Raw genomic sequence first — 115,343 nt, forward strand, 5'->3', positions numbered from 1 at the left:
TAAAACATTTTTGGTTTTATTTAGATTATTAATAATTGTAACATTTATGAGAAGACTTTGACTACCGAGAAACCCGTAATTTCGTGGCTTTTTCCAGTAGTCGATTGCGGTAATTTTACCCAATAGCATAGATTTGAAGGCACTGGTAGCAGGTTTTTAGTTGAGGAAATAACTTCCTCATATTTGTTAAAATATCTCAATGATAACTATAATGATTCTCCCATAATAATTGCTTAAGGTTTTGGGGATTGGGGATTGGGGATTGGGGATTGGGAATTAAGTTATTCTTCATTTTCTCCGCGTCCCCGCGTCTTCATGTCCCCGCGTCTCCCCTTCTCCCCATGTCGCCCCAGCTATTGAATAACTGGGCAATATTCCTGAATAACTTTTACATCCAAAGTCGTATTTTGTAAGGAACGGATACCTGCGACTGTGGCTTTGGCTCCGGCGATTGTGGTAATGATCGGAATTTTGTAAGCTAAGGCTGTGCGGCGAATTAATCTCGCATCGGTATGGGCTTCTTCCCCAGAAGGTGTATTGATGATCAGTTGGATTTTTTGGTTTTTGATAGCATCGAGAACATGGGGACGACCTTCATGGAGTTTGAGGACTGACTGAATCTCTAACCCTTGTTCTTGTAAGACTTGGCGTGTACCTTGGGTCGCCATAACGGTAAAGCCTAAAGCAATAAACTCTCTGACCACATCTACCGCAGCGGATTTATCACGATCGCTCATGGACACAAATACAGTACCTTTGAGAGGTAAGCGTTCACCGGCAGCTAATTCTGCCTTAGCAAAGGCGCGACCAAAGTCGCTGTCAATGCCCATCACTTCACCTGTTGAGCGCATTTCTGGTCCCAAAATGGTATCTGTACCAGGGAACTTATTAAAAGGCAATACGGCTTCTTTGACCGCAATATGAGAGGGAATAACTTCTTTGGTAAAGTTCAACTCCTCTAAGGTTTTACCTGACATAATTAAGGATGCCAGTTTTGCCAGTTGTACACCCGTGGCTTTAGAAACAAATGGAACTGTACGGGATGCTCTGGGGTTAGCTTCCAAAATGTAAACTTGGGGAGCATAACCATTTGCACCAACTACCGCAAACTGAATATTCATCAAGCCAACAACAGATAACTCCTGTGCTAGTTGCACCGTCCAAGTGCGAATTTGATTTAGCACGGCTGGGGAGAGAGAAATAGAAGGTAAGGAACAAGCCGAATCTCCTGAGTGAATTCCCGCTTGTTCGATGTGTTCCATGATGCCACCAATCACGACTCTGCCAGTATGGTCGGCGATCGCATCTACATCAACTTCAATGGCATTTTCTAAGAACTTATCAATCAAAATCGGGTGTTCTGGTTCCACCAACACCGCAAAAGTCATGTAACGTTCTAAATCAGCGTCAGAATAGACGATTTCCATCGCCCTTCCCCCCAACACATAGCTAGGACGCACAACGACAGGATAACCAATTCGTTTAGCAACAATCAACGCATCTTCGTAACTTCTAGCAATACCATTAGGCGGTTGGGCAATATTCAATTTTTGGAGAATCTTTTCAAACCGTTCGCGGTTTTCTGCCATGTCGATAGAATCAGGAGAAGTACCCCAAATTTTGGTAACTAGGGACTGGGAATTTTCTAACTTTTGTAAATACTCCTGCAAGGGAACCGCTAATTTTAATGGTGTTTGTCCACCAAACTGAACTATGACGCCGACGGGATTTTCAGTGTCGATGATGTTGAGAACATCTTCTTTGGTTAATGGTTCAAAATACAAGCGATCGCTGGTATCGTAATCTGTAGAAACTGTCTCTGGGTTAGAGTTAACCATGATTGTTTCATATCCTGCACCATGTAAAGCATAAGCAGCATGGCAACAACAATAATCAAATTCAATGCCTTGACCAATGCGGTTTGGACCACCACCCAAAATCATCACCTTGGGTTTTTCGGTGGGTAAAACTTCCGTTTCTTCTTCGTAGGTGGAATAGTAATATGGAGTTAGTGCTTCAAATTCAGCCGCGCAGGTATCAACTGTTTTGTAAACAGGAATCACCCCTAACTGCTTGCGATATGCCCGAACCTCATCTTCATTAGTTTTGGTAGCGTAGGCAATTTGGCGATCGCTAAAACCATCCCTTTTTACATCATACATTTGCTCTTTTGTCAACTGTTTTAAGGGCGTGCGTTTCAGGAACTTCTCTACTTCTAGTAGTTGTTGTAATTTATCTAAAAACCACGGGTCAATCGCGGTCAGTTCATAGATTTCCTCATGAGTCATTCCTAATTGCATAGCATGACGCACAGAAAAGATGCGTTCCGGGTTTGGTGTCCGCAGCTGGGCGCGAATTTGTTCACCGCTGGGTAATTTTTCGGCTTTGTCACAACCCCAACCAGCCCGTCCTGTTTCTAGAGAACGCAATGCTTTTTGGAAAGATTCGTTAAATGTTCTACCAATAGCCATAGCTTCCCCGACAGACTTCATTTGTGTAGTCAGCACAGGTTCAGAACCGGGGAATTTTTCAAACGCAAACCGGGGAATTTTAGTGACAACATAGTCAATTGTCGGTTCAAAGGAAGCGGGGGTTTTTTTGGTAATATCGTTTTGCAGTTCATTCAAGGTATAACCCACAGCTAACTTAGCCGCTATTTTGGCAATGGGGAAACCTGTGGCTTTGGAAGATAAGGCCGAACTGCGGGATACACGGGGGTTCATTTCAATCACCACCACATCCCCATTTTCAGGATTCACAGCAAACTGGATATTTGAACCGCCGGTTTCTACACCAATTTCGCGGATGATTTTAATCGCCATATCCCGCAACCGTTGATATTCTTTATCGGTGAGGGTTTGGGCAGGGGCGACGGTAATTGAATCCCCAGTATGAATACCCATAGGGTCAATATTTTCGATGGAACAGATAATCACCACGTTATCTGCTAAGTCACGCATGACTTCTAGTTCATATTCTTTCCAGCCAAGTAGAGACTGGTCAATGAGAATTTGCGACACGGGACTGGCATCAATACCCACTTGTGCCATTTCTTCAAATTCTTCTTTGTTGTAGGCGATACCGCCACCCGTACCACCCATTGTAAAGGCTGGACGGATGATTAGGGGATATGTACCAATTCGCTGTGCGATCGCTTTTGATTCTGCTAAAGTCGAGGCTGTACCACTGGGACAGACTGCTACCCCAATCTTAGCCATTGCTTCGTTAAACAGCTTTCTGTCTTCGGCTTTTTCAATCGCTGGTAATTTCGCACCAATTAACTCAACGTTGTATTTATCTAAAACACCATTTTTCGCCAAAGCTACAGCCAGGTTGAGGGCGGTTTGTCCTCCCATCGTTGGTAACAGGGCATCTGGACGTTCTTTAGCGATAACTTTTTCTACTATTTCCGGTGTCAGCGGTTCAATATAAGTGCGGTCTGCCGTTTCTGGGTCAGTCATAATGGTTGCAGGGTTGGAATTAACCAACACCACTTCATAGCCTTCTTCTCGCAATGCTTTACAGGCTTGAGTTCCAGAATAATCAAATTCACAGGCTTGACCAATCACAATTGGTCCTGAACCTAACAGGAGAATTTTTCGGAGGTCTTCACGACGGGGCATAGTTTTTACCTTAGATGACAAGAATAGAAATCTTGACTATTTTAAAGGTCTTTACCCCTGATCATGCTATTTATTATCAAGGTTTCCAGGTTTTTATGTCCCAGAAGTAATGTAGTACCTCATGACTAGTACCGCAGGGCAGAATTAAAAAAAATTAACAATTAACAATTAAAAATCAAAAAAGCATATTCCACAGGCTTTTCAGGCATTTTTCATGGTTGGTTGACTTCCCTTTCTACTAATCAGTCTGTCAAATAAATTTTGATCGATAAGGGAAGGAACCGCAAAAACGCGTTGGCATTGGCGTAGCCTCTTGTAGAGAAGTGTTTTGAAGGAAAGGACACAAAGCAAAAAAGGAAGAAGAAAGAAGATAAGTAATAAGATAAATTTTCAATAACTACAGAATAAATTTACTCCTGTTATTTATGTGCATTTGTAGCCACAAAAGCCACAAAATAATATTGATAATGCTAATAACAATCGTTATTAATTACTTCTTTATCTTAAAAAGAGCTTAACCTCAAAATAATCTCATTTTTTATCCAGATATTCAATCAAAATAGCAGAAAGGTTTATATTTCCCTCTCTGCCATTATTAATCATTACCTAAACGTCTGAAAAGCTAATTTAGATTTCATTCTAGGTGATAATCATCGAGATAATGCGAATTTTAGTTTTGAGCAGGTTGGACAAAACCTAAAGTTAAACTATCCTTAGCTAAAAAGTGAGCCAAATGATAAGCTCTTTCTTCAGTTTTTAACAGAATTTTTTCGTAAAGATAGCGTGTACCACGATCACCTAAACTCTCAGCCTGAGAAGCTTGACGGCGAATTACACTAATGATTGCTTGTTCTGCTACTAGGTCATTTTCTAGCATCTTCCGGGCTGCATATGCACCATCAGTTTCAGGCTCAAAGCAGCATAATTCAGCTAATTTGCTAAAACTTGCAGCAGGTACACCACCTAAACCATTTAACCTTTCACCAATTTCATGGATGTGGTCTTGTACTTCTTCATAGCTGGTATTAAAAAACTCATGCAGCGAGTAAAATTCTGCACCTTCAACTACAAAATGGTGTTTTTGATATTGTAGGTAGAGCGCTTGAAAACTAGCTAATACAACATTGAATCCTTCAATTACTGGAGTTGTAACACTCCGATCCAGTAATACAGGATTGTCATATACTTGACCAAAAGATTGTAACAAAATTTGAGTATCAGACATTGTTCTCCTCGCTTTTAAACAGTTATATTTTGCAACTGTTAAGTCTTTATATATTAACACTTAAAAAAATGTCGGCAAGCCTATTAAATCTTGCAGATTTTGGCATTTTTAAGGCTGTGAGTATCAATTTTTCTTCTTGTCAGATGCTCACAATCGATTTGATTTAGGTGTATCTATCCAACACCATTATTGACTTATACCGCTAAATATGCATATGTCATGAGGAATATCTCTTCATTATAGAAGTGATATTTTTTTGCAAAATTAATGCAAATAATTTTCACTAGTGTGTTATAACTTGAAGAGAATCAAATCCCACAAACTCCTATGAACAGGGAGTTTGCTTGTTGTGTTTACTGCAAGTTTGTTGCACTTTGAGGGCAATTCGCTTGAAATTTTTTAGCTCAGAAACAGGAATAATGCAGGTTGTTGAGGTGAATTGGGCAGATCGTTGGCAAGTATATCAACGTCTGCGTGAGTTGGATATTACTTGTGGTTGTGCAATTAACCAGCCATTACAAGTAGAAATAGCCAGTACCACGGCAGCTATTCAACTTTGGAGTGTAATTCGACAATTCACGGCTTCTCGTCAAGAACTGATTTGCACTCTTGAACATTGCTGGCGTATTCGTCACCAACAGTTTTAATTGGCTAATAACTTTTCTTCATTCACCGGAGGTCAAAAAATGCATATATATACTCAGATACAAGTAACAGAATTTTGCCTAGAAGGTCGGTTTTTAGATTTTGTGATCAAAGACGGATATAAGCTTAAAGGCTTATTATTGTGGACTTCTGAAGGTGAATGTTATGTAAAGTTAGCCAAGCATTTACGGAGTGCTTTTGATTTGCGTTTACCTAAAGGAACTTGGCTGCAAGTTGTGGGGACAAAACAGCACGACGCAAAAAAGGATAAGCTGACACTGAAAGCAGAACGTGTCATGGCTGCGCGTGAGGAGATAATATCGTGTCCAGTTGAATACTTATCATTAGGGCAGACACGGAGACGCGGAGAAACAGAGACGCGGGGAGTCTTTTTTGATAAACAATTAGCCGGACTTAATAAAAATAAACAACCGGCATTACAGAATCAGAACCAGCCAAAACCAGCTAAGACACAAACGATTTTAGTTTGTCAAAAGTCAGATTGTATGAAGCGCGGTGGTAAAGCTTTGTGTCAGGCTTTAGAATCTGAGTTGAGAAATAATGGTTTAGAAGATAATGTAATTATTAAAGGTACTGGTTGCATGAAAAACTGTAAAGCAGGGCCAAATTTAGTAATGCCAGATAAAACTCGCTATAGTAAAATTCAAGCTCCACAAGTGCCGGCGTTGATAGATAAGCATTTTGGTAGTGAGATTCAGGAACAGTCAGAAAATGTAGCTGTACCTCGGTTTGCTAGAGTTTAGCGTATAGATCAATCTGCTGTAATTTTTGTAACGAAGCATAGAGGCGCAAAGAACACAGAGGAAACCCAACTATGATCACCGCTACCCAAGCATTTCAAGTCACTTGGGAAAAACTACCCGATGATTACATTCTCCCAGATGACCCAGTGGATAACATCTACCAACCAGCCCTAGCAGCATCCCTAACCGAAAGCCTCGATCTATCCGGTAAACTGGCCACCAATTGCCTTACACCAACTAATTATGGTATCTGCGCGACATTAAATGGCAAATTTGTGGTTAAAGCACCTGATTGGGCTTACATTCCCCAAATCAATGTGAATAGGCAAGAAGTTTTCCGTAGTTACACCCCCCAACTACAGGGAGACATTCCAGTAATAGTTATGGAATTTATTTCAGATCCAGATGGAACAGAATATTCTAGTAAACCTACTTATCCTCCTGGGAAATGGTTTTTTTATGAAAGTATTTTAAAAGTTCCAAATTACATTATCTTTGAACCAGACAGTGGTGAATTAGAAGTCTATCGCTTAGACAATACCAGCGAAAAATATAAAATTCAGACACCTAATGAAAACCAACGTTATTGGATAGGAGAAATGAATCTTTACCTGGGAGTATGTGAAGGTACAAGGGAAAATATAACTGCTAAATGGTTGAGATGGTGGGATGAACAAGGAAACTTGTTATTGTGGAGTTCAGAATTAGTAGAACAAAAGCAACAAGAATTAGAACAAAAGCAACAAGAATTAGAAGCAGAAAAACAACGTGCTGAAAAACTAGCAGCACAATTACGAACATTAGGTATAAAACCTGAAAATTAAACTAGGGTGGGCATAGCCCACCAGATAATTAATTAACCACTAATCACCGCGATACAGTCAATTTCTACCAGCACATTTTTAGGTAAACGCGAGACTTCAACACAAGCACGCGCTGGGGCTGTATCTTCGGAAAAATATTTTGCATAAACCGCATTTACTGCGGCGAAATCATTCATATCAGCTAAAAATACACCAGTTTTAACCACATCTTGGAAAGTAGCACCAGCTGCTGTCAGAATGGCTTCCAGATTAGCCATTACCTGTTCAGTTTGTTTAACTACATCTTCTGTGTAAACAACATCACCTAGTCGAGGATCAATGGCAATTTGTCCAGCGACAAACAACATTTGTCCAGATGCGACGATGGCTTGATTATATGGTCCAACTGGTGCAGGTGCTTTATCGGTACGGATTACTTTACGAGTCATAGTTATCACTTTTTCTAATGGTGCTTCTTGTTTACCGAATTCTAAATCAGTAGATGTTTGGTAAACTTCTCCATCTGGCATTATCGCACCTGTGAGGTCTGCATTTTTAAAGGTTGCACCATAGATATTCGCGCCGGTTAAATCTGCTTTTCTCAGATTTGCGCCATTGAGATCAGCTTTCATTAAATTTGCTCTTTGCAGTTCAGCTTTACCGAAATTTGTACCTTTCAGACAGGCTTTTCGGAAGTTTACATCATTGAGGTTTGTTGCACCCAAATCTGCTTCAGCAAAATTTATACCTGATAAATCTTTCTGAGATAAATTAACACCCCGAATTTTAGATCCTTGGAAATTAGTATTTTTGAGCTTCACATTAGAGAGGATTGCCTGACTCAAATCACAATCTGTCAAGTTAGCATTATCCAAATTAGCAGAAGTGAGGTTAGTTCTAGCCAAGTTTGCATCTATCAAAGAAGCTTCAGTGAAATTAGTAGATTGTAAAGTCGCATCTCTCAAGTTAGCATTATCCAAATTAGCATTACTGAAATTAGTACCATCTAAGTTTGCTTTGCTCAAATTGGCATTATCTAACTTAGCGTTACTAAAGTTAGCATTGTTGACAATCGCTCCACTCAAGTTCACATTGTCCAAGTTAGCATTGCTAAAGTTGGTACTACTTATATTTGCCTTATTCAAGTCAGCACCACTCAAGTCTGCCCAAGTTAAATTTAAACTAGAACTGTTTACCAACTCACTCAAGTTAGCACTTGTTAAAGATGCCCTAGTGAGATTTGTGTTGTTAAGATTTGCTTTACTCAAGTTAGCATCATTTAAATCTGCTCCAGTCAAATCTGAACTTCTTAAATCTATTCCACTCAAATTTGCACCTGTAAGATTAACTCCTCTCAGATTTACAGCATGAAACTTGCGTTCCCCAGCAGCGTATTTCTCTAAAAGTTCCTCAGCGTCCATAAAGCACCATTAAATACCCTGAACCAAGTATAAACGCAAAGGTTTGTATAAACTCTCTTTCCTTCTTCCTTCTTCCTTCTTCTTTCTTCCTTCGCGCACTTCGCGCCTTCGCGGTTCATTTCTCTTACCTCAACCTCGGACAAATCCCATAATGCCGATATTGCCAAGAACCCAGTATAAGCGCAAAAGATTGTATTAAACCTCTTCCCTTCTACCTTCTACGTTCTCTTCAAGACTGTATGCGAACGAGCCTTTGCGGTTCATTTCTCTTACCCCAACCTCGGACGAATCCCATAATGGCGATATTGCCAATAATCGCGCAAAATCCGGTCATGATCAAAACACAAATTCCCAGGAACACACCAAGGCTCAAAAATACCCACACCCTTAGCATCATCACCCGCTAAAGGCTCACCCGTTGCTGTAGCCAAAAACACAATGCTAATTGTATGCTGACGGGGATCACGACTAGGGTCAGAATATACCAACAACTGTTCCACCAACTCCACCTGTAAGCCTATTTCTTCTTGTGCTTCCCGTCGTGCAGCCACTTCCACAGGTTCACCATAATCAACGAAACCACCAGGTAACGCCCAACCCAAAGGCTGATTATGGCGCTCAATTAATATAATCGGTCGATGCGGTCTATCAATTAATTCGATAATAATATCAACAGTTGGTGCAGGATTTCTGTAAGTCATAGAATTTTAGATTTTAGATAGATTTTAGATAGATTTTAGATTTTGTATCAATTCTGTAACTTAACCCCATCTCCCTACGACATACCGTGATAAATTCGTTCGTGTAGCGTTTCCTAGAGATAGAATCGCATCCTGTTATATTTTAGGTTAAATATGCCTTTTCCCAGATCCAGCGGTATTTTGCTGCATCCTAGTTCTTTCCCCAGTCGCTTTGGTATTGGGGATTTAGGTTTAGAAGCTTATCGGTTTATTGATTTTCTCAAAAATAGTTACCAGCAATATTGGCAAGTTTTACCCTTGGGACCGACTGGGTATGGTAATTCTCCTTATATGTGCTACTCAGCAATGGCGGGAAATTACTTTTTAATTAGTCCAGAAAAGCTGGTAGATGAAGGGTTATTAGTTGAAAATGATTTTGGTAATTTACCAAATTTTCCGGCAGATAAGGTAAATTTTGAGCAAGTTATACCCATTAAGGTAAATCTGCTCATCAAAGCTTGCGATAAGTTTAAAAATCACGCGACTGATTTCCAAAAGAAAGCATTTACTGATTTTTGTCGCACCAAAGCCTATTGGCTAGATAATTACGCCTTGTTTATGGCGCTCAAAGATGCCAACAATGGTGCAAGCTGGAACACTTGGGAACCAGAACTAGCGCAGCGTGAATCCGCAGCATTAGCCCAAATTACACAAAAGCTAGAACAGGAAATTTTTTATTACAAGTTTATCCAATACGAGTTTTTTCGTCAGTGGTCAGAACTCAAAAGTTATGCTAACCAAAATGGGATAGATATTATTGGTGATATCCCCATTTATGTGGCTCATGATAGCGCTGATGTGTGGGCTAATCCTGATATTTTTGCTCTAGATGAAGAAACCGGCAAAGCAGCTTTAATGGCAGGTGTCCCACCCGATTACTTTAGCGCTACTGGTCAATTGTGGGGCAACCCGGTCTATAAATGGGAGGAGTTGCAAAAACAAGACTTTAAGTGGTGGGTACAACGCTTTGAAGCAATGCTGGATTATGTGGATATAATTCGTATTGATCACTTCCGGGGATTTGAGGCTTATTGGGCTGTACCTCAAGGGGAAGAAACAGCTATTAATGGTGAATGGATTGAAGCGCCTGGGGTAGCTTTTTTTGAAGTTATTAAACAGAAGTTGGGTAAATTACCAATTTTAGCGGAAGATTTGGGGATTATTACGCCACCAGTGGAAGCCCTGCGGGATCAATTTGAATTTCCCGGTATGAAGGTGTTGCAATTTGGTTTTGGTTCTGATCCTGGTAATCCGTTTTTACCCTTTAATTATCCACGTAATGCTGTAGTTTATACTGGCACTCACGACAATGACACGACTGTAGGCTGGTTTAATAGTGCGAATGATTACGAAAAGCAAAATTTGTTGCTTTATTTGGGTTCTATCAGCCCTGACGGCATACACTGGGATTTGATTAGATTAGCTTTGAGTTCCATTGCCAATCAAGCTATTATTCCTTTACAGGATGTTTTAGGATTGGGAAATCAAGCACGAATGAATTATCCGAGTACGGCTGAGGGTAATTGGGATTGGCGCTATCAAGGTGGGGTTTTAAGTGGGGAATTGTGCGATCGCTTGAAAAATCTTACCAAACTTTACGGACGCGCTCCCAGAAATTCCTGATCAAGCAGTCCTGATGAAGGAGTAATTAAGAGACTTGCAAATAAAAAATATCTCATCGCTTTGATCGTCAGGGGTAGGGGGAGAAAAAGTCATTTTGATTTTGTGAAATTGGATAATTTATTGATTTTTACCCCTTTTACCGCTTGATTTTCTGGTTTACATGGCTCAAGATTTGACTTTAGCTGCAATCCTGACTTCTCCCGCTTTTCCTGGTTTGCCCATTTCCTTCGCTTCTTGCTGATTGACACTCATTAGCACACCACCAGCATTATCTGTTTTAACTGTGAGTTGCTGACTAGCTTTCCAATTTCGGTGAGATCCTTCCGGTAAAACTCCTTCAAATTCTGTTTTACCATCAGCAATGACACGAATCCAAGATGAAGATTTCAGAGTGACTCCAATTTCTACTGTTTGAATATCTGAACTAGGGCTGACAGTATCGCTAACAGGTTGAATTTGCTGTAACTCCTGGGATTGTATCTGTTCTGGTGTTAAACCAGATTGCGTTTGGGACTCGATCTGTAGTTGGTTATTACTGGCTTGGAGAGCTTGATTATTTAATAACTGAGACAAGCTCTTTACTGAACAGATAATCAGGAAAATGTAGAGCAAGTAAAGATGAACAGGACGCAATTGATCAATGGGTTTAGGTTTCCAAGTCGTTGGTAAATTCACTACTTGGGAACCAATCGGAAAAGTACTGGCAAATTCCGCTCCCTTCATACCCAATGCATCAGCAAATTGCCTAATTAAACCTTGAACATAAATGGGTTCTGGTAAATCGTTCAGATCACCTGTTTCAATGGCCTGTAATAGTCGGCGAGGAATTTTAGTCAATAGTACTAATTCGTCTAAAGATAAACCCTGTTCTTGACGCAATGAGGCAAGTTGAAGGCCTAATTGTTGCAATTTTTCGGATTGTTGTTCTTTTATGGAAGGTTCAATAAGCTGTTCATCTTTCCTTCTTAGCCATTTCATGATTTTTCTACACTCCTTAACTCTGCTGACTCTTTAATAGGTATGTGATTTAACTGCTGTTTTAAAAAAATAATCTCTTTTGGTGTGAGATAACGGTAGTTACCTACATCGAAAGATGGTGCTTTTGAACTTTGTAATTGAATTGAGCCTATCGCAGTGCGTTGTAGTTGGATGACTGGATATCCTAATTGTTGAGCTAGGCGACGAATCTGGCGGTTTCTGCCCTCCTGCAAAATAACTTCTAAATAGCTTTGTTGCGGAAGACTTTCAATCAAACTTACCTGGGCTGGTCGTGTTTTTATTCCGTCCAGTATTATGCCTTGTCTCCACCTCTCCAAAACTGCTTCTGGGGGATGTCCTTTAACTAAAACACGATAGGTCTTAGAAATACTATGGCTAGGATGTGTTAGTCCAAATGTCAAGTCTCCATCATTGGTGAGTATTAATGCTCCTGTGGAGTCTGCATCCAAACGGCCAACAGGGTGAATACCCAAACCTGCTTGTAATTTTTTTGGTAATAGATCCAAGACTGTAGGTCTTCCCTGGGGATCATAGCAGGTAGAAACAACTCCGGCTGGTTTATTTAGTAGCAAGTAAATTAAAGCTGGGCGCTGCTTTTGGAACACTGATTTTCCATCAATGGAAATGGTATCTCGTTGAGGATCGACTTTTTGACCTAAATGTGCCAATATCCCGTTGATATGCACTCGTGACTGCTTAATCATTTCCTCGGCTTCACGACGTGAGGCAATGCCCCATTGAGCAATAATTTTTTGTACCCGTGCCTCCATGTGATGATTGCTTCTTCCTTTAATACTGAAACCTTAATAATTGCATTTTGTAGTTAATAGCCCATAAGTGTTACATTTAAGACTTGTTTAAGTTTTCTCAATTTTTGGACGAAAATAGCCGATAGAATTGTTAAATGAGAAATCCAAGTACCTGGATCACAAATGGCAAGAAAATCAGAATTATCACGCAAGTTCTGACAAAAGCGATTAAGCTATGGCTCAAAACGCAATTAAGTCAAGTATCTCAGCTTGATGTAGAAATTAGCGCCAGTGATCGCCAGATTCTTTCTGGGAATATTCCTTCTGTTTCTATTTTTGCTAGTGATGCAATTTATCAAGGTATTCATGTTACGCGTGTTCAACTCTTGGCAGAGAATATACAGATAAACATTGGTTCGGTACTTAAGGGACAACCGTTGCGACTATTAGAAATAGTACCAGTAGTAGCTGAACTAACTGTAGAAGAACGGGATCTTAATCACTCTCTCTCATCTGAATTATTATCGACAACATTAAATGATCTACTGGTTCAACTATTACCAGAACAGTGCCAAAAATCCAAGCCGATTTCTTGGCAGGAAATTACCCTTGACAATCAGCGCTTGATACTGACTGGTCTTTTAGCGTCTGATACTCAACCCACCTTGTTGGAGATGTGTGTGGGTCTGGAGCTAATCAACGGACAAAAACTACAATTAACACAAATTAAAATCGCGCGGGATCAAGAATTACTCTTAGAAAATAATTCTGGATATAATTTTGATCTTGGTTCAGATGTTGATATTCAAGAAGTAACTGTGGTTCCTAGCCAATTACTATGTCGTGGACGAATTAACGTTAACCCCTAACCTAAATAAACCTAAATAAATAATTTACAGCAGATTGGCAGTAAGTCAAGTAGCTTTGGCTTCTGACTCCTGAATTTTTCTGTCTTAGTTATAAGTTACCATTTTTTACTGTTCACAGATTTACAACAACAGAAGTGTGACAAAATAGTAAACCAAAGGGGCTGTAAAAATATAACTATCGGTACGGTCTAAAATACCACCATGTCCAGGTATCAATTGCCCTGAATCTTTGACTCCGGCATCACGTTTGAGTAAAGATTCAGTTAAGTCGCCCAAAAGGCTGGCAATACCGATGAGTAAACCTAGCGCAGAACCTGTGAGTAGGGAATGGGGTAAATCCAGAACATAAGCTCCGACTATACCCACTGTAACACTGGCTGTGATCCCAAAAACTGCTCCTTCTACGGTTTTTTTAGGACTGATGTCAGACAAGGGGGTTTTACCGAAAAACTTACCAATGACATAAGCGCCGATGTCCGCTGCCCAAATACACAAGAAAGTTAAGACTGTAGCCGTTAAACCTTGTGGTAAAGAGGCAAAATTTCCCTGTGTTAAAATATCGTTCCAGTTATTAGGCCAGTAACCACCCAAAGGAATATTGCTGATGCTAAGACTATCGATATCACGCAATCGTACCCAGTAACTCGGTAAGTAACCCACATAAAATAGCCCCATAATTGAAGCAGAAATATCTGCAATCGTTGCTAACTGAGGTTGAAACAGCAGATAAAAACAAATAAGCGTACCAGCTATGGGCATGACTGCATCAGCTAAACTACTATCAAAAGTGCAAATGGCTAGTAAAATTTGACTAACGAACATGGTAGTTTTTGCCGCAGGAGCTATGCCTCTGGCTCGTACCAAATTAAAATATTCCTGTTGACCTAAAAAGACAACAATAGCGATCGCCACTGTGAAGTACCAACCCCCTAATAGAGTTGATGACAGCGCCATAGCGATCGCAATAATTCCACTAATAATTCGAGACCAAGGCATAATAATATGATTTTGGATTTTAGATTTTGGATTTTGGATTCAATCCAAAACCGAAAACCGAACAGATTTAATCTAACTTCTCACCACTGAGAATGAAAATGGGATCAGCAGCCACAAAGGTTTGCGAAAAGCCCCGTGTTTCTAAGCGGTTAACCGCAGACTGCACAACTTCGATATTTCTGGCTCTTAACTGAGAAAAGCTTTGGGAAATAGCATACAGACTTTCTAGATTAGCAGCTGTAGCTACAACTCTTCCGGATGGAGGCAAATAACGCCATGCCACTTGTAAAATTTCCTGGATAGTGCGTCCTCCTTCAATACAGATGCGTTGAGGGGGAAGTTTAATATCGTGTAAACACTCTGGGGCGCTACCTTCCATGACTTCCACATTTTTGACCCCGAAGCGATCGCAGTTACGTTTAATTAAGTTAGCTACTTCTTCATCTCTTTCTACAGCAACTACCCTTCCCTGTGGACAAAGCAACCCCACTTCTACAGGAATTGTACCTGTACCCGCACCAATATCCCATAACACCGAATCTGCTTGTAGTCGCAGTTGGGAAATTAACAACAACCGTAGTTCTCTCGGACTCAGGGGAATACCTGGTAAATTTTCAAATAATTCGTCGGGAATACCGGGAGTAATGTAAGGCCAAAGTTGAGAAGGCATAAGCAATTAAAAATTAAAATTTAAAACTTAAAAATGGAAAACTTAGTTTTGGGGAGCATCCTGGTTCAGGCTGTTTACAATTTAGATGTAGTATTCTGGAATCAGGATACTAACTAAACTTAGTTAATTCAGTCATAAACTAGAGAAAGTTCAGCAACATAACCCTATAAGTAATTATGATGAATAGGGAAATATTGGCAAATCGCTACGAAGTTCAACAGCAGTTAGGTAAAAAGTCAGGACGAAGAACTTTATTAGCACGTGATTTGGTAACTGGTGACTTAGTCATTGTCAAGTTACTTGCTTTTAGTAGCGACTTTGAATGGGATACTCTCAAACTGTTTGAACGTGAAGCCCAAACCTTAAAATCTTTATCACATCCCTCTATATCCCGCTATCTCGACTATTTTGAGGTAAATTCAGCGACTGATCAAGGATTTGCTCTCATCCAAACTTATATCCCAGCCAAAACCTTAGATCAATACTTACAAGCTGGTAGAAAATTTACAGAAATTGAAGTCAAAGAAATTGCTAAGGCAATTCTAGATATTCTCCTTTATCTCCATAATTTACATCCACCCGTTATCCACCGTGATATTAAGCCTAGCAATATTTTATTGGGAGAACGCTCAGGTAATCATGTAGGTCAACTTTATCTTATAGATTTTGGTTCCGTCCAAACCGTTCTGTCCTCAGAAATAGGTACAAAAACTGTTGTCGGGACTTATGGCTATATGCCACAAGAGCAGTTTGGGGGGCGTACTGTTCCTGCTTCTGACCTTTATAGTTTAGGTGCAACTCTGATTTATTTGGTAACGGGTACTCAACCAGCGGATTTACCTCAAAAAGATTTTCGCATTCAATTTGAGCAATTTGCAAACCTTACTCCCAGCTTAACTAAATGGTTCAAACGGATGATAGAACCAGATTTAGCAAAGCGGTTTGCTTCTGCATCTGAAGCACTTACAGCTTTAGAACAACCACAATACACTGATTTTACAGCTTTAACTATTGGGAAACCCGCAGGTAGTAAAATTCAACTCACCAAAAACGAAGACTGTTTAGAAATTATTATTCCACCTGTTGGTTTGCAGCCATCAATGATGTTTTTAGGTTTATTTGCTACTGCTTGGAATTCGTTTATTTTAATTTGGACTATAGGCGCTCTTTCTGCACCTTTTCCTGGCAATATTCCCTTTGCTTTGTTCTCCTTACCTTTTTGGGGTGTAGGTTTTTCAATGATCTACGGTATATTGTATGGTTTATTTGGTAGTTTAAAAATTAGTATAGACTACCAACAAATTTCTCTTAATCATCAGTTGTGGGGCTGGAAAATACCCCGTCGTCGTTATGCCCCTAGAGAAAGTATTTACAAACTTGTTTATACACCCAAATATTTTACTAAAGATGCTGATGGGGATAAAACTCAAGTACCCGCACAATTAGATATTTTGGCTGGAATAGAAAAGTTTGAACTGAGTATTAATGGGAATAATTTAAAATCTGAAGCTGAACTAGAATGGTTAGCTAAAGAATTAAGTGATTGGTTAAATATAGAAATCACCAGTTAGATGTCAAAAATTCAGAAGATTAGAGATTTTAGAATTAGAAAATGTTTAAATCTTAAATCAATTTAGCACAAAAACCAGGGCATGAATTTATAAAATCATGGAAAATATTTTAGCTAATCGGTATATAATTCAGAAGCAGTTAGGCAAAAAAGCCGGCAGACGCACGCTGTTAGCAAAAGACTTAAAAACTGAAGAATTGGTAATTGTGAAGTTACTTTCTTTTGGTAGTGATTTTCAATGGGATGATCTCAAGTTATTTGAGCGAAAAGCCGAAACTTTAAAATCTTTATCCCATCCTTGTATACCTCGTTATTTAGACTATTTTGAAATCAATTCATCTACATTTAAAGGTTTTGCTCTCATCCAAGCTTATATTCCTGCCAAAACCTTAGAGCAATATTTACAAAGTGGTAGAAAATTTACAGAATTAGAAGTTAAACAAATTGGTAAATCTATCCTCAAAATTCTCGTTTATTTACATGGACTGAATCCCCCAGTAATTCACCGCGATATTAAGCCTAGTAATATTTTATTAAGAGACAGAACAGGTAATAATGTAGGTGAAGTTTATCTGATAGATTTTGGCTCAGTACAAACAGTTTTAGCAACAGAAAAGATAGGAACAAGAACTATTGTAGGAACTTATGGTTATATGCCACAGGAACAATTTGGAGGTAGAACTGTTCCCGCTTCTGATCTTTATAGTTTAGGGGCAACATTAATTTATTTAGTGACTGGTTCTCATCCTGCTGATTTACCAGAAAAGGATTTTCGGATTCAATTTGAGGAAGTTGCTAATTTGAGTGAGAATTTTAGTAACTGGTTAAAGTTAATGACTGAACCTAGTTTAGGAAATCGGTTGCGTTCTGTAAATGAAGCAATCACAGCCTTAGATCAACCCCAGTTGTTAAAAAATGCTGCTTTAACTTTCAAAAAACCAACTGATAGTAAAATTAAACTAACTAAAAATAAGGAATTAATAGAAATTATTATTCCGCCCATTGGCTTGAGAATGCCTTCATTTAATGCACTTTTCAGTACTGTATTTTTAGTTTCTATAAGTCAAAGTATAGTACTAGTTCTCCAAGAATTAATAGTAGTTTCTCCATTTTTTAAAATGATAGAAATAATATTTTTTATATTAATATTATCATTGTTGTATAAACTGCTATTTATCTTATTTGGCAGGATGAAATTGCAAATTAATCAACATCAAATTTCCTTAATTCATGAACTATGGGGAACAAAAATAAAATTTTCTAAACCAGCCCTGAAAGAAGATATTTGTCTACTGCAAAGAATCAGAAAATATGCTCATAGAAATTCTGGGTTAACTGCATTACAAATTCAAGCTCAAATTATAATTTGGGCTGGAAAAAGGAAAAAATTTACAATTGGCAATGACAATGACTTGATATCTGAACCAGAACTTGATTGGCTTGCACATGAATTAAGTGAATGGTTAGATATGCCAATCAGGACGGAATAAATTCTATAGTTAATTACAGTACCTAAAGAGGAAAGTTATATGTTTGGATTAGGATGGCCAGAAGTAGTGATTATTGCTGTAGTTGCTATTTTAATTTTTGGAGCGAAGAAAATTCCTGAGTTTGGGAGAGTTTTGGGAAAGAGTTTGAGGAGTTTCCAAGAGGGAATGAAAAAGCCTGATGAAGATGATAATTCAGAACAATCATAATTATCTGAATCAGGATGTCCAGGATTTAAGGATTTACAGGATGAGAATTTTTTTTAAATCAACCTCATCTATTTTTTAATTGTCTGATAGCGAAGCGTGGCGTAGCCATATCAGAATTTACAGGATTTCAGGATTTACAGGATGATGCAGATTTTATTAATTACTCGTTATTAGTCTTATATATTTTTCCGAAATATAGGAAAATACTATTGAAACATCCTTTAAATGCTACCCTAACCCAACTCATGGGGAAATAAATATGACAGATCCAATTACAGCTATAACAGCCAGTGCGATCGCAAATCTAGCCTTCCAAGAATTTATTAAATCAGGATCTGGGGAACTTGCCAAGAAATTTACCACAGATGCGATCGCAAAAATGAACGAACTGCGGAAAACTATTTTAAATAAGCTGCGGGGTAAGTCTCTCAAGGTTGATGAAGCACTGACTAAAGCCGAAAAAGGAGATAGCACAGCTTTACCAACTATCACTAAATATCTAGATGTCGTCATGGAAGAAGACAGCGATTTTGCCGAACAGATCAAAAATATCGCACATCAAATCAATATCGGTAAAATTCAGGATAACAGTAGCATGACACAAAATAATTCTGACAATGCTAGAGGCTGGCAAACTAAAGTAGAAGGAGGCACAGCTTACATTGGGGAAATTCATATCAACGAGAAAAAAGACTCCTAGCAGGAATAATTTGACATGAAAGAAGCGATAGAACAATTATGTCAGATGGCTGTTGAGTTAATTCAGAGTCATCCTCAAGCTAGTCCTGAACAGTTAGCAAAAGACTTGCAGCAAGCCTTAAAAAGCGATTCAGAATTAGCAGCAAGTTTTCGTCAAAGCAATTATGGTAATGCTAAAGGCTTTCAGACATTTGTTACAGGTGGTACAGCCTATATTGGTGATAATTTTCATGTTGATAAAGAAACTTTACAAGCTGTTTTAGAAATTTTCCAGCAACAATACTTTCCTCAGATTCCCACACAACTAAAAGGAAACCCCTTCACACCACCACAACCCCGTGAGGGTGGATTGTTTGGACGTGAAGAAGAATTAACCCAACTCCATCAATTATTGCAAAGTGGTAAAAACGTTTGTGTTGTTTCTGGTATGGGTGGAGTTGGTAAAACTGGACTGGTGCGAGAATATGCCAATTTAACAGAATGTACATCATTCTTTACTGGTGGAGTTTATTATATTGATGCCAGAGATAGACAAAACATGGCTACGGAAATTATCGCTTTGACTAAATGGAGATTTAAAGCCGAGTTACCAGCAAATTTATCTACTCCACAAATGGTTAAGGCTTGTTGGCAACAATGGAAATATCAAACAGAAAATGTATTATTGATTTTTGATGATGTATCTGGTTTAGCTGATAATATCAAAACCTATTTACCACCAAAAGATTTAGTTTCCCTGCGGTTATTGATGACTTCACGGGAAAATCCTGAAACAGATATTATAGAAAAATTAGAACTAAAAGTATTATCAGAAGATGCCGCAAGAATTTTTTTAGGTTCAATTATTGGACAATCACGAATAGATGCAGAACTAGAACAAGCCAAACTGCTTTGTTATGAATTAGGGTATTTGCCTTTAGCTTTAGAACTGGTGGCATATTATTTAGATGATGAAGACTATCAGGAACTAACGCTAGAAAAAATGCGTGGTAAGTTACAAGAAAAAATTAAACACCCTTCATTGTCACCAGAAGAAGTACCGGGAGGAATGCAAGCACAAAGAGGTTTGCAAGCAGCATTTGATTTAAGTTGGGATGAATTGAAACCAGAAGCTAAACATCTCGCTTGTGTTTTGGGAGCATTTGCAGCTTCCCCCGTTTATTGGGGTTTTGTCACAGGTATTTATCAACTTTTGCAAGGTGAATCATTTAATGAGGATAATTTAAAAGACCGTTGGTTAAAATCACTCCGTAAGCTGCATCTGGTGATAACTGTTGGAGAAAATATTTACAATTTACATTTACTTATTCACGACTATTTTAGTGAACACCTCAAACAGCATTCTGACTATGACCAAATCAAACAAATATATTGTGATGTGTTTATTGACGTTGCTGGTAATGTTGATCAATCAAGCAATTTAGAAACATTCAATTTAATTGAAACACATCTCAAAAAGATGATTACTTGGTGTCAAGGCAATGAAAATACTCAACTTGCTTACAGTTTAAATCAATTAGCACTACTGTATGAATCACAAGGGCGGTACAACGATGCTGAACTTCTTTATTTACAATCTTTAAAAATCAGCAAATGCCAACGAGGTGCTGACCATCCCCTTGTCGCTTCCAGTCTCAACAATTTAGCAGGAATATATGAATCACAAGGACGGTATAATGATGCTGAACTTCTTTATTTGCAATCTTTAAAAATCAGAAAACTTCAATTAGATGCTAACCATCCCGATATTGCTACCAGTCTCAATAATTTGGCATTACTATATAAATTACAAGGAAATTACAACGATGCTGAACCTCTGTATTTACAATCTTTAGAAATCAGAAAACGCCAATTAGTTGCTGATCATTCTGATGTTGCACAAAGTCTCAATAATTTAGCAGAACTCTACACTTTACAAGGAAATTACAACGAAGCTGAACCTCTGTATTTACAATCTTTAGAAATCTGTAAACGCCAATTAGGTGCTGACCATCCCAATGTTGCTACCGGTCTCAATAATTTAGCAGAACTGTACAGGTTACAAGGACGGTATAACGAAGCTGAACCTCTTTATTTGCAATCTTCAGAAATCAGAAAACACCAATTAAGTCCTGACCATCCCGATGTTGCACAAAGTCTCAATAATTTGGCACTACTATATGAATCACAAGGACGTTACAACGAAGCTGAACCTCTTTTTTTGCAATCTTTAGAAATCTGGAAATGCCAATTAGGTGCTGACCATCCCGATGTTGCTACCAGTCTCAATAATTTAGCAGTGTTATATGAAACGGAAGGACGTTACAACGAAGCTGAAACTCTTTTTTTGCAATCTTTAGATATCAGAAAACGCCAATTAAGTCCTGACCATCCTGATGTTGCTGACAGTCTCAATAATTTGGCAGAATTGTACAGGTTACAAGGACGTTACAACGAAGCTGAAACTCTTTTTTTGCAATCTTTAGAAATCAAAAAACGCCAACTAGGTACTGAGCATCCCTCTGTAGCTACCAGTCTCAATAATTTGGCATTACTTTATTATTTACAAGGACGTTACAACGAAGCTGAACCTCTTTATTTAGAATCTTTAGAAATCAAAAAACGCCAACTAGGTGCTGACCATCCCTCTGTAGCTACCAGTCTCAATAATTTAGCAGAATTGTATAGAAATCAAGGACGTTACAACGAAGCTGAACCTCTTTGGTTACAATCTTTAGAAATTTGGAAACGCCAATTAGGTGCTGACCATCCTTATGTCGCACAAAGTTTCAATAATTTGGCAGAATTGTATAGAAATCAAGGACGTTACAACGAAGCTGAACCTCTTTATTTGCAATCTTTAGAAATCTGGAAACGCCTATTAGGTGCTGACCATCCCTCTGTTGCTACCAGTCTCAATAATTTGGCATTGTTGTATGAAGCGCAAGGTAAATACTCAGAAGCTGAAGATTTAGCTCAACAAGCATTGGTAATATATAAAACAAGATTAGGCAATGAACACCCTAATACGCAAAACGCAGCAGTTACAGTAAAGTTGCTATATGTAATGAGACTTTTGGGTTGCAATAAGGAAACATTGATTGATATTCTCAAAGCACTTGTACAACAAGCAAATCTTCCCGCACTTAATAATGAAACAGCGTTAACCTTGCTAGAAATGATAGAAAGCAATCCTCAGCTATTGTCATCTATTCGAGAGTTTTTGCAACAGTAAACAGAAGCATCTGATGGCAATACATAAATTATCTTTCTTTACAAAAAGTGTTAATCTGAAAATAACAGGAGGAAAGTATATGACTATAAAAGAGCAATTGATTCATGAAATTGAGCAAGCGCCAGAAAATGTAGTTTCTCAACTACTCAATTTTTTACATCTTCTCCAACTTCAACCACAATTATCTTCCTCAATCACTGAAACAGATGAAAACCTTTTAAATTGCATTGACGGTTTCATGGTCATTAAAGCACAAGGTTCTTTACCGGATATTGATTGGGTTTCATTTGTCCGTGAAGAAAGAATCAACGACCTCACATCACAATGAAAGCACTATTCGACACCAATATTCTAGTTTCAGCTATGATTGAAGCACATCCTAATCACTCTATCAGTCTTCCTTGGATACAAAAAGTCAGAAACAAAAGCATTTCAGGTTACATTTCAACTCATTCTATAGCAGAACTATATGCAGTCATCACACGATTGCCTTTACCCAAACCTCTCAGCACTCAACAAGTTCATGACATTATAATTAATAATATTGCGTCGTTTCATACTGTTGATTTAGAAAGTGCTGACTATTTGCAAGTTTTAAAAAATGTTACGCATCTCAATATTACAGGAGGTGGAATTTATGATGCAATTATTGCTCAAACAGCCATAAAAGCAAATGTAGATATTTTATTGACATTCAACTCTAAACATTTTATAAGACTAGGGAAACATATTTCTCAGTTGGTAAAAGATCCATCTGTGTGGAAATCTGTAACGTAAATAATATGAATTTTTATGAACAACTCCCTACAACAGAAAACTTAATCAAATTAGTAGAAGCAATATCTACCAAAATGATCTTATTGAATAAAAAAATTCCGATGACGAGACGAAACGAGAAGACGAAGAAAAACATTCACAAGTAGAGACGAGTTGATTTGCGTCTCTACTAGTAATTAGAGTAGGGTATTAACCACGGAAGAAGGTGCTACCCCATTTTGGGAATCATTGATATTAGTAGTTGCACTTTGTGGCTGGATTTCTTCCTGTACACCGCGCAATTTAATTAACTTAATTGCCCGGTTAACGCTTTCTGGCAAAATTACCACCAGACTACCATCAGGAGCCATATCTAAGGCTTTATTAATTGCTTCGGTTTCATCAAGGATTGATTCAAAACGACAATTAGGCTTGGCTTGAGTAATACCTTGAGTAATCAAATCAGACGCTGAACCACGTAGACGACCTCTAGTGTCATCATCCTCTTTAATAATGATGTAGTCAAAGATATCTGCTGCTAATTTACCCAGAGTAACAAAATCTTCATCACGGCGATCGCCAGGACCGCCAATTACGCCAATTCTCTGACCAGTTGTCCAGTTGCGAACAAATGATCCCAAGGCTTCATAACTAGCAGGATTATGGGCATAATCTACCAAAGCGTGGTATTTACCCAGATTAAACAGATTCATTCGTCCAGGCGTTTGACTAACTGAAGCGCGGAAAGTCTTTAAGCCGGCACGGATTTGCTCAATAGTGACATTCTGCACGAATGCGGCCAAACTTGCTGCTAAAGCATTAGCAATCATAAATGGCGCTTTTCCACCCATTGTCAAGGGGATATTTTCTGCTCTTTCTATGCGGTGTGTCCAATCACCTTTGACAATTGACAGATAACCATTTTCATAAACTGCTGCCACTCCTCCCTTTTCTATATGCTTTCGCACTAGTTCCGAACTGGGGTTCATGGTGAAGTAAGCAATATTTGCCTTAGTCTTTTCTGACATGGCGGCCACGCGGTTATCATCAGCATTAAGTACCGCATAACCATCAGGGAATACAGCTTCGGCAACTACACTTTTAAGATTGGCTAATTGATCAATGGTTTCTATATCGCCAATCCCCAAATGATCAGCAGCTACGTTCAGCACTACACCGACATTAGCAGATTCAAAACCTAATCCACAGCGAAGAATACCACCACGGGCTGATTCTAATACAGCTACCTCCACAGTTGGGTCTTGGAGGATGACGTGGGCGCTTTGAGGTCCTGTATTGTCTCCGGCCTCTACTAAGTAATCTCCGATATATGTCCCATCTGTAGTCGTATAACCAACCACCTTACCAGTTTGCTTATAAATATGTGCTAACAGGCGAGTAGTAGTAGTTTTACCATTAGTGCCAGTGATACTGAGAATGGGAATACGGCTAGATTGTTCATTAGGGAACAGCATATTCATCACTGCACCAGCGACGTTGCGGGGAATGCCTTGACTAGGGGCAACGTGCATTCGGAAACCAGGGGCGGCGTTAACTTCTACAATTACGCCATCCAATTCTCTGAGGGGACGGCTAATATCAGAGGTGACAATATCAAGTCCGGCAATATCTAAACCGATAATTTTGACTACCCGTTGTGCCAACCAGCGATTTTCAGGGTGAATTTCGTCGGTGCGGTCTACGGCACTACCACCTGTACTCAAATTGGCCGTTGCCCGTAGATAACAAATGGTTCCCTTGGGCGGCACACTGTTGAGATTGTAACCTTGTCTTTCTAGCAGCTGGTAGCTGGTGCGGTCTAATTCAATTTTGGTGAGGACATTATCATGACCTTCACCACGATTAGGATCAAGGTTTATTTCTTCAATCAGTTCGGCAATGCTGGATCTACCATTGCCAACAACATGGGCTGGTACACGTTCAGCCACTGCGACTACTTTGCCATCTACGACTAGTACCCTGTGGTCGCGCCCGACATAATAGCGCTCCACAATGATAGAGCGGGAAACTTGTCTGGCCATCTCGTATGCCGCTTCCGCTTCATCCCAACTTCTGATATCAATGGTAATGCCGCGCCCATGATTACCATCTAGGGGTTTAATAACGATGGGATAACCGCCAACTTGCTCAATGGATTCTTCTAAATCATCCAAGAAGTTGATTACTGTACCTCTAGGTACTGGCACACCATTAGCAGCCAGGATGCGTTTAGTGGCTTCTTTGTCGCAAGCTAGTTCTACTGCCAGAATGCCTGTGTTATCGCTCATTGTGGCCTGCATTCGCTTCTGGTTAACGCCGTAGCCTAACTGAATCAGAAAGCGTGCAGCTAAGGGCATCCAAGGAATGCCTCTTTTTTCTGCCTCTTTGATAATTGCTTCTGTAGAAGGACCTAAAGACGCATCACGCAAAAAGTCCTTCAGGTCTTGGATATCTTGTTCTAATTCTGCCTTGGGATAACGACCTCGATCAACAATACTTTGACATAGCCGAACTGCGGCACGTCCCGCATAGCGTCCAGCTTCCTCATTCAGGTACTCAATTACCACCTGGAAAATTCCAGGTGTAGCAGTTTCGCGCGTGCGACCAAAACCTACGTGCATTCCAGCTAGTTCTTGGAGTTCTAGAGCTACGTGTTCCACGATATGGCCCATCATTGTGCCTTCTCGTACCCGCATCAAAAAACCACCTCGACAGCCAGGCGAACAATAGTGACCTTCCAGACTTGGCAGCGCCTCAACTAATCCTTCATAAAAGCCAGGTATTTCATTCGAGGGCGTTTCGGCAAGGTTTTCTAGATCGAGGCGCATGACGATCAGCTTGTGGCGTCGAATGCTCCAGTAGTTTGGGCCGCGTAAGGTCTGGATCTTGAGGATTCTCATGGGAATAGGTAGATGGAGATTCGGAACCAAAATTCTAGTTTCTTACTGGAATTGACCGCTAAACTGTTTGTCATGAACAGTTTTTTCTTTTCAGATAGTACTCATTTAATTCTTTTTGCAGCAGTAAATAAATGTGCGGTCAACTCAGTGTAACCTCAGATACTCTATCCCGTCAGCTGGAGATCCGATGCACAGCAGGTAATACAGTACGTTGATATAGATGGAATCGATCTCCGTAACTGAGGATATGTAAACGTAAATTGTGTACTGTTAAAGGCTCATTGGCGCTGACATGAGGTTCGTTGGTATGGGTGAGTTCTGTGGGGTCAACAATGGTAACACTGCCTTTGCCCACGACTTGTAGCCAACCATCACGCTCAAATACAGCACAGGTATCTTCGTCAATGCCAATGCCTAGACGATCAGGATGAGCAGCGATCGCACTTACTAATCTTCCCATGCGATTACGGTTGTGAAAGTGTTGATCTACGATCACTTCGGGAATAAATCCCAAACCTGTTGCCATATCGACTAGAGAACGATTTGGTGTTTCACCACTACCACCACCTGCAATCATATGATGTCCCATGACAGCTGCCCCCGCACTAGTTCCTGCAAGGGTTAGTTGTCCTGCCCTTACCCGTTGTCGGATAATTTCCATTGCTGGTGTATCTGACAGAACTCCACAGAGCCGCAATTGGTCTCCTCCGGTTAAAAAGACTCCCGTGCAGGCTTCGAGGGCTGCTTTAATCTGGGGATTTTCGCATTGTTCCCGTTCACGAATGTCTAAAATCTCCACCTTTTCAGCACCCATTTCTTCAAAAATGCGAATATACCGACCACCGATGATAGCGGGTTCGCGGGAGGCTGATGGAATAATTGTAATATACGCCTTGTTAGCGCCAGCACGACCAAAAAAAGTTCGTAGGATATCGCGTCCATGAACTTTGTCTTCTGCGCCTCCGATAACCAGAACGGCGGTTTTTGTTGCTTGGGGTGTCCTCATTTCCAGCGATTTAGCTTTTAATTGCTGCATTGTGTTTCTCCTGTCAACAACTTCAGGAGCCATCGCCTTGGACGGTGAGTGCAGCCACACGTGCGGTGAAGCAGCCCGATCTTGGGGTTTCCCCAAGTAGAGGGACTGCTGAACCCGTAAGGGCTTTGCCGCCGAGTGGACTGCCGAACCCAAAGGGGTTTCCCGGCTTTTGGCGAATGGCGTGTGAATTTAACAAGGTTTAGTAGCTTGTTGATTTTCGCCTTTTGATTCTTCGAGAGGACACTGCTTGACGCACACGATACCTCAGCCGAATCATGTCCGTTGCTGTTCCTCATCGCCACCGCCTTGTTTTTCACCTATCCACTTGCTTCAGACTGGCTTTCTTATTGCTTGGGGTTAGGTTTCCCCTCTGGATTGGGGCAAGCAGGTCTTGACACTCTTCATTCTGAGGCTGGCTCGACGCATCCTGGAAGTTGTTAACTTTGGTGGGATTATTAATTTAAATTTAGTTGTGACAATATTTAAACATAAATTAAGTAATTAGAAAAACTTTTGATCCCACCAAAAAACCAATACTTCTGGTACTTTTAGATACTATTGATGAAGTTTAACTCCTGTTTTACCTCTTTCTGACTTGAAGGGATCTGGGAATATGGATCTGTGAACCGGTGAAAATTATACTAATCACTGCTCAGTTATTACTCGTTCCCCGCCCGAACTGGGATAATTTAGCAATTTACGTTAAATATTCCCATCTAAGATTACTGTCCTTGCATACGAATTACTGTGCGTTTTGATATAGTTACGCTTTTTCCTGAATGTTTTCTCTCGGTTCTGAGTTCTGGTCTTTTGAGCAAAGCTTTGGCTAAACAGATTGCTCAAGTACATCTTGTCAACCCTAGGGACTTTACCACTGATAAACATCGGAAGGTAGATGATGAACCTTATGGCGGTGGCGTAGGTATGCTAATGAAGCCTGAGCCGATTTTTGCTGCTGTGGAGTCGCTGCCGATTCTACCCCGTCGAGAAGTGATTTTGATGAGTCCCCAAGGTCAAACGATGGATCAGCCCTTGCTGCGCGAATTAGTGACCAATTACGACCAATTGATTGTGATTTGTGGACATTATGAAGGGGTTGATGACAGAGTACTGAATTTAGTTACTCGTGAGGTGTCTTTAGGCGATTTTATTCTCACTGGTGGAGAAATTCCTTCTATGGCTTTAATTAATGGGGTAGTCCGTCTACTACCAGGAACTGTGGGGAAGGTAGAATCTCTCAAAGCCGAAAGTTTTGAAGAAGGGTTATTGGATTTTCCCCAATATACTCGTCCAGCAGATTTTCGTGGGTGGAAAGTTCCAGATGTGTTATTGAGTGGTAATCATGCAGAAATTGCTAAGTGGCGTTTCCAACAACAAATTCAACGTACTGCTTCCCGTCGTCCCGATTTGCTCTCAAAATGGCAAGAAGAAAGGGAAGAGGTAACAGGTGACAGAGAGGAAAACAGGGTGCAGAGGAGAAATGACTAATGACTATCAACATCAGAATTGGTAATGGCTATGATATTCACCGCTTGGTGAGCGATCGCAATTTAATTTTAGGCGGTATTCACATTCCCCATGAATTGGGTTTATTAGGACACAGTGATGCTGATGTGCTAACTCATGCCATTATAGACGCGATGCTAGGCGCTTTATCTTTAGGGGACATTGGTCATTATTTCCCCCCTACTGATCCCCAATGGGCTGGGGCTGATAGTTTAGTATTATTAACTCAAGTACATCAGCTAATTCGTGATCAAGGTTGGAAAATAGGCAATATTGATTCTGTAATTGTGGCTGAACGTCCCAAATTAAAACCGCATATTACTAAAATGCGGGATAAATTAGCAGCAGTTTTAGAAGTCGAACCAAATCAAATTGGTGTGAAAGCTACCACGAATGAAAAATTGGGACCAACTGGGCGAGAAGAAGGTATTTGTGCTTATGCTGTAGTTTTGTTGGTGGCTGGTGATTAAATTTTAAGTATTTATCCAACCAAACCATTGACTAATCATTTGCATTAAAATCAATGCTTGAATGCTAAAGATATATACATATATACTTAGTTAATTGAGGAGAAAATCATCCTATGCTAAATCAAAACTTAGGAGATGTAGATATTCCCGATTTAATCGCTTTAGATAAACATGGAAACAGCATTCTCGTTGGTAAAATTAGAGGTTTTCCTTTTAAGTACCCACATAACCATATAGGAAATGATCTTGGGCGCATGATTGAGAACTGGCAACCGTCAGTCAGAGAAAAAGTTGAATTTGCTATGTTTGTTGATTTAGAAGCTATTCTCATCTTTAAATGGAATGGTCACGAATTTTCAGAAATTATCAATTTTAATACAAATGAGATTTTTAATTATTACGATTCAAGCTTCAGTAATAAAAGGATATTTAGTCTGTATCTTACAGGACTTACGGAAGGTTGGATTCGTGATTTAGCTTATCATTGGAAATCAGAAATACCACCGAAATTTAAAGAAATTGATGAAATTGGTTTGTTGAAGCTTTTAGAAGATGGAGATACTACAACCCTTAGTAAAGGGATGCTTTTAAACAGTTGATAACTAATATAAATAACTTGCTAGATCAAGGTGAATTCAAGTGCTTATACTTTACATTGAAACTAATTTTTTGATGGCTGTCGCTAAAGGACAAGATTTAAAAGCAGAAGATTTATTGCGAGATATTTCTTCATCAATTCGCATAGTTATACCAGATGTTTGTTATATTGAATCTCTTACTACATACAAAATAGATAAAAGAAAACGCTTAGAGTTTCAAGAAGAAATGGATAAACAGATTAAGGAATTAAACCGTGATAAGACATCTAATTATGCTAGATTATTTATGGGTAATTTAGGTGAAGCGCGTATAAATAATGAACTATTAATTAATGATATTCAAGATAGACTTTTCACTACTATTGATCAGCTTCTGAATAATGCAGAATTAATAAATTTAAATAAAAATTTAATTCAGAATATTGCAGAAACAACTATTTTTCAACCAGAAGCATGGTTAATTAAAAATGATATCATGGATAATTTAATACTAGAATGTATCCTAGATCATGCCCAATTACATACTCAAGAAGATAAAGCATTTATTAGTAATAATAGTAAGGACTTTGGTAAACCTGAAATTAAAGCAGTTTTAAGCAATGCTGGAATTAAATATTTTACAACCACGCAGGATTTTCTCAATTGGTTCAATTCTCGTTCATCAAACTAAATAATTAACTATTAAAACTATGTTATCTACTAAAAAGATATTTCATCACACAAAACGCATTTTTTTATTAATAACTATCATTGCATTTACAGCAATATCAATTACGGCTTGCAACCCAACTAAACTGAAAATAAATGCTGCTCAAATACCTCAAATAGTAACTAGCATTCTCAGCGATCCAAAAACATTTAACTATGCGCTAAATTCGGAATCTCCCAACATTTTTGGTTGGACTTATGAAGGATTAACTACAGAAAACTATGAAACTGGTAAAATTGAGCCAGCTTTAGCTGAATCATGGCAAATTTCTGATGACAAATTAAAAATTGTTTTTACTTTACGTGAGAATCTCAAATGGTCTGATGGCAAACCACTAACAGTTGATGATGTAGTGTTTACTTATAACGATATTTATCTCAATGAAGATATTCCTACTGATATTAGAGACACACTTAAGATTGGCGAAAATCGGAAGTTGATTGCCGTAAGAAAAGTTGATAATCGACGAGTTGAGTTTACTGTTCCAGAACCATTTGCACCATTTTTGCGTAGTGCTACGGCTTATGGCATTTTACCAGCCCATGCTCTGAAAGAATCAATCAAAACAAAAGATAACGAGGGTAAACCAAAATTTTTGACAAAATGGGGTGTGGATACTCCCCCAGAACAAATAATTGTTAATGGAGCTTATAAACTAGAACGCTATGATACTAGTCAACGTATAATTTTTCGCCGAAACCCCTATTACTGGCGCAAGGATGCTCAAGGTAATCCCCAACCTTATATTGAAAGGATAGTTTGGCAAATTGTCGAATCAACAGATACTTCCTTACTGCAATTTCGTTCTGGTGGATTAGATGCTGTGGGTGTGTCTCCTGATTACTTTTCTCTGCTAAAAGTTCAAGAGAAACAAGGGAATTTCAAAATATATAATGGTGGACCTAGTTCCAGTACAACATTTTTATTCTTTAATTTGAATAAAGGAAAAAGGAATGGTAAACCTCTAATTGATCCAGTTAAGTCACGTTGGTTTAATACAGTAGAATTTCGGCAAGCTGTAGCCTATGCAATTGACAGGCAAACAATGATTAATAATACTTTTAGAGGCTTAGGTAAATTACAAAATTCACCGATTTATGAAAAAAGTCCCTATTATTTATCACCTCAATCTGGGCTAAAAATTTACGATTTTAATCTAAGTAAAGCCAAGGAAATGTTAATTAAAGGAGGATTTAAATATAATAAACAAGGTCAAGTTTTAGATGCTCAAGGTAATATTGTTCGCTTTACTTTAATTACCAATGCTGGGAACAAAATTCGTGAAGCGATGGGATCACAAATTAAACAAGACTTGAGCAAAATTGGCATTCAAGTTGATTTCACCCCAATGGCATGGAATACATACATAGATAAGATTTCCAACACCTTAGACTGGGATGCTGGTTTAATAGGATTTGGTGCTGGGTTAGAACCTAATGATAGTGCTAATCTTTGGTCTCCAGATGGTGGATCTCATTTATTTAATCAAAAACCACAAGCAGGACAAAAGCCAATTCAAGGTTGGGAAGTTGCTCCTTGGGAAGCAGAAATTGGTCAACTGTATATTCAAGGTGCAAAAGAGTTAGATGAAGAAAAACGCAAGGTGATTTATGCGAAAACCCAGCAGATTACCCAAGAATATTTGCCAACAATTTATTTAGTAAACCCTTATTCGTTGGTAGCACTACGCAATCGCTTGGAAGGGATAAAATTTTCTGCCCTTGGTGGTCTTTTCTGGAATATTTATGAAATTAAAATTACAAAATAGGTGACAGGTGAACCAGCGCGGTCTTGGGGGTTTCCCCCATTAGCGACTGGTGAACCCGAAGGGTGACAGGTGACAGGGAGCAAGCAGGGAGCAGGGAGCAGGGGAGGAATGAGTAATGACCAATCACCAATCACCAATCACCAATCACCAATCACCAATCACCAAAAAATCAATCCAAAATCCAAAATCCAAAATCCAAAATTGTAATGACTCAACCCGAAGCATTGCGATCGCTCTTAGAAGCCGTTGCCAATGGTAAAGTAACCCCAGAGATGGCATTAGACTCTCTCAAAGACCTAACCTATGAATCTGTAGGTGACTTTGCTAAAATCGATCACCATCGTCAGTTAAGAACTGGTTTCCCAGAAGTGATTTGGGGTCCCGGTAAAACACCTGATCAAATTGCTCAAATTATGGAAGTTATGCGTCAGCGTGGTTCTGTAGTCATGGCCACCCGCATTTCTCCTGATGTTTATGCCGCACTACAAAAAAAGGTGCGGGAACTGCAATACTTTGAGTTGGCGAGAATTTGTGCCATAAATCCCTCAGTAATTGAACCTAGATTTCCTGGCAAAATTGCCATTCTCTCCGCTGGTACTGCTGATTTACCAGTAGCGGAAGAAGCCGCAGTCACAGCGGAACTTTCTGGTTTTCTTGTCCAGCGTCTTTGGGATGTTGGTGTAGCCGGGATTCACCGCTTACTCAATAATCGCCACCTAATTGATTCAGCATCAGTATTAATAGTTGTAGCGGGAATGGAAGGCGCTTTACCCAGTGTCGTCGCAGGTTTAGCAGACTGTCCCGTGATTGGGGTTCCCACAAGCATTGGCTATGGTGCGAGTTTTTCTGGTTTAGCACCTCTATTAACAATGCTCAACTCTTGTGCAGCTGGCATAGGTGTAGTCAATATTGATAATGGCTTTGGTGCGGCAGTTTTAGCAGGACAAATTTTGCGGACTTCAGAGAAATTACGCTTGGCATCAAAAACATCTTAAGGTTATGACATTAAACTATTCAGGGTAAAAAATGAGTATTATCGCTTAAACTTTAGATGTCATCTGCTACTCTTAACTGAAAAACTCAGCCCAAAATAAACATGACCTACTTGAGTGATTCCATATCTCAGCTAATTTGGCATTTGCCTGTAGATATCACTTTCCTAGCTCAACAAGTTCGTGATGCTGATCTTATGGGTCAGATCCAACGAAATTGGAGCCACTTTGTCCAAAGCGGACAAATTTGGGCTTTATTGATTGGTTTGATTATTGGCTATATGCTCAAAAGCTTGACTAGTTACGGTTAAATTGATTTTAGATTTTAGATTTTGGATTTATCATCAATCCGAAATCTAAAATTGTTTTTTCCTCTTTCTTCAGATTTATGACCGAAAAACAAACTTGGAGCCAGCGATTTGAATCCGCACTGCATCCAGCAATCGCTCGTTTTAATGCCAGTATCAGTTTTGATATCGAATTAATCGAATATGACATCACTGGTTCCCAAGCTCATGCCAAAATGCTGGCTCACACGGGGATTATTTCCCCAGGAGAAGGAGAAGCACTAGTTACAGGGTTAGAACAAATTCGTCAAGAATACCGCCAAGACAAATTTCAACCTGGTATTGATGCCGAAGATGTACATTTTGCTGTTGAAAAGCGACTGACAGAAATTGTTGGTGATGTTGGTAAAAAGCTACATACAGCCCGCTCTCGCAATGACCAAGTAGGTACTGATACCAGACTCTACCTCCGTGACCAAATTCAACAAATTCGCCAATATTTACGGGAATTTCAAACTGTTTTACTTGACATAGCTGAACAGCACGTTGAAACCCTGATTCCTGGTTATACTCACCTACAACGCGCCCAACCGCTAAGTTTAGCTCACCATCTGTTGGCATATTTTCAAATGGCGCAACGAGACTGGGAACGCTTGGAAGATGTTTATAGCCGAGTGAATATCTCACCTTTGGGGTGTGGTGCTTTAGCGGGAACTACTTTCCCTATTGACCGCCATTACACAGCGGAACTATTAAAGTTTGATAGAGTTTATGCTAACAGCTTAGATGGAGTGAGCGATCGGGATTTTGCCATTGAGTTTCTCTGTGCAGCAAGTTTGATCATGGTTCACCTCAGCCGACTGTCAGAAGAAGTCATCCTGTGGTCATCAGAAGAATTTCGCTTTGTCACTCTCAAAGATAGCTGTGCCACTGGTTCCAGTATTATGCCCCAAAAGAAAAACCCTGACGTACCAGAATTAGTGCGCGGTAAAACAGGGCGTGTCTTTGGACATCTTCAGGCAATGTTGGTGATTATGAAGGGACTACCACTGGCCTACAACAAAGACTTGCAAGAAGACAAAGAAGGGATTTTTGACAGCGTTAACACCGTTAAAGCCTGTCTAGAAGCAATGACTATTTTATTACGAGAAGGTTTAGAATTTCAGACCCAGCGCTTGGCAGCAGCAGTAACAGAAGACTTTTCTAATGCCACTGATGTAGCAGATTATTTAGCCGCACGGGGTGTACCTTTCCGAGAAGCTTATAATCTCGTGGGCAAAGTCGTAAAAACTAGTATAGCTGCTGGTAAACTACTCAAGGATTTGCAGTTAGAAGAATGGCAACAACTACATCCAGCATTTGCCGCTGATATTTATGAAGCAATTTCTCCGCGTCAAGTAGTTTCTGCCCGCAACAGTTACGGTGGTACTGGCTTTAACCAAGTTAGACAAGCGCTGATTACTGCCCGTACCCAAGTAAGTACTGAGTATTTGTAAATCTAAACTTGGCAATCAGGATTAAATTCAACTAATAAAAATTAGGGTGTACGTTTGTACACCCTAAAGATTAAAAGATTCAAAGAGTACAGATATAGCAGTTGCCAGGGTAATTAGGACAATCTTAAATTCTGGAATCTTTGCTCAAACAAGAATTTGACAAAGCTGATTGCTGTTGGCGTAGCCTGCCTTCAGGCCTATGCTGACTGCTATGTAACTAGGCGAATTAATCAGTCTCAGCAGCAGCTGTTGATCCTTCCTCTTCTTCACTCTTAGGAGGTCTTTGTTGGAACCTTCTTTGCATTCTTCCTGTCGTAGTCCGTTTACGAAACTTTCTGGCATATGCCTGGTTCCGTAGCGCCTTTTCTTTTTTGGGGTTACGGCGCTTGGCCATATTCACCTCATGAATAAACAACAAAAAATCGGCATCTAGGCAATATCAGCTACCGATATTATTGATATACTTTTAGCCTAGTGCAAAAAACCAATACATTAGAAACAGCATATCATCGTATCGTATTTAAATAGGTGATGTCAAGCAAAAAATCCAGTCATTTCCGCAAAATTCAAACATTGTACGTAAACAATATATCTCTAAAATTACTCTGAAATTATACGTATTTTCTGGATTTAAATAAAAAATTGATCCCATAGCAGAATTCAGAAGTCAGAAATCAGGAGTTTGAGGTAAAAGCCGCTAGGTATTTGATCTAGCTATGTGGCGTAAGCAATATTTTTATTTTCAGTTTGTACTTCATTTGCTTCTAATCTTTTGTATATGAACGCTTTCTATAGATAAGTAGTTAATAAATAAATTCAAAAATATACTTAATTAACTTAATTTATTCCCCAAAGTTTCCTGAATTTATTTTACCAATCTTGTATTTATTATTGTTTATAATTAGGCTTTGCCTCTGTTCTAATTCTCAAGAAATATTCGGAAGATTGATTAAGTTAATGCAGTTACTGAAAGCAGATGTTAAAATTGATTTATTCTACGGGCATTCGTGAGAATAGAAGCCTTAATACTAAACATTTTTGTATAAAACAAGACTCAAACAAAATTATTTGAGTTAGTGTAAGTGTTAGGGAATTATCGACTACAACATAAACATTTGAAGATTGAAAATTTTCGCTTTTTTTATGCCATTCATCAAGTCCACACGTAGCTTATGGCATTTTGGACAGACAGTATTGGGTATTATTTTTCGCCATCCAATTACTGGTACTAGTATTATCCCGATTTTACCTGATGGTCGAATTGTGCTAATTCGACGGAGCGATGATGGTTGTTGGTCTTTACCTGGTGGTATGGTGGACTGGGGGGAGGATATTCCCAATGCAGTCCGTCGGGAGTTGATGGAAGAAACTGGACTAGAATTAGTGAAAATTCGGCGTTTAGTTGGAGTTTACTCCGCACCAGATCGAGATCCTCGAATTCATTCAATCTGTGTTGTGGTTGAAGCTGAAGTAGAAGGAATAATGGAGGTTAAAGATACTTTAGAAGTTCTGGAAATTCAAGCTTTCCCTTCTACTTCACTACCTAAACCACAGATGTCTCATGACCACTCTCGACAGCTACAAGACTATCTCAATGGCTTAACAACATTAGCATAATAAGATGTTGGATTTTGGATTATATAGGTAATATAAAACAATACCTTGTCCATTTTTTGTAGGTTGGGTTAAGCGACAGCGCAACCCGACGCATTTGTTGGGTTTCATGCTTCAACCCAACCTACAAATCAAGACTTTTTTCGATTTGGACAAGGTATTGATAAAATCTATAATTTAAAATCTAAAGTCTATTAAAAGTGAGTACGTAAACTAAAATGGGTGTTCTATTTCGTAACTCTCGGAGAAAACTCTCTCAAGGATTATTGTTTTGGCTTGAGGTTGGTGAAGGTACTCCTGTAGTTTTCTTGCATGGTGCTTGGCATGATAGCAGCCAATGGGTATCAGTTATGGATTTACTTGCTGAGAATATCCATTGCTTAACACCAGATTTATTGGGTTTTGGGGAATCAGAAAGTCCTAATATCCATCATTCGATAGATTTACAAGTAGAGTGCATATCTGAATTAATCGAGGCTTTGAAATTAGAAAAAGTCTATTTAGTGGGAGATTCTCTGGGTGGTTGGATTGCGGCTAGTTATGCTTTAAAGTATCCAGAAAAAACAAATGGTTTGGTGCTATTAGAACCAGAAGGTGTCGGGATAAAAGGACAAGAAAATTCTTGGCAAAAAGAGCAGAAATTATTTAATTGCCCACCACTAATTTTTAAGATATTACGCTTACTAGCTCCCTTAATTAAATTAATTGGTTGGGAGAAAAGAATTAGTGAAAATTTACAACTAAGACAAAAATTATTGCAATATTCTACAGCTTGTCAACTGCTATTTAACCGACAAGCATTAGAAATTGAAGCAGAATTATTACACAATCGTTTGTACTCACTAGAAGTGCCTTGCTTAATTTTACAAGGTGGTCAAGATACTCCCAATGCTTTAGATAAAAGTCATAATTATGCGCGACTTATTCCTAAAGTTGACTTCAAAATAATTGCTCATGGGGAAAATAATTTACCAGAATCTTGTGCTGGGGTTGTGGCTGAATATATTCGGGATTTTGTTCAGGAAAATTGCTAATTGCTAATTTATATCGGGACTTGTTAAAGTTAATTTTAAATTTTAAATTAAACAACATTATCTAATGTTTGTTGCCAATCTGCGACAAATATTCCTTCGCTTTCAAACCGGGATATATGTTTTAAGTTGGTTGTCACAATAATGACTGCATCAAAACTATTTAATTGCAGAATTCCCTGAGCAGCAAGAATAACATCACCATCTAAACTGTCATTACTTGCTGTTGGCTTTCCCTGATTTCGTACCCATGCCCATAATTCTGCTGCTTTTCGCATTGTTTCAGAAGTGATGGGAATCAGACAAATTTTACTGAGTGAGTCAAGACGCTCTAAACTCTTTTTCTTGCCTTCTCTTATCTTGATAACCGATTTTTGTTTAAAGCTGCTTCGATTTGAGGATAAGCTTCTTGATCATAATCTGATTCATCAGCCATCCATCCATCTACCATATCTATGATTTTTTCTAAAGAATCATCTTTACGTTCTTTTAATTCAATCCCTTGAACTAGATATTCATGGGCGAATTGTAATAGAGTTTTTTCTATGCTATTGGATTCTTGACTTCCTGTGATTAGGGAGTATTTAATATGACCTTTTATACTTGATGATGGGATTAAAGTAGACAATAAGGTACGAGTAAAAATTCCTCTCGTTTCGGTAGAATAGCTGTTAGAATTCAAATAATTGGCTAAACTTGGGGATTTAACCTGAATTAAAGCATCGACTTTTGCTCTAACTTCGAGTAGTTCTTCTACAGAAAGAGCATCTAGTTGCTGCATAATAACATCAACTATTAATGTTTTAGGCATAATTTTACTTAGTGTAAACTTCTATTTCAATTCTATGCTATCTGTCGGTTATTCTCTATGCTTACGTTAAAAATTTATATTCCTAATTAATTATTGCCAAATAGGATTTTCTCCATTCCCAAAAAAATTAAATTATTTTCTAGAATCACCTGGGCTGCTATTTCTGGAAATTGGGTTTGAAGATGGGTTTTCAATAAGTCACTATCTCCTCCAGTAATTGCTATTTTACTTTCAGGAAATAACGATAACCAAGACTGAATAAAATCTTTAATTCCCGCTAATAATGTGTAAATTACACCACTTTGAATTGCTTCTGGTGTATTCATGGCAAAACGTGGAGGCAAAACATTAATTAAACTCGTTTCTAATAATGGTAATTGTCCTGTTTTTTGCCCCAAACTAGTAAACTGTAAACTTAGTCCAGGTAGAATCGCCCCACCTACTAAACGCTGCTGATGATCTGCGCCTGTAAAAGTCAGTGCTGTACCGGCATCAATTACTAATATCGGAAATCCCCATTTTTTTCCTGCACCATGTAAAGCCAAGGCGCGGTCAATTCCTAGGGTGGGATAAATACCGTGGATGGGGATATGGTTTAAAGTAATTAGGCGCACATTTGGGTAAGTTTGCCAAAGTTTTGTTTGACTGGGAACTACGGAAGCTAAAACGAGAGTGATAGGGAGGTTGGGTGAAAGGAAGATGGGACGAGAAGAAGAGGGTGAGAGAGGAAGAGTATTTGTTTTAGCTAACTGTTGCATATCAGATTCTGATAGATGGTCTGTATCCCAAGCGGAGTTAAGGGTATTGTCAACAAATAACGCCCAATGTAAGCGGGAATTACCAATCATTAATCCTATCCAAAGATTATCTGTGCGTTTTGGGGGGGTATTCTGTTTCACACTTTTAACTTTCTTAAGTGAGCCATAGGTTTTTTAAGAAAAACTAACATTCAACCCGTGCCACAATAAAGGAAGAGGAATAAATACTCAATATTATTAAGGAGGGGAATTATGGTATTGCTCACCGATAAATATGATGGACAGGGAAGCCCAACCCCTGAAAAACGGCTTACCATACAGACTGTAGATATTGCTGAGGATACGACAGCGATTCGGTCTTTGGACTGGGATCGAGATCGCTTTGATATTGAGTTTGGTCTGCAAAATGGGACAACATATAACTCGTTTTTGATTCGTGGTCAGCAAACTGCCTTAGTCGATACCTCTCACGAAAAGTTTCGTCAGTTATATTTTGATACACTCACAGGTTTAATAAATCCGCAAGAGATCAACTATTTAATCATCAGCCATACAGAACCAGACCACAGCGGCTTGGTGAAAGATTTGCTGCAAATGGCTCCTGATATTACTGTAGTTGGTTCTAAAGTCGCAATTCAATTCCTGGAAGATTTGGTACATCGGCCTTTTAAGCGGCGGATTGTTAAAAATGGCGATCGCTTGGATCTCGGTAATAATCACGAGGTTGAATTTGTAATTGCTCCTAATTTACACTGGCCTGATACAATTTTCAGCTTTGATCATAAAACCCAAACTCTCTTCACTTGCGATGCTTTCGGGCTACATTACTGCACAGAACGCACCTTTGATGATGACTTGGCAGCCATTGAAAAAGATTTTAAATATTACTATGACTGCTTAATGGGTCCAAATGCCCGGTCGGTATTGTCCGCAATGAAGCGGATGGCGGAACTAAAAACAATCAAAATGATTGCTACTGGTCACGGTCCCTTACTCTTTCACAACGTTGAAGAATTAACCGGACGTTACCGTAATTGGAGTCAAAGCCAAACCAAGGCAGAAACAGTAGTGGGGGTATTTTATGTTTCTGAGTATGGCTATAGCGATCGCTTGGCGCAATCAATCACTAACGGTATTGTTAAAACAGGCGTAGCTGTGGAAATGGTCGATTTGGGTGGAACAGTCGATTTACAAGAGTTACGGGAGCTTGTAGGACGTTGTGCAGGGCTAGTTGTGGGAATGCCCCCAGCTTCTGGTAGTTCCACTATTCAAGCTGCACTGAGTACGGTTTTAGGTTCGGCCAAAGAAAAACAAGCGATTGGGATTTTTGAAACTGGTGGTGGAGATGATGAACCAACCTATCCTCTTTTAAATAAATTCCGATCTGCGGGTTTGACTGTAGGTTTCCCTGTAATTGAAATTCGGGAAACACCGACAGAAAACATTTACAAAAAATGTGAAGAAGCGGGAACTGACTTAGGACAATGGGTAACAAGAGACAAAAGCATTAAAGCCATGAAATCTCTTGGTGCTGATTTAGACAAAGCATTGGGTCGAATCAGCGGCGGTTTATATATCATTACAGCTAAAAAAGGCGATGTATCCAGCGCCATGTTAGCTTCGTGGGTGACTCAAGCCAGTTTCAAACCCTTGGGATTTTCCATTGCGGTAGCTAAAGATAGGGCTATTGAATCACTGATGCAAGTAGGCGATCGCTTTGTTCTCAATGTACTAGAAGAAGGCAATTATCAACCACTGATGAAACACTTCTTAAAACGGTTTGCCCCTGGTGCAGACCGCTTTGAAGGAGTAAGAACCCAACCCGCAGAAAATGGTGCGCCTATTTTAGGTGATGCTTTAGCATATATGGAATGCGAAGTAGTGAGCCGAATGGACTGTGGCGATCATTGGGCAGTATACAGCACCGTCTATGCAGGACGAGTATCAAAACCCGAATCACTGACAGCAGTTCACCACCGGAAAGTCGGAAACCACTATTAATTCGTAATTCGTAATTCGTAATTCCTAATTCCTAATTCCTAATTGAAGAGAAATTTAAAATGGCGAATTATGAATTATCAATTATTAATTACCCAGTAGGGTGGGCAATGTCCACCTTACTAAAAATTCAGGTATTATACAGTTTGGTTTTTTGGTAATGTTTCAGAAACCAATTAGTTGATAAACAAACAGCAGAGGACGCAGAGGACTTAGAGAAATAAGAGTTTGAGGGATTTTGCTTTTGGTTGGTTGAATGTGTTTTAGTTGAATGTCTTGAAGTTGAAATAAACAATATAAATACAAGAAAGATATTAAAAAATGGAGATTAAAGCGATGTCAGAAAATACTAAACCCCGTGATGTACAAATTCTGCCCATTGGCACAGATACAACAATATTAAGATCGCGCAGTTGGACAAGATTAAGATTTGAAATAGAATATGCTTTGGCTAAAGGTACAACTGCTAATTCTTTTTTAATTCAAGGTGATAAAATTGCTTTAATTGATCCTCCTGGAGAAACTTTCACGACAATTTATCTAGAAGCTTTACAAAAACGGATTGATATTAAAGCAGTTGATTATGTAATTCTTGGTCATATCAATCCTAACCGGGCTGCAACATTAAAAGCTTTACTAGAAATTGCTCCCCAAATTACCTTTGTTTGTTCAAATCCAGGAGCAAAAAATTTAAAAGCAGCATTAGAAAATGAAGCCCTAGAAAATCAGAATCCAATTTTAGTAATGCGGGGAGATGAAACTTTAGATTTAGGTAAAGGACATCATCTGCAATTTATTCCTACACCTAATCCCCGTTATGCTGACGCACTTTGTACCTATGATCCCCAAACAGAAATTCTATTTTCTGATAAATTATTTGGGGCGCATATTTGTGGTGATCAAGTATTTGATGAAGGTTGGGAAGTATTTAATGAAGATAGGCGTTATTATTTCGATTGTCTCATGGCTCCCCACGCCAGACAAGTAGAAACAGCTTTGGATAAATTGGCAGATTTACCAATTAGATTATATGCCACTGGTCATGGTCCATTGGTAAGATACGCTTTACAGGAACTTACCCACTCTTATCGAGAATGGATACAACAGCAAACTAATGCTGACATGACCGTAGCTTTGATTTATGCTTCCGCCTATGGTAATACTACGACATTAGCTCAAGCGATCGCACGTGGTATAACCAAAGCAGGTGTTAGTGTCGAATCTATTAACTGCGAATTTACCGAACCCGAAGAAATCAAAGCCGCAGTCGAAAAATCCGCTGGTTTTGTCATTGGTTCTCCCACACTAGGCGGCCACGCACCTACACCAGTCCAAACAGCTTTAGGAATTGTCTTATCTACCGCCACAAATAATAAATTAGCTGGGGTTTTCGGTTCTTTTGGTTGGAGTGGAGAAGCGGTTGATTTAATTGAAAACAAACTCAAAGACGCAGGTTACAGATTTGGTTTTGATACTATTCGCGTCAAGTTCAAACCCAACGAAGTCACTTTACAAACCTGCGAAGAAGCCGGAACCGATTTTGCTCAAGCATTGAAACGCGCTGCTAGAAAATCCGTAGTTGCTAAACAACCAGCAACTAATGTAGAACAAGCCGTTGGGCGCATTGTTGGTTCTTTGTGTGTTGTCACCGCTACTCAAGGAGAAGTGAAAACAGGAATGTTAGCATCTTGGGTAACACAAGCCAGCTTTAACCCTCCTGGTTTAACCATTGCGGTAGCTAAGGATAGGGCGATGGAAAATATGACCCACACTGGTAATGAATTTGTTGTCAACATCTTGGCAGAAGGTCGGGAAATACGTAAGCATTTTATGAAGGTTTACACCCCTGGACAAGATAGATTTGCGGGTTTAGCGACTGAGGAAGCTAGTAATGGTGGTGTGATTCTGAATGGTGCTTTAGCTTACCTGGAGTGTTCTGTCCAAAGTCGCATGGAAGCAGGTGATCATTGGTTGGTTTATGCGACTGTTAATGATGGGAAGGTCTTAAATCAAGAAGCTGTAACTGCTGTACATCATCGGAAATCTGCGAGTTATTATTAAGAACCCCTCCCCGCTGTTTCGTGGAGGGGTAATTTATTTACCCATTTGGCCTAATTCTTCTCGTAATACTCGCCGTAGCGTTGCTTCTAATGGTTCACGGCGTTGTTGAATATACTCAAGCAGGGCATCATTAATCAATGTTTGGTAATTTCCGCCACCTGCTCGGTGTACTTGCTCACGAAACCATGTCAGTATTTCATCATCTAGGCGAATTGTAATCCTGGTTTTTCCAGGTGGTGTGGGTTCAATCGCACCCCGTTTACCTTGACTAAAATTATACTCGGTTTCCATAGTTTATTCTTCCTCATATTGTATGCACATTTGTACATACTAACAAAGTAGGAATGCTCAGTTAATAAAATTGTAGGTTGGGTAGAATAAAAAATCAGGACTTACGCAAAATCAGGAATAAACGAACCGCGAAGGCGCGAAGGACACGAAGGAAGAAGGGTTTGAGAGAGTTCTTGCGTAAGTCCTGAAAAATGATAGCGATCGCTTTCCTCCCCCCAACCATCGCATTTTTGGAGTTTGGACAAAGGTGATGTAAATACAGTATGCAGGAAAATAAAAAATATATCCCTCGTTCCCAGACTCCGGCTGGGAATGCCTACCAGGAGGCTCTGCCTCCAATCCCAGAATACAAGCCACTTTACCAGATTTTGTGCTGGTACTTGAGGCAGAGCCTCATCAACTGCATTCCTAGTCAGAGACTAGGAACGAGAAAAACTCGTTACGATAATCTAAAAACTTAGAGTAAGACTTGACGACGATAGATAAAGTGTGTATCATATTAAATATGTCAATAAAAAAAGGGCAGTGCTACCAACACTATCCGGTTTCCAGTGTATTTAAAAACACAAGCAAAATCTTACAATGCCTGTTATAAATACATGACACTGGTTTAGTTGAATCAATCTGAAAAACTGTTCTAATTTAATACTGAAAAACAATAAAACACTTATTTTTTCAGTATTTCTATTATAGGCAGTATGTTTTTGGCTAATAAAATGGCATTAGGCAAAATGTAGGCTATGACTAGCATTAAAGCCAAAGCCAACACCATGGTAATTATTAGACTGCTCATTTATTTCATTCCTTTTTTGTGATAAATACGCAATTTATAACCCTACGACACCCGATAAGATACATCTGGGTGGATTTCCGTTTTCATTGCATAATGATTGCTATTGTATCATATATATAAAAAAAGTACGAATAAATTTAATCTTTGACTCCTGTGCCTAAATATATAACTTTTTGCCAAAATACTCCCAGATTTAAGGCTAAGAGTAGATTTGTAGGTTGGGTTGAAGCATGAAACCCAACGCATTTGTTGGGTTGCGCTGTCGCTTAACCCAACCTACAGAAAATGGACAAGGTATTGATAGTGAACTTGACATTTCTTTTTTGCAGCCGTTATGTATCAAACAGACCCACCGCGTTCTGCTAAGGAATTCCTACCAACAATGTATGATTTACCTAGCGAAGATCCAGAGGAAGCCGGTTTGCCAGACGAATTTCATCTTTTACAACCCCAATTATTACGGGAAACTTTTTGTCCGTCAGACTTCCCGGAAAATCAGGTATTTATCGCCACAGACCTAAATCTTTACTACGATGTTCATCATCCATTATGGTATAAACGCCCTGACTGGTTTGCTGTCGTTGATGTCCCCAGGTTGTATGCACAAAAAGAACTGCGGCTGAGTTATGTAGTTTGGCAAGAAGGCGTTAATCCTTTTGTAGTGGTAGAATTTATTTCACCAGGAACAGAAAAAGAAGATTTAGGGAGAACCCTACGAGATGCTAGTCAACCTCCAACTAAATGGGAAGTTTACGAACGAGTTTTAAGAGTACCCTATTATATAGTTTTTGACCGTTACACTGACCAGTTAAGAGCATTTCAGTTACAGGGAAGTAGTTATGCTGAATTGGAAATCAATCAACTGCGTGTATGGTTAAATGATATTGAATTAGGTTTGGGACTGTGGCAAGGTGTCTATGAAGGCATTGAACGGCAGTGGTTACGCTGGTATGATGCTTCAGGTAACTGGGTTCTCACACCGGCAGAACGGGAAAGAAAACAAGGGGAACGGGAAAGACGACGTGCAGAAAGATTAGCAGCACAATTACGCACTCTAGGTGTTGAACCTGATTTTGGTGATGATGAAGAGGGCTAAACGGCTGACTCTGAAAAATTTAAAACAGAACAATTGCACTAATAATCTGCTATGAATACCGTCACCTTAAATTTAGATCCAGTTATTCACCTGACAGATGAGCAATTCTACCAACTCTGTACTGATAATAGAGACTTAAACCTAGAACTAACCGCAACAGGACAACTAATAATTCTCCCAGGTTCAGGAGGAGAAAAAGGTATTCAAGAAGCAAACCTAATTGCTAATTTAGGTCTTTGGAATTACCAAACCAAATTAGGAATAGTATTTAGTTCCTCAACAATATTCCGACTTCCCAATGGTGCAAAACGTTCACCTGATGTAGCTTGGATAAAAGTAGAACGCTGGGAAGCATTAACAGAAGAAGAACGGGAAAAATTTCCCCCACTCACACCAGATTTTATAATTGAACTGAGATCAAAATCAGACAGATTGAAAACCCTGCAAGAAAAATGCACCGAATATATAGATAATGGTTTGCGTTTAGGTTGGTTAATTAATCCCCAAGACAAACAAGTAGAAATTTACCGACCTGGAAAACCTGTATAAATCGTTCAACTTCCTGCTGTACTTTCTGGAGAAGACGTTTTACCAGGATTTGAACTACAGCTTTAAACGACATGAGAGTTTTTAGCCTTATTTAGTATAAATTTAAAATGTACCAATTAAAAAAATTTGCCGTGCAGGACTTGTGAAAATATAAACACAGTTCCTGACTAAAAAATTGTATATGAAAAAAACCCTATTCCTGAGTCCACCTTCCTTTGATGGCTTTGACGGTGGTGCTGGTTCACGATACCAGGCTAAACGAGAAATTACTTCCTTTTGGTATCCTACATGGTTAGCGCAACCCGCAGCCCTGGTTCCAGGTAGCAGGCTAGTAGATGCACCACCACATAGTCAAACTGTGGAAGATGTGCTGAAAATTGCCAAAGATTATGAATTGGTAATTATGCACACCAGCACCCCCTCCCTCGTGAATGATGTCAAGTGTGCTGAAGCCATTAAAGCCCAAAACCCAAATGTGCAGATTGGTTTTGTGGGGGCGCACGTTGCGGTATTACCAGAAGAGACTCTGCGGGAAAATCCAGTTATCGACTTTGTATGTCGGAATGAGTTTGACTATACCTGTAAAGAAGTCGCAGAAGGTAAATCTTTATCAGAAATCACGGGTTTAAGCTACCGTGACCAAAATTCCCAGATTCGCCATAATGAAGAGCGTGCTTTGATTCACGACTGGGATGCTATGCCCAGTGTACTGCCAGTTTATGCTCGTGATTTAGATATTAGCAAATATTTCATTGGCTATTTGCTGCATCCTTATATTTCTTTTTACACCGGGCGCGGTTGTCCAGCAAAATGTACTTTTTGTTTGTGGCCGCAAACCATTGGTGGACACCTTTACCGTCATAAAACCCCAGAAGCGGTGGGAAGAGAAATGGAAGAAGCCAAAGCCTTGTTTGGGGACAAGGTGCGGGAGTATATGTTTGATGATGACACGTTTACTATTGATAAGCATCGAGCGATCGCAATTAGCGAACACATGAAGCGGCTAAACCTGACTTGGAGTTGCAACGCCCGCGCTAATTTAGATTACGATACTTTAAAAACTTTACGGGATAACGGTTTACGCTTGTTGCTTGTGGGTTTTGAATCAGGAAATCAAGAAACTCTCAACCGCATCAAAAAAGGTATCAAGCTAGAAGTGGCGCGGGAATTTATGAAAAATTGCCACAAACTCGGTATCACCGTCCACGGTACTTTTATTATTGGTTTACCGATTGAAACCAGAGAAAGTGTAGAAGAAACAATTCGCTTTGCTTGTGAACTTAGTCCCCATACAATTCAAGTTTCTATAGCTGCACCTTATCCCGGTACAGAACTTTATGAACAAGCTAGGGCTAACGGTTGGTTTGCGAACGAATCATTAGTTGCAACTTCCGGTATTCAAACCTCAACTTTGCAATATCCTACTCTTTCCAGTGCAGAAATTGAAGATGCTGTTGAGCAAATGTATCGCAAATTCTACTTCCGTCCCAAAGCAATTATTCCCATTGTCCGGGAAATGTTGACTGATAGACAGATGTTAGTACGTCGTCTGCGAGAAGGTGGGGAGTTTTTCTCTTACTTGAAAGAACGTCGCACCCAGTCTGTCGCTAACGCTAAAGCAAATCAGACGGCTGTTGTTTAATAGTGTGGAGACGTTTCCTGAAACGTCTCTACATCCAAGACTAAATTAACAAATATGGATATTAATGGTTGAGGAAAAAGAACAAAAACATCGTCGTTTCGCCATTATCAATGGTGATGATTTCGGCTTTTCTCCAGGTGTGAATCAAGCCATAATCCAAGCACATAGCCAAGGCGTGCTGACTAGTACTAGTTTAATGGTAAGTGGTGATGCGGCCGAAGATGCGATCGCACTGGCAAAAAATTACCCTGATTTAGCAGTCGGTTTACACCTGGTGTTGGTTTGCGGTAAATCAGTTTTACCACCTTCGCAAATTCCCCATTTAGTCGATTCAGATGGTAACTTTTCTGATAATCCCACCCAAGCAGGATTAAGTTACCAATTTAACCCAGCTACCCGTGAGGAACTTCGTCAAGAAATCCGCGCCCAATTAGAAAAATTCCGCAATTCAGGTTTACAGCTTTCTCATGTTGATGGACATTTACACCTTCATGTACATCCTGTAATTTTAGGAATTTTAGTAGAATTAGCAAATGAATTTCATATTAAATTCATTCGTTTACCATCTGAAGAATTGGCAAAAAGTCTTAAACTTGATCAACGTAATTTACTGATTAAAATAGTTTGGTCAATAGTATTTGGACAATTGCGCCGTTACGGTGAGAATTTATTAAAAACTCATAATATTGAATTTGCTGAACGAGTTTATGGCTTATTACAAACTAGCAATGTCACAGAAGAATATTTACTGGGTTTGATACCGCAAATTCAAGCCGATTTAATAGAAATTTATTCTCACCCCGCAATAGTTAACGCTGGAGAACCGTTGAATACTCCAGGTGGTGAAGTCGAACTTGCGGGGTTATTGAGTGTGCGTGTGCGTGAAATGTTGGCGGTGAATGGGTTTGAGTTGACAAATTATATAAAGTTGAATAAATGAAAATAAGGTGTTAGTAATTAGATAAAATCAAGAAATATTTTTATAATTTTACAGATTTTTGTGTAATAAAAAATATATGAAACTTAATTGTAAGCCTTATTATGAAACCAAATTTGGTGCAACTTATTTAGGAAATAGCCTAGAACTCATGGCACATATTCCTAATGAAACTATCGACCTAATTTGTACATCTCCACCATTTGCACTGGTTCGTAAAAAAGAATACGGAAACGTTGATGCTGATGAATATATTGAATGGTTTAAAGATTATGCAGCACAGTTTTATCGTATTCTTAAACCGACTGGTTCACTAGTTATTGATATTGGTGGTAGCTGGATTAAGGGGATACCAGTTCGCTCACTTTATCATTTTGAACTGGTTGTTGCCTTGTGTAAAGCGAAAGAAAAAGGCGGACTTGGGTTTTATCTAGCACAAGAATTATACTGGTATAATCCAGCAAAATTACCTACTCCAGCTGAATGGGTGACAATTCGTAGGGAAAGAGTCAAAGATTCGGTAAATACAATTTGGTGGCTGTCAAAAGACCCACATCCTAAAGCTAATAATAGAAGGGTTTTAAAGCCTTATAGTAATGCAATGAAAAACCTTTTGAAGAATGGCTATAAACCCAAAGTCAGACCTTCAGGTCATGACATTTCTAATAAATTTGGGAATGATAGAGGAGGTGCTATACCCTCGAATATTATTGATTGCTGTACAGATAAAGGAGAAATAGGACAACCAATTCTTATTCAAGAAAATTTATCTGAAGATTTAGTTCAACCAGTCAATATTATTTCTGCTTCTAATACTGCTTCCAATGATTATTATCAAAGACGTTGCAAAGAAGAAGGTTTTAAACCCCACCCAGCAAGATTTCCTCAAGCATTACCAGAGTTTGTGATCAATCTTTGTACAGAACCTGGTGATATTGTTTTAGAACCTTTCGCTGGTTCTAACATGACAGGTCGAGTTGCAGAAACCTTACAAAGACGCTGGTTAGCTTTTGAGATTGATGAACAATATATCATAAGCTCAAAACTAAGATTTGAAGAAAATGCTCCTTTGGTTGTTGAACCTCCAACAGATTTACCAAAATTAACATTAGAAAATAATAATCAAAACCAACAAGGAGTACAGTTAGGACTATTTTAATAAAAGCTCTGAAACTAACTATATTTTTTAAGGAATTGCGGAATGGAGTCTAAAAAATTAAAAAGGTTTACTTATGGAGACCAGTTTGATCCAGCTAAATTTTCTTTAGTCGAAATTTTAGGGTTATGTAAAGAGTGTCAACCAAATCGGGACACGCTAAAAGTCAATATTGCCCAACGCTATTTCTCACAACATTCTCAAGGGACTTCATCTACACTATCTGAACAAAATATCCGCACATTAGCACTAAACTGTTTTTTATCACTCAAAAACTATCAACTAATTGAAGAGTTAGAACAGTCACACCAATATAAACTTACTCCTCTTGCTATAGAAATTTTATTTAATACCAACAATACTTCATTTGTCAATCAGAAGTTTGCATCTCACATATTAAATAATTTATCAGGCATGGCTTTATTGAAAGCTATCGAAGCAATTAATGCTAGAGGTGAAGAGCCACAGTTGGAGTCGATAGCATATGAATTGCAGGAAAGAGGATATGCCATATCGCCTAACTGCACTTATGTAAGTACTATGAGACATTGGTTATCCCTAGCAGGTGTTTTTGAACGAAAATGTGAAATTAATTGGGATGTTGTTTCCGATATTTTAGGCATAAATAAAGATTTCATCGACGAGATTTATACCTTAAATCCGGGACAAAAACATTTTCTGCTGAGTCTGCTTAATCTTAATGTACAAGAATTTACACCTGCTAACAAAGTTGCCCAACATACCAGAAGTATTTATAAATTAAGACTCACTACTAAAAATTTAGTCAAGGATATTCTTGAGCCTCTTGCAAATCTCGGTTTGATAGAAACAGAAAAAACCACAAGTGGCAGAGGAGCTTAATCGAATAAGGTCAGATTAACTAGCAAAGCCCAATCTGAACTATTAGCACCCATGCTAAAATCAATCGCTAATGAAACACGACTTTCTGAAATTGAACTAAACCGGACTTTTGATGATGTTGTAACTGAATTAAATCATCCAGATAAACATATTAAAGGCAAAGCGTTAGAGCTTCTGGCAATTTGGATGATACGCCTCACCAGTCTGCGTTTTACAAAATGGCGCAACAGAGAAAAAGGTAAAGGAGAAGTAGATGTTTTAGCAGCTTCTGATAGGTTTGTTTATAGTCGGTGGCAGATTCAATGCAAAAATACATCTAAAGTTGATACTGATGTCTTAGCCAAAGAAATTGGGCTAACATTTGTGACAGGGGCAGATGTCGTAATGGTTGTAACAACTGGTGAATTTACAAGAGATGCTTATCAGTATGCATATAGGATGATGGAAGTATCTCGCTACTATATGATTCTGTTACAAAAAGATGATATTGAAGCAATTAAAAGGGATAAGACGAATATTGTTGAAATTTTTGACAGAAAGGCTAGGCGAGTATTTGCGAAAAAAGAACTTGATGTGTCCGATGAAGAATTAAATGAAATTGAACAGGAAGAAAATTTGATGGTTGAAGCTATGGAAGATGAAAATAGTGATTAGGTAATCGTTAGTTGCATCATCTGCACTCAAACACAACTAAAAACTTCATTTCTTTGTAACGGCGTGTTTTTGCAAATCTTCCAAATTACACACCTCCACAGCCCTAGCATGGGTAGCTGAGAGGACAACTGGAGGTGCAACCCCAGCCTCAAGAGCTTCTTGCCAACGGGCTGCACACAAACACCAACAATCACCAGGTTTCAAACCGGGAAAATTATATTCAGGAAAAGGGGTACTCAAGTCGTTTCCTTGAGATTTGGTGAATTCTAAAAATTCTGCTGTCACTTGAGCGCAAACCACGTGCATTCCCACATCTTGTCCACCTGTTGTACAAAACCCGTCGCGGTAATACCCTGTCATGGGAGAAGTGCAACAAATTTCTAAGTTTGTTCCTAATACATTTTTCGCGTCTGCCATATTTAATCCTAATTTCATCCTATAACTGTAAGTTTTAAAGGCAATATTCTTTATTATATTCAATTTTACCGTAGTCTAGTTTAATGATGCGGTCTGCTAGATGAAAATAGCGATCATCATGGCTAATTACGAGGATGGTTTTACCTTGTTTTCGCAATTCTGGTAATAACTGAGTATAGAATATTTCTTTAAATATGGGATCTTGATCTGCTGCCCATTCATCAAATAGATAAATTGGTCTATCTTCTAAATAAGCTGTTAATAAAGCTAATCTTTTTCGCTGTCCTTGAGAAAGTGCTGTTGTAGAAAGTTGTCCATTTTCTATTTTTACTTTATGGTCTAATTGTAGTTTCTTGATATATTCTCTTGCCGCAAAATCTAGAGCGCTATTTTCTAAACCCAAAAGTTCTTCAAATAAATAAAAGTCGGAGAAAACAACAGCAAAATGTTGACGATACCATTCACGATTTTGATCATTAATTAATTCTCCATCAAAGACAATTTCTCCGTTTTCAGGAATGTATAATCCAGTAATTAATTTAGCTAGGGTAGATTTACCGCTACCGTTGCCACCAACAATGAAGATTATTTCTTGAGGATAGATTGTTAAATCAATTGAACCAAGGATAAAGTTGTTATCTTCTTGTTCTCTGTAATAAGTGTGAGTGATACCCTTAAATTGTAAACTTTGCCAGAAATATTTAATAGGGGGTGGTAATGTTGAGATTTCTGCCCGATTACCTAGAGATAAACCTAAAGATTCTATTTTTTGTAAGGCGATATTAGCTTTAGTAATTTGGGGAAGATTACTAACAATATTATCCATCGGCAACATCAAATAAGTAAAAGTTAGAATATAACTGGAAAGGGTTGGAGGACTGATAGGCAATAATTTAGGTAATACAAATAATAAAAAACCCATCGCAAAAAAGAATAGAAGTTTACCCCAACTAGTAGTTGCCGCAAATAAAGTCAAACCATCAATATTATGACGGCGAAATTGGCTGGCAGTTGATTGTAAATTTTTGGTTAAAAATACTTGTCGGCGTTGATAGTTAAGTTTAAGTTCTTTGATGCCATCTGTAATAGTTCCTAAATGCTTAAATAGTAAATCTTGATCTTCACGGGCAAGGGCTAATAATTGCCCTCCTCGATTTAACAACCATTGGCAGCTACCTATACCCACTACCATTAAAATAACTAGCATTAATAATACTAACCAAGATAAGCAAGTGATATAAACCAAACAACCCAAAACAGTTGCTAAATCAATGCACATAAAGGGTACGATATATACAGCATTGGCAACAGCTTGGACATCTTCTGTTAAAGTTGCTAATAATCGAGGATTTCCGATTTGTTCTAAATAACTTAACTCAGAAGCAAGTATTTGCCTACTCAAGCGCATTCTTAATTGTAAAATGGCATTTTGAGAGAGGCGAATTAGCATTACTTGTGTAATGATGCTAGTAATTAAAGCGATAATTACTAAACCCAAAAATCCGCAAGTAATCAATATTAAAGGTGCAGTATGTCCTTGATTTGCGCCCCTACCAATGAGGGCAATTAGTCCAGCACTACTAGCACCACTGACAAAACCAGTAAAGATAGCGATCGCTACCATTACCCAAGAAGAACTTAAAAGAAAGTAAATTAGATTCATGTGTTAATTGTGAGTTATCAGTTGTCTGCTGTTTTACTTACTGCCTCCTTTTGTTTATCAGCAGTTTTATTCTACTGTTACGGGATTTATGCTGCCATAGCATTTCGGCGTTTTTCCTATCCAGTCAATCCCGAATTTCATCCACCTCTAACCATTCTTAAGCCACTTTGTGGGCTAGATGCGGAGACTTACACAAATCTGGCTTCATTTTGTCAGCAGTATTACCCACAATACCAGATTGTCTTCGGGGTAAGAGATTTCATTGACCCCTGTATAGAAATTATTGAAAAACTAATTCAGCAATTTCCCAATGTGGATATTAGCTTAGTTGTCAATGATGAAATTATGGGTACAAACTTAAAGGTAAGTAACTTAGCCAATGCTTTCACCACAGCCAAACATGACATATTAGTTATCGCTGATAGTGATATTCGTGTTGATAAAAATTATTTACAACAGATTATCCAACCACTAAGAGATCCCGGTGTTGGTGTTGTCACCTGCTTATATCGTTCCTTAGCCCAGGGATGGGTAGCCAGATTAGACGCAATTGGTACGGCTACAGACTTTCATGCAGGTGTTTTAGTCAGCAATCAATTAGAGGGGATCAAATTTGCGCTTGGTTCTACAATAGTGATTCGTCAACAAGTGCTAGAAAAAATTGGTGGCTTTGAAGCGATCGCAGATTATCTCGCTGACGATTTTCAACTTGGTCATCTCTCAGCCCAAGCTGGTTATCAAGTCCTATTATCTAATTATATAGTTGATCATGTTTTAGATACCAGCAGCCTGAAGGACACCATCAAACGCCAAATCCGCTGGGCTAGGTGTATCCGTGTTTCTCGCCCTTGGGGTTATTTAGGACTAGTCTTTACCTACGGAACAGTTTTTAGTCTACTGTTACTAATAACTAGCGGTGGTTCTATATTCGCCTGGACTACGTTAGTAATTACTTGGGGAATGCGGTTAGTTATGGCTTGGGTTGTCGGAGTCAAAGTGTTGCATGATCCAGTGGCCAAAAAGTTTTTATGGCTCATCCCTTTCCGCGATTTGCTGCATTTCTTCATCTGGTGCTATAGCTTTTTTGGTAGCACTATTGAATGGCGGAAACAGCGGATGAAGTTGACTCACGAGGGTAAGTTGGTGGTGTAGCAGGTGACAGTGTGAAAAGTCAGATTTGGATTTGAGATTGACCTTTTTTTAATTAAAACTTAAAAATTAAAAATTTAAGATTAATAATAATTTTTAATTAATTTTGGGTGCAAGCCCCCACTGAATCAAAGGTTCAGTGGTCTACAATCAGTGGTGGGTACAAGCCCCTACTGATTGCAATTTTTAATTAATAATTTTTAATTTTTAATTTGGAGCGAAGCGACTTGACCTTATAATTTAATTTTGGATTTGAGATTTGAGATGTATTTCCAAAATCCAAAATTTAAACTCTAAAATTCGGTGAAGGCTTTTACAACCGACGTAACCAGGTAGATTGTTCCCAAACTGCTTGGAGGGAAACAAGATTTTGGCGATTAAACCAATGTTTCCAAGCTGCTATCAGATTTCCCTTGGCTGCTGCTTGCACTCCATCACTAACAGCCACACCAATATGCTGCATGACGCTAGAGTCACGGTAGCAATCAATCATACAAGCCGTACAACCATCACGCACCCGTTGGGAACCATCAAACTCTGTGATATGACACATGGGTTTCTCCCAGTTGTGGCAACGATAAAGGTTAAGATGCCAGTCTAGATAAAACAATTTCCAGCCACCGAGACAGCCAAATTGCTCTGGTTCTCCCCGTAAATGACGCTGCATATCTTCAATAGATGCGGTAGGATTGACAACCGCAAAGTCGCGTTTCAGGGCTTTGACAGTTTCAAAACGCTGATTTAATTCCTCCGCAGTGTAGTTGACTAAGTCAGATTCAGCATAACCAAGATAGGATGAGCCAAGAGTGGTTAAAGGATAAGAGAAAGTGACACTGTCAAACCCTAAAGACTTCAAAAATGGTGGTAGTTGATTATAATCTTCAATCAATCTACTCATGGTGACAGAAGCTGTAGTACTGATATTGCGTCGCTGAAAATGGGTATTGGCTTCTTGAATGCGATCGCATACGCCCCTGAGTCCCCGATTTTGCTCATGTTTTTCAGCCTCTGCTGCATCAATAGAAATAATCACACTCATTAACCCAGCATCAGCTAATTCATCAATTCGTTTTGGTGTCAGCAGTGATCCATTTGTCACCAACATTGTTGCCATACCAATACTAGAAGCATGGGCAATCATCTCATTTAAATCTGGATGCGCCATTGGCTCACCACCCACATAGATGAGAAAATATACACCGTTCCGGTAAAGAATTTCCGCAGCTTGTTTTGCCTGTTCCAAGGTAACAGAATGCCGCTCATCCATTGACATCTTATCCACAGCAAAGCTACAAAAACCACAACGGGCGTTACACACACTGGTAATAGCAAATTGACAAGTCGCAGGTCCCCCATCTAACACTCCTTGTCGAGCAAGTTCCCAAAATGAGCGCCTTTTTGCTCCTAATATCTGGCTATTTTTTGGCATTTTTCTAGTGATTTAATAATTTATTGTCAATTAAAGGGTTTAAATTAATGAACTTAAACTCTCTGCACTTCTTATTTTGACCTGTCTTTTGCCTTTTCTGTTCTATTGGTAAACTTCTTTTTAGACCGTTTGTTTATGAAGATGCAATTTATCATTTGTTGTAGAGACTTTCCATCAAACGTCTCTACCAAATAAATTTGGCGTTTACATATAATTGGTATTACCTGTTACCTGCTATATTTAGCTGAGTTTGAATAAAACTTTTACATAAAAAAGCAACCCATCCCGCAGCCGGAACAGGTTACTTTTAAATTTTTTAATTCAACACTTAGCTGAATTTGGCTTATTATAATCTACTTAGTAGCGATTACGACCGCCACCGCCACCGCCGCCACCACCGTAGCCGCCGCGTCCACCACCACCACCACCGAAGGAACCACCACGGTCTTCCTTAGGCTTGGCTTTATTAACTTTCAAATCACGTCCCATCCATTCAGCACCGTCAAGAGCCTCGATGGCTGCTGTTTCTTCTGCATCTGTACCCATTTCTACGAAAGCGAAGCCGCGAACACGGCCAGTTTCCCGGTCGGTGGGAATCTGTACGCGCTTAACTGCACCATATTCTGCGAATACAGCTGTTAGAGCTTCTTGTGTAACTTCGTAAGAAAGATTGCCTACGTAAACTGACATAGATTACTTTGTATCCAAAACCATCGGGTGTAGAGATTTAGATTTTGGAGAGAAGTCTGTAAATACCAAAAGGGAAAAACCTATCAATACTAACAACACACACTGCCGCCAAATCAAGTCTCACCTTTCTATAATTACACATCAGCCCGAAATTTGGGGGAAATTTTTGTAAAATTTTTATAAAAAATTATTTCCGCTCTAGATAACCTCTCGTGACTACAGATTGCATCATTTTCATGTTAGGTAAGAAAGGCAGGGACAAAGAGGGTTTTAGCTAGTTAATTATTCTGCACATTATTGCTCAAACCTTGTTTATTCCTGTCTTCTGCCTCCTACTTTACCCTCAGGATAAATATTCACACCCACATACTTATTACAGATAAGAGTTTGAAAAAGCTGATAGCTGATTGGTGGAGCTTAAATGATGATCAGCCTAAACTTCTAATCGCTTTTCCAAATATTGACCAATCATCAACTGTTCACCAGCACGGGAAATAATACTCTGTCTGGTGCGATATTTAGTACCAATGAACTTGATTTCTTCCTCAAAAACTGAGCTATTATACTCAGTTCGCAAAGACAGGGTTTGAAAATTGGAGAAATAATATTGAGCCGTGACTGGTTTGGTTGTAGCGAAACCGCGATCACGGTACAAGACGTTTCCCAAAGCACCAAAAAGCGTACAGCCTTGAGATTCTTTTCTAGCTTTGAGTGTATCAGTACTTTGCCAACTCACTTCTGCACCACAGGTTAAAATCTCTAGATTTGCCAAATCATGTAACTGAGACAGGTTTTGCAATTCCTCGCAACCTTGTTGTAAAAACCGAATGGTGATGAGACTCTCTACCTCCTTGGTTTCTCCATGAGGCAGGGTGTAATATCGTCGTTCAGATCGCCACTGTCCTACTGAGGCTTGGAAAAATTCCGCAATCTGCTGTTCATTGGCAGTTTCGACAATTTGCAGGGATGATGTCACTCTATTACCTTCCTTAAATATATGGTCGCTGTACTCTTGACTTTGTCTGCCAATATTGCTATGAGTATAACGTCTCAAAAATCAATCTTTGTTTAATATTCTTAATATATACTCAAAAAGCATATAAATACCAGCCTTAGAGATACATTTTTAGATTCAGGAAATAGGGAAATAGAAAGAAAATCACCAATTACCTGGCTCTTTTAACCATGACTAATTTCCTATTACCCATTTCCAGAAAAATATTTATACTAATTTTATGATTTCATAGTGTGTTAGCAATTATGTACATCTGTGAGACTCATATTTGATTTTTGTGAAAGTGTCCTGCACTTAGCGCTAACAAAACTCAGTAAACATATATCCCTTCTTTACTATTTCCTTGAACCCTGAGCTATTAGGAATCAAATCAGATGAGTACAGAGAATAATTTTGACAATTTAGTTTAGAAAAAATAGTGATTTTAAATACAAAAACTGCCGAAAAAAGATTAAATATTACTTATTTTTCGGTAATTTATAGTATTTAAACTTATTGAATTATCAACAGATGTTGAACTGCAAAGACTCCCAAATAGGAGAAAAATTCATGATTTTGGATGGAAAAAAGCCGAAAAAATCGGTGAAAATACTAACGACCTTAATTACCAGCCCAGTCATGAACAACCAGACATTATTAATGATTTGTATGTTAGGACTGGCATTGCTGACAGGGAGTTGTGGTTCATCGCCAAAAGAATCAGCTGAAGCTCAATCTCAGCGGACTGGTGGAAGAGAACGCGCTAATGTGAAAACATCTGTAGATGTAGCGATCGCGCGAACAAGTCCTTTAAACGCCCCAGCAGAGTATATAGGTAACACCACAGCATTTCGGATAGTTTCAGTGCGATCGCAAGTAGAAGGGCGACTACTAGCATTAAACCTAGATGTGGGAGATACAGTCCAACGAGGACAAATCATCAGCCAGTTAGATGATGTTCTCCTCAAGACAGGATTACAGCAAGCAGAAGCAGAACTAGCATCCCGTCAATCAGAAGTCGCCAGGGCTATGACCCAGGTAAGTAATGCTAACGCCGAAGTAGAAAAAGCGCGTTTAGAAGTAGTACAAGCCAAAGCAGATTCCCAAAGACAACAAAAATTATTGAAAGAGGGCGCAATTTCCGAACAAGCTGCCCAACAAGCTCAAACCAAAGCTCAAACAGCAGTCCAAGCCCTACAAGCCACCATTGAACAAGTCAGAACAGAAAAGCAAGCAGTCGCCGCCGCCCAAGGTATAGTATTTGCCCAGCAAGCAGCAGTTTCTGGCGCTAAAGAACGCCGTTCATACTCCCGCCTAATCTCCCCCATTACTGGCATAGTCATAGAAAAAGTCACAGAACCCGGTAATCTTCTGCAACCTGGAAACGAAGTCTTAAAAATTGGCGACTTCAGTCGGATTAAAGTCGTAGTTCAAGTTTCTGAATTAGAACTAGGAAAAATTCAGGTTGGACAATCTGTACAAGTGCGATTAGATGCCTTCCCTGAGCAAACAATAATTGGTAGAGTGGCGCGGATTTCCCCATCTGCCGATCCTACAGCCCGTTTAATCCCTATAGAAGTAGTAATTCCCAACAGTGGCGGCAAAATAGGCAGTGGACTACTAGCACGAGTTAATTTTGTTACCGAGACACCACAGCGAGTAGTGGTTCCAGAAACAGCAATTAATGGCAACCAGAAAAAAAATCAGTTAGAAAACAACAATGCTAAGGTGTTTATTTTAGAAAAAACCGATGGTAAATCCAACGTCAAAGAACGCTCTGTAACTTTAGGGAAAACATCTGATGGCAAAGTAGAAATTCTCTCTGGCTTACAACCAGGAGAAAGTTATGTGCTTCGCAGTAGTAAGCCTTTAAAAGATGGTGAAACTGTGAGTTTATCAATCTTGTCAGAAAAAGAATCGAAAGCACCGCAAAGAACAAAAAGTAAGAATTTGTAAATTGTAGTTAGGAAATTTACTCTGCAAAAAGTAGTTTATTTTTCAATTTTTAAAGATGCAGCAAACAAACAATAGTAGCGGATTTAGTATTAGTGCTATTTCTATCCGCCAACACATCGGCACACTCATGCTCACCTTGGCTGTGATTGTCATGGGCGTATTTTTCATTATTCGTTTACCTGTAGATTTACTCCCATCTATTACTTATCCCCGCATTGGGGTACGGATAGAAGCCCCAGGAATTTCTCCAGAAGTAGCAGTTGATGAAGTCACCAAACGTTTAGAAGAAGCCTTTTCTGCGACTGAAGGTGTAATTCAGGTTTTTTCCCAAACCCGTGAAGGTCAAATTAGTTTGGATTTATACTTTCGACCGGGAGGAAATATTGACCAAGCCCTTAATGATGCCACAGCATCCTTTAACCGGGCTAGAAACCGATTACCAGATAATATTGGAGAAGCACGGGTATTTAAAATAGATCCTTCTCAATTACCTGTTTATGAATTTGCAATCACTTCACCCACCCTTAAAGGTGTTGATTTACGAGTTTTTGCCGAAGAAGAACTAGCCCGTGAATTGGGGGTGGTAGAGGGAGTTGCCGGCGTAAGTGTATCAGGAGGAGTGAAAGAAGAAGTCAGGGTAAATATTGATTTAGACCGCCTCCAAGCCGTTGGTGTGGGTTTGACAGATGTACTCAATGAACTCCAAAACCGCAATCAAGATATTTCCGGTGGTCGAATTTTAGGAACAAATTCAGAAGCTTTGACCCGGACTGTGGGACGCTTCCAAAGTGCTGATGAACTTAATAATCTTTCCTTTGAAGTATCCGCGCCAAATTCTGCTATCAAAAACCGTGTTTACTTGCGCGACTTTGCAGAAGTTATTGATGGGTCAGAAAAACAGCGCGTCTATGTTTTCCTCAATGGCGAAGAAGCAGTAAAAGTCAGCGTTCAAAAACAGCCTGATGCTAACACCATCAACGTTGTCGATGGCGTGAAAAAACGTCTAGCAGAACTGCAAAAAGGGGGTGTGATTCCTGTAGAAGCAAGTCTCACAGCTACCTTAGATGAATCAAAATTTATCCGTAATTCCATAGCGAATGTGACTACTTCTGGGTTAATTGGCTCAGGTTTAGCCGCGATCGCAGTTTTACTCTTTTTGGGTTCTTTACGTCAAACCTTTATTATTGTTGTCGCCATTCCCCTAGCATCTTTAACAGCAATTATCTTCATGGGTTTATTTGGCTTGTCACTTAACGTTTTTAGCTTAGGTGGTTTAGCATTAGGCGTGGGAATTGTGGTTGATAATTCCATCGTCATGTTAGAAAACATAGCTGAGGGAATTAGTCAAGTAAAAATTCGCAATCAAGATTCAAAATTATCGGCTGCATCAATTATTCAACAATCTGAAGACAGCAGCCGAGAAGTAGAATCAGCTTTAGTTGCTTCCACCAGTACTAATTTAGTTGCAGTATTGCCATTTTTATTAATTGGTGGTTTTATCTCATTACTCTTCAACGAGTTAATTCTCACCATCAGCTTTTCCGTAGCGGCTTCAATTTTAATCGCCGTTACCGTTGTTCCCATGCTGACATCGCGCTTATTAAGTCTACCCGTTTCCAGTTCCCTGAATAATTTTTGGCCATTGCGGGTATTTAATAGCCGTTTTGAAGCAGCAACAAGAGCTTATAGTAGTTTTTTAGGCGGTATATTGCGCTGGAGATTGTTGACAATTGCGATCGCTATTATTGCATTAGGTGGTGGAAGTTTGTGGATAGCTCCTCAAATTCCCCAAGAAATTCTCCCTCGCATCAATACCGGACAAGTCAACTTAATTGCCCAGTTTCCCCCCGGTATACCCTTAGAAACTAACCAAAAAGTCATGAAAGCTGTAGATGACATTCTCCGTCAACAGCCAGAAACGGAATATGTATTTTCTACAGTTGGCGGTTTTCTTTTTGGTAACAATAGCAGTGCTAACCCTCTGCGAAGTTCCAGTACTATTACCCTTAAACCAGGCTCAAATGTAGAGACTTATGTTGAACGTGTCACCAAAGAATTTAGCAAACTGAACTTAGTAGATATTCGTCTCCGTCTCACCCCTGGACAAGTGCGGGGTTTAATTCTTAACAACTCCCCTATCCGCAACGCTGATGTTGACATCATTCTCCAAGGAAATGACTCCGACACTTTAGAACAAGCCGGTCGGGAATTATTAGCAAATTTAGAACAAAAAGCCACCGCAGTCCGTTTCCGTCCTGACGCAGATGCGCGTCAACCAGAAATTCAGATATTACCCGACTGGGAAAGAGTTGCAAAAGTTGGTTTAAATACCAAAGATATCGGAGACACAATCCAGACCGCAATTGAAGGTAGTATACCCACCCAGCTACAACGCAATAACCGTTTAGTTGATGTCCGAGTACAATTAAACGAAGCTTCTGTACAATCAACTTCTCAGTTAGAGAGATTACCTCTATTTGTGGAAGGTAATCAACAAATCCGTTTAAGTGATGTAGCGAAAATTGCCGAAGCTCAAGCACCAGGAGAAATTCAACGGATTAATCAGCGTCAAGTCTTCCTCATAGCTGGTAATTTGGCAGAGGGTGCTAGTCTCAGTCAAGCCTTAGTTCAAGTTAATAAAGTTCTCGAAAGTGTAGATTTCCCAGCAGGTGTAAGTCGCTTACCCAGTGCGACAGCTGAATCTAATCAAGAACTACAAAACTCGCTACAACTCTTAGGGGGATTAGCTATCTTCTTAGTCTTTGTAGTTATGGCTGTACAATACAATTCCCTCGTAGACCCTTTGGTAATTTTGTTTACTATTCCTCTGGCATTAGCTGGGGGTATTTTTGGGTTGTATATTACTGAAACTGCCATTGGCGCAACAGTAGTTGTCGGTGCGGTCTTGTTAGTAGGTATTGTGGTTAACAACGCCATTATTATGGTGGAACTAGCTAATCAACTTCGGGAACGAGAACACATTGACCGCAAAACCGCAATTTTAAAAGCCGCACCCCAGCGTTTACGACCTATTTTGATGACAACCATTACCACTGTTTTAGGTATGTTCCCTCTCGCATTGGGAATTGGAGAAGGTTCAGAATTTCTCCAACCATTGGGTGTGGTCGTATTTTCTGGTTTGTCTTTAGCAACGCTGCTAACGCTGTTTATAATTCCCTGTTTTTATACTCTGCTACATGATTTAATCGGTGGACGTTGGGCAAAACCTGTAGTTATCAGATTGCGAATTTGGAAGAAAAAATATCAGTAGGGGCTTATTGCAATACGTGCTTACACCAATTCTCTATACACTGCTAATGTTTCCTCATGAACACGAGCAATATTCAGCCAATCGAGGTTTTGCTTTGCTCTATATTTCCACTCTTGAAGTGTATCTGGTTTACTCAATAATTTGACTAATTCTCCAGCTAAGGCTTGACTATCTTTAGCTGGTACTAAAATTCCAGCTTCTCCATTGTCCAATGCTTCTGGGATGCCATCTACCTCTGTAGCAACAATAGCTACCCCTGCTTCTCTAGCTTCTGAAAGTACTAGAGGACAAGGATCTCGGTGAGAAGCCAAAACAAAAATATCACAAGCCAGGAGATAACATTGCGGTTCCGGTTGAAATCCTTCAAAATGGATACGATTGCTGACAGAAGTTGCTTGGGCTTGGGCTGCAAACATCTCTCTATCTGGACCATTTCCCACTAGATAAAGATGTCCTTCGGGAAACTCTGGGGCAATTTGCTCAAAAGCAGCAATTAACTCGGTGATACCTTTCCTTGTATACATTCCCGCTACCGTTGCGATCGCAGGACGTTGTAAATTTAAAGGTTGATAATCTGATATTTTTCGAGTCCGAGGACTTCCCAAAGTCCCATTACGTACTACCCGTAATTTATTTTCAGGAATACCACGTTGCACCATTGAAGTTTTCACAGCTTGACTAACAGCAATGACTCTATCTGCTAAACCCATTAATAAGCTAGAACGTTGAAATTCATTATGTACTGTGGAAATTAAAGCATATCTATTTTTTAGTCTTAAGATACTTGCTAAAACTATCCCAGTCATCATATGAGCATGAACAATATCGGGCTGAAACTGTTGTACAATTTTCCGATAAGCTACTGCTGCTTTAATAATATTGTTCGGGTTCCGACTTTGGTCTATTTCGTAGTGTTTGACACCAAATTTGTATAATAATGTTTCATACTCTCCCCCACCAGAAATTACAGCTACATCATGACCATTTTTTGCTTGTAAACAGGCAATGTCTACAGCTACATTGACGATGCCATTACCGATTTCTTGAACATGATTCAATATGTGGATGATTCGCATTATTTTGGAAATTGATGTTGAAAATTTACAATTAAGTAGAAAGGCACAAATAAAGATAACTATGTAATTAAATATGCATTAATAATTGATGCAGGAAAATGTCCCCCCATAATTTTAGGGAGAATCAAACTACAAATTGGTACGTAATTTATTACAGATGCTTATCTGACTAAATAAGAACAATACAAAAGAAAATAATCATCCTTATTTTCTACTAATTTCTATGTTCTTCACCAGTTTTATGATATTACAATCTATATTTCTGCTCGATGATATACAGCCTGATTTTATTTTTTATATTTTTATAAATGTAATTGAACTCAACCCAAGATTCTCTGATACTGCCAACTGTAAAAACTATTTCATGGCAATAATAGAAAAACGTTTATGTATCTTGCGGACGGAGATTGCTACAGCTTGATAGTGTGGGTTAAGCGCACAAAATAAGATGATAAATATCAAGATTTGCTCCTGTTGCTTTGTAAATCACTATTTACAAAAATGGAAAAATGCGCTAAAATCTGCTGAATTGCATTTTTTAATGAATAAGTATATTCTGAGTGCGATTAAGAGAAGCCTTGGAAAGTCATAAAAATTACCAAAATACCTGTCCTTCCCACAAGAAGATACATTGTTCGGCATTTTCAACAGCAACCAACATTAATAATCTGAAATAGCTGGACTGTCAGGCAGTTATGGATTTATGATTAGTGATCGTGAGTTTTTTTCGGAAAATTTGGAGAAACTATGAACGCTCAAGAGATTATTCGCTCAATTGAAGCGGAACAAATAAAATCTGATTTGCCCCAAATTTATGTGGGTGACACAGTAAAGGTAGGAGTAAAAATTAAAGAAGGCGAGAAGTACCGCGTTCAACCTTACGAAGGAGTGGTAATCGCTAGACGTAATGGCGGAATTAATGAAACTATTACCGTCCGTAAAGTTTTTCAAGGTGTCGGTGTTGAGCGCGTATTCTTGTTACACTCTCCCCGGATTGACAGTATAAAAGTATTGCGACGTGGTAAAGTAAGACGCGCTAAACTATATTATCTGCGCGATCGCGTCGGTAAAGCTACCCGGATTAAACAAAGGTTTGACCGCTCTTTGTGATTCAACCCGCCCAAGCGAGGAGAGAAATCTCAGCCTCCAAGCGGCATCTGCCGCTAACTTGCTTTTTAAACAAAATTAAGTTACAATCAGAGTCGAAATTGCGTTAGAATAAAAAAAGTTCAGCGCAATGACCGGAACAAAGACAGCTTGTGCGCTCTTAGTTCAGTTGGTAGAACGCAGGTCTCCAAAACCTGATGTCGGGGGTTCAAGTCCTCCAGGGCGCGCTTAAAAGCAAAAAATACTGCCCGAAACGAAAACGCATCTGCTACAATTGCATTTAGCGTTGAATATTTCGGGTATATTTATTTTTGCTTGCAGCTTATTTGTTTCCATTAAATAGGGTCGAAGCTGTAAACCTTGACGAAAACTAGCAAGGTGTGGCTATCTAAGAAATGGGGGGATAACGACCTTGGCCAAAAAAAATGAAGCAGAAATGCCAGAAACAAGCAATGGGTTTAGCTTAAACAATTTCTTCCAAGGAACAAAAGAAGAACTTGAGAAAGTAGTTTGGCCTAGTCGGCAGCAACTGGTGAGCGAATCAGCAGCTGTATTGTTAATGGTGACACTCTCCGCATCTTTGATATATTTGGTCGATGGATTGTTTGCGTGGGCAGCAAAACAGGTATTCTGATGACTTCTGCAACAGACGAACCACGGGATACGTTGCAGTCAGAGGAAGCACTAGAAACAGCGCTCAAGGAAGCACGCTGGTATGCAGTGCAAGTAGCCTCAGGCTGTGAGAAGCGCGTGAAAACAAATTTAGAGCAGCGCATCCAAACCTTTGATGTCGCTGACAAAATCATCCAAGTGGAAATTCCACATACGCCAGCGGTAAAAATCCGTAAAGATGGTAGCCGCCAGCATACAGAAGAAAAGGTTTTTCCTGGTTATGTGCTAGTGCGGTTAATTTTAGATCCGGCAACTAAGCAAATTCCCGATGATACATGGCAGGTGGTACGAAACACCTCTCACGTAATTAATTTTGTGGGAGCAGAGCAAAAACGTGGCACCGGCAAGGGTCGTGGTCACGTTAAACCAGTACCACTGAGCAATTCAGAAGTAGAACGTATATTCAAACAAACCAGTGAACAAGAGCCATTAGTCAAAATTGACATGGCAACAGGTGATAAGATCATTGTACTTTCTGGTCCATTTAAGGACTTTGAAGGCGAGGTGATTGAAGTTTCGCCAGAACGAAGTAAGCTAAAAGCTCTACTCTCGATTTTCGGACGAGATACACCAGTAGAATTGGAATTTAATCAGGTAGAAAAACAGAGCTAAATCCAAATGGCGAAGAAAGTAGTAGCGGTCATTAAACTGGCCCTGAATGCTGGAAAAGCCAACCCAGCACCGCCAGTAGGCCCAGCATTGGGTCAGCATGGCGTTAACATCATGATGTTCTGCAAAGAGTACAATGCCAAAACAGCAGACCAAGCTGGGATGGTAATACCTGTAGAAATTTCGGTTTTTGAAGACCGGAGTTTTACATTTGTACTCAAAACACCTCCAGCATCAGTATTAATTCGCAAGGCAGCGAAAATCGAGCGTGGATCTAATGAACCCAATAAAAAGAAAGTTGGGAGCATTACTAGAGCGCAGTTGAGAGAAATTGCTCAAACCAAACTTCCTGATCTTAATGCCAATGATATCGATGCGGCAATGAATATTGTGGAAGGAACCGCCAAGAACATGGGCGTAACGGTAGCAGACTAATTTTAAATTTGGCATTGTAGAGTTAAACACTCAGCTTCAATCCAAAATCTAAAATCCAAAATTTAATTGGGGGAGAAGCGTAACTTCGATATCACCCCAGGAGCAAAAAATGGGAAAGAAAATATCACGCCGATTAGAGGCGTTACAAGACAAAGTAGAAGACAGGGATTATACACCTGTAGAGGCTTTAGCTCTGTTAAAAGAGACAGCAACAGCTAAATTCGCCGAAGCCGCAGAAGCACATATCCGGCTAGGAATTGACCCGAAATATACAGACCAGCAACTGCGGACAACAGTAGCACTGCCTAAGGGTACTGGACAAATCGTCCGGGTAGCAGTGATTGCTAGAGGTGAAAAAGTCAACGAAGCTACAAATGCTGGTGCTGATATTGCAGGTTCAGAAGAATTAATTGACGAAATCCAAAAAGGGCGGATGGATTTTGACAAGCTGATTGCTACACCAGATGTAATGCCACAAGTAGCAAAGCTTGGTAAGTTGTTAGGTCCCCGTGGTTTGATGCCCTCACCCAAAGGTGGAACCGTAACATTTGACATAGCAAATGCGATCGCTGAATTCAAAGCTGGTAAATTAGAATTCCGTGCTGATCGAACTGGGATTGTCCATGTTATGTTTGGTAAGGCATCCTTTGCCCCTGAAGATTTGTTAGTCAACCTCAAAGCGTTGCAAGAGACAATTGACCGTAACCGTCCTTCAGGAGCCAAAGGTCGTTATTGGCGTACTTTTTACGTCTCTGCCACTATGGGTCCATCGATTAAAATCGATATCAGCGCCCTACGAGATTTAAAACTGAACGAATCAGCTTAATTGGAACATGGGTAATAGTTGAAATACCAATTACCAATTACCAAAATTTAATAGGCAAAGCCGGAGACAGCAGGTGCTAATAACTTAATATCCTGCCTAGGTTGATGCTTTGATTGCCTGAAATTTTATCAACATATGTATGATAACTGCGGCATTAAAAGTACTACTGTGAAACCCCGGCTAAGATAGTTGGGGTTAATTGTTTTCGGTTAGTCAGTAAACAGTAAACAGTAAACAGTGAACAGTAAATAGTAATAACTGATAACTGATAACTGATAAAATTTTGCCCTTGGAGGTGAAAAAAGTATGGGTCGAACGTTAGAAAACAAAAAAGAGATTGTCGCTGATCTCAAAGAGACTTTGAGTGAATCAACTTTAGCACTGGTAATTGATTATCAGGGTTTAACAGTTGCGGAAATCACTGACTTAAGGCGGCGTTTACGTCCTAGTGGCACAGTTTGTAAGGTGACTAAAAACACCTTTATGGGCATTGCCATTCAAGATCAAGAAAAATGGCAGCCACTGTCGGAACTACTCAAAGGTTCTTCCGCTTTTTTGCTAGTCAAAGAAGATTTCTCATCTGCAATTAAGACTTACCAAGAGTTCCAAAAAGTTACCAAGAAGACAGAACTTCGTGGTGGCGTTATGGACGGTCGCTTGCTGAAAGAAACTGATGTCAAGGCTTTAGGAGACTTGCCATCTAAGGAACAACTCATGGCACAAATTGCTGGAGCTATCAACGCTTTGGCTACCAAAGTGGCTGTGGGTATCAACGAAGTTCCCAGTTCTTTGGCTCGTGCTTTACAGGCTGTGGCTGAGAAAGAAGAAAGTGGTGCTACTGAAAGTGCTGCCGAAAGTACTACTGAAAGTGCTGCTGAGTAAAATACTTCATTAGTTGATAGATCATGGTCAAGAGTAATAACTAATGACCAATGACTTATTACTAATGACTAAATAACTAATCAAACATTACAGGAGTTATATCAATGTCTGCTGCAACCGAACAAATTTTAGAACAATTGAAATCCTTGACTTTACTAGAAGCTTCTGAACTAGTTAAGCAAATTGAAGAAGCTTTTGGAGTAAGTGCTGCTCCAGCTGCTGGTGGTATGATGATGATGGCTGCTCCCGGTGGTGCTGCTGCTGAAGTAGCAGAAGAAAAAACCGAATTTGATGCAGTTCTGGAATCAGTTCCAGCTGATAAGAAGATTGCTGTCCTCAAGATTGTCCGTGAAATCACAGGTTTGGGTCTGAAAGAAGCTAAAGACTTAGTAGAAGCTGCTCCCAAGCCAGTTAAGGAAGCTGTAGCTAAAGAAGCTGCTGAAGATATCAAGAAGCGTATCGAAGAAGCTGGCGGTAAAGTAACAATTAAGTAATTCATATTTGATTACTTTTTGTTGATGAAGGAGTCTAACTTTAGACTCCTTTTTTATTTTTTGTTTTCTGCTTAAACGCAAGACTGCAAAGTTTTGAATTTTGGTTTTGAATTTTGTTAGTGAAGTCCTCTGTTTGCGTAAGTAGGTAAACAGAAAAATTTAAAGGTATGTGAAGAAAAGTAAATAGGGCTGAAACCCTCTTTCCCCCTGCTCCCTGCCTTACCCCAACGACAATTTTTAACGGACACCTGACTTGAAAATAAGACCCCACCCCTAACCCCTCCCCGCTGTTTCGTGGAGGGGAATAAGAAGTTCTTTTTCATGTGTTCTGGTGTACACAGTTCATGATGGCTACTTAGTATCTCCGAAAAAATAAGAGGAATTTTGAATTATTTAGTTATTTAACATTCTTTAGCACTGGCAGGACTGACAAAATCATGTAATTCTTCATCCCAAATGCTAATGTAAATAAAATCACAACTTTGCCGCACAATTTGACCTTTAACAGCACCTTGGGTAAATGTAAAGTTATCTAATTGACGCTGTTGAATTTGTTGCAGTCCTTGTTTAATTTCTGCTGTGGCTTGTCCATTTAATAAACTATTTAAGGTTGTTTGCATAACTTGATTATCTACAGATGAGGCAAAAGCTACTTCAGTTTGCCGCAGTCTACCTGTATCACGGTCAAATAAGTAGCCTAAATCAATTTGCTTAGGTACGACTTTATAAGTAACAGCACGAGTATTACCCCATACTCCCCTTAAATCTTTATTTTTGCCAAGAGTCGCTTCTACAGTGCTTCTTGATGTACCTGTAGGAAATGCTGGTACATTAAATCTAGTTTGATTTGAACTTAATGTATCAGATAAGTTATTTTCGTTTTCTGCGCTGTTTTCTTTTTTTTTACCCTTGTCTTGCTGTTGAGGTTTTTTATCTTTGTCTGAATCTTCAACTACTTTTGGTGTAGTTTCTCGTGGCTGTGTTTCTGGTTCAAATGTAGGTATATTGATGGGAGTAGAATTGCTGGGAGTTATGGCTTCATTTCTAATTGGTGGTGTAAATATTTGCGGAGAGTTATTCTCTGATGAAGGATTAGAATTAACTGGTTGAGTTTGCTGTTGATCAGAGATAGTTGGTTGAGTTTGTGGTGTTGCTGGAGAATTTGTTGGCGTTGCCGACGTGCTATTGTCTCTGGTGATAGAGGAGTTTGTAGGTAGTGAGTTTGTATTTTGTGGGGGACGGATCAAACTAGAAATTGCCACTGCACCAATTAAACTACCAGCAACCAGGCTACCAATAATAACGGCTGGTTTTTGTTGTTTTATGGGATTGGGAATTTCTCTAATAACTGGATTTGTAGCAGATGACAACACATGAGGAGGACTAAGGCTAATGGTGGCAATATTAGCCTGGGAAGCCGGGGAAGATGTGTAAGTTTTATTATTAAGACTATGAGCAGATTTTAAAGCATAGAGCATTTTACTAGCAGTGCTATAGCGATCGCTCGGACGTGGTTCAATTGCTTGAGTGAGTATCTTCACCATTTCTGGGGATATACCAGCAGCGTATTGTTGCCACAGTATTTGCCCCGTCTGCGGGTGAGTTTCTAATTCTTGAGGTTGTTTACCTGTGAGTAGATAAATCGCCGTCAAGGCTAAACTATAGATATCTGTAGCATAAACTGGACGACCAATAGCTTGCTCACTGGGCATATAGCCTGGTGTACCTATGACTAGAGATTGCAGGGGCTGTCCTGAAGGATTGATAACTGTACGGATGGTTTCTTTAACTGCACCGAAATCAATTAAAACTGGTTTATTATCGTGAGAGCGAAGGATGATATTGTCTGGTTTTATATCTCGATGAATAATGCCTTTGCTGTGAACATAATCTAAAACTGACAGCAAACTTAAAAGAATTTCCCGAACAGTTGTTTCAGCTATATATCCTTTAGCTTCAACCATTTGCGTTAGCGTTTGACCTTGAATCCATTCTTGAACTAGATAAAATTGACCATTTTCAGGAAAATAAGCGTAGAGTTTAGGAATTTGGTCACTAGCTTCACCTAGATGTTCCAAGGTAGCAGCTTCTCGTTTAAACCTGTCTTGAATTATCTGATAAGTTTGTGGATCATTGCTAATCGGTTTGAGTTGCTTAATCACACAGCGACGAAGAGAAGGCATATGGGTATCTTCTGCTAGAAAGGTTTCACCAAACCCACCAGCACCGAGTACCTGAATAACTTGATAGCGATTGTTTAGCAGTGTTTGTGTCATGCTCGGTTAGATGCGATATCCGATTCAAATGTATATCAGATACTTTGACGATGTAGCGGTAAGATGTATCCCTCTTTAGGATGATGAGTCCTACTTTCGTTTTTTGTTTGTAGATTGACTAGCCCTTGATTCTAAGGTAAATTCTGGGATTTCCTCAAGTTCATGTTCACTTAAATTATACTGTTCACAAACCAAACTTAAGCGATTACCAGGAGTTTTCACTGCATTCACAGAATGAGTTAAATCACCTTGAAAGTATACCAGTGTATTGCTTTGAGGTTTAATTTGCCCAACTTGGCGTTTAGGGGATTTTAGCACCAATTCTCCCCCATCCATGTTTTCTGGTACACGCACATAGAGAACACTAACAAGGCTTGGTGGTTCAATGGTTTTGCAGTAAGAACGCAAAGAACGATCTATGTGCGGATCAACACGAGAACCTTCTTTTAGCAGCAAAGGATTGAGATAAAAAGCATTACAGTTAGGCTGAATTGCTAAATCTAAATAAGGTTTAAAAAAAGGAAACTTTTCTGCAACTGTTTTTAAACCTTGACGCTGAAATACCACAGAAAAGCCTTTGGTGTTGATAAAATCTCGGTTGAGATTGTTAATAGAAAAATAAGGACTAGCTTGGATTTCTCCCCACAAATCATTCAGGTAATTATTAGGTAAAACGCTTGTTTGTAGTTGATAGTATTTCACGATGAATAGAAAAAGATATTTCAGTATTTAGTCAAATCAATAAACTTGTTATTAACCACGCAAAATTCGCTTAATCATCTGGTTTGCTTGAGAAGCATAACCACCACCAAACAAATTAAAATGATTTAAAACGTGATAAAGATTATAAATAGTTTTTCGAGTTTCGTATCCTGAATTTAGGGGAAATACCTCTTTATAACCTTGATAAAAAGTTGGTGGAAAACCACCAAAAAGTTCTGTCATTGCTATATCAACTTCTCGATCACCATAATAAGTTGCCGGATCAAAAATTACTGGTTCACCATCAACAGTACAACCTGCATTTCCTCCCCATAAATCACCATGTACTAAAGATGGTTGGAGATGATGATCTGCCAATAATTCGGGGATAGTAGCTAATAACTGATCTTGCAAGGGGAAACTTCCACCGCGTTGCTTGGCTAACTGAAATTGATAACCTAAGCGATATTGAGTATAAAATTCTGCCCAATCATCAGTCCAAGTATTAATTTGTGGTGTTGAACCAATAGTATTATTCATATCCCAGCCAAAACCATTTTGACTGGTAACTTTGTGCATTGCTGCTAATTTACGCCCCATTTCTTGCCAAGATTTGCTGTCACTATCTACCATTTCTAGCCATTCCAGCACAATATAACTAAAATTATTAGCAGTTCCCCAACACAAAGGTTGAGGAACAAGGATCGTATTCGTGTTATGTATTTGCTGTAAACCCAGCATTTCAGCTTCAAACATCCTAACTTGGGATGCTTGGTTAAGCTTCACAAAGTAAGTCAGCTGATCATCACTCACAGCATAACCTTGATTAATACACCCACCACTTACGGATAAATGTTGCTGAGTTTGAAATTTTTGGCCAGTTACTTGGCTAATATGAGTATCAATTTCTTGCCAAATCATAGTTTGTTAGGGAGGCGAATTAAAACTCGCCCTTACTTGTCAGTTGTTAAGAAGAGATTACCAATGGATATTGAAAATGAAGGGTGGGGAAACCCCACCCCTATGCTGGTTTGATGACAACTACACCATAAGCATTGGGGGAAAGATATTGTTGTGCTGCTTGCAGAAGATGATTTGCATCTTGGGCTTGAATATAATCTGGGTAGTTAAATGCTGGTTCTAAATCACCAATTAAAGATTGATAATAACCATATAAGCCGGCGCGATCGCTTGGAGTTTCATTCCCAAACACAAACCTATTGGCTACACGTCGCCGCACACGGGCAATTTCCGACTCTTTTACCATCTCTGTTTGTAGTATATGCAGATGTTGTGCGATCGCTTCCTCTACTATTGCTAAATTTTCTACATCACACTTGGCGGAAATAGTAAAGACACCTTGCAACAAATTACTCATATTACTCACAGAAATTGAAGATACCAATCCCCTTTCTTCTCGTAAATCCTGCACTAATCTTGATGTGCGTCCATGTCCTAAAATTCCCGCAACAACATCTAGCGCATACGTATCATTTAACTCTATCAAACCAGGTACTCGCCAAATCATCACCAATCTGGCTTGCTGGAGACTTTCATCAACAAATTCCCCACGAACAATTTCTGTAAATGCTGGTTCGGGAATAACTGGTTTCTGTTCTCTGTTGACAGTTGATATTACCTTATTTTTACTAAATCCTTCAGCCACAATTTCTAGTAATTCTTCTACAGGTAAATTACCCACAGCTACCGCAGTAATTGATTGTGGTTGATACCAATCAGCATGAAAATCCCGCATTTGTTGCGGTGTAACTTGAGAAACCACCTCTTCTGGCCCCAGTACCGGACGACGGTAGGGTAAAGAATCAAAAGCAGTTTCCATTACCCGGCGAAAAGTACGACGACGGGGATTATCTTCTGAACGCCTGATTTCTTCTAGAACTACCAAACGTTCCCGTTCAAAAGCATCACCAGGAATACTGGCATTAAATACAACATCTATTTGTAGTGGAGCGAGTTCTGCAAAGTCCTGAGGAGCGGTATTTATATAATAATGTGTGTAATCTTGGCTCGTAGCTGCATTAGTTACTGCACCTCGTTCTTCAATTCGCCGTTCAAACTCGCCACTAGCTAGTCGCTGTGTGCCTTTAAAAATCATATGCTCTAAAAAGTGAGCCATTCCGTTAATCGCATCTGACTCTACAGCAGAGCCAATTTTTACCCATAAGCTGAGGTTAACTGCTTCCACGGGCATTTGTTCGGCGATAATTGTTAAACCATTGGGTAAATGGTGTAGCGTTGGCGCATTGAGGCGTGGGAATTTGAGCAAAGTTGATGTCATTGGTTGTGGTGAGGTGAAGAGCTTTGTTACTTCTCATATCTTACAACCCCCTCGATGGTGTAAACCCTGTAGAGACGTTTCAATTCAGATTACTGGCTTCTTAAAGAAGTCGGGGATCTTGTTTTTATGATCAAAGTCCTATTTATCTAAATAATCCTATTGATTGCAAACTGCTTAGTAATTGAGCAATACCTTGTGCAGCTAGTCCAACACCAACAGCTAAAGCAGAGGAAATTTCAATAATTCTTAGCAACCCACTAAACTTATCTTTTGCATCATCTAAATTATCTCTTTGATTTTGAATTTCAATAACTATATTATTATCTTTATGATTCAGAGAATCAACTAAATTCTCCATTTTTTTTATATGTCGTTCTTGTGTAGTAATGCGTTTTTTGAGATTTTCTAACTTACCATCCATCTGAGTTTTTATTTCACCAATTTTTTCTTTACACTCCTCTACATTAGTTTCACGAGTTTGAATTGCTGTTTCTACACTAGCAATTAAGTTATTATCTGAATTTGCATAAACTCCTTTACCACTTTTCAGCATCTTCAGTTTTTCCTGAAGACTTTCCATATCTTCCTGATACTCTTTTTGTGATTCTCCCAAAGTTTCAATTTGTTTACTATTATCTTTAATTTCATTTTCTAATTCTTGGCGATCGCTATATTCCATCTGTGACATAATTCTTAACCTCTATTTCTTAATTTCCCTAAACATATCTTGCAAATCTACCAAATATATGCTATTGACAAAATCTATCATTATTTGGCAATCATGGGCAATATTTTTCAATTCTTCGGCTTCAGGATTAGTGGTAAAATGTAATTGTGCTTTAGCAATTAATTTTGATAAATCCTGAAACTTAGATACAATTATCTTTTGTTCTTGCTGCATAGAAGCAACAGTTTTTAATGGAGAAATTCCAGATTTTTCTAATTCATAAAACCAGTCAGGTGCTAAAATTAGTTCTTCGTAGATTTTCAATAATTGTAAATAAGCATGATTGAAGTTTATAGCTTGATTTGCTAAAGTTTCGTAAGATAAAACCAGATTTTTAACTGCTATATCCAAAATACTTTTCTCCTATTTATAAAATTTATCAATTGTAGGTTGGGTAGAGCGATAGCGAAACCCAACATTCTGTATAATTTGTGAAGCGTTGGGTTTCCTTGCGTCAACCCAACCTACAGTTATTTTACTCATATTTGTAAATCACGTTTAACCTTATTAATTTTTGCTTGCTGAATAGCTAAACTCAACACCTCCGTTAACTTATTTTGTAATTCTTGTTTTTCATTTTGCGGACGTTTTAGAGTCTCTTTTAAAGATGATTCCTCAATATCGGTAATGCGTCTTTGTTCATAAGCAAGATTATCTTTTAATTTTTGAATATCCGCAACCTGTGATTCTTTATCTAAAACCTGCGCTAAATTGATTATCTGTTGTTGAACACTTTGTAATTGACGAGATGATTTTTGCCAAAGTTGTTGATAATGACTTCTACGAATACGGTTATTTGTATCCAACACTTTTTGATAGGATTGGTCAAATATTCCCAATTTAATATTTACCAAAGATTGTAATTCTACCAAATCCGTTAAAGTTAAATTACCAGCAAGTTGTAAATGCTTCAAACTGCGGATATTATTAGCATCAATGCGTCTATCTATTTGCAGTGATAATTCATCAGGAACTGGGTTTAAATCAAAACGTAATTTTCCAGCTAAACGATGAAAGATTTCCTGTTTTAAATCTGATAATAAAACTTGTAATCCTGTACAATCTTGAGAAACCTGATTTAACTCCTCCCGAATATCAGTTAAACTTTGATTGTGTTCTTTATCCAAACGTTGATATTCTTGTAAAGCAGTGGATAGTAAAGTTTCCTGACCTTGAATATACCAAGGACGGGATTTAATCACATCTTTAATTTTATCATTGGTAATAGAACTTTCTACCCCTAACTTTTCCTTAGCACTATTTTCATAAGGAATTTTTACCGGGTGGGGACGATACCAACCTTCCATATATAAGAAAGATTCACCAGGTTGTAACCGCGCAATTTCTTCCATTTGTGATTGGTCTAAAAGCATCGCTTGACCAATATCTTTTCGATCATCTGCTGACACCAAACGATGAGCAATTTTCACGTTTGTATTTTTGACAACTTCTGCTGCTACTCCTGTGGGTAATTGGTCAGCAATAATAATAGATTCTCTTAATGCCCGCATTTCTGCTAACATTCTTGTAACATAATTTGCGGCTTCTTGTTTTGTATTTGCATCTTCAGCGGAGGAAGTACCTAAATTTCTCCCGACTAAATTATGTGCTTCTTCTAATAATAAAATATGTTCAGGATTTCCGTCCTTTTCCGTGCGTTGACGTTTGATATATTCTCGAATTTTAGTTAGCAAAAAGAACGTCATCAAATTTGCTTGGTCTTGGTTTAAATAATCCAATTCTAAAATTGTGGGATATTTCAATAAATCAGCAATTGTCGGACTACTGCGTTGAGTATTTAACATCGCACCCACACCACGTTTTAATAAACTACCAATTCTCACTTCTAAAGCTGTTTTCAGGTTAGATTTTACCTCACCTGCGTAATCTTTGGTTTCAAATAAAGCGGTGATTTTATCATATAAATCCCGCATGGTGGGAATTTGTAAATTTTCTGGTGTTCCTTCTTCGCTTCCCGTCCATTCCCGGTCATAATATATTTCTTCCAATGCTTCGGAAAGTAAAGCGGGTAAAGGACCAGAAAGAGGTAACGCACCCCGAAAAGATGCTTCTAAATTAGAAATATGTTCATAAAAAGGAACACCTTGGGAAACTTCAAAGGGATTAAATCGAAAAGGGGAAATTAAATCATTTCCTAATGTGTAAACTCGTAATTGTTGTGTGAGAACTTTTAAAGATTTGAGAAATTCTATATCAGCGCGAGTAAATTTACTCAGATTAGGGTTGATAGCCAAAAGTGAACGATATTCAGTTTTCGCAGGTTCAAATACTAAAAATGGGATTCCATGACTCCACAACTGAGTTAGTAAATTAAAAGCTGTGGTGGTTTTTCCACTTCCAGGAACACCACAAATAAAAGCGTGTTTATTCAGTTGTTTTAATTCTATTTGTATTTTGTTTTCTTCACCTCGGTTAATTTCATAACCACCAAAATCAATCCATTGTTTATCTTTATCTAAACTGGTAATATCATTTTCTTGACTAATTCCCGCTACAGGTGCATCACTGGGTACAACTATGCGAAATAAACCACTAATTTCATTTAATGTTGCGTAGCGGTGTAAAGGTTTTAAATCTAAGACGCGCACACTACCTTTACCTGTGATAGAGTCACCACCAAATTCTGCTTCTCCTAATCCTTTATCCCATTCTTCCCAGTGGGTAGCGGTGGAAAGTTTTCCTAATTGGGTAGCTGCGAGACTGTCTGTAAATGTGGGATGATTGGGAGTGAGAATTACTGTGCGGTAGCGGCTTTTTTTCGTTCCACTTAATAACAATGTTCCTAAAACACTGCGAACTGCTAACTCATTTTTTCCCAAAACTTTGAAGCTATAACGAAATAAGCTTTCTGTGAGATAGGAAGATTGATATTTTTCATAAATCCGAGAAACTAATTGTGCGTTTCTGTCTCCTTCTTTAGCGGAACTCAAACTAGAACCACTACTAGCTTGTCTAAGTTGGGATAACATTTGGTCTAATGCGTTTATCCAATTAGATTTTTCTTGTAATGTGGTGGTATCTGGTTGAATAGTTATTTCCAACATTAGGGGACTATTGAAACGAGAAATAACTTGACAAACTACTAACATATCGTTAGCTTCATCTGCTTCTAATTGCAGTGGTACATAATAATTTGGTAGTCCTTTTGTATTTAGTGATGCTAAGGAATCTTTGGGACGAGTGCTGATAATTTCTTCGTGTTTGATTGCTTCACCAATACAATTTACCCAACTTAGATTTTGAATTTGGGGGACTTCTGTTTGTAATTCAATTTTATAAAATTGGTTGAGAAATCCATCGGTGATAATTTTTTTAATGTCTTCAGTAATTTGAGTTTCGGTATCTGGTGAAATAGGTTCTGATTGACTGACGACTAAATAAATACCCAGTCGTTTATCGAAGGGTGAACCGGGTGTATAGCGATAGCGAATGGAAAAGGTGAGGTTATAAACTCTACCGATATCACTGAGGAGGAGTAAGAAGTCTTTTTGACTGCTGAGGACTTTTTGACGTACTCCTTGTCCATATTGGGAGGTATATTTTTGGGATTTTAGATCAGGGAGTTGGGGTATTTGGAATATGAGGGGGAACATGGTTGAATAATTAAATTGATAATAGGTTTAATATTTTGTTTTTTTGATCATTAATGCTATTTCTTTCACTATATTTATTACTTTGAAATTCATTAGTAATATTGCCAGCAATTTTTATTAGCATTTTAGATATTATTGAAAATATATAACCAAGTACAATTGTTCCAAATATCTGAATCCCTACAGGATTATTATTAGCAATGGCAATTATAAAAAAAGCAATCATGTATGAAACTATTAAGAATATTGTTTGACTGGATTCTAATTCTTTAATAAATTTCTCTCTATTTTTAATATTTCTTTCTATAGGTGATAATTGCTCTTCATAAAATTTATTTACTTCACGTCTTAATCTTGATAACTCATCACGTAAGAAATTTAGATAATCATCTAATATTGAATTATATTCTTCATTTTCTTCTATATTAATATAGGGAACATTTTGAAAATTGTTTTTTGATATTACTTTTGTGTACACTGAAGTATTTATTGCTTCTATTTCATCTATTTTCCTATCAAGTGTAGACTTCATATTTTGAATTTGCTTGTACTTATTTTCACACATATTTTTTCTTTTAGTGATTTCATTTCTCAAACCATTTAAAAAATTATTGCAATCATCTTTTACTCTATTTCTACCTAATGTTGACAATAAAGTTATCAAATTATTGGCTATAAATTTCAAATTTTTATAAGACTTACCATTATAGTACAATTTAGAGTCGTTATTTGCATTAAATTCTTCTTTAATCAAAGAGATAGCAGTTAACAAATCGGGTTGGTAATAATTATTAAACTTACCCAACAATGAAACATCTATTTCAGATAAATTATGAGCAGCTATATTTCTAATATTTCGATTTTTACTTTGTAAACAATGAACTTGAGTTTCTATCAAGTCATCACGATTTATAACTTGATTGTTGATCTGTTTCATTGCTTCTTGACAAGCAGCCAATTCAAACAATTCATTTTCATCAACTGTTAATGCAGAATTTTCCATAGATTCCGCTCTTTCTAAACCATGATTTACATCCTTAATCGCTCTCACAACTAAATCGCTAAATATCTTAGTAATTAGTTCTTCGTATTTAGAATCTTGTCCATAGGACATAGAAGCTGTCTGACTTTTTAATTCGTTTAAATTTCCATATATCCAAAAATTTAAATATTCATCAAAATCATTATTTGATAGTAGATTTTTATCCTCCAGTCGTTTCAGTTTAGATTGTATTATTCTGTCAGCAATATTCTTCGGTTCTACCGTTAAATGTTGAGATACAGCAATAAAATCAAACCCCAAATTTACAATAGTCGTAGCAGCAGACCAACGAATTAATTCTGTTTGTCCTGACTTTGCTTGCTCACTTAAAATCGCCAACAAATCATCACTTTGCTTCAATCTTTCCCTAGTATCTACATCCGTAATCTTGCCAAAAGCCTGACTAGTTAAAGCCACCACTGCTTCTAATTTAATATTTCTCAATATTTCTACAAAAGCCTCAACAGGTGGACCATCACTTGTCGCTAATGCTTCAAATAAATCAATTTGTTCCCCTGCATTTTGACATTTCGGAAAGGCGTTAATGATATCAGCCGCAGTTCTGAGGCTGGAGTAATCCATACTGATGGTAGATGTGACAAGTTACGTCCATTGAGAATAACATAGGTAACAACGTAACAATACAGTGCTTATACTTAATTAACACTTAGTGAAAAATCTTGAATAGATCCAGATTCAGTAGAGGTTTAGCAATGCTTACTTGCGTAAGTCTTAACTAAGTTATTCTATCTATAGGTGGAAGCTGACTGAGATATTTAATTTTCTATATTATTGTATAATAGATTTATCTTCGTTTTTAAGAGGATTTGTCCATGAAAACAGAAGCTAAGTTAACCCTCTACGAAACTGACTTTAATCTCTGGTTAGAACAAACCGCGATTCTCCTGCAAGAAGGCAAATTAGAACAATTAGATATTGAAAATTTACTTGAAGAAATTGAAGGGATGAGTCGCAAAGAAAAAGATGCTTTAGAAAGTAATCTAATTCGGGTAATTCAACATTTACTTAAGTGGCATTATCAAATAGAAAAACGCTCTCCCAGTTGGTCTTATAGTATTTTTGAGCACTCTCGCAGACTAAATAAAGCTTTTAAAAATAGTCCTAGTTTGAAGGGTCACTTTGATGCTGTATTTGAAGAATGTTACTATGAAGCCTGCAAAGCGGCTGCTGTTGAAACCCAACTCCCTTTAGTTACTTTTCCTGAATCATGTCCCTTTACCAAGTCTGATGTTTTGGAAGTTAATGTTGATGATTATTTAATAGAATAAAATCTAATTTCCGACATTTTACATAAAATTATTTCCGTTTCAACTTTGATTAGTTTTGGGCAGGCAAGATGCCTACCCCACAAGAATTAGACCACTTCTGTTACTAAATTTTTATCAACTTTTTGCCATTGGTGGAAAAACAGAAAGGCTTTTTGGTACTTCAGGTACTTGAACTGATGGTAAAAATTTATCTGCCAACAATTGTTTGAAAGTATTTAAAGAATCTTGCCAATTCTGAACTCTTTGTTGCAAATCCTGTATTTTTTCTGCTGGGGTGTTACCAGCAAGAGGATAATTGAAGTTACCAGAAAATAAAATAGCAGCCGCTTGTTTTTCAGGAAACTGAACATTTACTTGGCTGATACCCAAGTTTAGTGTTCCCTGTTTTAAAGGATAAGTTAACTGCAAAGTAGCATTCACTTTTCCTTCTCCAAATTGCTGCCATGAGCCTGGTGATAAAAGTTTACCGCTTATGTATTGATACGCATCAGCTTCTGAGTCAAAGGTAGTAAATCCTCTAGGGTTAATTCCTACTGTTTGATACTCTACTTGGGATAGTTTGTCTATGAGGTTTTGAGTAATTTTAGGTATTAGTACTTCTGCTGTTTGTTTTGTTCCTATACTCTCCAATAACGTTACGCTGTTAGGTTGGGCTACAATTCCCAATCCATTGGTAAAGAAAATCTGAACTACACCATTGGTATAAGTAGGTTGTTTTGCTAACTCCCAATCTGCGGGAATAACTCCTGTGTATTTCAAGAAATCAGGAGTCAGAACGGTGGGATTGAGATTTTTGGCGATAATAACGATCGCTAATTCTTGGATTTCAAAATTTTTGCTCATAAACCTATGTGCTTTTTGACATTACTAATACTGTATACCCAAATACAAGTATAAATATAGCGTTTCCTAAAATTGATTTTCCCAGTTCCCTCTTTCCTTTGCCCAATTTAATTTAAAATTATAAGTAGTATTATTAATAATTGTAAAATTAAGTATCAATGCCTAGTCTTTCCCTTAACAAAAATCAATCCCGCGTCATCGTCGTTGGTGCGGGTATAGGTGGACTTACCGCCGGCGCATTATTAGCCCATAGAGGTTATAGCGTCTTAATTCTCGATCAGGCTTTAGTTCCCGGTGGTTGCGCTTCCACATTTAAACGTCAAGGCTTTACCTTTGATGTGGGTGCAACTCAAGTTGCAGGGTTAGAACCTGGAGGAATTCATCACCGCATTTTCTCAGAATTAGGAATTGAGTTACCAGCAGCAACGCCTTGTGACCCGGCTTGTGCGGTTTATCTTCCTGGGGAGTCTACACCGATTAATGTCTGGCGTGATTCTCAAAAATGGCAGGAAGAACGCCAAAAACAGTTTCCTGGTAGTGAAGCTTTTTGGCAATTATTAGCAACTTTATTTAATGCTAGTTGGGAATTTCAAGGACGTGATCCTGTTTTACCACCGCGTAATTTATGGGATTTAGGACAATTAATCCAAGCGGTGCGTCCGAGTACTTTCATAACTGCACCTTTCACATTATTTACTGTGGGGGATGCTTTACGGTTATGTGGTTTAGGGAATGATTCTCGACTACGGACGTTTTTGGATTTACAACTCAAGTTGTATTCTCAGGTTAGTGCGGAAGAAACGGCTTTGCTTTATGCGGCTACAGCTTTGAGTGTATCTCAATTACCCCAAGGATTGTTTCATCTCCAGGGTAGTATGCAAATTTTGAGCGATCGCTTACTATTTGCCTTAGAACGAGACGGTGGTAAGTTATTAATGCGCCACACCGTCGAAAAAATCAACGTTGAAAATGGCAAAGCTAACGCCGTAGTTATTAAAAATCAGAAAACTGGCGAAACTTGGACAGAATCAGCAGATCATGTAGTTGCTAACGTCACTGTCCAGAATTTAGTAGAATTATTGGGAGAAAATGCTCCATCTGGATATAAACAAAGAGTAGCCAAACTCCCCCCAGCTTCCGGTGCATTCGTGGTTTATTTGGGTGTAGACAAAAGTGCGATTCCTGCTGATTGTCCGCCTCATCTACAATTTTTATATGATGCTAATGGACCGATTGGGGAGAATAATTCTCTGTTTGTGTCTGTGAGTCATGAAGGAGATGGCCGCGCACCAGAGGGAAAAGCCACAATTATTGCTTCTTCTTTTGTTGATTTTACTCCCTGGTGGAATACTCAAGATTATGAAGGGTTAAAACAAAAATTTACCCAAGATGCAATATCTAAACTTTCGCAATATTTCTATTTAAAGCCAGAAACTATCATTTATGTAGAAGCTGCCACACCTAAAACTTTTGCTCATTTTACCGGCAGAGAAAGCGGTATTGTTGGTGGTATTGGTCAAAGAATTCCTACTTTTGGTCCCTTTGGTTTTGCTAATCGTACACCTATTAATAATTTGTGGTTAGTTGGTGATTCAACTCATCCAGGAGAAGGAACTGCGGGGGTGAGTTATTCAGCTTTGACGGTAGTTAGGCAAATTCAAGCTCAAGGGTAAAATTCTTTTTTTTCACGCAGAGGCACAGAGAAGAGATAACAAAAAAAATGATGACTTCATAAGTCACTTTTTTAAGTAAATTTAGTTTGTTAAAGTAACAACGTAATGTGTGTAATAATTATGAACAATTGCTCATTTGTATCCTTTATAGAGTTTTATCATCATGACTATAGTTTCAGTTCCCGGAGATGCCAATGATAATGACCCAATTAAGAAACTTCTAGATTGGATAGTTAATGTAGGGATAAATGGTTTTAGTGTTTTACCAGCAGCCAAGAAAGTTGCTGAAGATCATCTATCTGCGTGTGGATACGATAAAGATAAAGCTATAAATTCAATAATTGCTTGGAGAACAGCCTATGCTGCTGGTACTGGATTTGTAACCGGATTAGGCGGTTTAGCTACTTTACCTATAACTATACCTGCAAGTTTAGCATCATCTTACGCTTTAGCTGCTAATACTGCTGCTGCCATAGCAAGTGTAAGAGGTTATGATATTGAATCGGATCAAGTTCGTACTTTTGTACTTCTGGCATTACTGGGGGACTCAACTTTAGAAGTTATGAAGACAGTGGGTGTTAATCTAGGAACAAAACTCACAAAATCACTGATTAGTCAAATACCGGGAAAAGTATTAATAGAAATTAATAAAAAAGTTGGTTTTAGGTTAATTACTAAAGCAGGAGAGAAAGGAGTTGTCAATTTAATGAAGTTAGTCCCTATAGTTGGAGGTGTAGTTGGAGCGGGCTTTGATGGCACATTTGTTAATAAATGTGGTAATGCAGCAAAGAATCTATTTAATTAGTCAATAATTTGAAATATGGTAACAACAGCAACACCCGCAGAAACCAGAGCTTTACTTGAAAACATCACCTGGCAAACATTTAAAACTATGCTGGCTGAGATGGGTTCAAACCGCACAAACAGAATTACTTATGATCATGGAATAATAGAAATTATGACTCCACAAAAACCCCATGAAAACTCAAATCGTCTGATTGAGGTTTTCGTTGGGGTATTGTGTGAAGAGTTAGGATTAGAAGTTAACCGAGTTGGTTCACTAACATTAACAAGAGATGATTTAGAATATGGTGCAGAACCAGATAGCAGTTATTATATCCAAAATGAGTTATTAGTTAGAGAAAAAGAGAATATTGATTTAGCATTTGACCCACCTCCAGACTTAGTATTAGAAGTAGAATACTCCCGACCAAAAATAGATAAATTGAAGCTTTATGCTGCGATGGGAATTCCTGAATTTTGGCGTTTTAATGGAACTACATTAAGAATTTACACTCTTACAAACAAGCAATATTCAGAAACTCAAATCAGCCCCACTTTTGCACCTATCTCAATCAAAGAAATTCCCCGATTTATCGAAGAAAGTAAAAAGATTGGACAAATAGCCGCAACTCGCGTTTTCCGTAGTTGGGTTAGACTTCCATTAAATGAATAATATTAAATTAAACAAAAAAAGGGGCTGATTTTACACAGTCCCCTTTTTCCAATTACCCATTACAACCCATCACTAGTTGGAGATGGCTGAGATTGCTCAATTTTAGGCGATAACTCAGGCGATGATTCAGGTGACGCTTCTGGTGATGACTTAGGAAGAATAAATTGTCGCCAAGTTCTAATTTGTTCTTGGGCATCTCTATAAGCAGCACTACCACGTGGAATCAACCGAGCCGTAGCAATACTTCTAGCAACATCAACCTCACTTTGAGAGCGTGCCATTTGCAACAATTGTTGACTCCATTGATCAATAGCTACGTTCGCATCCATACGTAAGACGTTACGATTTGATACCCGATCCGCTAACTTGATCGCCTCAGCTAAAGCTTCTGGTGTCCCAGAAATTGCCACTTCTCGTGCTTTTGTCCAGTTGTCTTTCGCCCGGATTTGTTCTTGCCAAGTATCAACTGCTGTTTGGGCTTCACCTGCAAGCGCCCGTCCTGACGAAGCGATTTTTTGAGCTTCTCTAACAGCAGTATTTAAATCACCACTATCAGCGATGATGCGTGCTTGATCTAGATAAGGTTGATCTTGAATTTGCTGAATCTTAGCTGTCCAAGTCCGAATTTTTTTCCTTGCTTCTGGATATAAAGCACGACCAGATCGGATTTGACCTGCTTCCGCGATCGCAGATTGTAAGGAGCTAATATCTTCTAATAAAGCTATTTGTTCAGCACGCTCTAAATAAGGTCGATCTTCGATAGACTCCACTTGCCCACGCCAACGTCCCATCTCCTGCCTAGCTTCACTAGCACGGGGGTTACTATCGGGAATCATCTGTACTTCAGAAATGGCGGCAGTTAACTCGTTAATTGTGCCTTGACTGGCTAAATTTCGGGCTTTTTCTAAACGAGAAACATCTTCAATTTCTAATTGCCAACGAGCAATTAGTTGTTGGGCTTTGTCATAAATTTCTCTAGAAGCATCTATTTGTTGCGCTTGAGAAATGGCTGCTTCTAAACCAAAAACAGTACCTGTCCAAGCACTTCTTTGTGCTTCACCCAAAACAATAAAATCATCGATTTCAGTTTGTAATGAAGCAATTGGCGGAATTTGTCTGACAATTTCTAGGGCTGTATCGGCATCTCGATTTTTGATTTTCGCTTGTGCCAAGTTCAGCATCTTGCGCCCAAATTCGGGAATCAGTTCCTGTGCTTTTTGATGTAGGTAACTATCTGGTTTAATCGACTCTGCCAGCTTAATAGCTTCTAGTAAGTTATTGACTGAGCTATTTGCTGCTAGATTTTCAGCTTTATAAAGCTTATCTCCATCTTCCCGCGCGGTAACAATAATGTTATTTAATTGATCGTACTTGGTAGTCGCCCAATATTTATTGTTAACGCGCAACAGTTTAGATGACAGCATAAAAGCTGATTGCCAATGCCTTTCGCGCAGTTCTTTTTCTGATTCTTGATAGATTTCTTCTGCTTTTGACCAAATGGATTGCCATTTGGTAATTTGCTCTTCTACTAGTTTATGAGCTTCTAAGTCTGCGGGAATTTGACGAGCCGTAGCGATCGCTTCCTCTAAATTCCCGGCTTGGAAACTCTGATCAGCAAGCTGCAAAATATCCCGTGACCATTCTTCTAAAAAAGTATTAATTTGTCCCCTGAGTGGGTGATTTTGTGGCAGTTCCTTAACCAGAGCGATCGCTTGTAGCAAGTCACCTATAGTTTGCTTAGAAGCTGCTAACTGACCGCAATGTAAGCGTACTGAAGCACTTGCCAAAGGCCAAAAAATCTTTGGGCAGTTTGGTGCTGATGGTAACTTTAAGAGCATCGCTACTGACAAAAATGCCACACTACCGGGAACTAATGTTAGTAACACTGACCAAAATACCCAGCCTTTCATCCAACGAGGCATTCTTTCAGTCAGGTTACTGAAGTTAAAAGTTTCGTCTGAATGGTTAATTATAGGTAATCCTTCGGTATCGTTCTCTTTTCTCTGCTTCACTGACTTAGAGTTAGAACCAGTAGCTGGGACACCAGATGCTTGAGTTTTCCCAACTTGTGAAGTTGGGGAGATTTTTGTCTTTTGCTCTGGCTTTCTTGCTCTGGCTGGAGACCAACTGTCTGGAGTATCTCGCTCTGTCATCTCTCACACCAAATTAATTGAATAGCGGTCTGTGTTAGACCGATAATTCTATTTTCGCCATAGTAGCTTTCTTTAACGCCATTAAAAAGCTATTTTTTCAAGACTTATCCTCACAGATACCATTTACGATTTATGAGCATAGTATCATTTTATACTTAATTAGCCAGAAGATTCAGCCTGCAAATCAACAATTAGTTGAGCCAGATGATCGCTACTAGCTTGGTAAACTTTGCCACAAAAATCACAAGTTGCTTCCGCACCGTCATCTTTAATAATCATGTCTTGCAGTTCTGCTTCTCCCAATATCTTGAGCGCCCCTAGCACCTTATCAAAGGAGCAACCACAATGGAAGCGTAGCATCTGGCTTTCTGGAAATATGTTCAAACCCATATCTCCCAGTAGATCACCCAAAATTTCAGTTAACGTCTTTCCAGCTTGTAATAATGGCGTAAACCCCGATAATTGAGAAACTCTGGATTCTAGCTTTGCCACTAAGGCTTCATCTCTAGCCGCTTTGGGTAATACTTGTACTAGTATACCCCCAGATGCTGTAACGCCACCTAATCCCACAAACACACCCACAACCAAAGCTGAAGGAGTTTGTTCTGAAGTTACCAGGTAATGAGCAACATCATCGCCAATTTCACCAGAAACCAGTTCTACTGTACTAGAGTAAGGATAACCATAGCCGATATCTCGAACAATATACAGATAGCCATTACCTACAGCACCGCCAACATCTAGTTTACCTTTAGCATTAGGAGGTAATTCTACTGTTGGATTTCCTACATAACCGCGTACCGTGCCATCTAAGCCTGCATCTACTAATATACCACCTAAAGGACCATCACCTTTGACCCTGACATTGACCCTAGACCCAACACGCTTCATACTAGAAGCCATTAATAAACCGGCTGACATAGTTCTCCCTAGTGCAGCTGTAGCTACATAAGAAAGCTGATGCCGCATTCGTGCTTCTTCTGTTAAGCGTGTGGTGATCACACCTACTGCACGAATTCCCCCATCGGCTGCTGTAGCGCGAATTAACTGATCCGCCATGAAAACCTTACAATTCTTAATAAGATGACTTTTTTATTGTAAGTTCTCTGGGGACTAGGCGGTGGGAATATGGGGAGGTAAATAAGCCTCTTTCCTCTTTCCTAATTACCAATTACCAATTACCAATTACCAATTACCAATTACCAATTACTAATTACCATGCTAGGTACTTTTCAACAAAGCCAAATACGTATCGAAATTGAAGCATCAGTAAATGCCATTCATGACAGTCTACTGCAACCCACGCAACTACAAAAATGGCTCTTAGGACAAAGTTTTTCTCCCGGAATGCCGGAAGAACTGCAAACTGGATTTCAGTTTACTACTTCCACTGGGTTAATTCAAATACATCATCATGTTGAGGTCGCCAAACCCAATTGTCTGCGTTTGTTACTCAGTAACGGTATTGATGGTTTTCACGAGTGGTACTGGGGAGAAGGTTGGGTACAGTCTCGACTAGAAGGTGTGTCAATTTTACCCTTGAAGTTAGGACAAACTCTAAACCTGTTAAGTTTACGTCAGTTTTTAGGAAGTGAGAAAAAATAGTCCAAAATGCAGAAGCAAGGTGTTAAAAGTGAAAGCTGGTTGATATTTAATTTCCAATTACTTGGCTGTTTTCACCACCAAAACTGAACAATTAGCTTCTTCCATCACTTGAGTACTAACAGAACCTTGAACAATTCTTTTCATTCCTGTTAAACCACGACTACCAATCACAACTAAATCTGCTTTATGAATGTTGGCTAGTCGCACGATTTCAACAGCAGGATCACCATTAACCAGTTCTATTTCACTTGGAAATGACAACTGTTTTTGGTAAGATTGCAGATTTTTTTCAATATGTAAATAACAAACATTAGGTGACTCAGGGTGAGGACGATCAGCGGGTAATTCTATTTCTGAGTCTGCCGTAGGAAATACATGACAAAGAATAACTTTGGTGTTCGATGACAGTACCAAATGATTTAAAGCCTTAATTACTCGATCTGCAATTTCCGAGCTATCCAGAGCTACTAAAATAGTTTTTAACACCGCTTTTGTTTCCTCAAAAGTAGACCTATAAAATTGTCACATAGGGATTTTGATTAGTTTTCAGACTAACTGATTTCCCAAATGTGAGCTTTATTTTAGTTTATTAAAGTCACACACTTACTACCCCTAAATAGTACAAAATGGCGTAAATCAAGTAAAAATTAAAAATTACTGAAAAGCTTGTGTAATTTGCTTTTTCAAGTGTTAATTTTCAATTCTTCTCTACGATGCTAGTGAGTAAAGTTTGTCAAGTGCATTAAGCAAAAACAATGCCTAATAAATTACTCTTCAACTCTTCGTCTCACTGAATCAGCATGAGAAGGTAATCCTTCAGCATTAGCTAGTACGTCAATTGCACCAGCAACGTTTTGTAATGCAGTTGGTGAGTATTGTATTATACTGGAGTGCTTAAGGAAAGTTTCCACGCCCAAAGCAGAAGCGTAACGGGCAGCACCGGAGGTCGGTAAGGTGTGGTTAGGGCCTGCTAAATAGTCACCTACTGCTTCTGGTGTTGAGTAGCCCAGAAAGATAGCCCCAGCGTGGCGAATCTGAGAAACTAAAGACCAAGGATCTTTAACTTCTAATTCTAGGTGTTCAGGAGCAAATTCATTTGAGAGTTCTGCAGCTGCTTCTAGGGATTCAACTACAACAATTAAGCCATAGTGAGCGATCGCTTTTTCTGTGTCTATCCGTCGAGGGTGATCTACTAATTGTCTATCTACGGCTAATTGGACGTTTTTCGCCAAACCAGCATCTGTTGTCAACAAGATTGCCGCTGCCATTGGATCATGTTCAGCTTGTGCCAATAAATCCGCCGCCACGTGTGCCGGATTAGCTGTTTCATCGGCAATAATCAGTACTTCGCTCGGACCTGCTAATGAATCAATACCCACTGTTCCATAGACTAATTTCTTGGCTAAGGTGACATAGATGTTACCAGGCCCAGTAATTACATTGACTTTGGGAATCGTTTCTGTTCCATAGGCCAGAGCCGCGATCGCTTGAGCGCCTCCAACACGATAAATTTCTTGTATCCCTGCTTCTTGGGCAGCTACCAAGACGGCTGGATTAATCGCTTTACCTGCACCAGGTGGTGTTACCATTACCACACGTGGTACACCAGCTACTTTCGCTGGAATCGCATTCATTAGCACTGTACTGGGGTAGCAGGCGCGACCACCAGGTACGTATAAACCCGCCTTATCTACGGGGGTATAGCGTTTACCGAGTACTACTTCATCATCGCCAAAGTGTACCCAGCTTTTTGGTACTCGCTGTCGGTGAAATGCTTCAATTTGACTGCTGGCCAGTCGAATTGCCTGGAGCAAATCCTTCGATACCTGCTGGTAGGCTGCATCCAGTTCTGAACCTGTCACCCTTAATTCTTCGGGCTTCAGGGTTTGATTGTCAAATTCGGCAGTATAATGCAATACAGCTTTGTCGCCTTGGCGTTTCACTGCTTGCAACACTTCCCGCACCGTTGCTTCTTTGTAAAGCAATTGTTCATCGTGGGTGCGATCGCCTTCGGCGCGTCGGAGACGTTCACAGATACGTTGAAGTTCTGAGCTAACGTCTGCCTGCTGAGTAATAATTCGCAGCATGGAGTAAGGACAATGCCAAAACTATAAATATTCCGGTTTGAGAATTAGCTTTGCTTTTGATCCACTGGGGGAGTAAGCTTATTCCAACCCTCTCTTCTAGCTTAACCTGGATTTTTTTGATACTCCCAGATTTGCCAACAGATGATTTGCTTAAAAACAACTTTTTTATTCCTGCCAGCTGATGAATTTAGCGACAGGGATTTTATCTGAGTCTTTCCACAGCCGATACAAAAAAGCTAACTGATGCTAACAAGAGCCAGCTTTTTTTCCTGATTCACCAGTTCGACTACGCTCACTGAACTCCTAGTAGTGTCGGCACTGTCTAGTCCACAGGCTTTAATATCGGGTGTATCTCACCCTACTATTGGTGTATTTAGGTTTGGTTATCACCTCAAATACCTATCAATAATAGCATTTTTCTCTCTGCCGACCAGCTTTTTAAGGATTAAAGTCTCAATTTTTCTGTCAAAAAGTAGAGATAAATCTTGATTAAATGTGAGTATTTGTTAGCTTTTGTTAGTAAAACACTAACTAGCTGTTAACCCCTGCTTTTAGGTATAGAGAATATTAATATTTATGTATTTGTGTTGATATTAGCTGGATGTGGAGCATCTCCATCCCTGCACAATTTTTCCTTGTTTCCACCTCTACAGTCCTCTTAAACCTTAAATTTCTGATGGTCACTGCTGGAGTTTATAGCAATTTGTGATTGTTGGTGAGATTTTTTGCAGAAATTATAACATTGGCAATTTGGATGCTATACTAGTAAGCCTAGTAGTGTGTGTACATATTAATAGTCTTTTTGGAATTGACCGTGGCGAATACAAAATCTGCTCTTAAACGCGCCGAAATCGCAGAACGTAACCGACTGCGTAACAAATCATACAAATCAGCAGTAAAGACGCTGATGAAAAAGTACTTTGGTGCTGTTGAACTCTATAAAGCTAATCCTACCCCAGAACTAAAGCAAGCAGTGGATGCCCGGATGTCCGAAGCTTATAGCAAAATTGATAAAGCTGTAAAGCGCGGTGTACTTCATCCCAACAACGGGGCTAGAAAGAAATCAACATTAGCTCATAGACTTAAACCACTTAACGTTTAGTCAATAGTTCAGTAACAAACTGACAACTGACAAACCATGCAACTGATAGACACCCACGTACATCTCAACTTTGACCTTTTTCAGCCAGATTTAGCAACTGTGCGATCGCGTTGGCAAGAAGCAGGAGTAGTACATTTAGTTCATTCCTGTGTTCACCCTGAAGAGTTTGCCAGTATTCAAGCCATAGCACATCAGTTTCCTGAACTCAGTTTTGCTGTAGGCTTACATCCTCTAGATACTGCCAAATGGCATCAAGAAACAGCAGATAAAATCAAATTTCTCGCTAATTCTGATGCCAAGGTGGTAGCGATTGGGGAAATGGGACTGGATTTTTACAAAGCAGATAACTATGAAGCACAAATCATAGTATTTGAAGCGCAACTAGCGATCGCATCCGAACTAAATTTACCAGTGATCATCCATTGTCGTGACGCAGCAGTAGCTATGAAAGAAGTTCTGCAAAAATGGCGGAATAGTCAAGGAGAAAAGGTGCGGGGTGTAATGCATTGTTGGGGTGGAACTCCAGAAGAAACTCAATGGTTCCTCGATTTAGGCTTCTACATCAGCTTCAGTGGGACAGTCACTTTCAATAAAGCTAAATCCATACAAGCATCCGCTGCTATGGTAAATAGCGATCGCCTATTAATTGAAACTGATTGCCCTTTTCTGGCTCCTGTACCCAAACGAGGACAAAAACGTAATGAACCTGCTTATGTCCGTTATGTAGCAGAGCAATTAGCTAACTTACGGGGGGAAACTGTAGAGACAATTGCACATCAAACCACCGAAAATGCTTGCCAACTATTTGGTCTGTCCTTATAGATAACAATCAATCTGGGATGTAGCCCTTGGCTTATTCAGCATTTAAAGAAAGCAATCCCCCTGCTTTCTTCCGACTATTTTGTAGTAGGCTGATAAAAAATAAGACGAAGTATGGCAAGAATGTGCTAATATTATTCCCTCAAAAACATTTTACTTGCGCCATAATGGTGAAGGAAGGAACTTGTAAACTCTCAGAGAGCTAATTTTTTTACGCCGTTATTAACTCGACCGTCGTAATGGGAGATTTTTAAACATTTTTCAGATAAAAACCGAAATTACACGGACAGATATCTATCTCTACAAGCAGATGCTCTCAGTAGACAATCAACCGTGGACACCTAAAGTTTAGTTGGGATCTTTGTGCAGCAGTGGATTTTTTGTGTATTGAACCTATAAATAGAAAATTCTTAAACGTAATAGCCTTGTGAGTAAAATCCAGCTAAATAAATCCATCCTGATTCCGATCCGTATCTCGCGGATTATTCAGATTTGGGATCTCACTGTGAGTATAGATGAGGTTTTATAAAGATACAAGGAATGTAGACCAGCGTAGATTGACTGACGCTTTGTTTGCAGGGGAAGTGAGGATGTGGCCAATCAAAAACTAGGAATATATCAACCATAGTCCAAATGTTGAAATAATTCCCTAGATGTATTTTATTGCTGCTTGCTTCCAAATCAAAGGCGATGTCCCACTTAAAAAAATCGCCCATTCCAGATTTAATTGCTAAAAAGAAGCTCTTTGTCTGTCACCAGCAGGTAGACAAGAAGAGTTCCCCAACAGCTAATAACACGAGCTTATGGTTTTTTGAACATCATCAAGAGCAGTGTTCAAGAGATAGTTTAACCAGGTTGACAAAGGTAGAGGCATGACTAACGAAACATATATGGAACCAGCCTTTCTGTTACCGGACTTGATTGAAATCCAGCGTTCAAGCTTTCGTTGGTTTTTAGAAGAAGGGTTAATAGAAGAGCTAAACTCCTTTAGTCCAATTACAGACTACACTGGCAAACTAGAACTGCACTTTTTAGGAAACAACTACAAACTCAAAGAGCCAAAATACAGCGTCGAAGAATCCAAACGCCGAGATAGCACCTACGCAGTGCAGATGTATGTCCCCACACGCTTACTGAACAAAGAAACCGGGGATATCAAAGAACAAGAAGTATTCATCGGCGATTTGCCCTTGATGACTGATCGCGGTACGTTTATTATCAATGGTGCAGAGCGAGTCATCGTCAACCAAATAGTGCGGAGTCCTGGAGTTTACTACAAATCAGAAATTGATAAAAACGGACGAAGAACATATTCAGCCAGCTTAATTCCTAACCGGGGTGCATGGCTGAAATTTGAAACAGACCGTAATGACTTGGTGTGGGTACGCATCGACAAAACCCGCAAACTATCGGCACAAGTACTGCTCAAAGCTTTAGGTTTATCAGATAACGAGATATTTGATGCCCTACGTCACCCAGAATATTTCCAAAAAACCATCGAAAAAGAAGGGCAGTTCTCTGAAGAAGAAGCCCTGATGGAATTGTATCGCAAACTGCGTCCAGGGGAACCACCCACAGTCTTAGGTGGGCAACAACTCCTAGATTCTCGCTTCTTTGACCCCAAACGCTATGACCTAGGACGAGTTGGTCGGTACAAACTCAACAAAAAATTGCGGCTATCAGTCCCCGACACCATGCGCGTGTTGACACCGGGGGATATCTTAGCAGCAGTTGATTATCTCATCAACCTAGAATATGACATCGGCAACATAGACGACATTGACCACCTGGGAAATCGCCGAGTTAGAAGCGTCGGTGAACTACTGCAAAACCAAGTCAGAGTAGGTTTAAACCGCCTAGAGCGCATTATTCGAGAACGGATGACCGTATCAGATGCCGAAGTCCTCACCCCTGCCTCTCTAGTTAACCCCAAGCCCCTAGTAGCAGCCATCAAAGAGTTCTTTGGTTCTAGCCAATTGAGCCAGTTTATGGATCAGACCAATCCCCTGGCGGAACTGACCCACAAACGCCGACTCAGCGCCCTAGGCCCAGGAGGATTAACGAGAGAAAGAGCCGGCTTTGCAGTCCGAGATATTCACCCTAGCCACTACGGACGCATCTGCCCCATTGAAACTCCAGAAGGCCCCAACGCCGGACTGATCGGTTCCCTGGCTACCCATGCTCGTGTTAATCTATACGGCTTTTTAGAAACACCCTTCAGACCAGTGGAAAACGGTCGGGTGCGGTTTGATGTCCAGCCGGTATACATGACCGCCGACGAAGAAGACGACCTAAGAACAGCCACAGGCGACATTCCCCTAGACGAAAACGGCTACATCAAGGGTCCCCAAGTTCCAGTTCGCTATCGCCAAGATTGGGCAACTACCACACCTGAACAGGTAGACTATGTAGCAGTTTCCCCAGTCCAGATAGTCTCCGTCGCCACCAGCATGATTCCCTTTTTGGAACATGACGACGCAAACCGAGCGCTGATGGGTTCCAATATGCAACGTCAGGCAGTCCCCCTGCTTAAACCAGAACGTCCTCTGGTTGGGACTGGTTTAGAAGCCCAGGGCGCGAGAGATTCGGGGATGGTAATAGTTTCCCGTACTGATGGTGATGTCACCTATGTAGATGCAGCCGAGATTCGGGTCAGAGTCAGAGAACCCTTAACAGAAACAAACACCCAACACCCCCCCAAAGAAGTTAGATATGTTCTTTCCAAATACCAACGTTCTAACCAAGATACCTGTCTGAACCAAAAACCATTGGTGAGAACTGGTGAAAAAGTCGTAGCCGGTCAGGTTTTGGCGGATGGTTCTTCCACAGAAGGGGGAGAACTGGCATTAGGTCAAAATATTGTCGTCGCTTATATGCCCTGGGAAGGTTATAACTACGAAGATGCAATTTTGATTTCCGAGCGTTTGGTGCAAGATGATGTCTACACTTCCATTCATATCGAAAAATATGAAATCGAAGCTAGACAAACCAAACTCGGTCCAGAGGAAATCACTAGAGAAATTCCCAACGTCGGTGAAGATGCTCTCAGACAATTAGATGAACAAGGCATAATTCGCATTGGTGCATGGGTAGAAGCTGGGGATATTCTTGTGGGAAAAGTCACTCCCAAAGGTGAATCTGACCAACCTCCAGAAGAAAAACTCCTCCGAGCTATCTTTGGGGAAAAAGCCCGTGATGTCCGTGACAACTCCCTGCGGGTTCCCAATGGTGAAAAAGGTCGGGTCGTAGATGTGCGTTTGTTCACCAGAGAACAAGGTGACGAACTGCCACCGGGAGCAAATATGGTAGTGCGGGTCTATGTTGCCCAAAAACGCAAAATCCAAGTCGGCGACAAAATGGCAGGAAGACATGGTAACAAAGGGATTATTTCCCGGATTCTCCCTGCCGAAGATATGCCCTACCTACCCGACGGTTCCCCTGTGGATATAGTTCTCAACCCCTTGGGTGTACCCAGTCGGATGAATGTTGGTCAGGTGTTTGAATGTTTATTAGGTTGGGCAGGCCATAATCTAGGAGTCAGATTTAAGATTACTCCCTTTGATGAAATGTATGGGGAAGAGTCTTCCCGCCGGATTATTCATGGCAAACTCCAAGAAGCCAGAGACGAAACCTCGAAAGACTGGGTTTATAACCCCGATAATCCGGGGAAAATAATGGTTTACGATGGTCGGACTGGGGAACCCTTTGACCGTGCCATTACCGTGGGTGTCGCTTATATGCTGAAGCTGGTGCATTTAGTAGATGACAAAATCCATGCCCGTTCTACTGGTCCTTATTCTTTGGTGACTCAGCAACCTTTGGGGGGCAAGGCTCAACAAGGTGGTCAAAGGTTTGGAGAAATGGAGGTATGGGCGCTGGAGGCTTTTGGCGCTGCTTACACTTTGCAGGAGTTGTTAACTGTTAAGTCTGATGATATGCAAGGGCGCAATGAAGCCCTCAACGCCATTGTCAAGGGCAAAGCTATTCCTCGTCCGGGAACTCCAGAATCTTTCAAAGTATTGATGCGCGAGTTGCAATCCCTAGGCTTAGATATTGCCGTCCATAAAGTCGAAACCCAAGCGGACGGTAGTTCCCTAGATGTAGAAGTTGACCTAATGGCAGACCAAGCCACCCGGCGTACCCCACCGAGACCCACCTATGAGTCACTTTCTCGTGAGTCATTGGAAGAGGAAGAGTAACAATTAAAAATTATTAATTAAAAATTAAAAATGAAGAGTGAAAAACCTCTTAATTCTTAATTTTTAATTGATAGTTATCCTCTTTTTTAAATTTTAAATTTTTCATTTTTAATTGTCATGAGATCCCCCCAAACTAATCAGTTTGACTACGTAAAAATCGGACTGGCTTCCCCAGAACGCATTCGAGCCTGGGGTGAGCGAACTTTACCCAATGGTCAAGTTGTGGGTGAAGTTACCAAACCAGAAACTATTAATTACCGCACTCTCAAACCAGAAATGGATGGTTTGTTCTGTGAGCGGATTTTTGGACCAGCTAAAGATTGGGAATGTCATTGTGGTAAATACAAACGTGTTCGCCATAGAGGCATAGTTTGTGAACGCTGTGGTGTAGAGGTGACAGAATCACGAGTCCGTCGCCACCGCATGGGTTTTATTAAACTCGCCGCTCCTGTTGCCCATGTGTGGTATCTCAAGGGCATTCCTAGCTATATTGCTATTCTTTTAGATATGCCCCTGCGGGATGTTGAACAAATCGTTTACTTCAACTCCTACGTAGTTCTCGCCCCCGGCAACGCCGACACCCTCACCTACAAACAACTCCTCAGCGAAGACCAGTGGTTAGAAATCGAAGACGCAATTTATAGCGAAGATTCTCTCCTAGTCGGTGTAGAGGTAGGCATTGGGGCAGAAGCACTGCTGCGACTATTGGCAGATATCAACCTCGAACAAGAAGCCGAAAACCTGCGGGAAGAAATCGGCAACGCCAAGGGACAAAAACGCGCCAAACTGATTAAACGTTTGCGGGTAATTGATAACTTCATCGCCACGGGTTCTAAACCAGAATGGATGGTTATGGCAGTGATTCCTGTCATTCCCCCTGACCTGCGCCCCATGGTGCAACTCGACGGCGGTAGATTCGCCACCAGCGACTTAAACGATTTATACCGGCGGGTGATTAACCGCAACAACCGTCTAGCTAGACTCCAAGAAATATTAGCCCCAGAAATCATCGTCCGTAACGAAAAACGGATGTTACAAGAAGCCGTTGATGCCCTCATAGACAACGGTCGTCGAGGACGGACAGTAGTAGGCGCAAACAACCGCCCCCTCAAATCCCTTTCCGATATTATTGAAGGAAAACAAGGACGCTTCCGTCAAAACCTCTTAGGTAAACGGGTGGATTATTCTGGGCGTTCAGTCATAGTCGTTGGACCCAATCTGAAAATTCACCAATGTGGATTACCCAGAGAAATGGCTATTGAACTGTTTCAACCCTTTGTGATCAATCGGTTGATTCGTTCTGGCATGGTGAACAACATCAAAGCCGCCAAAAAACTCATTTCTCGCAACGACCCCAGCGTTTGGGATGTGTTGGAAGAAGTGATTGAAGGGCATCCGGTGATGTTAAACCGCGCCCCCACCCTACACCGTTTAGGGATTCAAGCCTTTGAACCAATATTAGTCGAAGGCAGAGCCATTCAACTCCATCCTCTAGTCTGTCCAGCCTTTAACGCCGACTTTGACGGTGACCAAATGGCAGTTCACGTGCCTTTGTCATTAGAAAGCCAAGCCGAAGCCAGACTGTTGATGTTAGCTTCTAACAACATTCTTTCCCCAGCCACCGGCAAACCCATCGTCACCCCTAGCCAAGATATGGTATTGGGAGCATATTATTTAACTGCCGAAAATCCCGCCGCCACCAAAGGTGCAGGTGGTTACTTCGCTTCCTTGGATGACGTGATTATGGCATATCACCAAGACCAAGTAGAGCTTCATGCCTATATATATGTGCGGTTTGACGGCGAAATGGAAACCAGCCATCCTGACACTGAACCTCTAGAAGTAACTGAAAACAACGATGGCACTAAAACATTGTTGTATAAATTCCGTCGTGTCCGCCAAGATGCCCAAGGAGAATTGATTTCTCAATATATCTACACTACTCCCGGTCGAGTGATTTATAACAAAGCCATTCAAGAAGCACTGGCAAGTTAGTACCGAGACACGGAGAAAGAGGGACGCGGGGACACGGGGACACGGAGACAAGGGAAAGAGTAAAGAGATATGAGGACACGGGAAAGAGGGACAATCTCTGCGCGTCACAGCGTATCCCCAACACCGCGTCCTCTTCCTTCCCCGTACTTATTAAGTATTAATTTTTAATTGGAGCCAAGCGACTATGATTTTTCGTAACGTTGTTGTTAATAAAGGTCAACTGAGAAATTTAATCTCCTGGGCGTTTACTCATTATGGAACAGCCCGCACTGCTGTAATGGCGGATAAACTCAAAGACTTAGGCTTTCGCTATGCCACCAAAGCCGGAGTATCCATCAGTGTAGATGATCTCATGGTTCCACCTTCCAAGCGATCGCTCCTAGAAGCCGCAGAAGAAGAAATTCTCAGCACCGAAGCTCGGTTTAAACGTGGTGAAATCACCGAAGTTGAACGCTTCCAAAAAGTTATCGACACCTGGAACGGAACCAGCGAAAGCCTCAAAGACGAAGTAGTCGCCCACTTCAAAGCCACAGACCCCCTCAACTCAGTCTACATGATGGCCTTCTCTGGAGCCAGAGGCAACATCTCCCAAGTTCGACAATTAGTAGGAATGCGGGGACTAATGGCAGATCCTCAAGGGGAGATTATTGACTTACCGATTAAAACCAACTTCCGAGAAGGACTCACCGTCACCGAATATATTATCTCCAGCTATGGAGCCAGAAAAGGACTGGTAGATACCGCACTCCGCACCGCCGACTCAGGATATCTCACCCGCCGACTAGTAGACGTATCCCAAGACGTAATCATTCGGGAATTTGACTGTGGCACCACCAGAGGCATACCCCTACGGGACATGACCGAAGGAGCTAAAGTCCTGATTCCCATTGGCACAAGACTCATGGGCAGAGTAGTTGGCGAAGACGTAATTCACCCCACCACCGGAGAAATCATTGCCCCCCGCAACACCCCCGTTTCCGATGACCTAGCCGCAGTCATACAAGCAGCTAAAGTCAAAGAAGTCTTAGTCAGAAGTCCCCTCACCTGTGAAGCCGCCCGTTCAGTCTGTCAACACTGTTATGGCTGGAGTTTAGCACACGCCAAAATGGTAGATTTAGGGGAAGCAGTGGGGATTATTGCTGCCCAGAGTATCGGCGAACCGGGAACCCAGTTAACCATGCGGACATTCCACACTGGGGGAGTATTCACGGGAGAAGTTGCCCAACAAGTGCGATCGAAAATAGATGGCACAGTGAAGATATCTCGCAAGCTGAAAACCCGTCCTTATCGCACCCGTCACGGCGAAGACGCACTGTATGCAGAAACCAACGGACTCTTAGAAATTCAGAACCCCAAAACCAAGACCCAAGGGGGAGAATTAGATACAGCAACAGAAAGCAAGCAACAAGAAATTCAAGTTACCCAAGGTTCTACCCTATATATTCATGATGGGCAGAAGGTGAAACTGGGGCAGCTATTAGCAGAAGTTGCCTTGGGAGGCAGAACCACCCGGACTAACACCGAAAAAGCCGTCAAAGACGTGGCATCTGACCTAGCAGGAGAAGTGCAGTTTGCGGATGTAGTTTCTGAACAAAAAACCGACCGTCAGGGCAACACCACCACAACAGCCTCCAGAGGGGGATTGATTTGGATTCTTTCTGGAGAAGTATATAACCTGCCCCCAGGTGCGGAGTTAGTAGTCAAAAATGGTGACAGCATTCAAGCCAATGGTGTATTAGCTGAAACCAAACTGACAAGTATTCATGGTGGGGTAGTGCGACTGCCAGAAATTATCCCTGGTAAAGCCACCAGAGAAATCGAAATTATCACTGCTTCGGTGGTTTTAGACCAAGCTACGGTGACAGTTCACAGTTCCCAAGGGCGGAATAATTATTTAGTCCATACAGGAGAAGGTTACAGGGAACAGGTGACAGGTGACAGCGGGAACAGGGAAGAAGGGAATAGAGAAGAGATAATAGAAAATTCTTCTTCTCTGTCACCTGTCACCTATCACCTGTCACCTTCTTCCCAGACATTCAACCTCCGTGCTACTCCTGGAACAAAAGTGCAGAATGGTCAAGTAGTCGCAGAGCTAATTGATGACCGTTATCGCACCACCACCGGAGGATTTTTGAAGTTTGCTGGCATAGAAGTTCAGAAAAAAGGCAAGGCCAAGCTGGGCTATGAGGTAGTAACAGGCGGCACAATGTTGTGGATTCCTGAAGAAACCCACGAAGTCAACAAAGACATTTCACTGCTGATAGTAGAAGATGGGCAATTTGTGGAAGCCGGTACCGAAGTTGTTAAAGACATCTTCTGTCAAACCAGCGGGGTAATAGAAGTTACTCAAAAGAACGACATTTTGAGAGAAGTAGTGATTAAGCCCGGTGAACTGTTGATGGTTGACGACCCAGAAGCAATCATGGGGCGCGACAACACCTTTATCCAACCAGGAGAAGAACTGCTGGGAGTAACCGCTACAGAACTGCGCTATATTCAATATATAGAATCTCCTGAAGGACCCGCCCTGTTAAGTCGTCCTGTAGTTGAGTTTGAAGTTCCCAGTAACCCAGACCTGCCCTCCACAACCTCAGTTAGTCAACAAACAGGACGCTCGATTCAACTGCGAGCCGTGCAACGTCTGCCCTATAAAGACTCCGAACGAGTTAAATCAGTAGAAGGAATAGAACTGCTACGGACTCAGCTAGTTTTAGAGATTGAGCAAGAGGGAGAACAAGATCATAGTTCTTCCCCATTAGCCGCAGATATTGAACTAGTTCCAGACACAGAAAATCCCGAAATCCAGAGATTGCAGCTAGTTATATTAGAGTCTTTAGTGATTCGTCGAGACATAGCCGCAGATGCTACTCAAGGAGCAACCCAAACCACCCTAGAAGTTGAAGATGGATTAAACATTGTCCCTGGCTCAGTGGTAGCACGGACACAGATATTGTGTAAAGAAGGCGGCATAGTCAGAGGAGTGCGAAAAGACGCAGAAGCAGTACGCCGTTGTTTAGTCTTACGCGACAATGACATGATCTCCATTTCTACCACCACCCCACCTAAAGTTAAAAAGGGCGACTTGTTAGTAGAAGGAACAGAAATCGCCCCCGGTGTTTTAGCTTCAGAATCTGGACAAGTGGTATCAGTAAAGGCAGGTGACAGGTTACAGGTGACAGGTGACAGTAAAGAAGAAAGTTCTTCCCTTACACCCCACAGCCCACAGCCCACACCCTATTCAATCACGCTGCGCGTTGGTCGTCCCTACCGAGTCAGTCCTGGAGCCGTATTGCAAATAGAAGATGGGGACTTGGTACAACGGGGAGACAACCTCGTGTTATTGGTGTTTGAACGAGCCAAAACCGGAGACATTATTCAAGGTTTGCCCCGGATTGAGGAACTATTAGAAGCCCGTAAACCAAAGGAAGCTTGTATATTGTGCCGTCGTCCGGGATTGGTGAAGGTGGTATATGGAGACGGTGACGAAATCACCAGCATTACCCGTGAAGCTTACGCTATCAAGGTTGTAGAATCAAACGGAGTCATCACCGACTATCCCCTCGGACCCGGACAAAACCTGATGGTTCCTGACGGGGCTAATGTTTTAGCAGGTCAACCGCTGACAGACGGACCCTCTAACCCCCATGAGATATTAGAAATATTCTTTAGTCTCGGTTCAGAAGATGGTATCTATGCCTGTGCTAGTCATGCCTTGCAAAAAGTGCAGAGTTTCTTGGTGAATGAAGTGCAGATGGTTTATCAGTCCCAAGGAATTGACATCGCTGACAAACACATAGAAGTAATTGTCCGGCAGATGACTAACAAAGTTCGCATTGATGATGGTGGCGACACGACTATGTTGCCAGGAGAACTGGTAGAACTACGACAAGTAGAACAAGTCAATGAAGCTATGTCTATCACTGGTGGTGCAAAGGCACAATATACGCCTGTGTTGTTGGGTATCACTAAGGCATCTCTGAATACCGACAGTTTCATATCAGCGGCATCCTTCCAAGAAACCACGAGAGTCTTAACGGAAGCTGCTATTGAAGGTAAATCTGACTGGCTGCGAGGCTTGAAAGAAAACGTAATTATTGGGCGATTGATTCCTGCTGGGACGGGCTACAACACCTATGAAGAGACAACAACAATTGATGACTATGGAACCGACCTAGGGACGGGAGTATTAGACGAAGTTGATGATGCCTTAGATATGGTGTTAGACGACCGCACAGCCAAGCTCTATAATCTTGATGTTCCCAGTCTAGGGGATGGTACTTATGGAAGCAGAAAAGAGCAGAAGTCGGTGTTAGATGATGATGACGATGATTTGATTGCTGATGAGGTCAGTGATTTGGTAGAGGAAGAAGAAGAGGAAGAAGAAGATGACTATGATGATGATGGTGACGATGATTACGACGAAGAATAAAGCTAACAGTTAATCATTAAAAAGGCAGAAGAAATTTCATCTTTTGCCTTTTTTTTGCTCATCTAGCAATAATAAGCTATCGCGCTTTTAATTTGCACAAATAGAATTGCCCTTATTTTTGACCTTTCGTCCCCAAAAAATAATAAGTTCTCCCTGATTTAGTAATTTATCTAAAAGAGATTTTAGCTCGGCTACCGACTGGAAGAGTCGATGTGCAATGTATTCTTTGCAGGAATGCCAGACTAATTCAATGAGATTATAATCAGGACTATAGGCAGGCAAGAATTCCAAAATAATATTGGGTAAATTTTTCTCAATTTCAGCACAAATATCTTTGCGCTTATGGTAACTAGCATTATCGAGAATGATGATAATTTTTGGACCTAAAGTCGCAAAATCTTCTGAGGAATATCCTTGGAAAATCCATTCTTGTCGGACAAATTCATATAGTTGCTTTAATTGTTCATAAAAGGTGTCACCATTACCCTTGTCAACAAAGTAACATAATCGCTTTTTATCAAAAAGACGTAGACCACCCATAATATTTACTCGACCCTTACTACGTTGCCCTGTGACTTTTTTTCTTTGACCTTTTTTACCCCAAGTTTTTCTTCTTAACTGGAGTTTAGACTAAATCCACTTTCATCTCAAAACCATATCTGTAAATGATTTGGGTTCATTTTAGCTATTGCTATATATTTTCTAAATCTTTCTTTAAATTCATTTCTCTTGGCTAGATTCTGTCTGTCTTCTAGACTGTACTTTGCCCAGAGATAAACGTACTTTTTTCGCTGTAATATCTTCCTTATTTGTGAACCTGTTAGTTTAATTCCTGTTTGTTCTCCTAAATATGTTGCTAATCTTTCTCCTGTCCATCTGCCAAACTCATATCCCAACTCTTTTGGCTCTTTTTCTACCGTTTCTATTAATTTATCTAGATACTCTTGTGTGACCTTTCTATACTCTCTTTTTCTTCTTCCATCTTCTAAACTTTCTATTTTATCTGGGTCTCCATGCACACACCAGTGCGCTACTGTGCGGCGTGAACAGCCTATTATTCTAGCTATTTCTTCTTGCGTCTTACCATCATTCATTAGTAAAAATATTAAAGCTCTTTCTCTTATCTCTGCTTTGGGATTTTGTTTCAATATTTTTTGCAAATGCTGTTTTTTCTCTAAACTCAGAAACCCTTTTGCTGGCATTACACCCTCTCCTTCTTGTTCCTCTGGTATCTTATTATATGCAATTTATAGGCGCGACAGCTTATTCTGTCCGGTTAAAGACTTATCATTAGGGCTGATGCGGAGATGCGGAGACGCGGGGACGCGGGGACGCGGGGACGCGGAGAATTTTTTTGATCAGCAATTAGCCGGACTTGACATAACCCAATACTTTTAAATTAAATTTAAATTAAATTGCGTAGCTTGGATTAAAAAACGTTCACCTTTGCGGAGCGTGGCGAAGCCATAACCCAACCTAGAATTATTCTTAACTTAATAGTATTGAACAATAACCTTGATCTACATTTTGAAGTAGTCACATCGTTTCTTAATGAAGAGGTCATTTATCTGTTGTTATAGAAATATTGCATGAAACGTTTCTACCAAATAAATTTGACGCAACTTCACATAGAATTGGTATTAGTTTTAATCAAAAATTAGTAACCGTCACACTCAGCCCCGAATCAAGCCGAGGAACCTTTAAATACTCGACAGGTTCTACATTCTGACCTATCGACTCATTCACTGATGGACATGATTGAAAAAAAGTTTCTGGATTGTTGATGTACTTCAGCGGGTTAATTTTTTTACATTCTGGATCACTTACTCTCAAACTTGAGTTAACACTCGAATTAGTGATATTATTCCACTTACTTTTAATTGTAGCTGGTTCAGTTACTAAATCTGCCGCCTGATTGCGTTCATTTTTAATAGTAGACAATGGTTGAGGAGAAGCATCAGCGCGAGGAGTAATAGCTATACCTGGGTTGGGTATAGCAATCGTACCAATCACAATGGTTAAGGTTAAAAAAGAAAATTTCATAATTCACTTGATTAAGATTTAAGACTAGTGAAAAAATTGTAACCAGCCAGTTGTAAACACTGGACACGCAAAGCTATTGTAAACTAAATTGCAAGTTTCTTTTGGAAGTATTCAAGTTGGGTGCTAATTTTTATTTTTAAAACTCCATTAAACTTTAAAATTCTTAATCTGACTCTCTCCTTTCTATTGGTGACAGAAGTACCATAATCCAATAGGCTATTCTTTAGATAGCAATTTTACAAAAACTTCGTATTTAAGACCTATTCCACCCCACAGCATAGTTTAGATAACTTTTGCCGATGAGATGAAGAGTAAGGTGCAGAGATGTTACGATGATTCTCAACGTAACCACGTGCAGAATCTTCTGACACTCAATCATCACTCAGTCTTCTATAAAAATCTGTAACGAAAAATGCCTCTAAAAATTGTTCAGAACTTTGATAGTAGTTTTATACTCGAACCTGAAGCTAAAGCAACTCTGTTTAAATTATTAACAGGGGAATCATTCTTAAGTCAAATTTGTCAAAACTTACAATGGGAAAAAGTAGAATTTACAGAACTTCTTTTTCAGCCAAGTCCCTATAGTTTAGATACACCAAAAGGGATGCCAACAGAATTTGAACAATATCATGCATCTAGTGAATACACAATCATTAATGTCCCACCAAATTTTATGTTTAATGCTAAAATTTTCCGACCTAGTCGCCTTTGTGCCGTTTACCGAAAAACGGCTGAATAAAGCAATGATAAAAATTGGATATTTTTATATTTGGGATTATCCAATTACAAATGACACAAATAAATATTCAGAGGGAACAGGAAGCAACTCTTAACAGAAAAAACTCATGTTTAAAAACATGAGATTGAAATAATGACACTGTTTTTTTCGTGCTACGCATCTCAAAAAAAAGGATGTTTTTTGACTGAGATGTAAACTCAGAACTAAAGTTTTTTATTTGTTCCCTGTTCCCTTCTTTTGTAAAGTTTGAATCTTCATTATGACTAACGAAACAAATATTCCTACTCTAGACAGTTTAGAATATGTAGCTTACATCGATGAGCAGGGTGAATTGCCAGAAAATTTCAATGGAAAAATAGGAGTTTATGCTATTTTTGATCAAGAAAAAAAACTCAAATTTGTAGGTTATTCCCGTGATGTTTATCTTAGTCTCAAACAGCATTTAGTCCGACAGCCTAAATATTGTTATTGGGTGAAAGTACAAACTATTCAGCGTCCTAACCGCACAATTTTAGAAAATATTGAAAATGCTTGGATTGATGAAAATGGTAATATTGATTTGAGAAATGTAGAAAATAAAGAAACATGGACTAATCCTATTAATACTAAGGAACTAATGACAATTGAAGAACAAACTAATTATCAAAATCAACTAATTGATGATTTAGATAAAATGAAAATTCTCAAAAATGTAGCGCGACGAGTTGAGGCAGAAGTTTTATCCGTATTAGCAGCACGAGGTGTAAAAACCCAAATTCGGTTTAATCCTAAATTAAAAGAACAAGGATTGCTAGATTTAAAATAAGAATAGACTCAAATTTGGGAGAATTACAAATATTTTCAAAACTCAAAAATTTAAATTAACTGAAGTTTTGATTTTTATAAACGCCTTGTGTTCCCATATCCGAGAAACTACGGTAAGCTAAATACATGAACTACGAAATAGCCCGTAAACTACTCATAAACCAAACCACGGATGATGAAAAATCAGATGCATTGTTAAATCATCTCAAGCAAGGAAAACTCCCTGTACCCGGTCAAATTACCTCAATTTTATTAGCCTTGAAAGTGGTCTTTGAAACCCTGAAAGAAAGTCCTAGCTTAGATAAAGAATTAGCCTTTGCCTTATATAAATTAGGTATTAAAGCTTTACAGTTATTCGCTGCTGGACGCAAAGTAGGCGTTGACTGGCCACCACTACTTAAAGAAGATTTACAACGCATTTCTCTAGCGGCAGAAAGTATATTTTCCGGCAGATGGGAAACTCTACCCACTGGAGGTAAGCTCAAGGATGAAGGATGAAGCAGTTAGAGAAAATACTGGGTTCATACTTCAAACTTTTACTTTTAACGGGTTCTGAGTTCTGCTTCTAACTTATCCAGATCAGATTTAAGAAAAACTGTTATTTGACCGCTCAAAGCTTTACCTTGCCTGGGTTTAGCAATTTCTACCCAATAAGCATAGCGATCGCCAATTCGTAATTCTCCCTTTAAAGCCTCACGAATTGGGGTTTTTGCTAAACGTGCCTGATTAATTGCACTTTGGTTAGGATACTCGTAAACCATCTGGGCGCGATTAAAATCTTGGTAAATATCCAAGCTATAAATGACCCGTAAAGATTCCTCAAGACGCTGAAGTGTCACACCATTCACACCATCATACATACTCATCCGCTCAGTACGAATTGTGCTGCGGTCTTTAGTAAATGTCACCTTACCCGGAGGTAATACGGACGCTTGAAAAGTGAATCTTTGGGCGGCGGTATCACTTTTACTGACAAACAATCGCTCCCCACTCCTAGGTCGAAGCGTTGGATGGCCTTGAATCCAGGTTGTTACTTCCTCTGTGCTTTCTCCTGGTAACGCCTGGGCTGGAGAGTTAAGTATAATTTCCCCAGATAAACAAGGTATAAGGGAACAAGACAAAATTAAAAAATTACGCAGAGATTTTTTTAGCATTTTTCTACTGAGATCGCAATTACCCCTTGAAAGGTAACAAAAAAGGGATGAACATAGTTTTCCCAATTTTTCCATAGCAATGAACTTTATCCCCAGATTGATCTATTATTCAGTACGGCAAAGCTAAAATGATTACTATTAACACGGTAATATTGCCACTTTAATTACCTTACGTGCCTTCATATCAGCAAACACCTGTTCTAAATCTTTTAATGGCCGCTGTTCACTGATTAATAACTCAAAAGGAATTTTCCTACTAGCTATTAGTGACAACGCTGACCCTACATATTCAGGTGTATTGTGAAAAACACCTTTTATGGTTAATTCACTATAATGTAGCTGTTCTGTATTTACACTAATCTTCGTATTTCTAGGACAACCACCAAATAAATTTACAGTTGCACCGGGACGGGCGCAAGCGATCGCTGTTTCCCACACACTAGGAACACCAGTAGCTTCTATAACTATATCCGCACCCCAGCCGTTAGTTAATTCCTTGACCATACCGGGAATATTCGCAACTTGATGATAATTAAAAGTCTTTACTGCACCTAATTTTCTGCCAATTTCTAGCCTTTGGTCATTACCTCCCCACAGCAAAACCTCAGCTTGCTTTTCTCCTGCTAAAACCGCCACAAACATTAAACCAATAGCTCCATCTCCCAGCACAACTACCCTATCTTGAGGTTTAATATGGGAACGAGCAATACCATGTAAAACACAGGATAGAGGTTCAGTCATAGCTGCCAATTCCAATGGTAAGTCATTAGAAACAGGCAACATATTGTGTTCTACAATCGGTGCGGGAATTTTCAAATATTCGGCAAAAGTACCATTATTCCACGTCAAATTAGGACAAAGAGAATATTCTTGACGTTGACAAAAAAAACATTTCATGCAAGGTGCAGAATTATTAGCAACAATTCTGTTACCTACCTGCCAATGATCCACACCAGCACCTACAGCCACAATTGTTCCCGCTGCTTCATGACCAAATAGCGTAGGTGGTGTCAACATTTTCGCATGGCCTCCACGCCGCCAGACCTTCAAATCCGTACCACAAGTAGTAGCTACTCCCACCTGAATCACGACTTCCCCATCTCTTGGAGTTGGGTCAGCGACTGTTTCTAGGCGTAAATCTTCCTGTCCATAAAGTAAAGCTGCTAACAAAGCTGTTCACCCAAGAATGAAGCTGTCAACTGATTTTACAAAAAAATGCGCCAACTATAAAATTCTCCCTGATTTGCTAAGGCAATGTTTGCTTTACCTTCGGAAGTCGTTTAATTCCCTGGGGAGGAATCCCCGTAAACCGAATCAAAAAATGATTTTCCTCAACAGTCGATTTTTTCATTACTTTGGCATAAATATCTGGTACTTCCGTAGATAGTGCTGTTTCTGCTAATAAGTTAAGTTTAAGATTACTTAATAGCTGTAAATCAAAATTAGCGCGTAGTTGTGCGCCGTTCTCTGATACTCCAACTATTGCACCTGTAAATATTTTACCATCTACGTGTTTGCCATGTAAAACAATAAATTTAACAGGTAATTCTTCACTTAAAATATCTATATTTTCATTAACTTTTGGTAAAAATAAATTATATTTTTCACCAATACCACCTATTTCATAAACAGTAATAGGATGTTTTATGCCTTTGGGTTCTACTTGTAATTGATTATCAATTCTCAAATCAATATTGGCATCTTTCCAAGTATGCTCAGAAATAAGAATTTGTCCCCCCACCGTATATGATTCAATCCGAGCAGCTAAATTCACATGACTGCCGATGACCGTGTATTCAGCACGTTTTTGGGAACCAATATTTCCGGCTACAACTTCACCTGTATTAATGCCAATTCCCATTTCTAGAATTGGGAGATTCATTTGCTGATTTTTTTCATTTACCTGTCGCATTGCTAACTGCATAGCTACAGCACAAGCAATCGCTCTTTGAGAATCATCTTCACGACAAATAGGCGCACCAAACATTACCAAAATTCCATCGCCCATAAAATCATTAATCGTACCTTTGTGGTGATTAATCACATCTGTCATCGCTTCCAGATAAAGATTAAGAATTTTGACTACCTGTTCTGGGGGAAATTCTTCAGAAATAGCTGAAAATCCCCTGATATCAGATACTAGAATTGTGACTTTTCTGCGTTCTCCTCCTAGCTTCAAACCAGAAGGAGTTTCTATTAAATTAGCAACCACTTCTTCTGTCAGATAACGCCCAAAGGTTTTTTGCAAACTGGCAGCACTATGGGCAATATACTGGGTAATAGCGATGGTTGCTCCTGCTAATCCTAAAGCTGGTGGTACTACAGGAATCCACCATCCAATTAAAAACGCTAGGAAACAGCAACCAATCAAAGCAATACCAAGCACAGAAATGTTAACAATAATAAGAAGAATGTTGTGGCGTTGCTGCCAAGATAATATAGCGCCAATAGTTGACCATAAAAAAATCCACAGCCATTCAAAAGGCTCATTTCCACACTTAATTAGTGGACGATCATCTAGAGCAGAACTTAAAATTTGACTAGTTAAATTAGCATGAATTGTTACACCTGCCATCCGTTCTGGCGCAGCAAATACTTTACTACTGTAAGGTGTAGAAAAAGTATCTCTCAAACTCTCCGCAGTTGAACCAATAATTACTACTTTTCCTCGCATCAAATCTGGCTGAATACGGTTTTCTAGAACTGCAGTCAGGGAGACTGTGGGAAACTGCTGTATCCTTCCCCGGTAGTTTAATAATACTTGGTAGCTGCCAGCATTGACCCCGACATAACCACCATCATTAGCTTGAAATCTAGGAAAAATCCCCTTACCTAATTGTAAGTAATTTGGGTTAGTGGTAGCTGCTTTTTCTGTAATTCCATCCAATGCTAAATAGGTTAATGCTAGTTTTAAACTAAAACTTTCTAGGAAATTATCATCATCTGCAAACAGGTACAGCATTCCTCGACGGACTTTACCATCTCCATCTACAGGTACGTCATTTCCCCCTACCTGCTGACGTTGCTTCAAGATAGGTGGTGGTTCTACGAGAGAACTATCAATACTCTGAAAAACTTTTTGGACTCCAATCAAGTTGGGGGTAGACTCAAATACCTTCACTAAGTCTTGATTACCAGGATTGACAACTAAGTTACGATAAATGTCTAACCCGATGGCTCTCGGTTGCTGTTGCTTAATCTTATTTAATAAGCTGGCAAGTACTGCATCGGAAATAGGCCAACGCTTCTGTTTATTAATATCTGCTTCATTAATTTCAACTATAACTATGCGGTTGTCAACTGGCTCTTGTGGACGAAGCAGAAAAAATTGATCCAAGGCTGTCAATTCTAGAGACTGAAGTAATCCACTCAAGCGTAAGGCGATCACAATAAATGTGACATTGGGAACAGCAATTAAAACCCCACGCCATTCCCATATTCGCTGTTTCAGCTTTTCCCACATAACAGTCAGTTATTCATTCTTGGTCTGACAAGAATCGAGTAATGGCTCAGACAGGATATTATTTAATCCCACTGATGTCAATAATTGTCTCCAATTTAGCTTGACTACTAAGTCATTTGGCTGAGTACAGCGTAACTCTACTGAAGTAGTTAAAGCTTCATACCAAATGCCGGATTCTGCGTAAATAGCTGGTAGTTGCCGTAGGGTTGCTTTTGCTAAAGTATCTGATAAGGATGGGTCTACTTGGGTACGTTGTACTAGACCTGCTACATAAGGATTGTTGCTGGAGTCTTCGGCATCACAAATTATTGTTAGATCCCAGCGGTAGGTTTTACCTACTGCTAATTCAGGTGTATTTTTAGGGAGAGTAAAGCTAAAAATTCCTGGTTGTTCGGGAAGCTTTATATCTGTTTCATAAAATGGTTGTTCATCTCCATTTGTCTTGATAGTAAACTGGGCGGTTTTGACTGGGAGAGTAGACACAGACCAATAAAATGTAGGATGCCCATTTAAAGTCAGCCCTAATTTATCGGCAGGGATTAAGGGAATTATTTCTTTTTTGCCTTGGAGACATGAGGCACTTCGAGTGGCAGCACCTACTGTTGGGGGATTTGGATCTTTCCCTCTTTGCGGCTTAAATGTCTGACTAATTTGCCAAGTTTTTAGTGTTGGTTGTGACTGAGCTAATACTGGTGCTGTGTTAGTATATGTAGTCAAAGAAACTACTAGTAAGTATAAAGATGCCTGAAGCCATTTCATCGTTATTCTCTCCTTAATTATTTTTTTGATACTCCAATACTTAGATTTACAAGTATTTTTAACTCTTTAAAAGTCCAAAGCTTGGCTCTAGTTTTACTAACTGGATATGATGAGATACAGTCTGTTCTTAATGTTTTACGAACCAGCCTTGATTATTTAATAATTTTTTATATACAAGGGTTAAAGTCTTGCAGACGTAAATTTTCTGAGGGAAAGTTCCCTCTTATAATCTCAAATTGATTACTCAGTAACAAAATTTTAATTACTTAAAGCGATCGCAGCATTTTGTCCACCAAAGCCAAAACTCAAACATAGTGACCTCTGTATTTCACTATCTCTTGCTGCTGTAACAAAATTTAAATCAAATTCTGACTGTTGTAATCCCACACAAGGCAGTAATATTTTATGCTTTAAACCCAAGAGCGAGAATGCTACTCCTAAAGATCCCGATGCTCCTAGTGTATGCCCCGTAGCACCTTTGGTGGAACTAATGGCTATTTTTTGAGTAAATAAAGACTGTATAATTTGGCTTTCTATCAGGTCATTGAGGAGAGTCGCTGTACCATGAGCATGAATATAGTCTATGTCTGCTGATTTTAAGCAACTACGTTCTAAACATTGCTTGATGGCTGCGATCGCACTTTTAGCTTCTGGTTCGGGTTTATTAGCATGATATCCGTCCGCTGTCAACCCAAAACCGAGGATTTCACCATAAATCTTGGCTTGGCGTTGCTTTGCCAATTCCGCAGATTCGAGAACAAACACAGCTCCACCTTCTCCTAGTACTAAGCCTTCTCGATGTAAATCAAAAGGATAAGCGCCCGTTTTTGCCAAAGCACCCATTTGCTGGAACCCGGAAATGGTGAGAGGTGTAATTGGTGCTTCTACTGCACCAGCGATCGCTCTTTGATATTGCCCAGTTTGAATCCCAAAAGCCGCTTGAGAAATTGCCCAAATTCCTGTAGCACAAGCCGCCATTGGGGCTAAAACTGTCCCTGTTGCCCCGATTTTTCTGGCTACAGCGATCGCATTCATGTGCGGTAAGGTATTTAACCAATTTTCTAAATTCAAGGGTGTTTGACGGGCATTTTGACCATACATTTGTCGCGTCCATCGCTCCCATTCTGCTTGATAACTACGACTAGAACCAATTACCACCGCACAGTCAGGTAAAGGTGCTATTAATTCAGCATCTTGCAAAGCAGAAGTAACAACCATCTGAGTTAGGGTATTCAAATCAGATGGTTGTTCAGCAATTAAGCCTAAAGGAATTATTCCTAGTTCTGGAAAAGGTTGATGTAATTTAATGCCCGTTTTACCCGCTAACAAATTTTGCCAGCTATCTTCTAAGTTTTTGCCTAAAGCGGAAACTAGACCAATACCAGTAACAACAACCTTAATCAATTTTAGATTTTAGATTTTAGATTTTAGCAGTTGCCAGCAGGTTTTTGACTACTGACAACTGATCACTGACTACTGTGAAGTTCTCAAATTCTCAGCGCCTTTAGTGACTTTAGCAGAATCAATTTTATCGCCCTGCTTGATTTTGTTAACTACATCAAAGCCTTGAGTGACATGGCCAAAAACAGCGTAGTTACCATCCAAGAATCCCAAATCAGCTAAAGCAAAATAAAACTGAGAAGAAGCTGAATTAGGCATTTGCGATCGCGCCATTGCTACCGCTCCTTGCTTATGCTGTAACTCAGGCTGCTCAGTAATAGTCTGTCCGTAAATGGGTTGTTTCGCGTTTTTTGGCTTAATTTCTAAGGGTATACGGCGTTCACTTCCGGTTTTGGGGTCTATATAGCCACCAGTTCCATTTCCTTTAGGATCTCCACCTTGAGCCACAAACGGTTGAGGATCAAGCACAACGCGATGAAATACCAACCCGTCATAAACACCCTTCTGCACCAAATCAACGAAGTTACCCGCAGTGATTGGTGCATTATCACCATCTACTTCGATGGTAATTGGTGAGCCTTTAACTGTCATCACCACAGTAGCTTTGCCTTTAAGCCGTGGTAAATCTTTAATTCCTGGAATACTCTCAGTACTAGTTTTTGATACTGTTGTTGCTTCAGTAGTTGACTGGGAGCTGGCCTCAGTTGCATTTGAGGTAGCTGTCGAAGTGGGAGATGTATTAGAAGCTACTTTTTCAGGTGAACATCCTCCCAACATCAGACCACCAATCATCAACAGAAGCACTAAAAATTGTGGAAATTTTAATCGCATTGCTAGTTAATGACTCAACCAGAGTATCTTACCTTCTTTCCAAATTTTAGATTTTGGATTTTAGATTTTAGATTTAAAATTCTCATAGTCCGGCTATTGCATCAGAGTTAAAACAATAGATAACATCAGAATTTGCTGTTCTCAGAAGGTAGATGTTCGATTTACCATCAATCCAAACCTGATCCAAAATCCAAAATCTAAAGTCTAAAATTTACAATCCTTCTAAGGGTACTCCCAAAAATCTTGCCAACTCAGCACCTTGAGTCTCCAAATCAGCTAAAGATAACGGTTGACCTACCCGCGTCAGGGGGATGTCTCTTCGTCCTTTAACCCTCAGATAAAGAGCGCGTTGGGGATTTAAACCTTCTTTAATAGAAATACGCACAGATTGTACATCTTGGATGCGATTTTCAATCTCAATTTGGCGGTTTTTACCAGGAAAACCCCAGCGGAAGATTTTGAATTTGCCAGTTTCCTGATTAAATTCGTTGTAACCACCGCCAACGTCCCATAAAATCACTAACCAGAGGTATAAGGCTAACAGCACACCAGCAGTGCCGTATAAACCCATTACCAATCCTTGAGGGACAAATATCAGTTGAGTTGCATCAGTGACTATGAGCAAATTAACTTTGAGATAGCTGGAAATGCCAGCCAGCAAAAAGCCACTTGCTCCCAAAGAAACGATAGTTGCCCACCAGTAGTTGCTAAACCGACGAGAACCGAGAACGTTTTGATGCAAGAGGCTATCGCCTTTATTAATCGTTGTTGATGCCGTCATGGAACTACCTTGGCCTGTGAGATATTCTCTCTCAAAGTCTGCCACTTGAGCAGTGTGTATTGCAAGTTGTAAGATTATGAGAAAATGTGTGTCAAATTGTTAAAATTCTGATATTCATATATTTATATAGTTTGAAATATCTGATTACCTTCTGCATCTACAGCACAAACCCGGACGAATGTGATAAGTTAAGAATCATTAAGCTACTACAAGCTAGATTACTAGTGAATGGCACGTGTAATGGCATAATCCTGAGAAATACCCAACTACTCACGTTGTAAATTCTCAGCATTTTAGCCGCTTGTTAAGG

96 protein-coding genes, 1 tRNA gene, 2 pseudogenes and 1 other annotated feature are annotated in these 115,343 nt (G+C 39.5%); of the genes and pseudogenes, 55 read left to right on the forward strand and 44 right to left on the reverse strand.

Going from position 1 to position 115,343, the window contains the following annotated elements; all coding sequences use genetic code 11:
• Positions 1 to 353 precede the first annotated feature (353 nt).
• Positions 354 to 3,623 carry a carbamoyl-phosphate synthase large subunit gene (gene carB / locus ANA7108_RS0110175; protein ID WP_016950681.1) on the reverse strand — a complete coding sequence of 1,090 codons (3,270 nt, stop codon included), beginning with the start codon at positions 3,621 to 3,623 and terminating at the stop codon, positions 354 to 356.
• A 670-nt stretch (positions 3,624 to 4,293) separates the two neighbouring features.
• Positions 4,294 to 4,848 (reverse strand): Dps family protein, encoded by a 555-nt coding sequence (locus tag ANA7108_RS0110180; RefSeq protein ID WP_016950682.1) that lies wholly within the window; start codon positions 4,846 to 4,848, stop codon positions 4,294 to 4,296.
• A 389-nt stretch (positions 4,849 to 5,237) separates the two neighbouring features.
• Between ANA7108_RS0110180 and ANA7108_RS0110185 the strand changes: the two genes are divergently transcribed.
• From ANA7108_RS0110185 to ANA7108_RS0110195, 3 genes are all read left to right on the forward strand, one after another.
• Positions 5,238 to 5,495 (forward strand): Asr1405/Asl0597 family protein, encoded by a 258-nt coding sequence (locus ANA7108_RS0110185; protein WP_026104096.1) that lies wholly within the window; start codon positions 5,238 to 5,240, stop codon positions 5,493 to 5,495.
• Between the two features lie 39 nt (positions 5,496 to 5,534).
• Positions 5,535 to 6,257 carry a (2Fe-2S) ferredoxin domain-containing protein gene (locus ANA7108_RS0110190; protein ID WP_016950684.1) on the forward strand — a complete coding sequence of 241 codons (723 nt, stop codon included), beginning with the start codon at positions 5,535 to 5,537 and terminating at the stop codon, positions 6,255 to 6,257.
• Positions 6,258 to 6,328: 71 nt separating this feature from the next.
• Positions 6,329 to 7,081 (forward strand): Uma2 family endonuclease, encoded by a 753-nt coding sequence (locus tag ANA7108_RS0110195; RefSeq protein WP_016950685.1) that lies wholly within the window; start codon positions 6,329 to 6,331, stop codon positions 7,079 to 7,081.
• Positions 7,082 to 7,113: 32 nt separating this feature from the next.
• Here ANA7108_RS0110195 and ANA7108_RS31260 read toward each other — a convergent pair whose 3' ends face one another.
• Positions 7,114 to 8,481: a Rid family detoxifying hydrolase gene (locus tag ANA7108_RS31260; protein WP_016950686.1), complete on the reverse strand. Its 1,368-nt coding sequence runs from the start codon at positions 8,479 to 8,481 to the stop codon at positions 7,114 to 7,116.
• A 269-nt stretch (positions 8,482 to 8,750) separates the two neighbouring features.
• Positions 8,751 to 9,182 carry an NUDIX hydrolase gene (locus tag ANA7108_RS0110205; protein WP_016950687.1) on the reverse strand — a complete coding sequence of 144 codons (432 nt, stop codon included), beginning with the start codon at positions 9,180 to 9,182 and terminating at the stop codon, positions 8,751 to 8,753.
• 153 nt (positions 9,183 to 9,335) lie between these two features.
• Between ANA7108_RS0110205 and malQ the strand changes: the two genes are divergently transcribed.
• Positions 9,336 to 10,844 (forward strand): 4-alpha-glucanotransferase, encoded by a 1,509-nt coding sequence (gene malQ, locus ANA7108_RS0110210; RefSeq protein WP_016950688.1) that lies wholly within the window; start codon positions 9,336 to 9,338, stop codon positions 10,842 to 10,844.
• 165 nt (positions 10,845 to 11,009) lie between these two features.
• On the opposite strand, the gene ANA7108_RS0110215 is transcribed toward malQ, so the two are convergent.
• Together ANA7108_RS0110215 and ANA7108_RS0110220 are read right to left on the reverse strand one after the other, a co-directional pair.
• Positions 11,010 to 11,822, reverse strand: a complete 813-nt coding sequence (locus tag ANA7108_RS0110215; RefSeq protein ID WP_016950689.1) for a RodZ domain-containing protein — start codon at positions 11,820 to 11,822, stop codon at positions 11,010 to 11,012.
• The gene (locus ANA7108_RS0110220; protein WP_016950690.1) at positions 11,819 to 12,613 is read right to left on the reverse strand and encodes a pseudouridine synthase; all 795 of its coding nucleotides are present in this window, start codon (positions 12,611 to 12,613) and stop codon (positions 11,819 to 11,821) included. The genes ANA7108_RS0110215 and ANA7108_RS0110220 overlap by 4 nt, the downstream gene beginning before the upstream one ends.
• Positions 12,614 to 12,747: 134 nt before the next feature.
• Between ANA7108_RS0110220 and ANA7108_RS0110225 the strand changes: the two genes are divergently transcribed.
• Positions 12,748 to 13,461: a DUF2993 domain-containing protein gene (locus ANA7108_RS0110225; RefSeq protein WP_016950691.1), complete on the forward strand. Its 714-nt coding sequence runs from the start codon at positions 12,748 to 12,750 to the stop codon at positions 13,459 to 13,461.
• Between the two features lie 120 nt (positions 13,462 to 13,581).
• On the opposite strand, the gene ANA7108_RS0110230 is transcribed toward ANA7108_RS0110225, so the two are convergent.
• Both ANA7108_RS0110230 and cbiT read right to left on the reverse strand, forming a co-directional pair.
• Positions 13,582 to 14,457, reverse strand: coding sequence for a phosphatidate cytidylyltransferase (locus ANA7108_RS0110230; protein WP_016950692.1), 876 nt, complete (start codon positions 14,455 to 14,457; stop codon positions 13,582 to 13,584).
• A gap of 67 nt (positions 14,458 to 14,524) precedes the next feature.
• A complete protein-coding gene (gene cbiT / locus ANA7108_RS0110235) occupies positions 14,525 to 15,127 on the reverse strand; it encodes a precorrin-6Y C5,15-methyltransferase subunit CbiT (RefSeq protein ID WP_016950693.1) in 603 nt (200 codons plus the stop codon).
• 179 nt (positions 15,128 to 15,306) lie between these two features.
• Between cbiT and ANA7108_RS0110240 the strand changes: the two genes are divergently transcribed.
• The 7 genes from ANA7108_RS0110240 to ANA7108_RS0110270 all read left to right on the forward strand — a co-directional run bounded on the left by ANA7108_RS0110240 (position 15,307) and on the right by ANA7108_RS0110270 (position 23,084).
• Positions 15,307 to 16,698: a serine/threonine-protein kinase gene (locus tag ANA7108_RS0110240; RefSeq protein ID WP_016950694.1), complete on the forward strand. Its 1,392-nt coding sequence runs from the start codon at positions 15,307 to 15,309 to the stop codon at positions 16,696 to 16,698.
• A gap of 97 nt (positions 16,699 to 16,795) precedes the next feature.
• Positions 16,796 to 18,187 carry a protein kinase gene (locus ANA7108_RS0110245; protein ID WP_016950695.1) on the forward strand — a complete coding sequence of 464 codons (1,392 nt, stop codon included), beginning with the start codon at positions 16,796 to 16,798 and terminating at the stop codon, positions 18,185 to 18,187.
• Positions 18,188 to 18,226: 39 nt separating this feature from the next.
• Positions 18,227 to 18,394: a twin-arginine translocase TatA/TatE family subunit gene (gene tatA / locus ANA7108_RS0110250; RefSeq protein ID WP_016950696.1), complete on the forward strand. Its 168-nt coding sequence runs from the start codon at positions 18,227 to 18,229 to the stop codon at positions 18,392 to 18,394.
• A 259-nt stretch (positions 18,395 to 18,653) separates the two neighbouring features.
• Complete coding sequence (locus ANA7108_RS0110255) at positions 18,654 to 19,094, forward strand: hypothetical protein (RefSeq protein ID WP_016950697.1); 441 nt, start codon at positions 18,654 to 18,656, stop codon at positions 19,092 to 19,094.
• Between the two features lie 15 nt (positions 19,095 to 19,109).
• Positions 19,110 to 22,307 carry a tetratricopeptide repeat protein gene (locus ANA7108_RS0110260; protein ID WP_016950698.1) on the forward strand — a complete coding sequence of 1,066 codons (3,198 nt, stop codon included), beginning with the start codon at positions 19,110 to 19,112 and terminating at the stop codon, positions 22,305 to 22,307.
• 79 nt (positions 22,308 to 22,386) lie between these two features.
• Positions 22,387 to 22,635, forward strand: a complete 249-nt coding sequence (locus tag ANA7108_RS0110265; RefSeq protein WP_016950699.1) for a hypothetical protein — start codon at positions 22,387 to 22,389, stop codon at positions 22,633 to 22,635.
• Positions 22,632 to 23,084: a PIN domain-containing protein gene (locus ANA7108_RS0110270; RefSeq protein WP_016950700.1), complete on the forward strand. Its 453-nt coding sequence runs from the start codon at positions 22,632 to 22,634 to the stop codon at positions 23,082 to 23,084. The genes ANA7108_RS0110265 and ANA7108_RS0110270 overlap by 4 nt, the downstream gene beginning before the upstream one ends.
• 176 nt (positions 23,085 to 23,260) lie before the next feature.
• Here the strand turns inward: ANA7108_RS0110270 and cphA are convergent, their stop codons facing one another.
• Both cphA and ANA7108_RS0110280 read right to left on the reverse strand, forming a co-directional pair.
• Positions 23,261 to 25,963: a cyanophycin synthetase gene (gene cphA, locus ANA7108_RS0110275; protein WP_026104098.1), complete on the reverse strand. Its 2,703-nt coding sequence runs from the start codon at positions 25,961 to 25,963 to the stop codon at positions 23,261 to 23,263.
• A 172-nt stretch (positions 25,964 to 26,135) separates the two neighbouring features.
• On the reverse strand, positions 26,136 to 26,999 hold the full coding sequence (locus ANA7108_RS0110280) for a cyanophycinase (RefSeq protein ID WP_016950702.1): 864 nt from the start codon (positions 26,997 to 26,999) through the stop codon (positions 26,136 to 26,138).
• 747 nt (positions 27,000 to 27,746) lie between these two features.
• On the opposite strand from ANA7108_RS0110280, the gene trmD reads away from it, so the two are divergent.
• The 8 genes from trmD (at position 27,747) to argH (ending at position 34,826) form a co-directional block, all read left to right on the forward strand.
• Entirely contained in the window at positions 27,747 to 28,487 is a 741-nt protein-coding gene (gene trmD / locus ANA7108_RS0110285; protein ID WP_026104099.1) for a tRNA (guanosine(37)-N1)-methyltransferase TrmD, read from the forward strand.
• Positions 28,487 to 28,975 (forward strand): 2-C-methyl-D-erythritol 2,4-cyclodiphosphate synthase, encoded by a 489-nt coding sequence (gene ispF, locus ANA7108_RS0110290; protein ID WP_016950704.1) that lies wholly within the window; start codon positions 28,487 to 28,489, stop codon positions 28,973 to 28,975. Before trmD ends, ispF begins: the two co-directional genes overlap by 1 nt.
• 113 nt (positions 28,976 to 29,088) lie before the next feature.
• Positions 29,089 to 29,574, forward strand: coding sequence for a hypothetical protein (locus tag ANA7108_RS0110295; RefSeq protein ID WP_016950705.1), 486 nt, complete (start codon positions 29,089 to 29,091; stop codon positions 29,572 to 29,574).
• Between the two features lie 40 nt (positions 29,575 to 29,614).
• Entirely contained in the window at positions 29,615 to 30,244 is a 630-nt protein-coding gene (locus tag ANA7108_RS0110300; RefSeq protein WP_026104100.1) for a PIN domain-containing protein, read from the forward strand.
• Between the two features lie 19 nt (positions 30,245 to 30,263).
• Positions 30,264 to 32,051 carry an ABC transporter substrate-binding protein gene (locus ANA7108_RS0110305; protein WP_016950707.1) on the forward strand — a complete coding sequence of 596 codons (1,788 nt, stop codon included), beginning with the start codon at positions 30,264 to 30,266 and terminating at the stop codon, positions 32,049 to 32,051.
• A 206-nt stretch (positions 32,052 to 32,257) separates the two neighbouring features.
• Entirely contained in the window at positions 32,258 to 33,046 is a 789-nt protein-coding gene (gene larB / locus ANA7108_RS0110315; protein WP_016950709.1) for a nickel pincer cofactor biosynthesis protein LarB, read from the forward strand.
• A 101-nt stretch (positions 33,047 to 33,147) separates the two neighbouring features.
• On the forward strand, positions 33,148 to 33,354 hold the full coding sequence (locus ANA7108_RS0110320; RefSeq protein WP_016950710.1) for a hypothetical protein: 207 nt from the start codon (positions 33,148 to 33,150) through the stop codon (positions 33,352 to 33,354).
• Positions 33,355 to 33,431: 77 nt separating this feature from the next.
• Positions 33,432 to 34,826, forward strand: coding sequence for an argininosuccinate lyase (gene argH, locus ANA7108_RS0110325; protein ID WP_016950711.1), 1,395 nt, complete (start codon positions 33,432 to 33,434; stop codon positions 34,824 to 34,826).
• Positions 34,827 to 35,052: 226 nt separating this feature from the next.
• Here the strand turns inward: argH and ANA7108_RS30470 are convergent, their stop codons facing one another.
• Complete coding sequence (locus tag ANA7108_RS30470) at positions 35,053 to 35,220, reverse strand: hypothetical protein (RefSeq protein ID WP_016950712.1); 168 nt, start codon at positions 35,218 to 35,220, stop codon at positions 35,053 to 35,055.
• Positions 35,221 to 35,969: 749 nt separating this feature from the next.
• On the opposite strand from ANA7108_RS30470, the gene ANA7108_RS0110335 reads away from it, so the two are divergent.
• Both ANA7108_RS0110335 and ANA7108_RS0110340 read left to right on the forward strand, forming a co-directional pair.
• The gene (locus ANA7108_RS0110335; RefSeq protein ID WP_016950713.1) at positions 35,970 to 36,443 is read left to right on the forward strand and encodes an NUDIX domain-containing protein; all 474 of its coding nucleotides are present in this window, start codon (positions 35,970 to 35,972) and stop codon (positions 36,441 to 36,443) included.
• A gap of 215 nt (positions 36,444 to 36,658) precedes the next feature.
• A complete protein-coding gene (locus tag ANA7108_RS0110340) occupies positions 36,659 to 37,474 on the forward strand; it encodes an alpha/beta fold hydrolase (protein WP_016950714.1) in 816 nt (271 codons plus the stop codon).
• A gap of 47 nt (positions 37,475 to 37,521) precedes the next feature.
• Here the strand turns inward: ANA7108_RS0110340 and ANA7108_RS27150 are convergent, their stop codons facing one another.
• From ANA7108_RS27150 to ANA7108_RS0110355, 3 genes are all read right to left on the reverse strand, one after another.
• Positions 37,522 to 37,749 (reverse strand): hypothetical protein, encoded by a 228-nt coding sequence (locus ANA7108_RS27150; protein WP_016950715.1) that lies wholly within the window; start codon positions 37,747 to 37,749, stop codon positions 37,522 to 37,524.
• A gap of 77 nt (positions 37,750 to 37,826) precedes the next feature.
• Positions 37,827 to 38,282, reverse strand: a complete 456-nt coding sequence (locus ANA7108_RS0110350) for a hypothetical protein (protein WP_016950716.1) — start codon at positions 38,280 to 38,282, stop codon at positions 37,827 to 37,829.
• 86 nt (positions 38,283 to 38,368) lie between these two features.
• On the reverse strand, positions 38,369 to 39,181 hold the full coding sequence (locus ANA7108_RS0110355; protein WP_026104102.1) for a pantothenate kinase: 813 nt from the start codon (positions 39,179 to 39,181) through the stop codon (positions 38,369 to 38,371).
• A gap of 111 nt (positions 39,182 to 39,292) precedes the next feature.
• Here ANA7108_RS0110355 and ANA7108_RS0110360 point away from each other — a divergent pair, with 111 nt between their 5' ends.
• Positions 39,293 to 41,041, forward strand: a complete 1,749-nt coding sequence (locus ANA7108_RS0110360; protein WP_016950718.1) for a diflavin flavoprotein — start codon at positions 39,293 to 39,295, stop codon at positions 41,039 to 41,041.
• A gap of 333 nt (positions 41,042 to 41,374) precedes the next feature.
• Complete coding sequence (locus ANA7108_RS0110365) at positions 41,375 to 43,099, forward strand: diflavin flavoprotein (protein ID WP_016950719.1); 1,725 nt, start codon at positions 41,375 to 41,377, stop codon at positions 43,097 to 43,099.
• 33 nt (positions 43,100 to 43,132) lie between these two features.
• On the opposite strand, the gene ANA7108_RS0110370 is transcribed toward ANA7108_RS0110365, so the two are convergent.
• Positions 43,133 to 43,390 (reverse strand): BrnA antitoxin family protein, encoded by a 258-nt coding sequence (locus ANA7108_RS0110370; RefSeq protein ID WP_016950720.1) that lies wholly within the window; start codon positions 43,388 to 43,390, stop codon positions 43,133 to 43,135.
• A gap of 667 nt (positions 43,391 to 44,057) precedes the next feature.
• Positions 44,058 to 44,183, reverse strand: a complete 126-nt coding sequence (locus tag ANA7108_RS31190; RefSeq protein ID WP_255344895.1) for a hypothetical protein — start codon at positions 44,181 to 44,183, stop codon at positions 44,058 to 44,060.
• Between the two features lie 334 nt (positions 44,184 to 44,517).
• On the opposite strand from ANA7108_RS31190, the gene ANA7108_RS0110375 reads away from it, so the two are divergent.
• From ANA7108_RS0110375 to ANA7108_RS0110410, 7 genes and pseudogenes are all read left to right on the forward strand, one after another.
• Entirely contained in the window at positions 44,518 to 45,279 is a 762-nt protein-coding gene (locus ANA7108_RS0110375) for a Uma2 family endonuclease (RefSeq protein ID WP_016950721.1), read from the forward strand.
• Between the two features lie 51 nt (positions 45,280 to 45,330).
• Positions 45,331 to 45,894 (forward strand): annotated as a pseudogene (locus ANA7108_RS27155) (Uma2 family endonuclease).
• Positions 45,895 to 46,009: 115 nt separating this feature from the next.
• Positions 46,010 to 47,470, forward strand: coding sequence for a hopanoid biosynthesis associated radical SAM protein HpnJ (gene hpnJ / locus ANA7108_RS0110385; RefSeq protein WP_016950723.1), 1,461 nt, complete (start codon positions 46,010 to 46,012; stop codon positions 47,468 to 47,470).
• A gap of 64 nt (positions 47,471 to 47,534) precedes the next feature.
• The gene (hpnK, locus tag ANA7108_RS0110390) at positions 47,535 to 48,410 is read left to right on the forward strand and encodes a hopanoid biosynthesis-associated protein HpnK (protein WP_016950724.1); all 876 of its coding nucleotides are present in this window, start codon (positions 47,535 to 47,537) and stop codon (positions 48,408 to 48,410) included.
• Between the two features lie 76 nt (positions 48,411 to 48,486).
• The gene (locus tag ANA7108_RS0110395; RefSeq protein WP_016950725.1) at positions 48,487 to 49,566 is read left to right on the forward strand and encodes a site-specific DNA-methyltransferase; all 1,080 of its coding nucleotides are present in this window, start codon (positions 48,487 to 48,489) and stop codon (positions 49,564 to 49,566) included.
• Positions 49,567 to 49,608: 42 nt separating this feature from the next.
• A complete protein-coding gene (locus ANA7108_RS30475; RefSeq protein ID WP_016950726.1) occupies positions 49,609 to 50,424 on the forward strand; it encodes a hypothetical protein in 816 nt (271 codons plus the stop codon).
• 51 nt (positions 50,425 to 50,475) lie between these two features.
• The gene (locus tag ANA7108_RS0110410) at positions 50,476 to 51,078 is read left to right on the forward strand and encodes a restriction endonuclease (RefSeq protein WP_016950727.1); all 603 of its coding nucleotides are present in this window, start codon (positions 50,476 to 50,478) and stop codon (positions 51,076 to 51,078) included.
• Between the two features lie 45 nt (positions 51,079 to 51,123).
• Here the strand turns inward: ANA7108_RS0110410 and ANA7108_RS0110415 are convergent, their stop codons facing one another.
• A complete protein-coding gene (locus ANA7108_RS0110415) occupies positions 51,124 to 51,495 on the reverse strand; it encodes a DUF2237 family protein (protein ID WP_026104103.1) in 372 nt (123 codons plus the stop codon).
• Positions 51,496 to 51,529: 34 nt separating this feature from the next.
• Complete coding sequence (locus ANA7108_RS0110420; RefSeq protein ID WP_016950729.1) at positions 51,530 to 53,158, reverse strand: cyclic peptide export ABC transporter; 1,629 nt, start codon at positions 53,156 to 53,158, stop codon at positions 51,530 to 51,532.
• Here ANA7108_RS0110420 and hpnI point away from each other — a divergent pair, their 5' ends adjacent.
• Positions 53,159 to 54,310, forward strand: coding sequence for a bacteriohopanetetrol glucosamine biosynthesis glycosyltransferase HpnI (hpnI, locus tag ANA7108_RS0110425; RefSeq protein ID WP_016950730.1), 1,152 nt, complete (start codon positions 53,159 to 53,161; stop codon positions 54,308 to 54,310).
• 310 nt (positions 54,311 to 54,620) lie between these two features.
• Here hpnI and ANA7108_RS0110430 read toward each other — a convergent pair whose 3' ends face one another.
• The 3 genes from ANA7108_RS0110430 to ANA7108_RS0110440 form a co-directional block, all read right to left on the reverse strand.
• Entirely contained in the window at positions 54,621 to 55,736 is a 1,116-nt protein-coding gene (locus ANA7108_RS0110430) for a radical SAM protein (protein WP_016950731.1), read from the reverse strand.
• A gap of 357 nt (positions 55,737 to 56,093) precedes the next feature.
• Positions 56,094 to 56,426, reverse strand: a complete 333-nt coding sequence (locus ANA7108_RS0110435; RefSeq protein ID WP_016950732.1) for an RNA-binding protein — start codon at positions 56,424 to 56,426, stop codon at positions 56,094 to 56,096.
• Between the two features lie 433 nt (positions 56,427 to 56,859).
• Positions 56,860 to 57,402: a phycobiliprotein lyase gene (locus ANA7108_RS0110440; protein WP_016950733.1), complete on the reverse strand. Its 543-nt coding sequence runs from the start codon at positions 57,400 to 57,402 to the stop codon at positions 56,860 to 56,862.
• Between the two features lie 588 nt (positions 57,403 to 57,990).
• Here ANA7108_RS0110440 and ANA7108_RS0110445 point away from each other — a divergent pair.
• Positions 57,991 to 59,376: an efflux RND transporter periplasmic adaptor subunit gene (locus ANA7108_RS0110445; RefSeq protein ID WP_016950734.1), complete on the forward strand. Its 1,386-nt coding sequence runs from the start codon at positions 57,991 to 57,993 to the stop codon at positions 59,374 to 59,376.
• Between the two features lie 55 nt (positions 59,377 to 59,431).
• On the forward strand, positions 59,432 to 62,647 hold the full coding sequence (locus tag ANA7108_RS0110450; protein ID WP_016950735.1) for an efflux RND transporter permease subunit: 3,216 nt from the start codon (positions 59,432 to 59,434) through the stop codon (positions 62,645 to 62,647).
• Positions 62,648 to 62,667: 20 nt separating this feature from the next.
• On the opposite strand, the gene ANA7108_RS0110455 is transcribed toward ANA7108_RS0110450, so the two are convergent.
• Positions 62,668 to 63,723 carry a glycosyltransferase family 4 protein gene (locus ANA7108_RS0110455; protein WP_016950736.1) on the reverse strand — a complete coding sequence of 352 codons (1,056 nt, stop codon included), beginning with the start codon at positions 63,721 to 63,723 and terminating at the stop codon, positions 62,668 to 62,670.
• 747 nt (positions 63,724 to 64,470) lie between these two features.
• On the opposite strand from ANA7108_RS0110455, the gene rplS reads away from it, so the two are divergent.
• The 8 genes from rplS (at position 64,471) to rplL (ending at position 68,748) form a co-directional block, all read left to right on the forward strand.
• On the forward strand, positions 64,471 to 64,833 hold the full coding sequence (gene rplS, locus ANA7108_RS0110460) for a 50S ribosomal protein L19 (protein ID WP_016950737.1): 363 nt from the start codon (positions 64,471 to 64,473) through the stop codon (positions 64,831 to 64,833).
• A 151-nt stretch (positions 64,834 to 64,984) separates the two neighbouring features.
• Positions 64,985 to 65,057 (forward strand) — tRNA-Trp (locus ANA7108_RS0110465).
• Between the two features lie 185 nt (positions 65,058 to 65,242).
• Positions 65,243 to 65,464, forward strand: a complete 222-nt coding sequence (gene secE / locus ANA7108_RS0110470) for a preprotein translocase subunit SecE (protein ID WP_016950738.1) — start codon at positions 65,243 to 65,245, stop codon at positions 65,462 to 65,464.
• A complete protein-coding gene (nusG, locus tag ANA7108_RS0110475) occupies positions 65,464 to 66,114 on the forward strand; it encodes a transcription termination/antitermination protein NusG (RefSeq protein WP_016950739.1) in 651 nt (216 codons plus the stop codon). The genes secE and nusG overlap by 1 nt, the downstream gene beginning before the upstream one ends.
• Before the next feature lie 6 nt (positions 66,115 to 66,120).
• Entirely contained in the window at positions 66,121 to 66,546 is a 426-nt protein-coding gene (gene rplK / locus ANA7108_RS0110480) for a 50S ribosomal protein L11 (RefSeq protein ID WP_016950740.1), read from the forward strand.
• A gap of 109 nt (positions 66,547 to 66,655) precedes the next feature.
• Entirely contained in the window at positions 66,656 to 67,372 is a 717-nt protein-coding gene (rplA, locus tag ANA7108_RS0110485) for a 50S ribosomal protein L1 (protein WP_016950741.1), read from the forward strand.
• 42 nt (positions 67,373 to 67,414) lie between these two features.
• Positions 67,415 to 67,582 (forward strand) — a sequence feature (ribosomal protein L10 leader region).
• A gap of 96 nt (positions 67,583 to 67,678) precedes the next feature.
• Positions 67,679 to 68,254 (forward strand): 50S ribosomal protein L10, encoded by a 576-nt coding sequence (gene rplJ / locus ANA7108_RS0110490; protein WP_016950742.1) that lies wholly within the window; start codon positions 67,679 to 67,681, stop codon positions 68,252 to 68,254.
• A 104-nt stretch (positions 68,255 to 68,358) separates the two neighbouring features.
• Positions 68,359 to 68,748: a 50S ribosomal protein L7/L12 gene (rplL, locus tag ANA7108_RS0110495; RefSeq protein ID WP_016950743.1), complete on the forward strand. Its 390-nt coding sequence runs from the start codon at positions 68,359 to 68,361 to the stop codon at positions 68,746 to 68,748.
• A 401-nt stretch (positions 68,749 to 69,149) separates the two neighbouring features.
• On the opposite strand, the gene ANA7108_RS0110505 is transcribed toward rplL, so the two are convergent.
• The 8 genes from ANA7108_RS0110505 to ANA7108_RS0110545 form a co-directional block, all read right to left on the reverse strand.
• Positions 69,150 to 71,024, reverse strand: coding sequence for a serine/threonine-protein kinase (locus ANA7108_RS0110505; RefSeq protein ID WP_016950745.1), 1,875 nt, complete (start codon positions 71,022 to 71,024; stop codon positions 69,150 to 69,152).
• A 90-nt stretch (positions 71,025 to 71,114) separates the two neighbouring features.
• The gene (locus ANA7108_RS29285; RefSeq protein ID WP_016950746.1) at positions 71,115 to 71,726 is read right to left on the reverse strand and encodes a 2OG-Fe(II) oxygenase; all 612 of its coding nucleotides are present in this window, start codon (positions 71,724 to 71,726) and stop codon (positions 71,115 to 71,117) included.
• A 51-nt stretch (positions 71,727 to 71,777) separates the two neighbouring features.
• A complete protein-coding gene (locus tag ANA7108_RS29290; protein WP_016950747.1) occupies positions 71,778 to 72,647 on the reverse strand; it encodes a fructosamine kinase family protein in 870 nt (289 codons plus the stop codon).
• 100 nt (positions 72,648 to 72,747) lie between these two features.
• Positions 72,748 to 74,025 carry a pitrilysin family protein gene (locus ANA7108_RS0110520; RefSeq protein WP_016950748.1) on the reverse strand — a complete coding sequence of 426 codons (1,278 nt, stop codon included), beginning with the start codon at positions 74,023 to 74,025 and terminating at the stop codon, positions 72,748 to 72,750.
• A 142-nt stretch (positions 74,026 to 74,167) separates the two neighbouring features.
• Entirely contained in the window at positions 74,168 to 74,713 is a 546-nt protein-coding gene (locus ANA7108_RS0110525; RefSeq protein ID WP_144052374.1) for a hypothetical protein, read from the reverse strand.
• Positions 74,714 to 74,725: 12 nt separating this feature from the next.
• Positions 74,726 to 75,103 carry a hypothetical protein gene (locus tag ANA7108_RS0110530; protein WP_016950750.1) on the reverse strand — a complete coding sequence of 126 codons (378 nt, stop codon included), beginning with the start codon at positions 75,101 to 75,103 and terminating at the stop codon, positions 74,726 to 74,728.
• A 128-nt stretch (positions 75,104 to 75,231) separates the two neighbouring features.
• Entirely contained in the window at positions 75,232 to 78,366 is a 3,135-nt protein-coding gene (locus ANA7108_RS0110540; RefSeq protein ID WP_016950752.1) for an ATP-binding protein, read from the reverse strand.
• A gap of 10 nt (positions 78,367 to 78,376) precedes the next feature.
• Positions 78,377 to 79,990, reverse strand: coding sequence for a hypothetical protein (locus tag ANA7108_RS0110545; RefSeq protein ID WP_016950753.1), 1,614 nt, complete (start codon positions 79,988 to 79,990; stop codon positions 78,377 to 78,379).
• A 251-nt stretch (positions 79,991 to 80,241) separates the two neighbouring features.
• Between ANA7108_RS0110545 and ANA7108_RS0110550 the strand changes: the two genes are divergently transcribed.
• On the forward strand, positions 80,242 to 80,697 hold the full coding sequence (locus ANA7108_RS0110550; RefSeq protein WP_016950754.1) for a DUF29 domain-containing protein: 456 nt from the start codon (positions 80,242 to 80,244) through the stop codon (positions 80,695 to 80,697).
• Between the two features lie 114 nt (positions 80,698 to 80,811).
• Here the strand turns inward: ANA7108_RS0110550 and ANA7108_RS0110555 are convergent, their stop codons facing one another.
• The gene (locus ANA7108_RS0110555) at positions 80,812 to 81,540 is read right to left on the reverse strand and encodes a hypothetical protein (protein WP_016950755.1); all 729 of its coding nucleotides are present in this window, start codon (positions 81,538 to 81,540) and stop codon (positions 80,812 to 80,814) included.
• A gap of 158 nt (positions 81,541 to 81,698) precedes the next feature.
• Here ANA7108_RS0110555 and crtD point away from each other — a divergent pair, with 158 nt between their 5' ends.
• The 3 genes from crtD to ANA7108_RS0110570 all read left to right on the forward strand — a co-directional run bounded on the left by crtD (position 81,699) and on the right by ANA7108_RS0110570 (position 84,669).
• Positions 81,699 to 83,213: a C-3',4' desaturase CrtD gene (gene crtD / locus ANA7108_RS0110560; protein WP_016950756.1), complete on the forward strand. Its 1,515-nt coding sequence runs from the start codon at positions 81,699 to 81,701 to the stop codon at positions 83,211 to 83,213.
• 163 nt (positions 83,214 to 83,376) lie between these two features.
• The gene (locus tag ANA7108_RS0110565; RefSeq protein ID WP_016950757.1) at positions 83,377 to 84,018 is read left to right on the forward strand and encodes an EcsC family protein; all 642 of its coding nucleotides are present in this window, start codon (positions 83,377 to 83,379) and stop codon (positions 84,016 to 84,018) included.
• 15 nt (positions 84,019 to 84,033) lie between these two features.
• On the forward strand, positions 84,034 to 84,669 hold the full coding sequence (locus tag ANA7108_RS0110570; RefSeq protein WP_016950758.1) for a Uma2 family endonuclease: 636 nt from the start codon (positions 84,034 to 84,036) through the stop codon (positions 84,667 to 84,669).
• Positions 84,670 to 84,728: 59 nt separating this feature from the next.
• On the opposite strand, the gene ANA7108_RS0110575 is transcribed toward ANA7108_RS0110570, so the two are convergent.
• Entirely contained in the window at positions 84,729 to 86,822 is a 2,094-nt protein-coding gene (locus tag ANA7108_RS0110575; RefSeq protein ID WP_016950759.1) for a hypothetical protein, read from the reverse strand.
• A 159-nt stretch (positions 86,823 to 86,981) separates the two neighbouring features.
• Positions 86,982 to 87,881 (reverse strand): Hsp33 family molecular chaperone HslO, encoded by a 900-nt coding sequence (hslO, locus tag ANA7108_RS0110580; protein WP_016950760.1) that lies wholly within the window; start codon positions 87,879 to 87,881, stop codon positions 86,982 to 86,984.
• 159 nt (positions 87,882 to 88,040) lie between these two features.
• Here hslO and ANA7108_RS0110585 point away from each other — a divergent pair, with 159 nt between their 5' ends.
• Positions 88,041 to 88,427, forward strand: a complete 387-nt coding sequence (locus ANA7108_RS0110585; protein ID WP_016950761.1) for a hypothetical protein — start codon at positions 88,041 to 88,043, stop codon at positions 88,425 to 88,427.
• A 57-nt stretch (positions 88,428 to 88,484) separates the two neighbouring features.
• Here the strand turns inward: ANA7108_RS0110585 and ANA7108_RS0110590 are convergent, their stop codons facing one another.
• Positions 88,485 to 88,913 (reverse strand): universal stress protein, encoded by a 429-nt coding sequence (locus ANA7108_RS0110590; protein ID WP_016950762.1) that lies wholly within the window; start codon positions 88,911 to 88,913, stop codon positions 88,485 to 88,487.
• 281 nt (positions 88,914 to 89,194) lie between these two features.
• A complete protein-coding gene (hisD, locus tag ANA7108_RS0110595) occupies positions 89,195 to 90,514 on the reverse strand; it encodes a histidinol dehydrogenase (RefSeq protein WP_016950763.1) in 1,320 nt (439 codons plus the stop codon).
• 814 nt (positions 90,515 to 91,328) lie between these two features.
• Between hisD and rpsT the strand changes: the two genes are divergently transcribed.
• The 5 genes from rpsT to ANA7108_RS0110620 all read left to right on the forward strand — a co-directional run bounded on the left by rpsT (position 91,329) and on the right by ANA7108_RS0110620 (position 103,058).
• Positions 91,329 to 91,616, forward strand: a complete 288-nt coding sequence (rpsT, locus tag ANA7108_RS0110600) for a 30S ribosomal protein S20 (RefSeq protein WP_026104106.1) — start codon at positions 91,329 to 91,331, stop codon at positions 91,614 to 91,616.
• Between the two features lie 36 nt (positions 91,617 to 91,652).
• Complete coding sequence (locus tag ANA7108_RS0110605) at positions 91,653 to 92,438, forward strand: TatD family hydrolase (protein WP_016950765.1); 786 nt, start codon at positions 91,653 to 91,655, stop codon at positions 92,436 to 92,438.
• 869 nt (positions 92,439 to 93,307) lie between these two features.
• A complete protein-coding gene (gene rpoB, locus ANA7108_RS0110610) occupies positions 93,308 to 96,634 on the forward strand; it encodes a DNA-directed RNA polymerase subunit beta (RefSeq protein ID WP_026104107.1) in 3,327 nt (1,108 codons plus the stop codon).
• Between the two features lie 117 nt (positions 96,635 to 96,751).
• Positions 96,752 to 98,629 (forward strand): DNA-directed RNA polymerase subunit gamma, encoded by a 1,878-nt coding sequence (locus ANA7108_RS0110615; RefSeq protein ID WP_016950767.1) that lies wholly within the window; start codon positions 96,752 to 96,754, stop codon positions 98,627 to 98,629.
• A gap of 184 nt (positions 98,630 to 98,813) precedes the next feature.
• A complete protein-coding gene (locus ANA7108_RS0110620) occupies positions 98,814 to 103,058 on the forward strand; it encodes a DNA-directed RNA polymerase subunit beta'' (RefSeq protein WP_016950768.1) in 4,245 nt (1,414 codons plus the stop codon).
• Between the two features lie 87 nt (positions 103,059 to 103,145).
• Here the strand turns inward: ANA7108_RS0110620 and ANA7108_RS28760 are convergent.
• Together ANA7108_RS28760 and ANA7108_RS0110635 are read right to left on the reverse strand one after the other, a co-directional pair.
• Positions 103,146 to 104,260 (reverse strand): annotated as a pseudogene (locus ANA7108_RS28760) (IS630 family transposase).
• 448 nt (positions 104,261 to 104,708) lie between these two features.
• Complete coding sequence (locus tag ANA7108_RS0110635; protein ID WP_016950769.1) at positions 104,709 to 105,101, reverse strand: hypothetical protein; 393 nt, start codon at positions 105,099 to 105,101, stop codon at positions 104,709 to 104,711.
• A gap of 412 nt (positions 105,102 to 105,513) precedes the next feature.
• On the opposite strand from ANA7108_RS0110635, the gene ANA7108_RS0110640 reads away from it, so the two are divergent.
• From ANA7108_RS0110640 to ANA7108_RS0110650, 3 genes are all read left to right on the forward strand, one after another.
• Positions 105,514 to 105,840: a hypothetical protein gene (locus tag ANA7108_RS0110640; RefSeq protein ID WP_016950770.1), complete on the forward strand. Its 327-nt coding sequence runs from the start codon at positions 105,514 to 105,516 to the stop codon at positions 105,838 to 105,840.
• 259 nt (positions 105,841 to 106,099) lie between these two features.
• Complete coding sequence (locus tag ANA7108_RS0110645) at positions 106,100 to 106,645, forward strand: GIY-YIG nuclease family protein (protein ID WP_016950771.1); 546 nt, start codon at positions 106,100 to 106,102, stop codon at positions 106,643 to 106,645.
• Between the two features lie 125 nt (positions 106,646 to 106,770).
• Complete coding sequence (locus tag ANA7108_RS0110650) at positions 106,771 to 107,142, forward strand: hypothetical protein (RefSeq protein ID WP_016950772.1); 372 nt, start codon at positions 106,771 to 106,773, stop codon at positions 107,140 to 107,142.
• A gap of 44 nt (positions 107,143 to 107,186) precedes the next feature.
• Here ANA7108_RS0110650 and ANA7108_RS0110655 read toward each other — a convergent pair whose 3' ends face one another.
• From ANA7108_RS0110655 to ANA7108_RS0110685, 7 genes are all read right to left on the reverse strand, one after another.
• Positions 107,187 to 107,798 carry a hypothetical protein gene (locus tag ANA7108_RS0110655; protein WP_016950773.1) on the reverse strand — a complete coding sequence of 204 codons (612 nt, stop codon included), beginning with the start codon at positions 107,796 to 107,798 and terminating at the stop codon, positions 107,187 to 107,189.
• A 138-nt stretch (positions 107,799 to 107,936) separates the two neighbouring features.
• The gene (locus ANA7108_RS0110660; RefSeq protein WP_016950774.1) at positions 107,937 to 108,968 is read right to left on the reverse strand and encodes a zinc-binding dehydrogenase; all 1,032 of its coding nucleotides are present in this window, start codon (positions 108,966 to 108,968) and stop codon (positions 107,937 to 107,939) included.
• A gap of 76 nt (positions 108,969 to 109,044) precedes the next feature.
• Positions 109,045 to 111,261 carry a CHASE2 domain-containing protein gene (locus ANA7108_RS0110665; protein ID WP_016950775.1) on the reverse strand — a complete coding sequence of 739 codons (2,217 nt, stop codon included), beginning with the start codon at positions 111,259 to 111,261 and terminating at the stop codon, positions 109,045 to 109,047.
• Between the two features lie 9 nt (positions 111,262 to 111,270).
• Positions 111,271 to 112,020 carry a DUF928 domain-containing protein gene (locus tag ANA7108_RS0110670; protein WP_016950776.1) on the reverse strand — a complete coding sequence of 250 codons (750 nt, stop codon included), beginning with the start codon at positions 112,018 to 112,020 and terminating at the stop codon, positions 111,271 to 111,273.
• 258 nt (positions 112,021 to 112,278) lie between these two features.
• Complete coding sequence (locus ANA7108_RS0110675) at positions 112,279 to 113,424, reverse strand: beta-ketoacyl-ACP synthase (protein WP_016950777.1); 1,146 nt, start codon at positions 113,422 to 113,424, stop codon at positions 112,279 to 112,281.
• Positions 113,425 to 113,493: 69 nt separating this feature from the next.
• Positions 113,494 to 114,252 carry a peptidylprolyl isomerase gene (locus tag ANA7108_RS0110680; RefSeq protein ID WP_016950778.1) on the reverse strand — a complete coding sequence of 253 codons (759 nt, stop codon included), beginning with the start codon at positions 114,250 to 114,252 and terminating at the stop codon, positions 113,494 to 113,496.
• A gap of 211 nt (positions 114,253 to 114,463) precedes the next feature.
• Positions 114,464 to 115,033: a photosystem I assembly protein Ycf4 gene (locus ANA7108_RS0110685; protein WP_026104108.1), complete on the reverse strand. Its 570-nt coding sequence runs from the start codon at positions 115,031 to 115,033 to the stop codon at positions 114,464 to 114,466.
• Positions 115,034 to 115,343 lie beyond the last annotated feature (310 nt).

It is taken from the genome of Anabaena sp. PCC 7108, from assembly GCF_000332135.1.
Taxonomy (GTDB): Bacteria; Cyanobacteriota; Cyanobacteriia; order Cyanobacteriales; family Nostocaceae; genus Anabaena.

Excerpts from the sequence above, each read along its gene's own strand:
- carB (WP_016950681.1), bottom strand. The coding sequence starts at position 3,623 with ATGCCCCGTCGTGAAGACCTCCGAAAAATTCTCCTGTTAGGTTCAGGA.
- ANA7108_RS0110180 (WP_016950682.1), bottom strand. The coding sequence starts at position 4,848 with ATGTCTGATACTCAAATTTTGTTACAATCTTTTGGTCAAGTATATGAC.
- ANA7108_RS0110190 (WP_016950684.1), top strand. The coding sequence starts at position 5,535 with ATGCATATATATACTCAGATACAAGTAACAGAATTTTGCCTAGAAGGT.
- ANA7108_RS0110195 (WP_016950685.1), top strand. The coding sequence starts at position 6,329 with ATGATCACCGCTACCCAAGCATTTCAAGTCACTTGGGAAAAACTACCC.
- ANA7108_RS31260 (WP_016950686.1), bottom strand. The coding sequence starts at position 8,481 with ATGGACGCTGAGGAACTTTTAGAGAAATACGCTGCTGGGGAACGCAAG.
- ANA7108_RS0110205 (WP_016950687.1), bottom strand. The coding sequence starts at position 9,182 with ATGACTTACAGAAATCCTGCACCAACTGTTGATATTATTATCGAATTA.
- malQ (WP_016950688.1), top strand. The coding sequence starts at position 9,336 with ATGCCTTTTCCCAGATCCAGCGGTATTTTGCTGCATCCTAGTTCTTTC.
- ANA7108_RS0110215 (WP_016950689.1), bottom strand. The coding sequence starts at position 11,822 with ATGAAATGGCTAAGAAGGAAAGATGAACAGCTTATTGAACCTTCCATA.
- ANA7108_RS0110220 (WP_016950690.1), bottom strand. The coding sequence starts at position 12,613 with ATGGAGGCACGGGTACAAAAAATTATTGCTCAATGGGGCATTGCCTCA.
- ANA7108_RS0110225 (WP_016950691.1), top strand. The coding sequence starts at position 12,748 with ATGAGAAATCCAAGTACCTGGATCACAAATGGCAAGAAAATCAGAATT.
- ANA7108_RS0110230 (WP_016950692.1), bottom strand. The coding sequence starts at position 14,457 with ATGCCTTGGTCTCGAATTATTAGTGGAATTATTGCGATCGCTATGGCG.
- cbiT (WP_016950693.1), bottom strand. The coding sequence starts at position 15,127 with ATGCCTTCTCAACTTTGGCCTTACATTACTCCCGGTATTCCCGACGAA.
- ANA7108_RS0110240 (WP_016950694.1), top strand. The coding sequence starts at position 15,307 with ATGAATAGGGAAATATTGGCAAATCGCTACGAAGTTCAACAGCAGTTA.
- ANA7108_RS0110245 (WP_016950695.1), top strand. The coding sequence starts at position 16,796 with ATGGAAAATATTTTAGCTAATCGGTATATAATTCAGAAGCAGTTAGGC.
- tatA (WP_016950696.1), top strand. The coding sequence starts at position 18,227 with ATGTTTGGATTAGGATGGCCAGAAGTAGTGATTATTGCTGTAGTTGCT.
- ANA7108_RS0110255 (WP_016950697.1), top strand. The coding sequence starts at position 18,654 with ATGACAGATCCAATTACAGCTATAACAGCCAGTGCGATCGCAAATCTA.
- ANA7108_RS0110260 (WP_016950698.1), top strand. The coding sequence starts at position 19,110 with ATGAAAGAAGCGATAGAACAATTATGTCAGATGGCTGTTGAGTTAATT.
- ANA7108_RS0110265 (WP_016950699.1), top strand. The coding sequence starts at position 22,387 with ATGACTATAAAAGAGCAATTGATTCATGAAATTGAGCAAGCGCCAGAA.
- ANA7108_RS0110270 (WP_016950700.1), top strand. The coding sequence starts at position 22,632 with ATGAAAGCACTATTCGACACCAATATTCTAGTTTCAGCTATGATTGAA.
- cphA (WP_026104098.1), bottom strand. The coding sequence starts at position 25,963 with ATGAGAATCCTCAAGATCCAGACCTTACGCGGCCCAAACTACTGGAGC.
- ANA7108_RS0110280 (WP_016950702.1), bottom strand. The coding sequence starts at position 26,999 with ATGCAGCAATTAAAAGCTAAATCGCTGGAAATGAGGACACCCCAAGCA.
- ispF (WP_016950704.1), top strand. The coding sequence starts at position 28,487 with ATGACTATCAACATCAGAATTGGTAATGGCTATGATATTCACCGCTTG.
- ANA7108_RS0110295 (WP_016950705.1), top strand. The coding sequence starts at position 29,089 with ATGCTAAATCAAAACTTAGGAGATGTAGATATTCCCGATTTAATCGCT.
- ANA7108_RS0110305 (WP_016950707.1), top strand. The coding sequence starts at position 30,264 with ATGTTATCTACTAAAAAGATATTTCATCACACAAAACGCATTTTTTTA.
- larB (WP_016950709.1), top strand. The coding sequence starts at position 32,258 with ATGACTCAACCCGAAGCATTGCGATCGCTCTTAGAAGCCGTTGCCAAT.
- ANA7108_RS0110320 (WP_016950710.1), top strand. The coding sequence starts at position 33,148 with ATGACCTACTTGAGTGATTCCATATCTCAGCTAATTTGGCATTTGCCT.
- argH (WP_016950711.1), top strand. The coding sequence starts at position 33,432 with ATGACCGAAAAACAAACTTGGAGCCAGCGATTTGAATCCGCACTGCAT.
- ANA7108_RS30470 (WP_016950712.1), bottom strand. The coding sequence starts at position 35,220 with ATGGCCAAGCGCCGTAACCCCAAAAAAGAAAAGGCGCTACGGAACCAG.
- ANA7108_RS0110335 (WP_016950713.1), top strand. The coding sequence starts at position 35,970 with ATGCCATTCATCAAGTCCACACGTAGCTTATGGCATTTTGGACAGACA.
- ANA7108_RS0110340 (WP_016950714.1), top strand. The coding sequence starts at position 36,659 with ATGGGTGTTCTATTTCGTAACTCTCGGAGAAAACTCTCTCAAGGATTA.
- ANA7108_RS27150 (WP_016950715.1), bottom strand. The coding sequence starts at position 37,749 with ATGCGAAAAGCAGCAGAATTATGGGCATGGGTACGAAATCAGGGAAAG.
- ANA7108_RS0110350 (WP_016950716.1), bottom strand. The coding sequence starts at position 38,282 with ATGCCTAAAACATTAATAGTTGATGTTATTATGCAGCAACTAGATGCT.
- ANA7108_RS0110360 (WP_016950718.1), top strand. The coding sequence starts at position 39,293 with ATGGTATTGCTCACCGATAAATATGATGGACAGGGAAGCCCAACCCCT.
- ANA7108_RS0110365 (WP_016950719.1), top strand. The coding sequence starts at position 41,375 with ATGTCAGAAAATACTAAACCCCGTGATGTACAAATTCTGCCCATTGGC.
- ANA7108_RS0110370 (WP_016950720.1), bottom strand. The coding sequence starts at position 43,390 with ATGGAAACCGAGTATAATTTTAGTCAAGGTAAACGGGGTGCGATTGAA.
- ANA7108_RS31190 (WP_255344895.1), bottom strand. The coding sequence starts at position 44,183 with ATGAGCAGTCTAATAATTACCATGGTGTTGGCTTTGGCTTTAATGCTA.
- ANA7108_RS0110375 (WP_016950721.1), top strand. The coding sequence starts at position 44,518 with ATGTATCAAACAGACCCACCGCGTTCTGCTAAGGAATTCCTACCAACA.
- hpnJ (WP_016950723.1), top strand. The coding sequence starts at position 46,010 with ATGAAAAAAACCCTATTCCTGAGTCCACCTTCCTTTGATGGCTTTGAC.
- hpnK (WP_016950724.1), top strand. The coding sequence starts at position 47,535 with ATGGTTGAGGAAAAAGAACAAAAACATCGTCGTTTCGCCATTATCAAT.
- ANA7108_RS0110395 (WP_016950725.1), top strand. The coding sequence starts at position 48,487 with ATGAAACTTAATTGTAAGCCTTATTATGAAACCAAATTTGGTGCAACT.
- ANA7108_RS30475 (WP_016950726.1), top strand. The coding sequence starts at position 49,609 with ATGGAGTCTAAAAAATTAAAAAGGTTTACTTATGGAGACCAGTTTGAT.
- ANA7108_RS0110410 (WP_016950727.1), top strand. The coding sequence starts at position 50,476 with ATGCTAAAATCAATCGCTAATGAAACACGACTTTCTGAAATTGAACTA.
- ANA7108_RS0110415 (WP_026104103.1), bottom strand. The coding sequence starts at position 51,495 with ATGGCAGACGCGAAAAATGTATTAGGAACAAACTTAGAAATTTGTTGC.
- ANA7108_RS0110420 (WP_016950729.1), bottom strand. The coding sequence starts at position 53,158 with ATGAATCTAATTTACTTTCTTTTAAGTTCTTCTTGGGTAATGGTAGCG.
- ANA7108_RS0110430 (WP_016950731.1), bottom strand. The coding sequence starts at position 55,736 with ATGCCAAAAAATAGCCAGATATTAGGAGCAAAAAGGCGCTCATTTTGG.
- ANA7108_RS0110435 (WP_016950732.1), bottom strand. The coding sequence starts at position 56,426 with ATGTCAGTTTACGTAGGCAATCTTTCTTACGAAGTTACACAAGAAGCT.
- ANA7108_RS0110445 (WP_016950734.1), top strand. The coding sequence starts at position 57,991 with ATGATTTTGGATGGAAAAAAGCCGAAAAAATCGGTGAAAATACTAACG.
- ANA7108_RS0110450 (WP_016950735.1), top strand. The coding sequence starts at position 59,432 with ATGCAGCAAACAAACAATAGTAGCGGATTTAGTATTAGTGCTATTTCT.
- ANA7108_RS0110455 (WP_016950736.1), bottom strand. The coding sequence starts at position 63,723 with ATGCGAATCATCCACATATTGAATCATGTTCAAGAAATCGGTAATGGC.
- rplS (WP_016950737.1), top strand. The coding sequence starts at position 64,471 with ATGAACGCTCAAGAGATTATTCGCTCAATTGAAGCGGAACAAATAAAA.
- nusG (WP_016950739.1), top strand. The coding sequence starts at position 65,464 with ATGACTTCTGCAACAGACGAACCACGGGATACGTTGCAGTCAGAGGAA.
- rplK (WP_016950740.1), top strand. The coding sequence starts at position 66,121 with ATGGCGAAGAAAGTAGTAGCGGTCATTAAACTGGCCCTGAATGCTGGA.
- rplA (WP_016950741.1), top strand. The coding sequence starts at position 66,656 with ATGGGAAAGAAAATATCACGCCGATTAGAGGCGTTACAAGACAAAGTA.
- rplJ (WP_016950742.1), top strand. The coding sequence starts at position 67,679 with ATGGGTCGAACGTTAGAAAACAAAAAAGAGATTGTCGCTGATCTCAAA.
- rplL (WP_016950743.1), top strand. The coding sequence starts at position 68,359 with ATGTCTGCTGCAACCGAACAAATTTTAGAACAATTGAAATCCTTGACT.
- ANA7108_RS0110505 (WP_016950745.1), bottom strand. The coding sequence starts at position 71,024 with ATGACACAAACACTGCTAAACAATCGCTATCAAGTTATTCAGGTACTC.
- ANA7108_RS29290 (WP_016950747.1), bottom strand. The coding sequence starts at position 72,647 with ATGATTTGGCAAGAAATTGATACTCATATTAGCCAAGTAACTGGCCAA.
- ANA7108_RS0110520 (WP_016950748.1), bottom strand. The coding sequence starts at position 74,025 with ATGACATCAACTTTGCTCAAATTCCCACGCCTCAATGCGCCAACGCTA.
- ANA7108_RS0110525 (WP_144052374.1), bottom strand. The coding sequence starts at position 74,713 with ATGTCACAGATGGAATATAGCGATCGCCAAGAATTAGAAAATGAAATT.
- ANA7108_RS0110540 (WP_016950752.1), bottom strand. The coding sequence starts at position 78,366 with ATGTTCCCCCTCATATTCCAAATACCCCAACTCCCTGATCTAAAATCC.
- ANA7108_RS0110545 (WP_016950753.1), bottom strand. The coding sequence starts at position 79,990 with ATGGATTACTCCAGCCTCAGAACTGCGGCTGATATCATTAACGCCTTT.
- ANA7108_RS0110550 (WP_016950754.1), top strand. The coding sequence starts at position 80,242 with ATGAAAACAGAAGCTAAGTTAACCCTCTACGAAACTGACTTTAATCTC.
- ANA7108_RS0110555 (WP_016950755.1), bottom strand. The coding sequence starts at position 81,540 with ATGAGCAAAAATTTTGAAATCCAAGAATTAGCGATCGTTATTATCGCC.
- crtD (WP_016950756.1), top strand. The coding sequence starts at position 81,699 with ATGCCTAGTCTTTCCCTTAACAAAAATCAATCCCGCGTCATCGTCGTT.
- ANA7108_RS0110565 (WP_016950757.1), top strand. The coding sequence starts at position 83,377 with ATGACTATAGTTTCAGTTCCCGGAGATGCCAATGATAATGACCCAATT.
- ANA7108_RS0110570 (WP_016950758.1), top strand. The coding sequence starts at position 84,034 with ATGGTAACAACAGCAACACCCGCAGAAACCAGAGCTTTACTTGAAAAC.
- ANA7108_RS0110575 (WP_016950759.1), bottom strand. The coding sequence starts at position 86,822 with ATGACAGAGCGAGATACTCCAGACAGTTGGTCTCCAGCCAGAGCAAGA.
- hslO (WP_016950760.1), bottom strand. The coding sequence starts at position 87,881 with ATGGCGGATCAGTTAATTCGCGCTACAGCAGCCGATGGGGGAATTCGT.
- ANA7108_RS0110585 (WP_016950761.1), top strand. The coding sequence starts at position 88,041 with ATGCTAGGTACTTTTCAACAAAGCCAAATACGTATCGAAATTGAAGCA.
- hisD (WP_016950763.1), bottom strand. The coding sequence starts at position 90,514 with ATGCTGCGAATTATTACTCAGCAGGCAGACGTTAGCTCAGAACTTCAA.
- ANA7108_RS0110605 (WP_016950765.1), top strand. The coding sequence starts at position 91,653 with ATGCAACTGATAGACACCCACGTACATCTCAACTTTGACCTTTTTCAG.
- rpoB (WP_026104107.1), top strand. The coding sequence starts at position 93,308 with ATGACTAACGAAACATATATGGAACCAGCCTTTCTGTTACCGGACTTG.
- ANA7108_RS0110615 (WP_016950767.1), top strand. The coding sequence starts at position 96,752 with ATGAGATCCCCCCAAACTAATCAGTTTGACTACGTAAAAATCGGACTG.
- ANA7108_RS0110620 (WP_016950768.1), top strand. The coding sequence starts at position 98,814 with ATGATTTTTCGTAACGTTGTTGTTAATAAAGGTCAACTGAGAAATTTA.
- ANA7108_RS0110635 (WP_016950769.1), bottom strand. The coding sequence starts at position 105,101 with ATGAAATTTTCTTTTTTAACCTTAACCATTGTGATTGGTACGATTGCT.
- ANA7108_RS0110640 (WP_016950770.1), top strand. The coding sequence starts at position 105,514 with ATGCCTCTAAAAATTGTTCAGAACTTTGATAGTAGTTTTATACTCGAA.
- ANA7108_RS0110645 (WP_016950771.1), top strand. The coding sequence starts at position 106,100 with ATGACTAACGAAACAAATATTCCTACTCTAGACAGTTTAGAATATGTA.
- ANA7108_RS0110650 (WP_016950772.1), top strand. The coding sequence starts at position 106,771 with ATGAACTACGAAATAGCCCGTAAACTACTCATAAACCAAACCACGGAT.
- ANA7108_RS0110655 (WP_016950773.1), bottom strand. The coding sequence starts at position 107,798 with ATGCTAAAAAAATCTCTGCGTAATTTTTTAATTTTGTCTTGTTCCCTT.
- ANA7108_RS0110665 (WP_016950775.1), bottom strand. The coding sequence starts at position 111,261 with ATGTGGGAAAAGCTGAAACAGCGAATATGGGAATGGCGTGGGGTTTTA.
- ANA7108_RS0110670 (WP_016950776.1), bottom strand. The coding sequence starts at position 112,020 with ATGAAATGGCTTCAGGCATCTTTATACTTACTAGTAGTTTCTTTGACT.
- ANA7108_RS0110680 (WP_016950778.1), bottom strand. The coding sequence starts at position 114,252 with ATGCGATTAAAATTTCCACAATTTTTAGTGCTTCTGTTGATGATTGGT.
- ANA7108_RS0110685 (WP_026104108.1), bottom strand. The coding sequence starts at position 115,033 with ATGACGGCATCAACAACGATTAATAAAGGCGATAGCCTCTTGCATCAA.